Origin of the sequence: Rhizobium sp. NPDC090275 (assembly GCF_044772225.1) — a bacterium.
GTDB lineage: Bacteria > Pseudomonadota > Alphaproteobacteria > Rhizobiales > Rhizobiaceae > Rhizobium.
Genome location: NZ_JBIVYL010000009.1, coordinates 170,984 through 284,108 on the forward strand (window position 1 = coordinate 170,984; position 113,125 = coordinate 284,108).

Annotated in this window: 115 protein-coding genes and 3 pseudogenes (2 of these 118 cut by a window edge); 39 read left to right on the forward strand and 79 right to left on the reverse strand. The window is 59.1% G+C overall.

Annotated features, from left to right (window positions below; all coding sequences use genetic code 11):
* The 13 genes from ACIQUB_RS22405 to ACIQUB_RS22465 all read left to right on the forward strand — a co-directional run.
* On the forward strand, positions 1–589 hold the end of the coding sequence (locus ACIQUB_RS22405; protein WP_402932278.1) for a ParB/RepB/Spo0J family partition protein. It extends 1,115 nt beyond the left edge of the window; the window shows 589 of its 1,704 coding nt (coding positions 1,116–1,704); its start codon lies off the left edge, out of view; it ends in the stop codon at positions 587–589.
* A 93-nt stretch (positions 590–682) separates the two neighbouring features.
* Positions 683–1,159 (forward strand): hypothetical protein, encoded by a 477-nt coding sequence (locus ACIQUB_RS22410; protein WP_402932281.1) that lies wholly within the window; start codon positions 683–685, stop codon positions 1,157–1,159.
* Positions 1,156–2,043 carry a DUF7007 domain-containing protein gene (locus ACIQUB_RS22415; RefSeq protein WP_402932284.1) on the forward strand — a complete coding sequence of 296 codons (888 nt, stop codon included), beginning with the start codon at positions 1,156–1,158 and terminating at the stop codon, positions 2,041–2,043. The genes ACIQUB_RS22410 and ACIQUB_RS22415 overlap by 4 nt, the downstream gene beginning before the upstream one ends.
* Positions 2,040–2,369, forward strand: coding sequence for a hypothetical protein (locus tag ACIQUB_RS22420; RefSeq protein ID WP_402932287.1), 330 nt, complete (start codon positions 2,040–2,042; stop codon positions 2,367–2,369). The genes ACIQUB_RS22415 and ACIQUB_RS22420 overlap by 4 nt, the downstream gene beginning before the upstream one ends.
* A gap of 31 nt (positions 2,370–2,400) precedes the next feature.
* The gene (locus tag ACIQUB_RS22425; RefSeq protein WP_402932290.1) at positions 2,401–2,802 is read left to right on the forward strand and encodes a hypothetical protein; all 402 of its coding nucleotides are present in this window, start codon (positions 2,401–2,403) and stop codon (positions 2,800–2,802) included.
* Between the two features lie 34 nt (positions 2,803–2,836).
* Positions 2,837–3,139, forward strand: coding sequence for a hypothetical protein (locus ACIQUB_RS22430; protein WP_402932293.1), 303 nt, complete (start codon positions 2,837–2,839; stop codon positions 3,137–3,139).
* A 385-nt stretch (positions 3,140–3,524) separates the two neighbouring features.
* A complete protein-coding gene (locus ACIQUB_RS22435) occupies positions 3,525–4,112 on the forward strand; it encodes a hypothetical protein (protein ID WP_402932296.1) in 588 nt (195 codons plus the stop codon).
* 332 nt (positions 4,113–4,444) lie between these two features.
* Positions 4,445–5,371 (forward strand): ArdC family protein, encoded by a 927-nt coding sequence (locus ACIQUB_RS22440; protein ID WP_402932299.1) that lies wholly within the window; start codon positions 4,445–4,447, stop codon positions 5,369–5,371.
* Entirely contained in the window at positions 5,371–6,480 is a 1,110-nt protein-coding gene (locus ACIQUB_RS22445) for a phosphoadenosine phosphosulfate reductase family protein (protein ID WP_402932302.1), read from the forward strand. The genes ACIQUB_RS22440 and ACIQUB_RS22445 overlap by 1 nt, the downstream gene beginning before the upstream one ends.
* A 218-nt stretch (positions 6,481–6,698) precedes the next feature.
* Positions 6,699–7,340, forward strand: a complete 642-nt coding sequence (locus tag ACIQUB_RS22450; protein ID WP_402932305.1) for a hypothetical protein — start codon at positions 6,699–6,701, stop codon at positions 7,338–7,340.
* Positions 7,337–7,897, forward strand: a complete 561-nt coding sequence (locus ACIQUB_RS22455) for a hypothetical protein (protein ID WP_402932308.1) — start codon at positions 7,337–7,339, stop codon at positions 7,895–7,897. Before ACIQUB_RS22450 ends, ACIQUB_RS22455 begins: the two co-directional genes overlap by 4 nt.
* Positions 7,898–8,041: 144 nt before the next feature.
* Positions 8,042–8,299 (forward strand): type II toxin-antitoxin system Phd/YefM family antitoxin, encoded by a 258-nt coding sequence (locus ACIQUB_RS22460; RefSeq protein WP_402932311.1) that lies wholly within the window; start codon positions 8,042–8,044, stop codon positions 8,297–8,299.
* A complete protein-coding gene (locus tag ACIQUB_RS22465) occupies positions 8,292–8,708 on the forward strand; it encodes a hypothetical protein (RefSeq protein WP_402932314.1) in 417 nt (138 codons plus the stop codon). Before ACIQUB_RS22460 ends, ACIQUB_RS22465 begins: the two co-directional genes overlap by 8 nt.
* A gap of 526 nt (positions 8,709–9,234) precedes the next feature.
* Here the strand turns inward: ACIQUB_RS22465 and ACIQUB_RS22470 are convergent.
* Positions 9,235–9,531 (reverse strand): hypothetical protein, encoded by a 297-nt coding sequence (locus ACIQUB_RS22470; protein ID WP_402932317.1) that lies wholly within the window; start codon positions 9,529–9,531, stop codon positions 9,235–9,237.
* A gap of 164 nt (positions 9,532–9,695) precedes the next feature.
* Here ACIQUB_RS22470 and ACIQUB_RS22475 point away from each other — a divergent pair, with 164 nt between their 5' ends.
* Positions 9,696–10,010 (forward strand): DUF736 domain-containing protein, encoded by a 315-nt coding sequence (locus ACIQUB_RS22475; RefSeq protein ID WP_402932319.1) that lies wholly within the window; start codon positions 9,696–9,698, stop codon positions 10,008–10,010.
* A gap of 316 nt (positions 10,011–10,326) precedes the next feature.
* Positions 10,327–10,497, forward strand: coding sequence for a hypothetical protein (locus ACIQUB_RS22480; protein ID WP_402932322.1), 171 nt, complete (start codon positions 10,327–10,329; stop codon positions 10,495–10,497).
* A gap of 35 nt (positions 10,498–10,532) precedes the next feature.
* Here the strand turns inward: ACIQUB_RS22480 and ACIQUB_RS22485 are convergent, their stop codons facing one another.
* Positions 10,533–10,796: a WGR domain-containing protein gene (locus ACIQUB_RS22485; RefSeq protein ID WP_402932324.1), complete on the reverse strand. Its 264-nt coding sequence runs from the start codon at positions 10,794–10,796 to the stop codon at positions 10,533–10,535.
* 390 nt (positions 10,797–11,186) lie between these two features.
* Between ACIQUB_RS22485 and ACIQUB_RS22490 the strand changes: the two genes are divergently transcribed.
* Complete coding sequence (locus ACIQUB_RS22490; RefSeq protein ID WP_402932327.1) at positions 11,187–11,498, forward strand: hypothetical protein; 312 nt, start codon at positions 11,187–11,189, stop codon at positions 11,496–11,498.
* 34 nt (positions 11,499–11,532) lie between these two features.
* Here the strand turns inward: ACIQUB_RS22490 and ACIQUB_RS22495 are convergent, their stop codons facing one another.
* The 4 genes from ACIQUB_RS22495 to ACIQUB_RS22510 form a co-directional block, all read right to left on the reverse strand.
* Positions 11,533–11,778 carry a hypothetical protein gene (locus tag ACIQUB_RS22495; RefSeq protein WP_402932330.1) on the reverse strand — a complete coding sequence of 82 codons (246 nt, stop codon included), beginning with the start codon at positions 11,776–11,778 and terminating at the stop codon, positions 11,533–11,535.
* 258 nt (positions 11,779–12,036) lie between these two features.
* Complete coding sequence (locus ACIQUB_RS22500; RefSeq protein WP_402932332.1) at positions 12,037–12,438, reverse strand: hypothetical protein; 402 nt, start codon at positions 12,436–12,438, stop codon at positions 12,037–12,039.
* Positions 12,439–12,474: 36 nt separating this feature from the next.
* Positions 12,475–12,855: a CopG family transcriptional regulator gene (locus tag ACIQUB_RS22505; RefSeq protein WP_402932335.1), complete on the reverse strand. Its 381-nt coding sequence runs from the start codon at positions 12,853–12,855 to the stop codon at positions 12,475–12,477.
* An 11-nt stretch (positions 12,856–12,866) separates the two neighbouring features.
* Complete coding sequence (locus ACIQUB_RS22510; protein ID WP_402932338.1) at positions 12,867–13,526, reverse strand: ParA family protein; 660 nt, start codon at positions 13,524–13,526, stop codon at positions 12,867–12,869.
* Positions 13,527–14,096: 570 nt separating this feature from the next.
* Here ACIQUB_RS22510 and mobC point away from each other — a divergent pair.
* The 4 genes from mobC to ACIQUB_RS22530 all read left to right on the forward strand — a co-directional run bounded on the left by mobC (position 14,097) and on the right by ACIQUB_RS22530 (position 19,309).
* Positions 14,097–14,486, forward strand: a complete 390-nt coding sequence (gene mobC / locus ACIQUB_RS22515; RefSeq protein WP_402932341.1) for a plasmid mobilization relaxosome protein MobC — start codon at positions 14,097–14,099, stop codon at positions 14,484–14,486.
* A gap of 328 nt (positions 14,487–14,814) precedes the next feature.
* Positions 14,815–18,063: an LPD7 domain-containing protein gene (locus ACIQUB_RS22520; RefSeq protein WP_402932344.1), complete on the forward strand. Its 3,249-nt coding sequence runs from the start codon at positions 14,815–14,817 to the stop codon at positions 18,061–18,063.
* Positions 18,064–18,197: 134 nt separating this feature from the next.
* Entirely contained in the window at positions 18,198–18,698 is a 501-nt protein-coding gene (locus ACIQUB_RS22525) for an HIT family protein (RefSeq protein ID WP_402932697.1), read from the forward strand.
* Entirely contained in the window at positions 18,695–19,309 is a 615-nt protein-coding gene (locus ACIQUB_RS22530) for a 3'-5' exonuclease (RefSeq protein WP_402932347.1), read from the forward strand. Before ACIQUB_RS22525 ends, ACIQUB_RS22530 begins: the two co-directional genes overlap by 4 nt.
* Before the next feature lie 133 nt (positions 19,310–19,442).
* Here ACIQUB_RS22530 and ACIQUB_RS22535 read toward each other — a convergent pair whose 3' ends face one another.
* The 20 genes from ACIQUB_RS22535 to ACIQUB_RS22630 form a co-directional block, all read right to left on the reverse strand.
* Positions 19,443–19,892: a GNAT family N-acetyltransferase gene (locus ACIQUB_RS22535; protein WP_402932350.1), complete on the reverse strand. Its 450-nt coding sequence runs from the start codon at positions 19,890–19,892 to the stop codon at positions 19,443–19,445.
* Positions 19,893–20,249: 357 nt separating this feature from the next.
* Positions 20,250–21,323 carry a serine/threonine-protein kinase gene (locus tag ACIQUB_RS22540; protein WP_402932353.1) on the reverse strand — a complete coding sequence of 358 codons (1,074 nt, stop codon included), beginning with the start codon at positions 21,321–21,323 and terminating at the stop codon, positions 20,250–20,252.
* Positions 21,320–22,321 (reverse strand): serine/threonine-protein kinase, encoded by a 1,002-nt coding sequence (locus ACIQUB_RS22545; protein ID WP_402932356.1) that lies wholly within the window; start codon positions 22,319–22,321, stop codon positions 21,320–21,322. The genes ACIQUB_RS22540 and ACIQUB_RS22545 overlap by 4 nt, the downstream gene beginning before the upstream one ends.
* Before the next feature lie 34 nt (positions 22,322–22,355).
* Positions 22,356–23,462, reverse strand: coding sequence for a PP2C family protein-serine/threonine phosphatase (locus ACIQUB_RS22550; RefSeq protein ID WP_402932359.1), 1,107 nt, complete (start codon positions 23,460–23,462; stop codon positions 22,356–22,358).
* A gap of 205 nt (positions 23,463–23,667) precedes the next feature.
* A complete protein-coding gene (locus tag ACIQUB_RS22555) occupies positions 23,668–24,057 on the reverse strand; it encodes a type II toxin-antitoxin system VapC family toxin (RefSeq protein ID WP_402932362.1) in 390 nt (129 codons plus the stop codon).
* Between the two features lie 11 nt (positions 24,058–24,068).
* On the reverse strand, positions 24,069–24,305 hold the full coding sequence (vapB, locus tag ACIQUB_RS22560) for a type II toxin-antitoxin system VapB family antitoxin (protein ID WP_402932365.1): 237 nt from the start codon (positions 24,303–24,305) through the stop codon (positions 24,069–24,071).
* 169 nt (positions 24,306–24,474) lie between these two features.
* The gene (locus ACIQUB_RS22565) at positions 24,475–25,665 is read right to left on the reverse strand and encodes a DUF1173 domain-containing protein (protein WP_402932368.1); all 1,191 of its coding nucleotides are present in this window, start codon (positions 25,663–25,665) and stop codon (positions 24,475–24,477) included.
* Positions 25,666–25,687: 22 nt separating this feature from the next.
* Positions 25,688–28,072: a type IV secretory system conjugative DNA transfer family protein gene (locus ACIQUB_RS22570; RefSeq protein ID WP_402932371.1), complete on the reverse strand. Its 2,385-nt coding sequence runs from the start codon at positions 28,070–28,072 to the stop codon at positions 25,688–25,690.
* Complete coding sequence (gene virB11, locus ACIQUB_RS22575; RefSeq protein ID WP_402932374.1) at positions 28,069–29,145, reverse strand: P-type DNA transfer ATPase VirB11; 1,077 nt, start codon at positions 29,143–29,145, stop codon at positions 28,069–28,071. The genes ACIQUB_RS22570 and virB11 overlap by 4 nt, the downstream gene beginning before the upstream one ends.
* A complete protein-coding gene (gene virB10 / locus ACIQUB_RS22580) occupies positions 29,105–30,343 on the reverse strand; it encodes a type IV secretion system protein VirB10 (protein WP_402932377.1) in 1,239 nt (412 codons plus the stop codon). Before virB10 ends, virB11 begins: the two co-directional genes overlap by 41 nt.
* Complete coding sequence (locus ACIQUB_RS22585) at positions 30,333–31,145, reverse strand: TrbG/VirB9 family P-type conjugative transfer protein (protein ID WP_402932380.1); 813 nt, start codon at positions 31,143–31,145, stop codon at positions 30,333–30,335. Before ACIQUB_RS22585 ends, virB10 begins: the two co-directional genes overlap by 11 nt.
* A complete protein-coding gene (locus ACIQUB_RS22590; protein WP_402932383.1) occupies positions 31,142–31,873 on the reverse strand; it encodes a virB8 family protein in 732 nt (243 codons plus the stop codon). Before ACIQUB_RS22590 ends, ACIQUB_RS22585 begins: the two co-directional genes overlap by 4 nt.
* Before the next feature lie 17 nt (positions 31,874–31,890).
* The gene (locus tag ACIQUB_RS22595; RefSeq protein WP_402932386.1) at positions 31,891–32,895 is read right to left on the reverse strand and encodes a type IV secretion system protein; all 1,005 of its coding nucleotides are present in this window, start codon (positions 32,893–32,895) and stop codon (positions 31,891–31,893) included.
* Between the two features lie 13 nt (positions 32,896–32,908).
* Positions 32,909–33,097 (reverse strand): hypothetical protein, encoded by a 189-nt coding sequence (locus ACIQUB_RS22600; protein ID WP_402932389.1) that lies wholly within the window; start codon positions 33,095–33,097, stop codon positions 32,909–32,911.
* Between the two features lie 8 nt (positions 33,098–33,105).
* Positions 33,106–33,852 carry a type IV secretion system protein gene (locus tag ACIQUB_RS22605; RefSeq protein ID WP_402932392.1) on the reverse strand — a complete coding sequence of 249 codons (747 nt, stop codon included), beginning with the start codon at positions 33,850–33,852 and terminating at the stop codon, positions 33,106–33,108.
* Complete coding sequence (locus ACIQUB_RS22610; protein ID WP_402932395.1) at positions 33,849–34,517, reverse strand: hypothetical protein; 669 nt, start codon at positions 34,515–34,517, stop codon at positions 33,849–33,851. The genes ACIQUB_RS22605 and ACIQUB_RS22610 overlap by 4 nt, the downstream gene beginning before the upstream one ends.
* Positions 34,514–36,922, reverse strand: a complete 2,409-nt coding sequence (locus ACIQUB_RS22615; protein ID WP_402932398.1) for a VirB4 family type IV secretion/conjugal transfer ATPase — start codon at positions 36,920–36,922, stop codon at positions 34,514–34,516. Before ACIQUB_RS22615 ends, ACIQUB_RS22610 begins: the two co-directional genes overlap by 4 nt.
* 10 nt (positions 36,923–36,932) lie before the next feature.
* Positions 36,933–37,226, reverse strand: a complete 294-nt coding sequence (locus tag ACIQUB_RS22620; protein ID WP_402932401.1) for a type IV secretion system protein VirB3 — start codon at positions 37,224–37,226, stop codon at positions 36,933–36,935.
* Positions 37,226–37,570: a TrbC/VirB2 family protein gene (locus ACIQUB_RS22625; RefSeq protein ID WP_402932404.1), complete on the reverse strand. Its 345-nt coding sequence runs from the start codon at positions 37,568–37,570 to the stop codon at positions 37,226–37,228. Before ACIQUB_RS22625 ends, ACIQUB_RS22620 begins: the two co-directional genes overlap by 1 nt.
* Before the next feature lie 13 nt (positions 37,571–37,583).
* Positions 37,584–38,381 (reverse strand): lytic transglycosylase domain-containing protein, encoded by a 798-nt coding sequence (locus tag ACIQUB_RS22630; protein WP_402932407.1) that lies wholly within the window; start codon positions 38,379–38,381, stop codon positions 37,584–37,586.
* On the opposite strand from ACIQUB_RS22630, the gene ACIQUB_RS22635 reads away from it, so the two are divergent.
* From ACIQUB_RS22635 to ACIQUB_RS22660, 6 genes are all read left to right on the forward strand, one after another.
* A complete protein-coding gene (locus tag ACIQUB_RS22635; RefSeq protein ID WP_402932410.1) occupies positions 38,356–38,865 on the forward strand; it encodes a hypothetical protein in 510 nt (169 codons plus the stop codon). The genes ACIQUB_RS22630 and ACIQUB_RS22635 overlap by 26 nt on opposite strands.
* Before the next feature lie 47 nt (positions 38,866–38,912).
* The gene (locus tag ACIQUB_RS22640; protein WP_402932413.1) at positions 38,913–39,266 is read left to right on the forward strand and encodes a hypothetical protein; all 354 of its coding nucleotides are present in this window, start codon (positions 38,913–38,915) and stop codon (positions 39,264–39,266) included.
* A 5-nt stretch (positions 39,267–39,271) separates the two neighbouring features.
* The gene (locus tag ACIQUB_RS22645; protein ID WP_402932416.1) at positions 39,272–39,736 is read left to right on the forward strand and encodes a hypothetical protein; all 465 of its coding nucleotides are present in this window, start codon (positions 39,272–39,274) and stop codon (positions 39,734–39,736) included.
* Positions 39,733–40,401: an acyltransferase gene (locus tag ACIQUB_RS22650; RefSeq protein ID WP_402932419.1), complete on the forward strand. Its 669-nt coding sequence runs from the start codon at positions 39,733–39,735 to the stop codon at positions 40,399–40,401. Before ACIQUB_RS22645 ends, ACIQUB_RS22650 begins: the two co-directional genes overlap by 4 nt.
* Positions 40,402–40,404: 3 nt before the next feature.
* On the forward strand, positions 40,405–40,959 hold the full coding sequence (locus ACIQUB_RS22655; protein ID WP_402932422.1) for a thermonuclease family protein: 555 nt from the start codon (positions 40,405–40,407) through the stop codon (positions 40,957–40,959).
* A gap of 121 nt (positions 40,960–41,080) precedes the next feature.
* Positions 41,081–41,707, forward strand: a complete 627-nt coding sequence (locus tag ACIQUB_RS22660) for a hypothetical protein (RefSeq protein ID WP_402932425.1) — start codon at positions 41,081–41,083, stop codon at positions 41,705–41,707.
* A gap of 54 nt (positions 41,708–41,761) precedes the next feature.
* On the opposite strand, the gene ACIQUB_RS22665 is transcribed toward ACIQUB_RS22660, so the two are convergent.
* From ACIQUB_RS22665 to ACIQUB_RS22680, 4 genes and pseudogenes are all read right to left on the reverse strand, one after another.
* Positions 41,762–42,040 carry a hypothetical protein gene (locus ACIQUB_RS22665; protein WP_402932428.1) on the reverse strand — a complete coding sequence of 93 codons (279 nt, stop codon included), beginning with the start codon at positions 42,038–42,040 and terminating at the stop codon, positions 41,762–41,764.
* A gap of 846 nt (positions 42,041–42,886) precedes the next feature.
* Positions 42,887–43,394: pseudogene (locus ACIQUB_RS22670) on the reverse strand (transposase); the annotation flags it as partial.
* Positions 43,395–43,578: 184 nt separating this feature from the next.
* Positions 43,579–44,601: an alpha/beta fold hydrolase gene (locus ACIQUB_RS22675; protein ID WP_402932430.1), complete on the reverse strand. Its 1,023-nt coding sequence runs from the start codon at positions 44,599–44,601 to the stop codon at positions 43,579–43,581.
* On the reverse strand, positions 44,591–46,198 hold the full coding sequence (locus tag ACIQUB_RS22680; protein WP_402932433.1) for an RcgA family putative transporter: 1,608 nt from the start codon (positions 46,196–46,198) through the stop codon (positions 44,591–44,593). The genes ACIQUB_RS22675 and ACIQUB_RS22680 overlap by 11 nt, the downstream gene beginning before the upstream one ends.
* 614 nt (positions 46,199–46,812) lie before the next feature.
* Here ACIQUB_RS22680 and ACIQUB_RS22685 point away from each other — a divergent pair.
* A complete protein-coding gene (locus tag ACIQUB_RS22685) occupies positions 46,813–47,823 on the forward strand; it encodes an IS30 family transposase (protein WP_402932436.1) in 1,011 nt (336 codons plus the stop codon).
* Between the two features lie 215 nt (positions 47,824–48,038).
* On the opposite strand, the gene ACIQUB_RS22690 is transcribed toward ACIQUB_RS22685, so the two are convergent.
* Positions 48,039–49,832, reverse strand: coding sequence for a methyl-accepting chemotaxis protein (locus ACIQUB_RS22690; RefSeq protein ID WP_402932439.1), 1,794 nt, complete (start codon positions 49,830–49,832; stop codon positions 48,039–48,041).
* A gap of 134 nt (positions 49,833–49,966) precedes the next feature.
* Here ACIQUB_RS22690 and ACIQUB_RS22695 point away from each other — a divergent pair, with 134 nt between their 5' ends.
* The 3 genes and pseudogenes from ACIQUB_RS22695 to ACIQUB_RS22705 all read left to right on the forward strand — a co-directional run.
* Positions 49,967–50,209, forward strand: coding sequence for a hypothetical protein (locus ACIQUB_RS22695; protein WP_402932442.1), 243 nt, complete (start codon positions 49,967–49,969; stop codon positions 50,207–50,209).
* 156 nt (positions 50,210–50,365) lie between these two features.
* On the forward strand, positions 50,366–51,061 hold the full coding sequence (locus ACIQUB_RS22700) for an autoinducer binding domain-containing protein (protein WP_402932445.1): 696 nt from the start codon (positions 50,366–50,368) through the stop codon (positions 51,059–51,061).
* 102 nt (positions 51,062–51,163) lie between these two features.
* A pseudogene (locus tag ACIQUB_RS22705) lies at positions 51,164–51,437 on the forward strand (DNA polymerase IV); the annotation flags it as partial.
* Positions 51,438–51,595: 158 nt separating this feature from the next.
* Here the strand turns inward: ACIQUB_RS22705 and ACIQUB_RS22710 are convergent.
* Entirely contained in the window at positions 51,596–52,510 is a 915-nt protein-coding gene (locus ACIQUB_RS22710; protein WP_402932447.1) for a LysR family transcriptional regulator, read from the reverse strand.
* Positions 52,511–52,635: 125 nt separating this feature from the next.
* Here ACIQUB_RS22710 and ACIQUB_RS22715 point away from each other — a divergent pair, with 125 nt between their 5' ends.
* The 4 genes and pseudogenes from ACIQUB_RS22715 (at position 52,636) to ACIQUB_RS22730 (ending at position 57,547) form a co-directional block, all read left to right on the forward strand.
* Positions 52,636–53,934, forward strand: a complete 1,299-nt coding sequence (locus ACIQUB_RS22715) for an MFS transporter (RefSeq protein ID WP_402932449.1) — start codon at positions 52,636–52,638, stop codon at positions 53,932–53,934.
* A 27-nt stretch (positions 53,935–53,961) separates the two neighbouring features.
* On the forward strand, positions 53,962–55,053 hold the full coding sequence (locus ACIQUB_RS22720; protein WP_402932451.1) for a tartrate dehydrogenase: 1,092 nt from the start codon (positions 53,962–53,964) through the stop codon (positions 55,051–55,053).
* Positions 55,053–56,321: a glycerate kinase gene (locus ACIQUB_RS22725; protein WP_402932454.1), complete on the forward strand. Its 1,269-nt coding sequence runs from the start codon at positions 55,053–55,055 to the stop codon at positions 56,319–56,321. The genes ACIQUB_RS22720 and ACIQUB_RS22725 overlap by 1 nt, the downstream gene beginning before the upstream one ends.
* Positions 56,322–56,328: 7 nt before the next feature.
* Positions 56,329–57,547: pseudogene (locus ACIQUB_RS22730) on the forward strand (pyruvate kinase).
* A 787-nt stretch (positions 57,548–58,334) separates the two neighbouring features.
* On the opposite strand, the gene ACIQUB_RS22735 reads toward ACIQUB_RS22730, so the two are convergent.
* The 5 genes from ACIQUB_RS22735 to ACIQUB_RS22755 are packed head-to-tail and all read right to left on the reverse strand — an operon-like array spanning position 58,335 to position 62,645.
* A complete protein-coding gene (locus ACIQUB_RS22735) occupies positions 58,335–58,505 on the reverse strand; it encodes a hypothetical protein (protein ID WP_402932457.1) in 171 nt (56 codons plus the stop codon).
* Between the two features lie 17 nt (positions 58,506–58,522).
* On the reverse strand, positions 58,523–59,845 hold the full coding sequence (locus ACIQUB_RS22740) for a DUF3422 domain-containing protein (RefSeq protein WP_402932459.1): 1,323 nt from the start codon (positions 59,843–59,845) through the stop codon (positions 58,523–58,525).
* A gap of 34 nt (positions 59,846–59,879) precedes the next feature.
* On the reverse strand, positions 59,880–61,145 hold the full coding sequence (locus tag ACIQUB_RS22745) for a Glu/Leu/Phe/Val dehydrogenase (protein WP_402932462.1): 1,266 nt from the start codon (positions 61,143–61,145) through the stop codon (positions 59,880–59,882).
* 17 nt (positions 61,146–61,162) lie between these two features.
* Positions 61,163–61,903: an SDR family oxidoreductase gene (locus ACIQUB_RS22750; RefSeq protein WP_402932465.1), complete on the reverse strand. Its 741-nt coding sequence runs from the start codon at positions 61,901–61,903 to the stop codon at positions 61,163–61,165.
* On the reverse strand, positions 61,896–62,645 hold the full coding sequence (locus ACIQUB_RS22755; protein WP_402932468.1) for an SDR family NAD(P)-dependent oxidoreductase: 750 nt from the start codon (positions 62,643–62,645) through the stop codon (positions 61,896–61,898). Before ACIQUB_RS22755 ends, ACIQUB_RS22750 begins: the two co-directional genes overlap by 8 nt.
* A 153-nt stretch (positions 62,646–62,798) precedes the next feature.
* Here ACIQUB_RS22755 and ACIQUB_RS22760 point away from each other — a divergent pair, with 153 nt between their 5' ends.
* Together ACIQUB_RS22760 and ACIQUB_RS22765 are read left to right on the forward strand one after the other, a co-directional pair.
* On the forward strand, positions 62,799–65,861 hold the full coding sequence (locus tag ACIQUB_RS22760; protein WP_402932471.1) for an FAD-binding and (Fe-S)-binding domain-containing protein: 3,063 nt from the start codon (positions 62,799–62,801) through the stop codon (positions 65,859–65,861).
* 10 nt (positions 65,862–65,871) lie between these two features.
* Positions 65,872–66,609, forward strand: coding sequence for a FadR/GntR family transcriptional regulator (locus tag ACIQUB_RS22765; protein ID WP_402932474.1), 738 nt, complete (start codon positions 65,872–65,874; stop codon positions 66,607–66,609).
* Positions 66,610–66,645: 36 nt separating this feature from the next.
* Here the strand turns inward: ACIQUB_RS22765 and ACIQUB_RS22770 are convergent, their stop codons facing one another.
* The 22 genes from ACIQUB_RS22770 to ACIQUB_RS22875 form a co-directional block, all read right to left on the reverse strand.
* Positions 66,646–68,301, reverse strand: coding sequence for an electron transfer flavoprotein-ubiquinone oxidoreductase (locus ACIQUB_RS22770; RefSeq protein WP_402932478.1), 1,656 nt, complete (start codon positions 68,299–68,301; stop codon positions 66,646–66,648).
* Positions 68,301–69,230: an electron transfer flavoprotein subunit alpha/FixB family protein gene (locus ACIQUB_RS22775; protein ID WP_402932480.1), complete on the reverse strand. Its 930-nt coding sequence runs from the start codon at positions 69,228–69,230 to the stop codon at positions 68,301–68,303. Before ACIQUB_RS22775 ends, ACIQUB_RS22770 begins: the two co-directional genes overlap by 1 nt.
* A 23-nt stretch (positions 69,231–69,253) precedes the next feature.
* Positions 69,254–70,003, reverse strand: a complete 750-nt coding sequence (locus tag ACIQUB_RS22780) for an electron transfer flavoprotein subunit beta/FixA family protein (protein ID WP_402932483.1) — start codon at positions 70,001–70,003, stop codon at positions 69,254–69,256.
* A 12-nt stretch (positions 70,004–70,015) separates the two neighbouring features.
* Positions 70,016–71,446, reverse strand: coding sequence for an aldehyde dehydrogenase family protein (locus tag ACIQUB_RS22785; RefSeq protein ID WP_402932486.1), 1,431 nt, complete (start codon positions 71,444–71,446; stop codon positions 70,016–70,018).
* A gap of 13 nt (positions 71,447–71,459) precedes the next feature.
* Positions 71,460–72,173, reverse strand: coding sequence for an ABC transporter ATP-binding protein (locus ACIQUB_RS22790; RefSeq protein ID WP_402932489.1), 714 nt, complete (start codon positions 72,171–72,173; stop codon positions 71,460–71,462).
* Positions 72,170–72,988 carry an ABC transporter ATP-binding protein gene (locus tag ACIQUB_RS22795; RefSeq protein WP_402932492.1) on the reverse strand — a complete coding sequence of 273 codons (819 nt, stop codon included), beginning with the start codon at positions 72,986–72,988 and terminating at the stop codon, positions 72,170–72,172. The genes ACIQUB_RS22790 and ACIQUB_RS22795 overlap by 4 nt, the downstream gene beginning before the upstream one ends.
* On the reverse strand, positions 72,985–74,289 hold the full coding sequence (gene livM, locus ACIQUB_RS22800; protein ID WP_402932495.1) for a high-affinity branched-chain amino acid ABC transporter permease LivM: 1,305 nt from the start codon (positions 74,287–74,289) through the stop codon (positions 72,985–72,987). Before livM ends, ACIQUB_RS22795 begins: the two co-directional genes overlap by 4 nt.
* Positions 74,290–74,301: 12 nt before the next feature.
* The gene (locus ACIQUB_RS22805) at positions 74,302–75,219 is read right to left on the reverse strand and encodes a branched-chain amino acid ABC transporter permease LivH (protein ID WP_402932498.1); all 918 of its coding nucleotides are present in this window, start codon (positions 75,217–75,219) and stop codon (positions 74,302–74,304) included.
* A gap of 73 nt (positions 75,220–75,292) precedes the next feature.
* Positions 75,293–76,330, reverse strand: a complete 1,038-nt coding sequence (locus ACIQUB_RS22810) for a branched-chain amino acid ABC transporter substrate-binding protein (RefSeq protein ID WP_402932501.1) — start codon at positions 76,328–76,330, stop codon at positions 75,293–75,295.
* Positions 76,331–76,665: 335 nt separating this feature from the next.
* Positions 76,666–77,589: a LysR substrate-binding domain-containing protein gene (locus ACIQUB_RS22815; RefSeq protein WP_402932505.1), complete on the reverse strand. Its 924-nt coding sequence runs from the start codon at positions 77,587–77,589 to the stop codon at positions 76,666–76,668.
* Between the two features lie 64 nt (positions 77,590–77,653).
* Positions 77,654–78,859 (reverse strand): NAD(P)/FAD-dependent oxidoreductase, encoded by a 1,206-nt coding sequence (locus ACIQUB_RS22820; RefSeq protein ID WP_402932508.1) that lies wholly within the window; start codon positions 78,857–78,859, stop codon positions 77,654–77,656.
* On the reverse strand, positions 78,859–79,674 hold the full coding sequence (locus tag ACIQUB_RS22825; protein WP_402932511.1) for an NAD-dependent epimerase/dehydratase family protein: 816 nt from the start codon (positions 79,672–79,674) through the stop codon (positions 78,859–78,861). The genes ACIQUB_RS22820 and ACIQUB_RS22825 overlap by 1 nt, the downstream gene beginning before the upstream one ends.
* Positions 79,675–79,685: 11 nt before the next feature.
* Positions 79,686–80,891, reverse strand: a complete 1,206-nt coding sequence (locus tag ACIQUB_RS22830) for a pyridoxal phosphate-dependent aminotransferase (protein WP_402932514.1) — start codon at positions 80,889–80,891, stop codon at positions 79,686–79,688.
* A complete protein-coding gene (locus ACIQUB_RS22835; RefSeq protein ID WP_402932517.1) occupies positions 80,888–82,507 on the reverse strand; it encodes a hydantoinase B/oxoprolinase family protein in 1,620 nt (539 codons plus the stop codon). Before ACIQUB_RS22835 ends, ACIQUB_RS22830 begins: the two co-directional genes overlap by 4 nt.
* A 3-nt stretch (positions 82,508–82,510) precedes the next feature.
* Positions 82,511–84,589 carry a hydantoinase/oxoprolinase family protein gene (locus ACIQUB_RS22840; protein ID WP_402932520.1) on the reverse strand — a complete coding sequence of 693 codons (2,079 nt, stop codon included), beginning with the start codon at positions 84,587–84,589 and terminating at the stop codon, positions 82,511–82,513.
* Positions 84,586–86,262, reverse strand: a complete 1,677-nt coding sequence (locus tag ACIQUB_RS22845; RefSeq protein ID WP_402932523.1) for a thiamine pyrophosphate-dependent enzyme — start codon at positions 86,260–86,262, stop codon at positions 84,586–84,588. Before ACIQUB_RS22845 ends, ACIQUB_RS22840 begins: the two co-directional genes overlap by 4 nt.
* Positions 86,252–86,884, reverse strand: coding sequence for an SDR family oxidoreductase (locus ACIQUB_RS22850; RefSeq protein ID WP_402932525.1), 633 nt, complete (start codon positions 86,882–86,884; stop codon positions 86,252–86,254). Before ACIQUB_RS22850 ends, ACIQUB_RS22845 begins: the two co-directional genes overlap by 11 nt.
* Before the next feature lie 895 nt (positions 86,885–87,779).
* Positions 87,780–88,700 (reverse strand): aminotransferase class IV, encoded by a 921-nt coding sequence (locus tag ACIQUB_RS22855; protein WP_402932528.1) that lies wholly within the window; start codon positions 88,698–88,700, stop codon positions 87,780–87,782.
* A complete protein-coding gene (locus tag ACIQUB_RS22860) occupies positions 88,697–89,494 on the reverse strand; it encodes an amino acid ABC transporter ATP-binding protein (RefSeq protein WP_402932531.1) in 798 nt (265 codons plus the stop codon). Before ACIQUB_RS22860 ends, ACIQUB_RS22855 begins: the two co-directional genes overlap by 4 nt.
* A 15-nt stretch (positions 89,495–89,509) precedes the next feature.
* Positions 89,510–90,175: an amino acid ABC transporter permease gene (locus ACIQUB_RS22865; RefSeq protein WP_402932534.1), complete on the reverse strand. Its 666-nt coding sequence runs from the start codon at positions 90,173–90,175 to the stop codon at positions 89,510–89,512.
* A 7-nt stretch (positions 90,176–90,182) separates the two neighbouring features.
* Positions 90,183–90,845: an amino acid ABC transporter permease gene (locus ACIQUB_RS22870; protein WP_402932537.1), complete on the reverse strand. Its 663-nt coding sequence runs from the start codon at positions 90,843–90,845 to the stop codon at positions 90,183–90,185.
* A 131-nt stretch (positions 90,846–90,976) separates the two neighbouring features.
* Entirely contained in the window at positions 90,977–91,813 is an 837-nt protein-coding gene (locus ACIQUB_RS22875; protein ID WP_402932540.1) for a transporter substrate-binding domain-containing protein, read from the reverse strand.
* A 176-nt stretch (positions 91,814–91,989) separates the two neighbouring features.
* Here ACIQUB_RS22875 and ACIQUB_RS22880 point away from each other — a divergent pair, with 176 nt between their 5' ends.
* Positions 91,990–92,676, forward strand: a complete 687-nt coding sequence (locus tag ACIQUB_RS22880; protein ID WP_402932543.1) for a GntR family transcriptional regulator — start codon at positions 91,990–91,992, stop codon at positions 92,674–92,676.
* A 110-nt stretch (positions 92,677–92,786) separates the two neighbouring features.
* Here the strand turns inward: ACIQUB_RS22880 and ACIQUB_RS22885 are convergent, their stop codons facing one another.
* From ACIQUB_RS22885 to ACIQUB_RS22940, 12 genes are all read right to left on the reverse strand, one after another.
* A complete protein-coding gene (locus tag ACIQUB_RS22885; protein ID WP_402932546.1) occupies positions 92,787–94,268 on the reverse strand; it encodes an NAD-dependent succinate-semialdehyde dehydrogenase in 1,482 nt (493 codons plus the stop codon).
* A 74-nt stretch (positions 94,269–94,342) separates the two neighbouring features.
* A complete protein-coding gene (locus ACIQUB_RS22890) occupies positions 94,343–95,419 on the reverse strand; it encodes an ABC transporter ATP-binding protein (protein WP_402932549.1) in 1,077 nt (358 codons plus the stop codon).
* Complete coding sequence (locus ACIQUB_RS22895) at positions 95,416–96,216, reverse strand: ABC transporter permease (RefSeq protein WP_402932552.1); 801 nt, start codon at positions 96,214–96,216, stop codon at positions 95,416–95,418. The genes ACIQUB_RS22890 and ACIQUB_RS22895 overlap by 4 nt, the downstream gene beginning before the upstream one ends.
* 5 nt (positions 96,217–96,221) lie before the next feature.
* Positions 96,222–97,079 (reverse strand): ABC transporter permease, encoded by an 858-nt coding sequence (locus ACIQUB_RS22900; RefSeq protein WP_402932555.1) that lies wholly within the window; start codon positions 97,077–97,079, stop codon positions 96,222–96,224.
* 70 nt (positions 97,080–97,149) lie between these two features.
* Positions 97,150–98,160, reverse strand: coding sequence for an ABC transporter substrate-binding protein (locus ACIQUB_RS22905; RefSeq protein ID WP_402932558.1), 1,011 nt, complete (start codon positions 98,158–98,160; stop codon positions 97,150–97,152).
* A 36-nt stretch (positions 98,161–98,196) separates the two neighbouring features.
* A complete protein-coding gene (locus tag ACIQUB_RS22910; protein WP_402932561.1) occupies positions 98,197–98,529 on the reverse strand; it encodes an NIPSNAP family protein in 333 nt (110 codons plus the stop codon).
* A gap of 5 nt (positions 98,530–98,534) precedes the next feature.
* The gene (locus ACIQUB_RS22915) at positions 98,535–99,998 is read right to left on the reverse strand and encodes an aldehyde dehydrogenase (protein WP_402932564.1); all 1,464 of its coding nucleotides are present in this window, start codon (positions 99,996–99,998) and stop codon (positions 98,535–98,537) included.
* Between the two features lie 21 nt (positions 99,999–100,019).
* The gene (locus ACIQUB_RS22920; protein ID WP_402932567.1) at positions 100,020–101,057 is read right to left on the reverse strand and encodes an LLM class flavin-dependent oxidoreductase; all 1,038 of its coding nucleotides are present in this window, start codon (positions 101,055–101,057) and stop codon (positions 100,020–100,022) included.
* Entirely contained in the window at positions 101,054–101,992 is a 939-nt protein-coding gene (locus ACIQUB_RS22925; RefSeq protein ID WP_402932570.1) for a flavin reductase, read from the reverse strand. The genes ACIQUB_RS22920 and ACIQUB_RS22925 overlap by 4 nt, the downstream gene beginning before the upstream one ends.
* Entirely contained in the window at positions 101,989–102,831 is an 843-nt protein-coding gene (locus ACIQUB_RS22930; RefSeq protein WP_402932573.1) for an alpha/beta fold hydrolase, read from the reverse strand. The genes ACIQUB_RS22925 and ACIQUB_RS22930 overlap by 4 nt, the downstream gene beginning before the upstream one ends.
* Before the next feature lie 15 nt (positions 102,832–102,846).
* Positions 102,847–103,449: an amino acid synthesis family protein gene (locus tag ACIQUB_RS22935; protein WP_402932576.1), complete on the reverse strand. Its 603-nt coding sequence runs from the start codon at positions 103,447–103,449 to the stop codon at positions 102,847–102,849.
* Between the two features lie 134 nt (positions 103,450–103,583).
* Entirely contained in the window at positions 103,584–103,799 is a 216-nt protein-coding gene (locus tag ACIQUB_RS22940; protein WP_402932579.1) for a hypothetical protein, read from the reverse strand.
* A gap of 202 nt (positions 103,800–104,001) precedes the next feature.
* Here ACIQUB_RS22940 and ACIQUB_RS22945 point away from each other — a divergent pair, with 202 nt between their 5' ends.
* On the forward strand, positions 104,002–104,292 hold the full coding sequence (locus ACIQUB_RS22945; protein ID WP_402932582.1) for a hypothetical protein: 291 nt from the start codon (positions 104,002–104,004) through the stop codon (positions 104,290–104,292).
* A 71-nt stretch (positions 104,293–104,363) separates the two neighbouring features.
* Here ACIQUB_RS22945 and ACIQUB_RS22950 read toward each other — a convergent pair whose 3' ends face one another.
* The 8 genes from ACIQUB_RS22950 to ACIQUB_RS22985 form a co-directional block, all read right to left on the reverse strand.
* Complete coding sequence (locus ACIQUB_RS22950; protein ID WP_402932585.1) at positions 104,364–105,032, reverse strand: GntR family transcriptional regulator; 669 nt, start codon at positions 105,030–105,032, stop codon at positions 104,364–104,366.
* Between the two features lie 196 nt (positions 105,033–105,228).
* Positions 105,229–106,113: a formyltetrahydrofolate deformylase gene (gene purU / locus ACIQUB_RS22955; protein WP_402932588.1), complete on the reverse strand. Its 885-nt coding sequence runs from the start codon at positions 106,111–106,113 to the stop codon at positions 105,229–105,231.
* 95 nt (positions 106,114–106,208) lie between these two features.
* Entirely contained in the window at positions 106,209–107,516 is a 1,308-nt protein-coding gene (gene glnT, locus ACIQUB_RS22960) for a type III glutamate--ammonia ligase (RefSeq protein ID WP_402932591.1), read from the reverse strand.
* 82 nt (positions 107,517–107,598) lie between these two features.
* Positions 107,599–108,927 carry an FMN-binding glutamate synthase family protein gene (locus ACIQUB_RS22965; protein WP_402932594.1) on the reverse strand — a complete coding sequence of 443 codons (1,329 nt, stop codon included), beginning with the start codon at positions 108,925–108,927 and terminating at the stop codon, positions 107,599–107,601.
* Positions 108,928–108,940: 13 nt separating this feature from the next.
* The gene (locus tag ACIQUB_RS22970) at positions 108,941–109,627 is read right to left on the reverse strand and encodes a protein GlxC (RefSeq protein ID WP_402932597.1); all 687 of its coding nucleotides are present in this window, start codon (positions 109,625–109,627) and stop codon (positions 108,941–108,943) included.
* A gap of 4 nt (positions 109,628–109,631) precedes the next feature.
* Positions 109,632–110,537, reverse strand: a complete 906-nt coding sequence (locus ACIQUB_RS22975; protein WP_402932600.1) for a glutamine amidotransferase family protein — start codon at positions 110,535–110,537, stop codon at positions 109,632–109,634.
* A 182-nt stretch (positions 110,538–110,719) separates the two neighbouring features.
* Entirely contained in the window at positions 110,720–111,394 is a 675-nt protein-coding gene (locus ACIQUB_RS22980; protein WP_402932602.1) for a helix-turn-helix domain-containing protein, read from the reverse strand.
* Positions 111,395–111,447: 53 nt separating this feature from the next.
* A complete protein-coding gene (locus ACIQUB_RS22985) occupies positions 111,448–112,422 on the reverse strand; it encodes a GlxA family transcriptional regulator (RefSeq protein WP_402932605.1) in 975 nt (324 codons plus the stop codon).
* Between the two features lie 89 nt (positions 112,423–112,511).
* On the opposite strand from ACIQUB_RS22985, the gene ACIQUB_RS22990 reads away from it, so the two are divergent.
* Positions 112,512–113,125: the beginning of a sarcosine oxidase subunit beta family protein gene (locus ACIQUB_RS22990; protein WP_402932608.1), read on the forward strand. 637 nt of this gene lie beyond the right edge of the window; the window shows 614 of its 1,251 coding nt (coding positions 1–614); it begins with the start codon at positions 112,512–112,514; its stop codon lies off the right edge, out of view.

Consider the following 113,125-nt stretch of genomic DNA (forward strand, 5'->3'; position numbering starts at 1 on the left):
CTTCGGCGCCCTGAATGTCTCCGTTACCTCGCCAACGGGCGCATCGCACTATTCGTCCCGGAAGCTCGGCAGACATGCCGCCAGCCTCTTCGACGTCCATGGCAAGCTCGTTGCTGATCGCGAGACACTTCAGCAGGCGATACGCGGCTTGCTGATAGACGTGCTCTCGTGCCGGGAAAACGCGACCAACAGCGGCCTGGTCGCCCGCCTCGCTGGTGATGCGATCGGTGCTGACAGCTTCCTGCCGAACATGGGCACCGACGAGTTCCTCTCGTGCTTGTCGCGGCCGGCGCTGGAAGGCTCGTGCAAGGATACGCCGGTGCTGCCGCGCCAGAAGGTCAAGGACACGCGTGCTGCACTCGTCGAACACTTCAAGGAAGAACGCTTCGTGCATGCCTCGGCACTGTTCGAACCGGATGCTGTGGCGCTTTCCGAATGGCTGGCGAAGAACGCCGTCGTCGAGGACGACGACCATGACGACGTGGTTCCGGAAGCAGAAGAGACGGCAGCCGACGGCGAGCTCGCCGAAGGCACCGTCGAGCAACCTGCCGAAAGTGATGCGGACGGTTTCCGCGAAGCCGCCGAATAGCGTCTGCGATTTCGCCAGACATTGCGCGCCGCCGGCAGCCCCGGCGGCGCTTCTTTTTCCACCATCCGTAACCTTCAAAATAGGAGAGCAGACATGTCTGCGTCACTGATATTCGACATCGCGCCCCTCGGTTCCATCGTCGCCTGGTCCGATGGCAGCCCACGGCCGCCGGAACGCCACTCGAAGAAGCTGTCGGCCTGGAAAACTCGCAACAGCCAAGGTCGCCTGGTCCGAAAGCAGAATGAACGGACCAGAGGGACCTATGTCGCCCAGCCGGATTTCACCATCCACGAAGGCGATTTCGGCAGCAGCGGCACCATCGTCCTGCGCGTTTTCCGCAGATTTGGTCTTGATTCGGACCTGACCTTCAAGGTCTTGCAGCGGCCTCCGATCGCCTCCGTGCGCATCTTTGACGGGCCGGGCGAGAATGGCAGCCTGGTCCATCTCGCGGAAACGCGTGAGGCCGCCGAGGCTTGGCTGCGGACGCATGGCTATCCGCATGCGGTGCTGGAAGACGTGACGGCCGACGAGGTTGCGGCCGCCGTCGTCGAAGGGAGGGCTGCGGCATGAACTCGGTCGACACTCACAACAAGGTCGATACCACCCCTGAATATTCAGGGGTGGAGTTTGCTCGAAGCGCCGAGGATTTTCCGGTCGCGCGTGTCGACGACATCGTGCTTGCCATGTTGCCTGGCAGAGACGGCGTCGGCCTCCTTGCCAGCGCATGGCCGATATCACGCCCGCTCGCCGAACTGACGCGTGCCGACTTCTATTTCTACGAGTCGACCCTTCCCGATGAAGCGGCGTTCCGCTCGCGGGTCTTCGAGACGGCGGAGCACAAGCGCGAGCTTCGGCGGCTTTCCCGTCAGACGATGCGGGTTCATTGCAGTACACCATGGGGACCTTCCCAAGGCGCCACCCTCTATGCCGAGGGAATAGCCTGCCACAGCACCGCCAGCCATGGCGGTTTCAAGCTTTCGGCCGAGCGCAACCGCAAGGTCCACCCAACGCTGCGCACGCAGGGTGGATGGTACGAAGAGGACGCCGCCTGGGCGATCGTGGCCATCACCTTTCCGCATCTTTTTACGAGCTACGAGCGGCGGTGTGCGGAGAAGACGATGAAGGACGGTTGGCCCGACGCGTGGGAGACGATCTTCGGCACGGTCCTCAATCCTGGCGAGTCCCACGAGAAGGACCGCCGGGCCTTCGACCGACAGCATAAGAGCGACTGGATCGTGATCTCGGCAATCGGATCGACGCACCAGAGCGGCTTCGTCGAAGTCATCGCCACCCTTGGCGGTCACCGTGATGAGCGTGCCGAGGAGCGGCGCTTCCTGGTACCCGGCGACGAATACAAGGTCGGCCGCTTCGGCTTCGTCATCGATGAGGCTCGTCACGGTGCTTATGACGGACCGTCCGATTTCATTGGCTGGCGGCAGAGGATCTCACCATGAGCCCGCCGCCCGACATCCTCGCACAGCTTAGCCGGATGGAGGAGGCGCGGCGGCAGACGCAACGCCAGCTCGACCAGATCAACCGGCAAATCACGCGCCGGATCACAGCCCTTATCCCACTGCTGCAGCCGAAGCAGCTGAGGTATCGTCGCGGCAAAGCGCCCGCGCCGAGTGCGTTCCTCGAACGATATCGTGCGAACCTTGCGGCGATTACCGCCGAACGCCAGTCCGAGATCGATGCACTCGAACGCAAGCTCGGCCGGCAGCAGCGCGCTATCACCGCATTGCGCGAGCGCTACGCAATCGAGACAAGCCACGCTGCGTAGCGGCAAGAGACCATCTTGAAAGGAGACATCCGTGGCGATCTATACGATTGAGACCACTTATCATCTTCCGGTCTATAGGCAGCGGACCTATGAGGCGGATACGCTCGAAGAGGCGTGCCGTGCCGCCGCGGCGGAGGACGACTGGGATGACGCCAAGCGCGACTACGAGTCATCCGGCGAAACCTATGTGACCGGCATTTGGGAAGGGGCGGACACCGCTTATGCCGGCTCCGCCATTGCTATCCCGGAGCAGTTCGGCGACACTATACAGCGGAAGGCCGAACTGTTCGACGTTCTCGTCGACCTGCTGCGGGAGCCGGCGCGGGTCATGGGCCTATCCCGCGATCAGTTTGCCGACTGGCTCCCAAGGGCGCTTGACACTCTTGCGAAAGCGGACGCGATCGTCGGCGGTCCTTTTATGCCGGAGTCCTGATGTGCTACGCACGGTCGGCACGAAGGGGATAGCCATGGACCAGCAAACTCGCGTCGCATTCGAACGGCTTCTTGATGTTGCCCGCAGTGATACCGGGCAGTCGCGCAAAGTCGCGGCATTCGTTCTCGCCTGGTGGAACGCCGACAGTCGCGGCGGCTTCGATCTTGCTGATCTCTTCGGTGTCGACCCGGCCATCGCAGCGGATATGGCCGGGGTCTTTACCTGGCTTGCCACGCGCTCGGACGCCGAATACCCGACGGCCTATCGCCGTGAGATCGAGGACGTCATCCAGAAATGGCGACCGGAGGCATGGGCTCGGGCGACCGAGACCGCGTAATCCCTGAAAGCAGACGTATAGACATGGCAGGCTGCCGCTGCAGGGCGGGCTCTGCCATGTGGCGATTTTCTATTTCGTCATCCGTCAACACCGGCCCTTGCCGGCCCCCCTTCGGTTCTGGTTGCGTCCGTAAACCGGCGGCCGGCCGCTTCAAGGCCGCTGTCGCGCCGCGTTGCGGCCGGAACCGCCGATCTCGCCAAAGCAGACCCGCGTCCCGCGCGAGGGCTCGAGAGCCCTGCTTGTCCGCACGCCCGCTTCGCTCGATCCGGCAGCCCCGGACCCTGAAGCCCCCGTCTTTCCGCCGGTTTTTTTCGTTCGCACCCGAAGGGAGGGTCGGCAAGGGCCGGTCCGAGCCTTCGGGAAACCGAAGGAAAGGAAATCCACCATGACCAAGCCCGCAAAAACGCCCCGCCAGACCGGCCGCGTCGTCCAGCTCCGCAAGGGCACGACCCTCGAAATGGTCCGCCTCTCGTGCCCGGACGCCCATCAGGCCGGCCTCATCTCGGAGAGCTTCGGACTGCCCGTTCTCGACAGCGACGGCATTCGCGAGCTGCACGAGCGCCTGATCGTCGAGACCGCCGACGCGTTGCGCGAAGGTTTGGCGGACCGCGCGATGCAGATCCACCTGCAGCGCATCGTCGGCGCCTATGTCGGCAGCGCACATGGTGCCGGGCAGTTCTACAGCCGCGCCGTCTCGGAAGCCCGCGACGCGACGGCAAAGGCCGCCAGCGATCTTCGCGACGAGGATCTCGACGGCCCGGTCGGTTTCGACAGTGCAGCCCAACGCAAGCGCGAATTTGCCGCCGACATGGCCCTTCAGAGCCACGCGCTCCGAATGGCGGCCGAGGGCGCCGTCGCCGCCTACGAACAGGTGGTCGGCGAACGCTGGAAGCCGTTCGAACGCCCGGTCGAAAACGCCGGCCAGTCGCTCGACCGGCGCGCGGCCGAAATGCAGATGGCGGCTTTCGATTGAGCCGCCTCGGGCGAGGCTTCGGCCTCGCTCACTTCTCCCTTTCATCGCGTCCGAAGGCCGGTTTCCAGCGAAACCGGCCTTTCTGCGTTGCAGGCTCATCACCGCCAGGGAGGAAAAAAGGAAAGCAGAAAGGAGAAAAGCGAGGATGGCAGGATCGCCCGCGCGGCCCGTCCCGGACGGTGGTCCTGCCAGGGTCGGCGACAAGCGCAACGGCTGCGCCGTCCTCCACATGCGTTGCGGCCCTCCGGGTGCGCTCGCCGCCTGATTTCCCCGGCTTCGGACCTCCGTGACGGGGCCGCGATGGGCGTGGCCTCCAGAACGGAGGTTCAAAAATGAGCAGAAATCAGGAAAAGCAACGCACCGACGTCCACGCACGGGTCACCGACCGCATCGTCGCCGATCTGCAAAAAGGCGTGCGTCCTTGGGTCCAGCCCTGGAGTGTCGCCCGCGCCAGCCGTCCGGTTACGCGACCGTTGCGGCACAATGGCGAACCTTATTCCGGAATGAATGTGCTGCTTCTATGGGCGGAGGCCATGTCACATGGATTTTCCTCGCCGACCTGGATGACGTACCGGCAGGCAAGCGAACTGGGTGGACAGGTTCGCAAGGGTGAACGCGGCAGCCTCGTCGTCTATGCTGGTCAGTTTACAAGGACCGAGGTCGACGACCGCGGCGACGAGGTCGAGAAGGGTATACCCTTTCTCAAGACATATTCTGTCTTCAACGTTGAACAGATCGAAGACTTGCCTGATGGCTACTACGACAAGCCGACGCTTGTCGTCGATCCGGTGAAGCGGATCGAGCATGCCGAGCGCTTTTTTGCCAATACTGGTGCGGTCATCCGCCACGGTGGTCCGCAGGCCTTCTATTCTCCCGTTAGCGACCACATCCAGATGCCGCCGCGTGCCGCGTTCCGGGACGCGGCTTCGTATGTGGCGGTCCTCGCGCATGAGCAAGTGCATTGGACAGCGAAAGCCGATCGCGTTGGCAGGGATCTCAGCCAATACGCCAAGAACAAGTGCGAACGCGCCATGGAGGAGCTCATCGCCGAGGTCGGATCCGCGCTGGTTTGCGCCGATCTTGGCATCGTCCCGGAGCTGGAGCCTCGGCCTGATCATGCAGCCTATGTCGCGAGCTGGCTGACCTTTCTCGGCAACGACACCCGCGCCATCTTCCGCGCGGCAGCCCAAGCCCAGCGCGCAGTAAACTTTCTGCATGGCCTGCAGCCCCGGTCGGATATGACGCGGGAGGCAGCGTGATGACGATCCCTTCACTCTCTAGCCCTTTGTCCGTTTTAAGGACGCCACCGATAGCGGTGACGCCCGCAATTGCCGACCTGCTCGGTCAGGAGGCAGCGGTCGCCGTCGGTGTTTCCGGTGGGAAGGACAGTCAGGCCGCGGCGATCGCGATCTTCGAATACCTCGATCGCATCGGTCACGCCGGTCCCCGCATTCTGATCCATGCCGATCTCGGCATGGTCGAATGGCACGACTCACTCCCGGTTTGCGAACGGTTAGCGTCGGCGCTCGGCACACAGCTTGTGGTCGTCCGCCGTAAGCAGGGCGGGCTGATGGAGCGCTGGGAGAGCCGATGGCATTCGAATGTCTGGCGCTATGAGGATCTTCGCACTGTGACTCTCGTACCGTGCTGGTCGACGCCCGCGATGCGCTTCTGCACGTCCGAGCTTAAGACGTCGAAGATCCAGGGCGAACTCGCCCGAAGTTTCAAAGGGCGGCAGATCATCAGCGTGGTCGGTGTAAGGCGGGAGGAGAGCCGTCAGCGCGCCCGCGCCGCCGTCGCCGATCGAAATCCTCGCAACGGTATCTGGACCTGGCGACCGATCCTCGATTGGCACGAGGAGGAGGTGTTCCGCTCCATTAATACGCGGGACATCGAGCCCCATCCTGCCTATCGACAATTCGGGATGACGCGCGTCTCCTGCCGCTTCTGCATCATGTCGAGCCTTGCCGATCTTCAAGCCGCAACGTGCCAGTCGGAGGCGCACGACCTTTATCGGCGGATGGTCGACCTGGAATGCCGAAGCACTTTCGCGTTCCAAGGCGCGCGATGGTTGGGCGATATCGCTCCCCATCTGCTCTGCCGTGATGCGCGTGAGAGGCTGGCGGCGGCCAAGGATAAGGCGCGTCGCCGGGCCGAGGTAGAACGCCGGATCTTGCAGCCGATGCTCTATGTGAAGGGATGGCCGACGCGAATGCTGTCCGACGCGGAGGCCGACCTTCTTGCGGAGGTCCGTTGCCAGGTCAGCGAACTGCTCTGCCTGAACGCCCGCTATCTCGACCGAACCGCGATCCATCGGCGCTATGCCGCGTTGCTCGCGACGAGAGCCGTGAAAGTGGGGGCTCCATGACGAGCGCTCCAGCCTCGCACCGTGCGGTGGTTCCCTCTTGCGTCGACTATACGCAAAGTTGGGCGACGCGAGACCGTCATTTGCCGGCGCGGGCCGACGAAAATCGCTTCAAATTCTATGTTGGTCTGCATCAGCCAGGAGACGCTCGTCATTTCGACAGGGCGTGCATCAGCATCAACCGCCTACGGCGGCGGCGCCAGCCAGTCGGATGCCCGGATGTGCTTCTCGACAGCGGCGCGTTCACCGAACTGGCGAGGCATGGTTTCTATCGGCACTCCGTCGACGACTATGCCGCAGACATTCGTCGTCTGCACGGCGCCCGGATCGTCAATATCACCGCAGCCGTCGCGCAGGACTATATGTGCGAGCCCTGGATGCTCGCAAAGACGGGTCTCACGATCCGGGATCACCAGCGCCTGACGATCGAACGCTATGATGCTTTACAGGCCTGCGACATTCCCGTCCCCGTCATGCCCGTTCTACAAGGTGTCGAACCGATCGACTATGTCGACCACCTCTACCAGTATCGGGATCGCATCCAACCGGGCATGTGGGTCGGCGTCGGATCGATCTGCAAGCGGCAGGGCGATCCGCGAGCCATAATCGCCGTCCTGCGGGCGATTCTCAGCCAACGTCCGGACCTGCGCCTGCACGGTTTCGGCGTGAAGAAGACGAGCCTCGTTCATCCCGGGGTCCGGGAGCGCCTGTTCAGCGCCGACAGCATGGCATGGAGTTTTGCAGCGAGGATGCGAGGGCGCCCGCCGAACGATTGGCGCGAGGCGGCGGCATTCTTGAGACACACCGACGGGCCCGTGCCGCGTGACCGGGTTGGCAAAGACGCGGGAGGCCTCAATGGATGACGGTGAAGAATTGGAAGAGCCGCAGGGTGACCGCGCCCCTCGTGTCCAAGGCGCCGACGCGCAATGGCGCCTCGATTACCGCAGGTCGCAGCATCAGCGACGGCGCGCTGGCATTCAGCCCGACCTGTTCGGTGCGCCGGCCGTCCAACATTTCCACCGCAACCCGAACCCGCCTTCCGCGGAAGACTGGCCGCTCGACTACGAGATCACGCGGTTTCAGGATCTTGCCGGAGGAGCAGTTCAGCCTGCTCGCTGAAGATCCGTACGCGCCCTGGGCGCGCACGACCCGCAAGCGCCTGAGCCCGGAGGAAAAGGCGGCGATGATCGCCAGCGCCGCCAACTGGCTGCATCTGGGCCAGCGCGTGCGGATCACCGGTTCGGCACCCTCCATCGATGGCAGCAACGAGAGGCGGGTCGGCCGGGTCGGCGTCGTCTGGCGAACCTGTGGCCCGCCATTTGAGGATTACGTATACATCAATCTCGACCTGGTCGGGCAGGAGCGTAGCGAAAAGGTGGTCTTCGTCGAGTTGCGGGATGTCGTCCCGCTAGACGACTGAGCAGTATTGGCACGCAAGTTGGTCCCACAATCAAGTGTCCATCGCCAAGGCTCGTCGTAAAAAAGTATCTATGACGGAAAAGTCGAAGGAGTTGCAAAATAGTCAAATCATTCGTATAAATCGACTTATTTGAAGGAGTGGCCCATGCAGAAATTTTCGACTGTCGATCTGCTGCGCGATATCAAAACTGTCACCATGGCGGCGGACCGCCAACCCGTCGCGATCACCCAGCACCGAAAGCCTCGTTATGTGCTCATGACCTATGACGAGTTCGAGGCCATGAAGACTAGGGGCGATCCCCGGCGGGTCTATGCTGCGGGCGAAGCTCCGCAGGAGTTGGTCGATATCCTCCTACCCGAACTTGACCGTCTGATCGCGGAAGGGAGGGACGCCGATGGTTGAAAGTCCGACCAGCGGTTCCGTTTTCCGCTACCCTTATCTCTGGGCCTGGCAGCGTGACAAGGGCGAGAGGGAAGGCCGCAAGTCCCGTCCTGTCTGCATGGTGCTCGCCATTCCCAAGGGCGCGCACACCCATCTCGTGATCCTGGCGATCTCCGGCACGCCGCCGCGTTCCGACCAGACCGCGCTCGAAATCCCGCAGCTCGAATGCCGGCGCGCCGGGATCCGCGAATGGAAGGATGCCTGGATCACCGTGTGCGAATTCAATCACGATATCGCAGAGGCGTCGTTCTACTACGATCCGAATGCGGAGCTGCTCGGCAGCTTCAGCAAGGGGTTTCTCGCAAAGGTCGCGAGTGCGTTCAGGCCGTTCCTGGCAGAGCCGGCGGCGCGGGTGAGCAGAACCGAGTGATCAGGCGTTCATCCGACCATTGTTTCTCAACGTGGAGCGCTGGGAGCGGGGGCAGTCGGTCCCGGCTCGCCCATGGGCCGCTATGCTGAGCCTCCTGCGGCTGCCCGTCTCCGCTCCCATCGCGTCGAGAATTCCCGAAATCCCGGCCTGCAGCCGGCGCGATGCTGATTTCTCCGATACTCTTCTTTCTTCCCTGATAGCCCTTCGCTCGCTTCGCTGCGCGCGGGGGCCGTTCGGTTTTCGCGGTCCGGGTTTCCAATCTTGATACCCAGCGGTCCTATGCTGGGTCGCAGCCAGCGAAGGGCTCGATGCCCGCACACGGCGGTTCGGGGAGCGCCCCGCCTCACCTGGCGGGCAGATGCACGGGCGCTGTCCGACGGCCCAGACGGGAAGCCGCGGCAACCGCATCGCCCATCCACAGGAGGAATGCGATGAGGCGAGCAGAAGCTGCGTATGGCAGCTTGCGGAAAAGAGGGTTGCAAGCGCCGTTATCAATGGGGTTCCATTGCTGTCGACCCTGTCGGCATCAGCCATGAGCGGAGAGAGTCGCGGTCTGGAAGATGCGTTCGATTGCGCCGGGCAGGGGGGTGCTGGGGCGCATGGCGCGTGGTGGGCGGGCGATGATGTCGTCGTCGGCGGACGGGAACGGACGACGCCCACGCCATCTCCGCAATCCTTCCTGGTTGGTCAACCCGGACGCGGCCACCACGTCCTCGATGTGGCATGTCTGATCGAAGACCGGCTGCGCCTCGATCGTTATCCCGCAACGGCCGTCCGCAACTTTCTTCCCCTGCGAACTGCGTTCGCATTCCGCGCGGAACAAGAAAGCCGCTCCCAGCCGCCCTTCACTCCGTTTCGGCCCAAAGCCACCCCGCTGCGCAAGCGCGACGGGGACCCCGGCGGGTGCGGTCCGATCGCCCCCGATCTTTTCGACAGCCATCGAGGTCGCGGTGGTCGCGATCCGAGCAACTCGGAAGGATTACGAAAATGGCAGTCATCGGCGAATTCACCACCAACGGCAACACCATCGTCGGCAACGTTCGCACTCTTACGGTTGGCCTCCGCGCCCGGCTGAACCCGATCGAACGCACCTCCCGCGACGCACCGGACTTCCGCGTCACCGCCGGCAACAATGTCGAGATCGGAGCAGGCTGGAACAAAGTCTCGGGCGATGGCGAACCCTTCATTTCCGTCACCCTCGACGATCCGAGCTTCAACGCCCCGATCAATGCCGCACTGTGGCCGAGTGAAGCAGACGGCGAATACGCCCTCATCTGGAACCGCCCGAGGCGCGAATCCTGACTCTTAATGCCCCGCCAGCCAAGGCGGGGCGCTCCCCTGTCGATGAAGCCGGAAGCGGGCATCGAGCCCGCCTCCGGCTTTCTGGTGCCATACGGGACGGGGGTGTCTGCTCAGTTCGTCCGAGGGTGTCATGGAGCCATGCCGGCCTCAAGGACTTCGTGGTTTCCCCCAATTTTGCCTCCGCTCCGGTTCCCTGCGCTCCGACAAAATCGGCTCCCCCACTCGCCGGCTCCGCCGGCCGCCTTCGGCGTTCCTTGACCCCGTCATGCCTCCATGACGGCGACCGTCATCTTTCACAAACGTCAAGGAGACGACGATGACGAATTCCATCGAACAACAGATCGAAGAGCTGCGGGCTGAGTTCCAGGCTTGCGTGGATGCCGCCGAGCGCCGACAGATTGCTGCCGAGCTTGAAGCTGCACGAGCCGAACTGGCGGTGATCATTGCCGAGCAGGAGGGCCTTGTCGAAGCCGAGCCTCCTTTCTGAGGAGGCTTTTTCTCTCTTCGCGATATCGGGGCCGCTCAGCGGCTGTCGCCGCCTGGCGGTCCACGGTAGCCGCGTCGGCGCTTGCTCCCCACAAGCTTCGCCATCGCCTTCGTCGCCGCCGTGCTTTCGTCGAACGTCTCCATCATCTCCTGCCCATTCGTTCCAATTCGCCCCCAGTGGCGGATCAGAGACGTCTCGCCGAACAGCGTCGGCTGGATCGAAAGGGAGTAGAACCGTCGCATGTTCTGCGACGGATCGATGCGGCGGAGATGCAGGGGCTCATCATGCGGTGTCGTCATGGCCCAGGTTTCGCCTCCCGCCGAGGCGTCGTCCAACGACTTATCTGAATCGCTCGGGATCGACCGATTCATGACGGTGATGGATTTGTCCTCAGGGTCCTTGGCGTTGCGCTTATCTATTTCCGCCCGATGGGGCCGGCTGCGCTCGGCAAACGGTCACGGTGCCTGGCGGCGCCGTGGGGTATCTCTCTCTGACTGCCCATTCTACACCCGCCGCTGCGGTGTCAAGGACTGCGCGGCCCCGCCAATTTTCTGCCGCCATCCTGTTCGGACGGCGTCAGAAAACCGGTTCCTCCGCTTGCCGCCGCTGGCGGTCGCAATGCGATCCTTGACCCCTCGCGTCTACGGTGTGGGCTCCTTTCGTCAGATCAACAAAAGGAGACTTCTGTGATGACAAGTTCAAACAACGCCGCGCAGGCAGTAACGGAAGCTTTGGAACGCGGCGATGATCGTCAAGGCGCGCGGGCTTTTTTCGATGTCGAGGTTCATCTGCCTGCCAATATCGACAAGGCGTTTCTCTCGGCGGCTCTGCTCTACGCGATCGAAAACAAGGTTGAGTTTGCTGTCTTCCATGAGCCGGGCAAGATCGTCATTGCTTGCGATCCTGCAGACACCGAGTTCATGCCGTCGCGATGGTCCGACAAGCGCTGGCATATCGGCGGTGAAGAGTTTGGATGCCATTCCCATCCGGACGACGAATGACGCTCCGATTGGAGCCGGTTGTTGCCGGCTCCAATCATCGTCGTTCGCGCGAAGAGAATGCTGCCGGCAGGTAATTCTTGGAAGGGTCGCCGAGGGCAAGGGAATGGCCGATCGCTGCGGCGACGCCAAGAGCCAACACCAGGATCGCGAGATTTGCGGGGCGTTTCGATCGCAGCAGATCGCGCCGTTGCCGCTGGGTTGAGCGGGTCCGCTGGAAATGGGTGCCGGGTTTTGTCGGGCTTCCGACAGGCTTCCTCGGAAATCTGACGATGTTGTTCAAGCTCGCTGATCCCCCCTTGGATGAGCTTCGTCTAAAGGACGTTGGTTAGGATAGGTTAATCGCATCGGATTTTTTTCGAGGCGCTCGGGCGCAAGCAAACAAGATCTGGGCGGGTCGCCTGCGGCGAGCGGCTCTATTCGTGTCCCCCCGGTCCACTCACGGAGCCCGCAAGCGGTCTCCGCCTACGGCGACGATCCTCCCGCGGCCCTGGCTTACTCCACACATCCCCAATATCGACCGCGAGCCCTCCGGGCAGTGTTACGCGACCGAGTGCTTTCCTTCGACTGATGTAGCCTTTTCCTTTTCCTCCTGCCGCCTGCGCCTTCCGTTGGTTGACCGGATGCGTTTCAGGACAGGCGGCAGAAACGGCACATCTTCCCACGCGACATCTCCCTCGAACAGCGCTTCAGCATTCCTATTGCGCCAGTTCACCTCCGCTTTCGTCACAAACGGGGGGGCGATCTCGGCGAGCGCCGCCAAGGGTGCAAGGATCATGACGCAAAACAGGCCTGAGGTTTTGACGACGTTCTCGCCAAGAGCAGAGAGGATGTTGAGGCTGATAATGGCTCCCGCGGCAAGGAACGGAACAAAAATCACGAAGGCCACCCATATCATCAGCGGGCCCATCAGCGCGTACCAATCCTTCTTCCAGCCATGCATGATCATTTTCCTCGGTTGATGGAACGGGAGCGTCGCTTAATCGGCTGGCAAGTTCAGATATCGGCGAAGGGCGCGCTCGACGATCTCCGAGGGAGAGGTCTTCTGCCGAACGGCAAGCATCTTGGTGGCCATTATGACAGAAGCGTCGATGCTGATCCTGAACCGCTCGGGTTTGGGCTCGTCCAAGACCGGGCCATCGTTTGGCGCGTTCGGTGAAGCCGCATCTGGCGCCTCCGGTGATGCGGAAGCGGGAGCCTTGTCCTCCGCCCAGGGGCCGCCTTCAGTATCGAGCTTGATTTCCTTCGGGGGCGATGATGCCGTGCCGTATGTGTCGCTCTTGCCGATCGATGCGTCGATCAGCGAGTCGAGATCGTTCAGATTGCGGCGTGAGCGCGGGATGGAGGGCGATTGCGTCATGGTGATCCGGATCAGGCCGTCTGCTCGATGGTCGAGGTCATGTCGGTGATGAGACCGATGATATTGTTCTGCGCCTTGGCAACCTGCTCGGCCTTGGATGGATCCCGCGCAATCCCGTTCAGCGTGCCGGCGTCGCGCGCGAATTGCTCGTACACCTTTCGCGCTCGCACGAAAGTCGGCAACGTCGGGAGCTTGTTGTCGCGGATCATGCGCACGGCATCCTGAAACGCCGCCGTGTTCGTGTCGATGCCGTCGACGCGATTGAGGACGAGGCGAAGCGGTGCGCGCTTGAGATTGGTCTCGGCCCATTCGAACAGCTTCACGGTTTCGACCATCTCGATGACGTTGGCCTTCGTCGGGACGAGGGTGAGATCGCTCGCGACGATGGCGGCGATCAGCAGGTCGTTCATCGATCCCTGCACATCGACCAGGATAACGTCGGCGTCAGCGCGCTTCAGGGCTTGCTTCAGCTCCTCTGTCTTGGTCACAGCGACGGCCTGCAAACCCTCCGGCAGTGTGCCGGCCGCTTTGCACCGATTGACCCATTGGAGACACGATTGCTGTTTCTGGTCAGCATCGATGATCAGCACTTTCGTGCCGCTTCCAGCGAGTTCCGACGCTATGAGGAGGCAGAGGGTCGATTTGCCGACGCCGCCCTTTGTGTGTGCCAATGCTATAATCGTCACGTTAACGCGCCCTGTTTTCCAAAACTACATATATATCAACTTATCAATATCGACCCTGTCTGCCAAGGCCGGAATGGCTGTCGGACCACGAAAGGTCGGAGTGGCATGTCGGTCTTTTCTGGCCCGCGGGGCTTTCGGGCCTCGTGGGCCAGCAGGTTGCTTCGTGGCTGGAGAGGCATGTGGGCCACCAGTCATACAACGACCAGTTCTGTCCCTGATGGCCAGCTTGGCTAATGAGCCGCAATGAAGCCACGAGCCAGGTTGGCCATAGATGGTCGGCGTGGCCCAGAGACCATTATGGGCCGACATGGACCGTCAGCCATGTGGGTCATTCGAGGCGGTTCAGCCACCGCAGCCAGCATAGCCAGCATAGCCAGCAAGGGCCATATAGCCACCTAAGCTACTGAAAGAAAACGGTAATTCGAATTTATTTGGTTGGCAGGATAGCAGTTTCCGTGATACGAAAACTGACATGTGCCCGATGCGGGCGGTGAGGCTCTCCCGGCAGTCGCGAGACCGCGACCGGGAGAGAAAAAGAGGCAGAGGCAAGAGGCCATGGCAAAGCAAACCTCCCGGCAGAAAGTTGTCCATGTGCGGTTGAGCGAAACGGAGCTTCTGGCGTTCGAGGCGTTCTGCACGGATGCGAACCTGACTGTCAGCGAGGTCCTGCGCCGTCTCGTGCGGCAGGCCGCAGGTCTGGGGCCGGCATTCGATGACGACCTGAAGGAGATCATGCTCGTCCATGCCGAGGAGTTGCGCCGGGTCGGTGTCAATCTCAACCAGATCGCCCGCGTCCTGAACGGAAGGCGGGAGCCGCAGTTCGAGGTACTGCTGGACGGGGTCGGGCGATTGGCTCGGCTGGTCGTTGCGCAGGCGGCGGATATGAAGGGTATGTGCGACGCTGGCCGCACGAAAGCGAGGCTGCGGGTCAACGCCGATGCTTGACCTCGATGCCTTTATCACATTGGTGGACGATCTTGAACGGAAACGCAGGGTTCCGTCGGCTACCGCTGCCGTAAGCTCGAAGCCTGCGGCGTCCCGTCAGGCGCCAGGCCCCGGACGCAAGCGCAGGCGCAGTCAAGCCGACGCAGATGATACTGGCCTTCCTGCCATTGGCGGACGTCCCTGGACCGGGCCGTCCGCGCCGCAGGCGGACCTCCTGGACGACGAGAGGCGTCGTCGCATCGGAGGAGGTGGCGGTAAGAAGCCATCGGCCGCCGGTCTCCGCCTTGGGCGCGGAAATGGCAGTGGAGCAGTTTTTGATCGAACTGCAGTGAGCTCTCCTCCCGGTGGTGCGAGCGGTGAGCGTATTGCTCTCGCCTCCGGTTCCCAGCCTGCCGTCGTCAAGCTCGTGAGCTTTGCCGCTGGTCGCGCCCGTCTCGGCAAGTTGTTGACCTACCAGAGCCGCGGTGGCGAACTCGCCGTCGAGAATGAGGCCGGCGCCACCTCGGAAGGACGCGACTGGATCGGCCAGCTGGCCGACGAGTGGTCGGAAGCGGACGGGCGTGAGCCCTCGAAAGATGTGTTGCGACTGTCGATGACGGTCGATGCATCCCGTTTTGCCGATGACGCCGCCGTTGGCGAAGCCCTTAAGGATGCGCTTGCTGGTCATCGCATCGCCTGGCGCAGCGTCGAGTCCGCCGATGGTGCGGCAAGGGAGATCGAACTGGTGGTGAGCGCGGCGCGGCGCCGGCAGCCCGGGGAGGAAAGGGCCGGGCGTATCTATGACAACCGGAAATCCTTAAGCGCCCTGGACGATGGGCTGACAGCCGCCTTCGGCCCCGACACGGTGGTCGACGTGCATGGGTTCGCGCACGGTGTCGAGGGCGTTTCTCGCTATCTCGGCCAGTTGAGCAAGGGTGGCAGCCACCGTGTCATCGTCAACAGGATAAACCGATCCGGTCAGCCGGGCGCCGATGATGTTCTTGAGGGAGACCGTTCCGCTCTCGACGAGGCGAAGGAGTGGAAGCGCGATCTGCGATCCCAGGAGCGCCGGGATGTGGCCCACATTGTCCTCAGCGCCCGGCCGGGAACACCCAAGGATGCCTTTGTCGACGCCGCGCGTGCCATGCTTGCCCGCGAATTCGCCGGCCACCGTTATCTGTTTACGACGCACGAGGATCGCCGCCATATCCATGTGCATGCGGTGGTGAAGATGCAGTCGGAGACGGGAGAGCGTCTGCATCCGAAGATCGAGGATCTACGACGCTGGCGCAGGACGATCGCCGAAGAGGCGCGGGAGCGGGACATCCCAATGGATGCGGTAAGTCGTTTCGAACGAGCGAACCCGCCCGGTTACAAGATGAAAGATATCAGACGTGTCGAGCGCGGTGAGGCTTCGGAAAACACGCGGCGCCGGGTAGAGGCAGTGCGCGACGGCATCATCCACATTCCGAGCCGCAACGAGGGCAAGCGCCATGCACAGGCGGTCGCGATCGGTTGGAACGGTGAGGCCGAACGGGTGGCAGCAACACCGTATCGGCCGGAGCCGAAGCAGCGTCCGGGCGTTGTTCGCCTCTATCGGGCGGAGCGGCAGGATGCGCGTTCCTCGGCACCGCTGTTTACGCGTGATCGTCATGTCGCCGCCCAACGGGTTGTTCGCGACGGCGGGGCGCTTCGTTATATCGATGTCCCCCTCGATGCGGTGCAGATGCTCACGCCGTCCCGGCAGGATCCGGAGAATGTCTTCGTTGTGCCCAGGGCACTCGCCGCCAGCAGCAAGGTGATCGACGTGACAGATCCCGCGCTCGTTCGAAATTTCCGCGACCGGGCTGCAGTTGCCGTCGCACAGGGTCGCGAAACGGCGGCCGAACAGAACATGACCACCACCAAACCCGCAACGATCAGGGAGCAGGACATGCCGGACCTCAATGTGATGAATAACGCCTTCACCGAGATGGAAACCAGTCTCGACCAGATCGGGCAGAACCTGCCGCCGGAGCGGCTTCAGGAATTCGACGGGCTGCGCAAAAAGCTGAAAGTCAGCCAGACGAAGATGCTCGAAACGCAGACGAACATCGAGAAAAAGCGCGGCAGCATCGAGGGCGAAACCTATGTAACGCCGGTCCCGCATCAATTCGCAGGCTTCGTCGCGGAGAAACGCGGCGAGGATGTCCGCTACAACCATCGCAAGACCGATGGCCGGGTCGGCGCCGTAGCCTTCACCGATCACGGCGACCGCGTCGAGATCGGAAACTGGCGGGACCGTGAAGTGGTTCTCGCCGCGATGCAGCTCGGTGCCGAGAAGTGGGGCGCGCTCACCGTCAACGGAACCGACCGCTACAAATCGCTCGCCGTCGAACTTGCGGCGGAGCATGGGTTCAGGCTGACCAATCCGGAGCTGCAGGATGCCCTGGTTGCTGCCCGCGACCGGTTGGCGAGCCAGCGTCCCAAGGAGGCAAGTATCACTGCCGGCGGCTCGACGCCCACTGAGACAAAGGTCGAGACTCAAAAGGCAAATCCAACTCCGGCCGGAACGCCGACGCAGGAAACAGCCGCGGCAGCGAATGCCGGAGAGGCCGCAAAGCCGGCGCCGACCTTCGTCGATGCCGGCGACAAGATCAGGCTTTCGGATCGCGACCGTGCCGCCATGCTGTCGGCGATGCAGGAGGCTGCGAAAAAATGGAACACGATCGCGGTCACCGGCAGCGACGAGGATAAGGCGCTCGCTGTCGAGCTTGCTGCCGAGCACGGCTTCAGGATCACCAATCCCGAGCTTCAGGACCAGCTGAAGGCAGCGCAGGCGGTGGTCGAGGAGCGCCGCGCCCGCGAGGAGGCGCTGGAGCAGCAAAAACTCGGTTTCGTCGACGGCGCGAAGATCGCGAAGGAAACGGCGTCGGCGCAGACCGCGACCGCTCCGGTCGAGATGCCGAAACTCCCCGTCGACACTGGTGACAAGGTCAAGCCAGCCGATCGCGGCCGGGATTCCATGTTGGTTGCCATGCGCGCCGCATCGGAGAAATGGGGTACCATCACCGTCAATGGAACCGATCGGGAGAAGGCTGTCGCCGTCGAACTCGCAGCCGAGCACGGCATTGCCATCAGCAACCCTGAACTTCAGGATCAGGTGAAAGCTGCGCAGGCTAAGGTCGAGGACCGCCGAGCAAAGGAAGAAGCCCGTGAGCGCAAGCAGCTAGGCTTTGTGGCGGGGACGAACGAAGCGGTCGCCGCGCAACGCACCGATGCAGAGATCGCTATCGCGCTCGACACGGTAAAGGAGAACACCCGGGCCGAGGCGGTACGCGAGACCAGACAGGCCCAACGGTCCGAGCGCACGAACGAACGGCCGTTCGACGGAGGAGGGGAGGACCACGCCTTCCGGACGAAGGCAGAATCCGCAGCGGCAAGGCGGGCCGAGCGATCGGTCGAGCAGAACCCGGCTACGCCGATCCCGACCGATATCAACCAGTCGCCGGAGATCGAACGTCAGCGACAGGTCCAGGACGAACTCCTGTCCGAGAAGGAAGCCAACAAGCAGGCTAGGGCACCCAGGCAGCGGCAGAAGCCTCGACAGAAACAATAATCCTGATCATTGTGCGGTTGGCGAAATTCACCGCATGCACGCTTTTGGGAAATCCGTTATTTGCGGCAGGCAGAAGTCAGAGTCAGATGCGACAAACCTCTGGAATTTCGCGAAAGCTGAAGGGAAAGCAGACTTTGGAGATCCCGGAGCGTTTTCATATCAGCGAAACATGTGAATGGCTGGTAAGTCACCGGCTGAACTCTGCCCTCCCAGGCTACCTGATGGTCAGCTCAAAATCGGACACGAATGATCTGTCGGAGTTGTCGAAAATGGCGCTTGGCGAACTCGGGCCATTGCTGGCGGCGGCTCAAAAGGCATTGAGGCAGAATTTGCATGCCGAACGGGTCTATATCGGCCGCTATGGGCACTCTCCCGGCTATCCAATCCATTTTCATGTGATCCCGATCTATGATTGGGTCGAGGAATTGTTCTGGAAAGACGAGAGATATCGTTTGCTTGAAACCTTCGCAGAGGGACCAGGAGATACGCCGACAGATGGCGCGGAATTGACCTTGTTTGTCTGGCGGGAGTTTTGCGAGCGTGCCGAGCCGCCTGCGATCAAGGGACCTTCGGTCAGCGAGGCGATCGAGCTATTGCGGCTAACGTTGAAGCCTGAGAAGGAGTGGAGCTTATGAAAACTGCGATCATATTTGACTGCGAATTTCTTTGCCTTGAGGGGTCTCAACGCAGATTCTGGTGCGCCGCCCATGATCCCGACCCCGTTATCGCCCAGATCGGTGCTGCAAAGCTTGGGCTTGAAGACGATTTTCCGATTGTAGATACCTTCAAGGCCTATGTCCGGCCGATCGATCGGTTTGGCAACAGGTACGCGCTCGATCCTTTTTTCACGAAGCTGACCGGTATCACCGAGGAAAATATAGAGGGCGAGGGCGTGGCGCTGCAGGATGCATTGGCGCAGATCGACAGCTTTTCGGGCGGCGCGCGATTCTGGTCATGGGGTAAGGACGAACTGAACATGGTGGCGATCAGCTGTTATGTCGCCGGCATTCAAGCTCCGATCCCGGCTCATCGTTTCGACAATGCTGTCAAGCTCCTGCTCGCAGCCGGGATGCCGGTTGAGGATCTGGCGAAGACGCCGAGCAACAAGCTCGCAGGCTACTACAATGTCCAACATCCCCCTCTGCAGGGCCATGACGCGCTCGATGATGCGCTTTCTGTTTCATATACGCTGCAACATCTTATGAGGGCAGGGCAGCTGAAGCCCGAGGTATTCGATGTCGAATGATGTGAAAAGGGTGGAATGTCTAGCAAAACCTGGGGATTTTAAACGCAATGGACGAAATCACCGAAACGAACCGGTAGCTTGGAACGCGCAAAGATTTGACGCGTGGACGCCGACGGTCACCGTCGCGGAAATCCTAACTGGAGCGACGAAAGCGGTAATGCGGGCCCGACGACGTGTCAAATTCCGGTCCTAGGGACATGAATCCCAGTCGCTCATAAAAGGTCTTCGCGGCCGAGCGACCATCGCACCAGACAAGCGCCGCGCCGCGTTGGAAACACGCTTCAATGCCAGTCGCAATCAGCGTGCGGCCGATCCCTTTTCCTTGAAAGTCTGTTCGGGTTGCCGCTCCTCGGAGCTGATAGGAAGTGAGATCGCGGCTACCATCTTCGGCAAAGGGGGTGAATGACGCGACCGCGATCAATTTACCTCCCACGTCAGCGCCGAAATGGATTGCACTGTTATCCTGATACTGAGCGATGCTAGCCACCACCTTGGCCGGACTCGGCTTAAGGACATCGGATCGCACACAGACGCCTTCAGCATAGGTGATCTCGCGAATTGTACCGGTTGGAATCAATGACATATGCCGGCCTAGAGGATACTGGCGGCTGGTGCAACCGAAGCATATGGCCAGCGCGCAAGAGTGTATCGTGAAAGGCAGGCTTTTGCGAGATCAGGGCCGCGACGACCAGGGTTGTTCGTTATTAATGAAGAAGATATTATTGGTTTGAAATCAATGGCTTAGTTCCATAACTCAGGTTATGCGATACGTTATAACATAACAATCACCGCTCGAGCATCTGGATCTCGGCAGCGCGCCGGCATCACCATCATCTCGCAATTACATCTACTAATGGATCACGCCGACAAACGCGCAATTCTCTTTGATCGCATCGCCCGGCCGAATACGCCCCGCTCCGCCAAAGCATGGCCACAGCCTTCAGTCTAGCACGACGATCGGATGGCCCCTATGCTGCGGCAGTCCCGGAAAACGAGAGTAGCAGATCTTGCGATAATTCGTGTCATTGGGCCGCCGCGCTCCGTAGACGCTCTCCATGCTGAAGAATGTCTGGCCGTGGGCGTCGGTCGCAAAGCCGCTATAACCGTTCTGGATCAGCCGGTGAACGCTTCCCTCCGTCCGGTCGACATTGATGTAGCAGAGTTTAGAGCACTCTGCCACGAGGTCGTCGGCTGAAGGCCTGGCCGCCGGATCGTAATCGAGGCATCGATCGACGATGCCCTGAAGTTCGGTCGCTAAGGGCTTGAACTGTGAGTTTGCGGTCATGAACGCCGGCCATGCGTTTCGGGTACGATTCTTGACGTTAACGGCGGCATCTAGGAACACACCGAATGGAAAATCGCCGGCAAGAATGCGAAACATCAGTGCGCCGAGCGACCAAATGTCGGCCTCCTTACCGGGGTGGTCGCCAGGCCGGCGGAACATCATTTCAGGCGCCATATAGGGCAGCGCGCCCTTGATCGTTCCCGATGTCGATCGCGTCAGATCTCCATTATCCTGCGCCGCCAAAGCAAACACTTCCTCGGTCAAAGTGGCAATCCCGAAGTCGGTGATCTTAAGCTCGTGGAGATTTACGCCCATTTCGACGATGACGTTGCTGGGCTTCAAATCACGATGGACGACACCAGCATGGTGCGATGCCGCCACCCCTTTTGCCAGATGACTAAGAATACGCGCTGCCAGGTGCGGATCCACAGCCCCGAAACGCGCGAGCTTTTCCTCTAAAGTCTGCCCCTCGACGTATTCCTCGACCAGAAACGGCTGACCGCCTTCCTCGAAATAGTCGTATGTCTTGGCGACGTTGTGATGGTTGACCCGCGCCGCAATGACGGCGCTTTGGCTGAATCGCTTCACCTGCTGGCCAGGTTGCGGAGTTTTGACAGCGACATCGATGTCCAAAAGCGTGTCGCGCGCAAGATAAACGTCCTGCATACCACCCCGCCCGATATGTCTGGCGATATGATAGCGGCCTGAGACTGTGTCGCCTTGTTTCATGGCATGACTTCCGGAGTCGAAACATCGAACGTGACGAAGCGACGGCTTTGGCCCGGATTGCCAAAGGTGACGACGCAGCACCCCGGAACGATGTGCCCGACCTTTGCGATGGCATTGTTGAGAAAGACAGCGCCAGACGCACTGATCACGGCGAAGTCCGTTCCGTTGTATTCGATACCGATAGAGCCGATCGTGCCGGCATTGACGTTGATCTTGCGGTTCTTGCGATCGAGGTTATGTGTCTTGCCGCCGAAGACTACAAGTGCGCGGTGTTGATCCTCGAGCAGCTGTTGCTGCAGAACGGTCTGGACCTCGGCCATGCTCGGCCGCCTTGCCGGATTGCCGGCTAGGCATCCGTGCACCAGCGACGTCGTGACGGGCGACAGCCCTGGTAAGGCTGCCGACAGCGCTGGCAGGGAGATCGGCTGAGGCGGCTGCTGAGCCAACTCCCGCGGCGGGTTTGTGCTCAAGAGTGCCAAGGCAGTCGCGCCGAACGCGTACACATCGATGGACGCGTCGAAGCTGATAGTCTTGTCACTCCACAGCTCGGGTGCCATGAAGACAGGAGTGCCGATAATACTCCGGGTTTTTGCCGTATCCGATGATCGCGCAAGCCCGAAATCGATGATCTTGATAACGCCTTCCTTGTCGAGACGAATATTGTTTGGCTTGATGTCGCGGTGAATTACACCAGCGTCGTGGATATCCCGCAGCCCGGATGCGATCTGCCAGAGGGTATGAATGTATTTGCGGTTAGGTTTGAAGGATCCCACCTCGAGATTCTCGCCGTCGATGAACTCCAAAACGATCGCCGTTTCAGGCTTACGCCGATCCAATAATTGTATGACGTCGTAAAGCTGGACGACGTGTTTGGACCGAAGCTTCGCGAGCGCCTTCTGCTCATCCAGCAATCGTCGCTCCTCCACTCCAGTCTGGAGACGCTTGATGATGACCGGCCGTTGCAAATGCGTGTCCACGCATTCGATGATTTCGCCCATGCCGCCGGCCGCGGTTCCCCCCGTGGGCGTATATCTACCGGCTATCGTCATCGCCGTCCTTTGCTTCCGCGGATTTTTCAATGTGGATTTCGAGTTGGACGTCATCTGTCGGCGGTCTATCCTTCCGCCCGGTCTTTTTTGACGATCGACGCGCGCCCTTGCGATCTTTTTGATAAACGCCCGCCTCCTCGACGGCGGCTTTGGCGGGTGGTGCTTCCGGCGCTCCAACCGGCTGCGGCCGGGGTGCCTCGCTGAACTCGCGGACCCAACCAATTGCCATCGTGCCGAAGGGATCCCAGATCTGCACGCCCCCGTCCTGGCTTCTCCCAGGCGGTATCGACAAAGCAGGTAGGTCAATCAGGGCTATAGAGGCGTTGTCATGGCCACCGCACCATCGCGCCAAAGCCGATAGCCTGTCGGCCGCAGCTTTCGGGTCAGGCGCATTGAAGAGAACGCTCGCAAGGGTCTGGGCCTCAACGTAGTGGATGCCATCGGTGGTCAGGGCGAGTTCCGTGACGTTCGAGGGAACAGCTCGAATATGGGGGCGCATGCCGTTGCCCATCCCGACGAACTGCAGAAGTTCACGGCCATGACCACCGACGGCTTCCTCTAGGGAATCATCAACCGTCAGCCGTTCTACCTTCACGCCCTTACCGCAGGCATAAATTCTGCTATCACCGAGATTGATAATGACCGGAGGCACGCCGGCATCGAAAAGCAGGGCGGAGAAGGTCGCCCCGCCCCGCCCCTCGGCGAAGGCATGAACAGTATCGTTGGCATGCGAAATCGCCGCTGCCGCACGCTGCTCCAGTCCCTGATGCCGGTGACGCACCAATGCATGGAAAAACGACGCCACGGCCAAGGTGGCACATTTCGCGCCATCCCTCATACCGCCCATGCCATCGGCGATCACCACGGCAACGATCGGCTGGCTGCCTTGTCTGGCGCTCACACGCAGAGCCGCAATCCGATCCTGGTTTTCTTCACGCTGAAGGCCGATGTCGCTGGCCAAAATGGCAGGAAAATCGAAACATTGGTTCACGGCCCGTCCGGGAACGGGTCTGGACAACCAGTTCGCCACCATTTCCTGAAAAACATCACCGCGACCGGCGGAGAGCGGCTCCGATATGCTTTGCGTCATCTAGTCCACTCATCTCCCTTATCCGACGACTTGCATAATGACCCGCGCGTATCTGAATTATCTATTTGAGATTATTGGGCCTATGCAGCTGAGTCGGAAAAGTCTATGCTCAGCATAAGATATCAAAAGTGTCGTGGCCATAATGATATGCCCTTTTTAATGTACCTCATTGTCTTTCCTCGGTTGTGCAGGAAACATTTCGCAATCATGAGTCGAGCCAGTTTTCGGTGACCAGCCCAGGATAGGCGGCGAAGTCTCGAATATTATTCGTTACCAAAACGGTACTCAGTGCGATAGCATGCGAGGCAATCAACTTATCCAGATGGTCTCTTTTCCGCTCCCGCGTCGCCATGCGAACCGGCCCATAGGCGCGCGCAGCGGCCAAGTCAAAAGGCTCCACCGTTATCAAGCTGGACAGCGCATCAAGATTGGTGCGTTCCCGTTCGGGATCCTCTGAAGCCGAAACGCCATAGTCCAGTTCGGCGAAGGTGATGGCTGACATCACGACATCGCCCACGTAGCAACTGGCAAAACGGCGAGCCACTTGTTCCGGCTGGTTCTTCATCAAGTAGATGCACATATTGGTATCGAGCATGTAACACGGCATCAGATTGGATTCCGCTCGCTCTGCTCGTGGTCTTCCCTGCCGTTCTTCAGGAAGGTCGGCGAAAAGCGCGCGAAGACGTCCAGGACGCCAGCGAGCGACTGGCGAACGGGCCGGATGCGCAGTTCGTCGCCCACCCGCTCGATTTCCAGTTCGACATCTGTCCGGTCAAATGCGAGTTCGGCCGGGATGCGAACAGCCTGCGAGTTGCCGTTTTTGAAAGCTCTAGTGGTTTGCATGAAGCTCTCCCTGTGTGTACGAGGATGTACCATACTCCATCGTTTCCCAGATGTACATACAGGGTGTGTATTTCAAGGGCAGCCGAGGGCGTGCTGCGCTTGCGCTGTATCCGCTCTTCCATCTATCCTTTTGCCACCAACGATAACTCTGGCAGCATTGGGGTAATCCTCAGGGTAGCTTCGGAATGTCCCCCTCGCCCGAACGCCAGATCCATGCCCGCATTTCCGGCCGGGCCTCGATCATTTCCGCGAGGGCAACTTCAAAATCATCGTCCACGTCTGGTGGAACGATGAACATGGCGACCGGATCCGGCCGGGGTTCCGGCAGGGTGACGCTCACCACCGGTTTATCGTTGGACAGATTGAAGCGGAGCCCCTTTACGCTCTTGCGGCGCAGGCGGGCCAGTCGTTCCAGCAGCTGCAGCTCATGCGCCGTTTCGAACGGAACCCAGTTTTCGGTGGTGATCATGAGCGCCATCTCCTCGACCACAGCGAGCCCGCCCGCGTTGAGACCGAAGGTCAAAATGGTTACGAGGTGATGGGACGGATCGGCATTCCAGAAGGCGAACTCGGTGGCAAAGGTTTTCTCCAATCGCTTCCATGTTTCTTCCTCGATCACCAGCGGGTAGTCCGGCATGTGCTTGACGACCAGCCGGCGGCCGCTGCGCGCCTCGGCAAACTCCTTGACCTCTCCGACCAGAACCATGAGCTTGCGTTTTCCAGTTCCGCTGTTTGCAAGTCCCGCCAGAGACACTGCCCGGCGTGCGGCGATCGCCGATTTTTCGTCCGGATGGAACACCTCCGGCACAAACAGCACTTCGGAAAGCGAACCGCTGCTAACGGTCATCCGTCGGGACGCCTCAATCAGACTTGCGCGCACCCTGCCCCAACCCCTCTTGCCGGCCCAGGCGGCTGTCCATTCGGTCAGTTCGCCCTCCTGCCAGAGATAATGAAGCAGGGCGCGCAGCGAGAGCCGCTTGCTGACATTCTTGACTGTATCGGCAGCCGAGGCTTCCGCAGCGGGCGCCGGTCGCGAACCGGTCTTCGCCAGCGGAAAATCCAGCCGAAGCGCTGCGACACCATTCTCCTCATCGATCCGGATCGCATCGCCGATCAGCGGACCGAGGCCAGAAAGCTCGTGGGGCGGCTGATAAGAGCCGCAGGAAGGGTCATGGTTCCCTCCCGATGACGGCATACGTTTGATGAGATGCTGTCCGTCAAAGCGGGCGATATACATTGCAACGCCATCAGGCCTGCACAGGCAAAGCGGCCGGAGTTTTCGAGCAAAGGCATCCGCGAGCGCTGCTGCCAGTTCCGTCGCCTCCGCAAGTTCAATCCCGTCGATCCGATACCGGCGCATGGTTTTCTCCTTCCGACTTCGCTCAAAGGCTTTGTTTGGCGGTCGCGACATCCGCCAACCGTAATTCGTTCACCTCTCCCAGTTCGCTCATCGATTGTTCGTAGCCGGTCCGGAGATTCGTCAGAGCCCGCGACAACGCGCCCGCGTCTGCGGCTCGGCCAGCATCGATATCATCGCCCAAAAACTCTTCGATATCGGAGAGGACGGCACGTCCATCCTGGAAAAAAACCTCGAGCCGATTGTCTTCGTCGTCATCGGTTTCTTCGGCGACCGGGGCCGGGGTCGGTGGCGTGCCCGGAGAGAAGAACAGTTCTATCCCATTAGCCGTCCGCTCGAGACGCGCGGCGATCGCAGCCCAACGGGCGGCTGTGATCGCGTCGCGCAATGGCCACACAGCGTCCAGGGCCGCTGCGCGGGCTTGCCGTCCTGTCTTGTCTAGCCTGCTCCGGTTGCCACGCAGCACAGCGATTGTCTCGGGTGCGGTTCTCAGCCGGAATAGCAGGTCGGCGACCGCCTGATCGTCGGCTGCGGTGATCGCCTGCCTATAGGCGTGCATGAGGCTCGCGGGCTCGGAAAAGACGCTACGTGCCCGCGCGAGGACAATGGCATCATGGTCAGGACCAACAGCGACAGACTGCGGGACGTTTTCCGTCTTTTGCGGATCTGGTGTACTTGGCCTTGCCTCAAACAGTGGCCATTCCGGCTGCAACGTCATCTCGGGAATGGACAGATCCCTGGCATAGGCCTCCACCTGCCGGCGGCGGGCGATGAACCGATCCTGCGTGTAGAAGTTCAACTTGTTGAGGCTGGCGCCATAGCCGCTGCGGATCTGCAGGATCGTCTTCTCGTCGTCGAGGCGCTGGACCGCATCGGGATCCATGAGCGGAACGAGCTCGAACCGGCCCTGCGATGCTGTCTTCGAGCTCAGGACGCCTCGATTGCGTCCCCACCCTTCCCGCTCCTCGTATTTGCGGCCGAGGTTAGTGGAGACGAAACGCGCGGTGGTTTCGTCGCCGACGGCGATGAACAGCTTGATGTCCATATTGCCGATCAGCGCATCGCGGGTCTTCTGGCCGTAGCGCTCGTCGATCTGGGGGATATTCTGCGCAACAAGCGCGATCGTCAGGCCGTAGCCGGCCACCAGCGGCGCCCGTTTGACGATCTCCGGAAGTCGCTCGAACTGGTAGAACTCGTCGAGCATCATCAGGACCTTGTACGGCTCTTCTGGAGCTGGCAACCGCCGCAACATAACGTCGTGGATCTGCTGGATCAGGAGGCGGATCAGTGGCTCAACCGTGCCGAAGTCCGATACGGGACTGGCGATAAACAGCGAAAACGGTTTGCGCCTGAGATCGCGGATATCGAAGTCACTCGCCGCACAGGCTTCTGCCATCAGCAGGTTGTTGAAAGGAGCCAAGACGGTCACGATGTGCCCCTCAAAAGAGGGTCGCTGATCCTCGTCGCGTCCGAGATGCTGGCGAAACCCCGCGACGATGAAATCGTTCAACCCCGGCTCGCTGGCAATGATCGCCTCGAGCACCTCCGAAAACGACTTACCCGTCGAAAACAATCGCAGCACCGATCGCAGGTTCCGCCGGCCCTCCATCGTCTTGGACTCGAGAACGTACCCAATCAGGGAGGCCATCAGTCCACGCGCCGTCTGCTTCCAGTAACCCTCCTCCTTCTCGCCGATCGGCAAGAGCGTCGTGGCGAGATTGATGAGGTCGGTCGACCGTTCCGGCCAGTCCCGCACAAAATCCAGCGGGTTCCAACGGTGGGAATTCTTTGAGCCCGGCGCGAAGACGAAACATGCCTGGCCCATCGCAAGACGGGCCGGTCCGGTCAGAACAAAGGTTTCCAGCTTCACATCGAGAACGACGATCGAGCCCAGGTATTCGAGCAGGTTGGTCATCACGAAGCCACGGCCTTTGCCGGAGCGTGACGGTCCGTTGACGAAGAAATGGCTGTCGCCGCTATAGCGGATATCGACGGCCTTCTTGCCCGTGCCGAAAGTGCCGAGGAGGATGGATTTTCCGGGCTCTCCCTGGGTCAGTCCGCTTTTTTCCAGATCCTTCAGCGTCGCAAATCGCGAGCCGTCGCCCGGCGGTCGGACCTCCCAGGGACGGATGATCAGGATTAGAATGCCGCCGATGGCAACGGCCGCTTCGACCAGCGTCGCGATCGCAGCTATTCCGATGATCCTGCGGACCGTCGGATTTCCCAGATAGACCCACGCCTGCCTGGCCGGCATGAACAGATCCTCGCCCGTAAAACTTTTCCACATGGCTGTGCTTTTCAGGACGAAGAAGCTGGCTACCGCGTAGTTGAAGGACCAGGCGAAGAACAACGCCGTCACGAAGAGAAACGGGCCTGCGGCGATCAGGACGATCTTTTCGTAGCGCTTCATGGCGCTGACCACCTGTTGAAGTAGATTTCGGTGACTGCGCGCTTTGAGGTAACGGGGTCCCTGCTGATCTGCACGACGACCGGCGCGACGAAGCGGACAAATTCGAGAAGTTCAGACTTGGAAAGACCAAGACCCGCCTGCATCGTGGCCATCGCCAGGCGTTCATAAGCGCCGAGGGGACTGTCTGCGTGCAGCGTCGACATCGAGCCGGGATGGCCGGTATTGACGGCTTGCAAGAACGAGAAGGCTTCGGCGCCGCGGATCTCGCCCATGAAGATGCGATCGGGACGCAGACGCAGTGCCGCTTCGAGGCAATCCTGGATGGTGGTCTTCGCCCTGCCCTGCCCGCCCTTGGAGGCGATCAGTGCCAGGGTGTTCGGCTGCGGGGGCCTCAGCTCGCGCGTGTCCTCGATCGAGATGAGCCGCTCCCAGATCGGGACGTCCTTGAGAAGCCCGTTGAAGAATGTTGTCTTGCCCGACGACGTGCCGCCCGAGATCAGCATGGTGACGCGGTTCTCGACGGCGAAGCGGAACCAGTCGCGCCGAGCCAGAGGCGACGGATCGACAAGCCGCTCGATAAGTTCGCGATCAAGGTCGGAACATTCCCCTTCAATCCGCGTCGGGCCGGACACGCGAATACTATCGAAGCCGCCGAGAACGACATAGTCGTCCAGGCTCATGTCACGGATGACCTGTTTACGGATCGCAAAAGCGCCGCCGGCGCTCGCAACCGGAGCCAGCACCGCCTGGAACCGTTCGCCATGCGGCATGGCGGCTGATAGCAGGGGCGTCTCCTCGTTGACGCTCTGCTGCGTCGAGCCGGCGATCATCTGGGCGAGACCCCGGATCGCCCGTTCGTCAAGAGCTGCGACCACGTGACGGACCATCCTCGCCTGGTCCGTGCGCTCGACCCAGACTTCTCCCGGCCGATTGCACATGATCTCGATGACACCGGGATCCTCCAGCAGGAACCGAATGGGATGCGCGGCCTGCCGAAAGAAGATCGGGAGGGTTTGCCAAAGCGGGGCGTCTTCAGCGCCGCTTGCCGATGAGCTGGTTGCGGCGAAGTTCATTGACGGCCTCCTTCACAGGATCGGGATAGAGGGCGGAGAAATCGAGGTCGCGACGTACGAAGACGACAATCTGTGTCCCTTGGTCGACGTAGATGGTGGGCGGGATGTTGATTGAATCCTTCAGGGCGGTGTTGGCCATTTCAGCCATGGTCTGGGAGATCGTCTGCTGCGCCTGGGTTTGCGCGTCCGATGCCGTGGAAGAGGAGGACGTGGTCGAACTGCTGCCGTTGGTGTTGAGACCGGCGATGAAGGACGACACGCCGCCAACCAGGCTCAGCACCGATGCCGCGCCGAAGCGCTCGAGGTAATGCTTGTCGACGATACCGGGAAGGCCCGAGCGACCGAGATCGTCAGCGCCGTAGGATCCGAGCGAGACGGACGTGCCATCAGCGCGCAAGGCGCGTGTCCAGACGATCAGAACCCGGGTCTGACCACGCGCTATCCCGCTCTTGTATTCGCCCGTCAGCATCGTGCCCTTCGGAAGGAGGATGCGGCGGCCATCGAAGGAATAGACATCGGTCGAGATGACAGCCCGGACCATTCCGGGGAGATCGGACTGGATCGCGGTTTCCAGCACGCCACGAATGAGCGTGCCTTGCGGGATCAGCGCATCGATGCGGTCGTTACGGGTCGCCCTGACGGTCTCGACATCCTGGGCGCCAATGGCGGCGACGAATTTGCGGTTCGGATCGTTGTCGGCCGCGGCAATATCGGCGGTGGAATTTGTATTTGCGCTCATCAGTGAGTCAGCGGGGTCTTTCTGCGACTGATCGACGACCAGCATGTTCGAGCGCAGTCGGGCTTGCCGCAGCTCTTCGGCCTTTCGGGCACGCTCAGCCTCTTCAGCGGCTCGGCGGGCTGCGCCATCGTCAACCGGAGGTGCTGCGATCACCACAGGCTCGACCTTTTGCTCCGTCTCGACGACCGGCGGCGTGATGACGAGCCTGTTATCCTCCGGTTCGGGAACTGCCTTGGGATCGAGGTTCAAATGACCGGAGCGGCTCGCAGTCTTGAACTCTTCCTGCGTTTCGGTGGAGGCTGGAGCCCCACGGCTACCGAACGAGACATAGGCCGCGTAGCCGAGAATGGCGAGTGCGGCAGATCCCAGCAAAAGGGGTCCGATCCGGCCACTCCTGGCGCGGGGAGGCCGCGCGACGGTTTCGGTAATATTTGCCTCTTGTTCGAAATCAATGGCCATTGCCGCCTCCATGACTGTCGTCGGAAACGGTGACCACAGGTTGCCGATGCCCGGTTTTCCTGAGATTGAAGACGCAGGTGGCGACGTCTCCGTTGCGCAACGTCCACTGGTTCGCCACTTTGTCGATGACGATATAGTCTCCCTCGCGCCGGAAGTTCACGAGGCTCTCGTGCCCGTCGGATTTCACGGCAAAGAAGGCGGGAAGTTCACCTGAAAACTGGAAGAAGGTTTTCTTGCCGTCGTCGAACATGGCGGTCGGACGATTGTCGACTGCGCCTTTGTAGCCATAGTCGTAGTTGAGCCCCGCTGGGTTCGCGAGCGCTGCCTTGATATTCGGCATGGAGGCGTTCTCTTTGGCTGTCGCCAGAAGTCTTGCTGTAACGGCGTCCTCCGGATAGGCGAACCGCAGCTTGATCACGGCATTACGGGTGTTGCCCGGGGTCGCGCCCGTCAGCATGAAATTGTAGACACGCTTCGAGGTCACGACGTTCATATTGGTGACAGCGTTCGGCTCAAGCGGCTTTATAAAAAGATATTGCTTGGATTGGTCCGGTACGGCCTGCCAGGCGACGCTGTCACCCATGGCGACAGTGGCGATCTTCTCGTCGTCGTTGAAGACGATCATGGTAGACACCCCCATCATACCCGCCAGATAGATGATGTTGTCCCTTTGGAAGGGCACAGTGCGGATCCGCGCGTCCGCCTTTACCGCCTGAGGCACACTTTCAGCTCGAGCCAGCGGCGAACTGAGGCCCAGCGTTAGTGCGCCGACGATCAGTAAACTCCCTCTGCAAGCGGTCACTGGCGATCCTCCGTGGAGGAGACGGTTTCCTGATCACGACGATATTCCGTGACCTGGAATCCCAGCGGATTGTCAAAGCGCCAGTCGTTTCGCATCGGTTCGGACGTGTATTTGAAGCGAACATTGGCGACCCAGTGGTTCGTCTCCGTCGGTCCTGTTTGTCCGCTGCGCGTCGTTGAGAACCGCACGGCGGCGGTCCGCTCGTTGAGGAAGATGATGCTTTTGATCGCGACCGAGACGGTGGTGTCGGCGCCGTAGATTTTGACGGGGTTATCGGGATTGGAGCCCGAGAATGTGTTGGCGAGATCCTGCGCTGCTTTGCCGGTGGAATAAAGCGATGCAAGGTCGAAATTATCTCTCAATCCCTTCGGATCGTAGGTTTCCCGTGCGCGGATGAAGCGGACGATATTGGCGCGTGTCACGGCCTCGTTCTGCGTCAGATCTCCCGCTTCCGAGAGCGGTCGGCTCGCCTCGACATAGCCGGTGGTCTTATCGACCTCGAGCACGACCACGTCGAAACTCTTCAACGGCAGTGTGGCCCACAGTAGCCCGATCATGGCGAGGAGCGCAAAGCCGAGCGTGATCGCCACGACACGCCATACGGCGCGCGAGGCTGCCACCGAGCGGTACACGGATTTTTCCCAGCGTTCGCCCTCCTGGTAGTAGCGGGGATCCATATCCGGTCGCGCCGTTGACGCCGTCGCTCCGGCACTGTCTTCTACTTGCATTCAAGATCTCCTGGAAATCACTTGCGGGCGTTGAGCGCCGCCGACGTAACCTGAGCGGCGGCAGCGCTGCCGTCCGAAACCGTTGCGGTGGCTCCCGAGAAGCGGTTGAACAAGGCGCGGCCGCCGCGCCATGTGCCTACAGCCCCAAGGAGGGTGCCAGCGCGCAGCATCAGCAATCCGGAGCTGGTCGAACTGTCGATGCGGGGTCCTCCGCCTGCAATTGCTGCTGCAAGACCGACGACTTCCTTCAGCATCAGGGTCGTCGCCATGCACATGAAGATGAAGGGGGTGACCGTTCCGAGCGTCGGTTCACCCGACTGCAGGGCGGTCACGGTATTGCCAAGCAAGCTCGTCATCAGTCCGAGCACCGTATAGACGAGGATCGGCAGCAGCGAATAGGTCGCAAGCGAGCGGATCCAGCCGTCAACCACGCCCGACGTGATGTTGAAAAGCGCACAGCAGATCACGATCGGACCGATCCCGAGCAGGATAAACATGGTCATCTTGCCCATGATCAGGATCACGGCCGCCGTGGCGCAAAGGATCAGCACGAAGATGATTATCGCGCCGGCAATGAAGTAAAGCCAGAAGGCGGTGACGCCGCCTTGTGCGGCGACGGCCGAGGCGCCTGCCATCCCAGCGTGCCAGATATCGGATAGGCTCTGTCCCATTGATGCACCACCGCTGCCGCAACCCTCGCCGCCGGCTGCCTCGCAGACAACGGAGGCAACGGCTTCGGGGGCCCGAACAAGCGGTGTCACGATCAGAGGCTGGTAGGTCGCCCAGGAGACGATCAGGCTATAGGCAATGAAGGCACGCCCAAATTTCCACACGAAGGCGCCAGCTGTCATCGGTGCCCGGCCGAATAGCATCTCATAGCCCCACCAGACGACATAGACGGTGAGTGCGGCAAGGAAGAGCGGGCCGAGATAGGTGGCGAGCGCCTCGTACATGCTCTGCACCGCCGAGGTCCCCATGCTGTCGACCTTGCCGAACAGGGTGTCGAATATGTCGTTGGCCATAGGCGCTGTGCCCTCAGAACATTGTGACGCCGTCCTGCCGGACCAGCGGGCCGCAGTCGGTCTCGGCGGCGAAGGCAGCGGAAGAGAAGAGGCTCGGTTGATTTTCCGCTGAACACGGGGGCTTCAGCTCCTTGTGACCGGCGCAGCCGGAAATGGTCGCGAGAAGTGCGCTGAGCGCGAGGACGAAAGTGGCTCGAAGCATGGGACGTCCTATTGGCCCGTAAGGGTCACTTTGCTGCTGTCATAGGTCATAAACTCGGCGATGGCGGCTTCTGCGGCGATCTGCTGCATCTGCTGGGCGTTAAGCGCTGCGTTGCCGGCATTGACCGCGCCGACAAGTTCGTTGACGGTCTGTGCCGTCTGGGTCTGGACCTGTGAATTCTGGTCGATCGAGCCCTTGATGTCGGTCGCCGTGCCGATCTGGCTTTCGACTCCCTGGAACGTCTGTACCCGCTGCTGGGTGCTCGCTTGTGTGCCCGATATTGCCGCGGTTAGTGCTGTCGCCGTGTTGACCAGAGCCTGGTAGGATTTGTCGCCGCGGGTGTAGCTTGCGCTGTTCGTCTGTCCGGACAGCGTCTTTACAAGATTAAGGCCGTTCAGAATCGTCGAGGCTGTCGTGCCGTAGGAGCCGAGCTTGCCCCATGCCATCTGACCGGACAGCAACGACGAAAAATCCGGGGCGTTGCCCATCGTGAAACCTGAGCCCAGTGCGGTGCCGGCGATCTCCGCGGTCGAGCGGTTGCCGGTGACGGCAGCCAGGGTCTTGTTGACCGTCTGCAGGATATCGCTGTTGCTGTTCATGATCTCGGCGGTGTTCGAGGCGGTTTCTTTCGCCTGTGACAGCGTCGCCTCGTCGATGACGGGAACCTGCGCGAGCACAGGCCCGGCGGCCGCGAGAAGCGAGAGGCTAAGAAGCGCGGCACAGCCGCGGTAAACGGACGAGGACGGCATGTTCATCTTCCTTCCTGCTGTTGTGGGTCCTGATGTTCCGGGGTCGTTAAGCTCACTTTCGAGGGATCGTAGGCCATCACTTTGGCGGTCGCGCTATCGGCCGCAGAGAGATCGAGAAGCCGCTGGTTGCGGAGCTGATTGGCTGTCGAGACCGCCTGGATCGCCTGGTTCCAGACTTGCGCGTTGGAGAGCCTGGTGACGGCATTCTGTTCAAACGCGCCTTTGATCGTCGTTGCCTGGCCGATCGTGGAAGACTGGGTGGAAAGCGATGTCGTATTGGCGGAGATTGCCGCAGCGACGGCGGCGAGCGAGGCCACCGCCTGCCCGACATTCTTCGTCTTGATCGCCTGGACGGTATTCGCAACGCTGAGCAACACCGCGAAATCGTTGCCGCCGATCGTGGTACCCGTGAGCGCCTGGCCGATGACAGTCTGACCGTTCACCGACCGGATGCCGCCAAGATCGCTCTGGATCGTGACGCTGCCATGGATATTTTTAGTTGGCGCGACCGATCCCTGCTTGAAGGTCCTTGCCCGCAGCATGCAGACGGCGGTGTTGGTCTCGGTCTTCTCCCGTTTCGCATCGGTGACCGGGACCTGGGCGAAGGACGGCGCGGGGATCAGGAAGAGGGTGGCAGCGACGAAGGCGCTGAGGGACAGGCGCATGTTCATTCTTGCCTCCAGCCGCAAAAGTAGGGAAGCCAATCCTCAGGCGCGTCACCGAACTTTTCCCGCAGCCGCTCACATTCGGCGACGGTTTCGGTGCGACCGGACAATACTTTGATAAATTCGGGCAGTGCCGAGAGATCGAGCCTTGCGATGACGCTGTCGTGGTCGTGTTTCACGAGGAATTGGCGACTGGTGGATGAAGTCGACTTCACCCAATCGAATTCCGTCTCCGACAGACCGAAGGCACCCACATAGCTATCGCGGTCGGCCTTCGGGCTCGGGAAGAAGATGTTCGTAGGGCTCTGTTCGAGCAGCGTGTGGGAAATCTTTGCTGTCGTGATGTCCCGCGGCGACTGCGTTCCAAGTCCGATGATCCCGTTCTTCTTACGGATCGTCTTGAGCTGGTCGTTGAGGAAGCTTGCCGCTTTCTCGTCGCCGAGCACTTTCCAGCCCTCGTCGATGAACAGCATCATCGGACGGACTCCGTCGAGCATCCCGCCGATACGGAAGAAGATGTAACCCAGTGCTGCAGTCCGGATCTCCGGATCATCAAGGATCGCGGTGAGATCGAAGCCGAAAATGCCGCGCTCGGCGTCCCAGCTATCGGTGGGGTTGTCGAAGAGCCAGCCATGCGTGTCGCACCAGACTTCGAACCGCGAAGCAAGATCGTCGCGGCCGGCCATTTCGGCACCGCGCAAGAGATGGATGACATCACGGAATTGCCGCTCGCGGATGGGTGCAGCGAAGATCTGCCCGACGGCGATCGTCAGGATCTTTTCCTGCTCGGCGGACAGTTTGTCGCCCTGGCTGCGAGGCCGCACGAGATAGGCGAGCAAGTCATGGAGGAAGGCCCGGCCTTCCGGGGTATCCTCGATCTGCAGGGGATTGAAGCCGGTAGCAACGCCGGGCTTCAACACCTCGTATTGCCCGCCGCAGGCCCGGATGAAAATCTCTCCGCCCCGATCCTTGTCGAATAGGGCACAGCGCGGTTGCGGGCTGGTGCGCATCGCTTGCGACAACAGGAAGAGCAGGCCGACGGTCTTGCCGGAGCCTGTCGGCCCTGTGACGATGAAGTTGCCGACATCACCCTTGTGAAAGTTGAAATAATACGGCGTCATCGAGGTCGTCTGGAGGAGAGAGATCGCCGGCCCCCAGCGATTGCCGGCCGGCCTGCCGAGCGCAAAGTTGTGGTAGGAGGCCAAGCCGCAGAAGTTCCGAGAGGAGATCATTGCGCGCCTGGCGATGTAGCTGAAATTTCCAGGCAGTTGCGCCCAGAATGTCGGCTCGGCGTTGAGGTCCTCGCGCACCACAACCATGCCGGCGTTCTGCAGCTCCTTGGTGACAGCTTGGCCGCAGGCCTCGGTCTCCTTGATGGAATTACCGAGCGCCATGACGGAGAGATGATGGTAGCCCATCACGGCGCGGCCGTTGACTAACTCGTCCTTGGCGATCGAGATCACGCTTTCGAGGCTGGTGCCACGCTCGTCCGAGACGCTGATCTGACGCTCGATCCGGTCCATTTCGGAAAGGACCGGTGCCCGGTCCTGCAGGGCAAAGCTTTGAGTGAGGATGAACTCGCCCGCGACCTTTAGCAGCCCGTCCAGCATCCCGGCCGCCGTATACGGTGGATACTCTCGGACCGACAACATGGCGCCGAAACGTGTTTCCGCATCGTTGGTGCCACGCATCTCCAGCATGCGCCGACCGAACGTGATGCGCCGGGTCGGCAGATATTCGTCGAGTGGCATCCGGGGCAGAAGCATATTGACAGGAACCCCGCCACTCAGGAGCCGTGCAAAAAACTCGAGAGGCTCCGAAACGGCGCTGCCGTTGCGCATGGTCACGCGCAGGAGGCGCGCGCCATAGCCCTCCATTCCCTTGACGATGTTGGCAACGTGATCGCGCAATTCTTGCCTCCCCTCAAGATCAAGTGCACGGGCGGATACGCCAGTCGCCTTGCGGAAGCGCGACAGAATGTTGTCGGCAAGGCCAACTTTGCCTTGGAAACCCCGGCGGATAACTGTGAGATAAAGTTCGTTCGAGTACATGCGCGTCGTCGATAGCGCCTGCATGTAGCGTTCATCGAGCGCTCTGCAGAAGTCGAGCGAAAATTCTCCCTCGATCGCCGGAGAGATGCGCCGCCTCAGGATATGCGAATAAACTGCGAAGCGGCTGTCAGACAGAGCGCGAAGCAGCGTATTGCGATTGGCCGCCTCGTTGTCGATGAAGGTCTGGTCGGCGGTCTGATGGCAGAAACCGTCGATCCGGATGACCGAGACAAGCATGCCTTCCTTCGTCCGTAACGTCTCGTCATCGACGTGGCGCAGGTAGGGGACATGTTTTGAAATCGATTTTTCCCGGGCGATCTCGGCGCTGAAACGGAGACCGTTGTGGACGTCGCTCTGCATTCGTCTCTCCTCACGGTTGGTAGGAATTTCCGCCCCAGAAGTGACGATTCCGGACCCAGGGGCATTTGACGAAGCGCATCCTGACGACGTTCGCGAGATGCGGATCGCGAACGGTCATCACATAGGCCGCTGCGTGCAGCGGCAGGAAGAGCAGGAAGGTCGCGAGGTTCTTGGTGTTGAGAAAGGTCATGACAACGATCATCAGCTCTCCGACGAAGAGACCGATCGGGACGCCCCACATCATCCGGGGGCGCGTCAGCGCGATCACCAGCGGTGCGATCTGCGGCTTTTCGAGTTCAGGCATCAGTTTCCAAGCCCCGACGACATCGTGGTGACCAGCTGGGAACCGCCGAAGATGAAGGCAATGCCGACGATGATCGAGAAGCACCACGACCACGGAATGCGACTTGTGAGCGCGAGGTAACCGACGGCCGCGCAGGCGATCGTTGCGGCGGTGGTGGCGAATGTACCGGTCATGAAGTTGAGGAGCGTCGTAAACACCGAATTGATCGGCTGGAAGACATCGCCCGCGGCAAGAGCGAGATCGGCCTGGCCGAACAGGATGATGGCAATTGCCAGGCCTTGGAGGGCAAGCACTCGGCTGCGGCGGGAAACGAGCGTCTTCTTGGGTTCATGGACGGTATTCATGAATAACTCCCTGCTATTGGACATAAAGAACCGAGCCGCCGATCCAGGTGGGGACGGAGGGTTCTGTTTTGCTTCGATTGATCGGGATCGGCTGGGCTGAGACGGTGCCAGTGTCGGTGGCGCCTTTGTCGAGGAGGTCGACGCCCGTGGCAACACTCGTCGAATGCACGGCGTCATTGCGACGGAGGCCGCCCTTCAACGAATTGTCGAAACCATAATAGGCATTGGCGACGAGTGCTGTGTAGTTCACCGTCTCGGCGATCGCCGGCACCCCGCCTGAACGCAGGATGCGGTCTTCGCCGGCGTTGTAGGCGGCGACAACAAGGAGGATATTGCCTCCAAAGAGGCCATCGAGGTCCCTGAGATAGGCGATGCCGCCGCGAATGTTCTGGGCTGCATCGCATATGTCGGTCACGTCATAGCGTGCTGCCGTGGCGGGCATAAGCTGCATCGGCCCACGTGCCCCGGAAGGCGAGTTGACCTTTCGGCCATAGCCCGACTCCTGATCGGAGATCGCCAGCGCCAGACGCGTATCGACGCGTTGCTTCTCGCTTTCCTGACGAATCATTTCCTTGATCGTGTCGGGCGCGGTAGCGCCGTCGATGCAGGTCACGGTGCCGGGAACGGCCTTGACGTCTGCGGAAGCCGCCGGGTTCGCCGCGACCGCCAGAGCGATGAGTGCCAAGGGAAGGAAAGGGTGATTCATGGTGTTGCCCGCGTTATTAATTTTATATATACAAAGTTGATTAGCCGAAGCAACCGGTAAAAATGCTATGGAGCAACTAATGATGAACAGATCGCTGGCTGCCATGTTCGTGGTGTCTTGTCTGGCTACAGTCTTCCCGGACGCGTCGCCGGCGCATGCAGATGATGCGGAATGGGGATGTCAGGTGCTTCTCTGCGCGGCTTCGTCGAACCCGTCATGGCAGGGTGTTCCCTATTGCGTGCCGCCAATGGTCAAGCTCATCACGGAGATGGCAAAGCCGCACTTCTCCTGGCCTGTCTGCTCGGGCGCCGGGACCAAGGCGCCTGGATATGAGCGATATGCCGACTGCCCGGCGGGCTTTAGCGTCGGCTACACGTCGTCGGGCGGCGACCACAGCTACAATGGCGAGCCTAATCTCTGTGTGAAAACGGTAAACCGTTGCGGATCGCGGTCCTACTTTGGCCACGACGGTGGTAGATGCGTTGAGACGATCTCCGAGCCGCGTCCGGTGCGGGGGCAGCCCTACTACTTCGATATCCGGCAGTCGTCCGGCGCGACGCAGCGCTTCTGGTTCGACTTGAACCATTGAGCAAATAATTTTATATATGTGAAGTTGATTTGCGAAGGGTATCCGATATGCGAGACCAGAGGATCGTCATCTACGAACCAGTCAGGAAGGCCGATCCGGAAGGTGCCAAATATTGGGGTTTGCTTTGGCTCGCCGTCATCGTCCTGCTACTGGTGTCCTGGGGCTTGAGTTGGATGTGGCGGGAGGCTGGCGCCGTGATCCACCATCCGTTTGAGGCACCGCTATACTCGCTCTTCGTCCTTGCAATCTTCGCGCTTGCGCACGGCCTGCTCGTCTGGAGCGCCTTTCGAATTCTCCGCCGGCTGTTCATTGTTGGTCGCGCGATGATCCTCGCCTTCGCCGATTTGGTGGTGGGCCTGCTGCGCAAGATCCGCAATCGCCTCTCCGGAACAAGGATGTAATCCATATGATACCGAGCCACCTCCTGTTTACGGGCACCGTTGCTGCCGGGATCGTGTTCGCCGCCCTTGCGCCCGCCGGGCAGAGCCATGCGCAGCAGGGTTATGCCTTTCAGCTGCAGCGGACGACGCCGGATGCCCGCCACGATCCCGACGGTGTCTGGAGTGATGACGACCTTGCATTCATCCGGCAACAGGGACAGATGCCGACGATCTATACGGCCCGGATCACCACGCCTTCAGGGGAGTGGCTCCTTTCCCAGACCAATGGCGACTGCAATATGCAGGGAATGTGTACCGCCCTGCTCATCCTAAAAAAGCCAGGTGCCTCACCTGTTACGATGGCCAATCCCCAGCTCCCGCTTGGTGGTACTGCGATGCTTTCGCTCAACTACAAGAAACTTGCCACGAAAGAAGTCGACCAGAGCGGCCGGCCCTTTGATGGCTCTTACGACGTGGCGCCGATCCGATGAGCACCGCAGCCGCATTTTCCATCCTGCGCAGGTTGCGGCCGGGGCGACGCGACGTCAGCGCCAATACTGGTCTCGTGCTCGGCTTCATTGCGTCCTTTGCATTCGCCGGCGAATCCGCGGTCAGCCTGCTGGCCGCGGGCATGCCCGCCGACTGCGCCGAATACGCATCGAACGTCACACAGAGCGAGGGAAGTTTTGGCAGCGTCTCGCCCGCGGTGAATGGTACGCGTTGCTACGGCGCCTTTCAGTTCTGCGACAGCGGCACGCTGCAATCCTACTGGTCGGGATCGACCGACGACTTTCTCGCCAACCCTTCCGTCCAGGTCGCGGCCTGGGAGAAATATGAAAACAATCAGTGGGCGCAGGCCAGCCGGCTCGGCCTCACCAGCGCAGTTGGCCAACAGGTTTGTTACAACGGGACCTGCGCTGTCATCTCGCAGTCCTCGATCCTGAAGGCCTGTCAGTTCGGATGCGGCAAAGGCGGGAAACTCTATAATCTCGTTCAATCCGGGTTCGACTGCAGCGCCCCGGGAACGAAGGACGGCGCGGGGACGAGCGTCTGCTCCTATCTGATCTCCGGCGCCGGTTACAACGTGAGCTGCATCACCAACTCGAATGACGGTGTCGATTGCTTGCCCGTCGAGAGCGGAACAAAGAACGAATAAGCCATGCACAAGCCAAATGGGTTCCTGTTCATAGCCGCTGCTAGCCTGTTGGCCGCCTTCTCCGCATCGGCCGAGAGCGCGACGAAAACATTTGCGATCGCGCGAATGGGAATCACATTTCTGACGGGTGATAGCTGGCAGGAGGCAGGACAGCGGTTTCGGCTCTACGGCGTGCAGTCTTGCCTGCGCGGTACCTTCTATACAGACAAAGCGGGCGAGCATCAGGATTGCGGCGCGGTTTCTACCGCGATGCTCGCCGCGCTCGTGCGCGATCTGAAGCCGCTCTGCGCGGCTGTTGCGCAGGTCGCTGCCGGACAAACGGACCCGGCGACGCTTCTTGTAATCTGCACGGGCGATGTCCACGGCAGGAAACTCGACCTCGGAGCCACAATGATCACGCAGGGCTTTGCTTTTGCGGCCATCGATAACGGCAGTCACCCGGTTTATCTTCCCTACCTTCTTGAGGAAGACATAGCTCAGCAGGCGCGCAAGGGCTTTTGGGCTTTCCCCGACCTGCCCCACCCCAACGCTATTCTGTTGGCAAAGCCCCTGCACTGAAATCAGCCAACACCACTCCGAACTTACAGTACTGTTGGTCTCGACTCGGAAAATCGAATGGCGCGTCCTTCCGAACTCCATTACAAGGGGCGAAGACCCACGCCGAGCCAATGGACCGGAGATGACTGCAGCTTCCCACAAACTGGACATTCGGAAAAAATGGTGGTCGGTCACCCTCGATGAGAATCTCGTCGAGTGCCGAGCAACCGTGCCGCGCGAGGGCCATGACCGGATCAAGGTCCTGGCCGGTCTTTTGGGCGAGAAGCTTCCTGTTTTGGTGGGCAAGCTGGTGATCTCGGCGCTGACGATGTATGAGCGCGGTGTGGAGGAAACGCCGAGGATCGAGGCGACGCCGCAAGCCGTCATGGCGCGCGACGCAGGCGGATCGTCGTATAGTAATTCCGTTGACGACCTCTGCCGGTCGATCCTTAGCTCGCGTTTTCCGGACGATAATGGTGCTGCCCGCATGCGCCAATGCGCAATGGTCACGGCAGTAGCTGTCGAAACGGCCGCCGGCAAAAAACCGAGCGTTTCCACCATCGCCAAGCTTACCGGCAATCACCCATCCCAAATTATGCTACTTGCCCAGGCGCTCGAAGATCGCAACGTGCTGCTTCGCATCCACACGCCAAATGTGAAAAAAGGCCGAGCAGCAAAGATGCTCCAGATCCGGGCCGACGCGGTAGCCGAACTGGGCAAAGTCCATGTAAGCGCCACGGGACGACCAATATTTGCTGATGCGATTTAAGTGGAGGCTGCGGCGTGGAACTCACTCTTTCGCCGGCCTGATTTTGAATGGCTGTCACTCGTCATCGGATGGCGTGATCCACATCGTCACTTCGTAGCCGAACGCAGTCATGGTCCGACCGAGCTCTGGGCCGTTCGATGTATCGAGTTCGTCGGACTTTACGACCGAAGCTGTTATCGAGCGACCCTTCTGAAACTGTTCCGCAGCCCATTCTCCGAAACTGTGACATCCGTGAGCGCGAGCGAACTGGTCGAGAGCAAAACCCATGCCCGCGATACTCGAAAAACCGTCATAAGGAACGTCAAGCGTAAGAGTTGCTAAGGTCTCCAGCATTTTGGCACGCATCCCATAATGATTAAGTAAGCGGTAAAGCCGGTTAGGTGGATGAAGCCGGCCGAAACGGACGGATTTTGCGATAAAGTCGCAGGGGTACGGAAATCGGGAGGCTTATTAAGTCCGCCGTGCAATCGTAACCCCTATAATGGGCCTCGCGGGAAAGGACACTCGAGGGCTGAAGCATGACAAATCATGGACTGTCGCAATGTGACGCCGCGCGGGCTCGTCCGAGGCCGCCACAGCCAGCTACTCGCGGTTGGCGCTTGTTTTCCGATAGAGGCGGTCACAGCCAGCTTCCTTTTCGTTAAGTCAAGGGAACGATATGTTGGTCAAAAGAGCTCTTCCACGGCGACGGAAATTCTTTACGTTTGTGTCCAAGGCAAATTCGGAAATGCATTTAGAACTAAAACAACCGGGCGCCAGGGGAGAGTTTCGCACTACCATCTATGAGAGCGTTAGATCCTATCGGTGAATCGGCCAAAAATTGCACGATATAAAACGAGATCAAACGAAATAAAACGAAAATTTCGCTCGCAAGTACCTGTTTAAAAAGGAATTTTTCCGGTCATTTTTCGCGATATTTCTTGCAGCCACGGCTTCAGTTCGCTATCCCGGCCGGATCCGGCCCATTCCAAACCAAGCGGAGCGATCGTCGTCAAAAATTGACGACATCACTCGGAAAAATTCCCTTGGTTTAAGTCTGTTCAGGCTCGCGCTCGAAATATCACACCACCTATCCTGTCCCACGACGTGGTGTAGCTTTGACGACCACGGCTTATCCCAAGGGCCGGATGAGTGTCAGCTTGCGGCTGGCAGGCTGATGAGCAGATCATCGGTCATCGTGCCGATGGTGTTCACACCCACGGCGATGAGGACCGCAACAGAGACGATGCGACCGCCGCGCCGGACCTTTAAGTAGGTGGCATCGATCCAGAGGTATGGCCACTCGCCCTCGATCTTCTCGTCGATATCTTCGCACAGGCGGCTGACTGGCTCTTGGAGATGCCGCTCATTCCCATGGCCTTGACGAGGTCATCGACGGATCGGGTCGAAACGCCCTGGATGTAAGCCTCCTGAATGACAGCCGTCAGAGCCTTCTCGGCCATCCGGCGCGGCTCGAGGAAACTGGGAAATAGCTGCCAGTACGAAGCTTGGGTTGCCCGCCCGTGTCTCCCAATCCCGGTCGCTTGGCAAGTCGGAAGCCATTCTTCTAACCATAGCCCGCACCGGTCTTCGTGCCAACCTCCAGGGCTATCAGCTTTTCGGCAGCAAAGCCGATCATCTCGTGCAGCAAATCGGCGTCGGCGCTCTTTTCAACGAGTGAGCGTAGGTTCATCATGTCATCGGTCATCGGTGGTATCCCTCAGGTTGGTTCTAAGCAACCCGACCATACCAGAAAACGCCGATGGCTATGAAATCCAGCTACACCACTTCCCGGGATACGATCAAATCACCCACGAGTGTGAGAGCGACATGCAAGCCATGATGCAGATCCACCCCAATGATCTGCCATTAGCGTCGCGATCCTTGATCCCTCATTGGGGGATGGGGGCAGGCAGCCGCGTTAGAAAACGCTTGAGGGCCCAAAGTGCCAACAAATTGTACGGCAGTTTTCCTAGTGAATAGTGCCCACAGTTCAACTCGAGGACCTCTGGCTTTGCTCCCTCTCGGTCCAATGTTTGGATAAAGCGTTTCGTTATCTCTGGCAGGACTACTTTGTCTCTCGTCGCGAACACTACCTGTAGTGACAGTTCCGGTCGCGCTAACTTATGAGCGAAATTCTCCAAATTCAGCGGTGCCCACGCCCTTCGCAGATCAGCGAGCGCGATCGCGGATTCCAAGGTGTCGCGGATTGATCGCGTCGCGCGCCCCGTCCAAACCATGTCTGCGAGACTTCCAGCGGTCAAAAATAGCGAGGCCTTCGACACGTTGCGTTCATGCGCAGCAATCAGGCCAGCCACCCACGACCCAAGGCTTATTCCCAAGACTGATACCTCTTGGTAGCCTTCGCTTTTCAGCCATCGGATGATCTTGCGCCCATCCAACACGGCCTGTCTCATCGACTGGATCGTGCGTCCGAGATTTGCGCTGAGCATGTAGTCGGCGTAGCGCGCGCCGGGCCGGCTGCGTTCGAAGTGGTAGGGCATGGCAATCTCAACGACCGTGACCCCACGCCGCGAGAGAAACCTTGCGATCGAGCGACTTCGCGAGGTGGCGTTCCAATGATGAAAAATCACCAAGACCCGATCGCGCGAGCCACTTTCGGCGAGCTCTGCCCGAACAGTGTTATTCTCTTCAACATCCGTGGCAATCTCCGAAGGAAACTTGAGCCATCCATTATGCCTTTCAAAATCCTGCTTGCTCCCGCCTGGGCCATCGTAGAAACCGCCATCGGACACAGCCTGATAAGCAAGTACACAAAACTCTTCGAGAATGCTTATCCCATGGGTGCCTGGAAATGCCAGGCCGGCATCGAGGATAAAATCTGTTGCTATCTTTGCTTCGTCGCCGCGCTGGGCCCGAAGTTCGTCCCAAGAATCAAGCCAACTATGATACACTCTGATTGCTTTCTGATTTGCGCGCTCGCGATGGCCCGAGCTCGGGATCAAACAGGCTGTATGTTGCGAGGAGCACGCTGGCCACGAGTAGGATCGAAAAGCCATCAAAAGAGTCGATCAACAGGTAGGCGATAACGAGTAGACCTACGACGGCGCACATCTTCCATAAAGCCTCGCGAAGCAGCTCTTCGGCATTCAGTCGGACCGTACCGTAGAGGAAAACAACACAGGCCGAAATGGCGACGAGGAGGCTGCTGTAATGCGTTGGCATTCTGTAGCCAAAGCCATTGGCGCTATGATTGCTTTGATGAGCAACTGAAAGCAAATCGTGGACTATCCAACTCACAACATCCCCTCCATTCGAGCTCAGATAGGCGCTTTGGACCTTCATACATACTGCGACAAGGATACCAATTACGGTACATCGGAAAATCTCCCGGATAACTCTCAAGGTGATTTCGTCGCTCTCGTGCCGATGTTCGATCCCTAATTGAGCTTTCAATCCTTCTTCGATTTTCCAAAGATCGTGGGCGATCGTATGGAGCAAGATGAGGCCCGCGAAGAAAAGATAGAAACAAACGCACATATACAGGTATGCCAGCGCCGTGAAGATTATCTCCACCTGCACCGTGACGAGACGAGGTTGCACAAGCGCTATCGTGCCCCAACTTGTCGCGTAGTCATCGCCGCCTTTCAGGAGCGGTATCAAGCACACTCCAATCCACTGGAAAATACCCGCGAACATGACGCAAATTACGAAAACTGCCCAGTATGTATAAGCATATGCTTGGACTTTGGCCGTCCACGCTGGGTCGCCTTTCGACAAGCTAACCGCCGCCAATAGTGTGGGACGCGCCTCATTTTTCCAAAAGGACAGCAACTCGGTCACGAATGCAAAAAATAGCGGTAGGAGTACCATAAACAGAACCGTCCAGTTCGGTGCCCACAAGAAGCCCACCTGTTTTGCTACCCCATCCGAGCGACTGTAAGTGGCACTGTGGATTCCAATGATGTACGACAAAAATCCGAGAGCAGTGACGCCCGCGAATGCCGACGCAGGAAGGTTCAAGGGAGATCCAGTACCGAAGAGAGCCTCCGACGCTTGGGCAAGGCTGAAGCCTTTATTCGGCGGAGCTACCTGACTCATGTGTGACGGGGCGCTGACACTGTGTGCCCGCTCGTCGTAGCTCTCAACGCCGAGCTTTCCTAGCACCGATGTGGTGGCGGCCGATTTCTTGGACTCTCGCCTCTTGGTGGTGAGGCGTGATTGCGCCTCGCGCAACTCGAGGAGCCACTCGGTCGTCGCTTCCTTATCGCCGCAGCCGAGGACCCGTGCCAACCAGTTGATGTTTGACGCGCTTATCCCCTTATCGTTTTCTTGGAACCAAAGCTGCACCGTGCGCAAATCGACCCCGCCCCGGTTCGCGTCGATTTGCGAAATTGCCTCTGCCAGGAGCTCAGGTGTCCACGGACCTTGCGGAAACCCGTCAACGCCCAATGGTCGCCCGGCACCCACAGCAGCGAGATGTTTAAACAGTTCCTTGAAGTCGCGCCCATCTTTAGGTGGTGCGACAAAAATCTTGCCGTTTTTTTCCAATGGCTCACGTGCTCAAATTATTCCTCATCCAACGCGGTTGGTCCCGTTTAATCCTCCTCAACAGTCGTGCAGAGGCGGCGACAAACCCGCCACGCGGGCACGGGCGACTTTGGTGTTGCTTCAACGTGAGGGCTGATCTTTGTTTTCAAAGTGGAGCAATCGTTTCAACGCCGCGGTCGGGCGAGCACCGATCCCATTGAAAGTCAAATTCTTCATCTCGATCCCTTGTTTTGTTGAACCGGGTGGGCTGCGACCGGTCAATGAAGACATTTATCTTGTATCAGCGGTCATGTGAACCCCCTCGACCTCCGCGAAATCAATCACGCAACAATTTTGGGGAGTGCGCTTGCATCCGCCACGATAGACTATCAGGTAGGCGCCCGATATAGGGGCCCGGCTCTGGATAGGAGAGGACATGCTGCATTTCTCAGTCGGTCAAAACGCTGCGCTTGCTAAAGACCAGTAGCTTGATCCGCATCTTGCCGATGGACTGCATCAGGTCGCCCATGCCGACTTCGCGAACCGGCTTTGACATCGGATGTAAGGGGTGGGTTCTAGAATGAAGTGCGACTTGCTAATGATCCCAATGGGTTATCAATTGCAAGGACGATGCAATGAAGCGCACCTACTCTCAGATTGGCTTGGACGAACGCCGTAAGATTGCCCGCTGGCGGTTGGCTGGGCTCAGTATCGACGCCATCGCGGAGAAACTCGGAAGGCACCGTTCGACGATTTTTCGCGAAGTCCAGCGCAACATATTCGTCGACAAGGAAGTTCCTGATCTCAGCGGCTACTACTGCGTGACAGCGCATCAGATGGCCTGTGAACGCCCTTTGAAGCTGCGCAAGCTCGCGCGCTTCTTGCATGTCCGGCAATCGGTGATCGAGCGGATCGTACACCGATGGTCACCGCAGCAGATTGCCGGACGGATGCGTCTGGAGCTCCATCCGATCTCGGTGAGCCACGAGACGATCTACAAATTCGCGTGTTCCGCCGACGGCCAGGCCATCAAGCTGTGGCGACACCTGCCGGAACGTCGTGCCAGACGCAGGCCAAGACACGCCAGACGCAAGCACGGCCAACGCTTTAGCTCGGATCTGAACATTCTGCGACGTCCCAACACTGTCGCCGACCGCAAACAGTTTGGGCATTGGGAATGCGATCTCATCCAGTTCCGCAAGAAGTTCGGAAAGGCCAACGTCACGTCGCTCGTGGAGCGCGTGAGCCGATTTGCGATCTTCCTGCGTAACAACGACCGTCAGTCACGTCCGGTCATGGACGGTCTCATAAAGGCCCTCAAGGCCCTGCCCCATCTAGCCCGCCGCTCGATCACCTTCGATCGTGGCACGGAGTTCACGGACTGGCCCTATCTGCAGGCGAGCATCGGTACCCAAGCCTGGTTCTGCGACCCGCAATCGCCGTGGCAGAAAGGCACCGTCGAGAATACCAATGGCCGGGTCAGGAAATGGCTTTCGAGAGAAGTCGATCCATTGTCGGTTACAGATGCCGATCTGATCGAGATTTGCAACCGGCTCAACGCAACACCCCGCAAATGCCTTGGCTATCGAACACCGGCAGAAGTCTTCCGCAAGAAACTGCTCGCGCAGATCAGACATGCCGGTTAGCTTGATGAGACGCAAAAGTCGCGGTTCACCATGAACTCACACCCTAGAGTACAGGAACGGCGCACTTGGGTTAGCTTCTCCAAAAAATTCCCTAATATGCGCGACCTATCACATGTTGCAAAGAACCCAGGAGGCGCTCTATCGCGTTAAGGCAGAAGGGAAAGATGGCTGGCAATGGTTCGCAACACCAGCCGCCTAACCCTGGATTAGCAGGCCTAGAATTCTTGCCAGTTCGCTTCCTTCGTGGCAAGTGCAGCGGATCCGCGTGCCGCTGGCGGCGAGACTGAGCGCATGGGTCGCGCAGGGTGCGACGCGACAGAGGGCTGTGCGACCCGCGCGTGAGAACCGGGTGCTCGCACTGCATCATCGAACCTGAACTGCTCCAGAAGTTCAAATAGCGCAGCTGCTTCCTGAGCCAGACCATGACTTGCCGCTGTTTGTTCCTCAACCATAGCCGCATTCTGTTGCGTGCCCTGGTCGACAGTATTGATCGCCTGGTTGATTTCCCCCAGCGCAGTCGACTGTTCTCGAGCGGCTTCGACGATCGCGACGACATTCGTGTCGATATCATGGACCTGCGTTGCAATCTCCTGCAGCGCGGATCCTGCCCTCGTGACGAGAGATACGCCGTTCTGCACCTGGCTACCTGATGCGGTGATGAGGGTCTTAATCTCCTTGGCAGCTGTTGCGGAGCGCTGTGCAAGTTCCCGGACTTCCTGAGCGACGACGGCGAAACCTTTCCCGGCCTCCCCTGCCCTTGCAGCCTCGACGCCAGCGTTGAGCGCAAGAAGATTGGTCTGGAAGGCGATCTCGTCGATCACGCCGATGATATTGGAGATCGATTGCGACGATTGCTCGATCTGATCCATGGCGCTGATGGCGTCTCGAACGACCTGACCTGAATGCTCGGCATGTTGACGGGTCCGCCCGACGAGCTCGCCGGCTTCCTCGGCGCGGCGGCTCGAATCCTTCACGGTCGTGGTAATCTCTTCAAGGGCAGCCGCTGTCTCCTCAACGGAGGCCGCCTGCTGCTCGGTGCGTTTGGCAAGTTCATCTGCTGCGGTCCGGATCTCGCTCGAACCGGATGCAATCGCGCGGGCATTATCGGCGACTGTTGCCATTGCCCGCTTCAGCTTGTCGGAGGCAGCATTGAAGTCTGTGCGCAGCCGCTCAAGCGACGGAATGAACGGCTTTTCGATTTTCTGCGAGAGATCGCCATTGGCGAGATTATCCAGGCAACTGGCGAGCTGATTGACGTTGTCGACGCGACCCGTGACGTCGGTGGCGAACTTCACGACCTTAAAGACCTTACCGTTCATGTCGAAGATCGGATTATATGAGGCCTGAATATAGACCTTGCGGCCGCCCTTCCCTATCCGCATGAACTCATCCGCAGCAAGATCGCCGCCGGCAAGCTTCCGCCAGAACTCCTGGTAGGCGCTTGACGCTGTGTAAGATGGCTCGCAGAACATCGAATGCTGCTTGCCTTGGATTTCGGGCAGTGAATAGCCAAGCGCCGAAAGGAAGTTCTCGTTGGCTGTCACGACCTCGCCAGTCGGCGTAAACTCGATAACGGCCTGCGCGCGCGACAGCGCTTCAATCTTCCCGGCGTCTTCAGAACTCTTGAGTTTCTGAGCGGTGATGTCTGTGGCGATCTTTATGACCTTGACCGGCTTGCCGCGGCGAATGACGGGATTGTAGGAGGCCTCGATCCAGACCTCCTTACCGCATTTACCGATCCGCTTATATTGCTGTTGGTCAAACCGACCGGCGGCCAGCTTTGACCAGAAAGCCTTGTAATCGGGCGATTGCGCGTAGGCGGGATCGACAAACATGCTGTGGGACTTCCCGACGATCTCGGAAAGCTCGTAGCCGAGCGCCCGGCAGAAATTTTCGTTTGCAGTCAATATTTTGCCGGACAGATCGAACTCGATCATGGCCTGCGACTTGGAGAGCGCGGCGAGTACCGCAATAGCATTGGCACCACGATCAAGAATAGTCACGGACATTCCTCTTCCCAGGAAAGTAACTTCGATAGTCTGAATTCTGGCACTCGAATATTAATTCCGCGTTAATAGTAAATTTAGCGTTTGTCAGGTATTTCTATGGACGATGTTCGAGCCATTCACTCAGGGGCCAACCGATGCCAAATCCACTCGTAGACAAGCAGGGCAAATTCATCCAACCGCCATTGCGTTCGTTCAACCGGTACATCGAGCTCGGGATGAATTGCATTCTGAAGCTCAAGATTGATGACGCAGAGAATCCCGAGGCCGCAAAGTCCATCCAGTTTTCGATGACGCCGCAGCAATGCAGGGATCTGGCCGAGAACCTGAAAATCTGCGCCGACGTTATCGAATGGGAAAGACCAACATCGCCGCAGTGATAATTGTTGTTCTCATCTCGCGGCGTCGCCCCTTGCAATCTAGATTTTTATCGGGATGACACTACAACCAACTATCAAATTGCACATTATGGTCGGCTGCTTATTCCTTGGATGAAAACATTGCCTTTTTCCCGATCGCCTTTACAGACAGACCTTGTGGACGCAACGGTCGATCTGAGATCGCTGCCGAACCGTCGCCACATCCCGTCTCACCCGTTTATCGATATGCTGCGCCGCTCGGTGGCTTTCGATTTCTTCGCCGTATCCGGGCTCGATTTCGACGGCTATCGGTTTGGCAGCGGACTCTCCATCGATACAAATGTTCCGCCAGCCTATCTCGACGCCTATTATGGCGACGGCCTTCTCGCGGTCGACCCCTTCGTCAAGGCGTCCATGAGTGCGGTGGACGTTGTGATAGAGGAGCGCGTCTATCAAAAGGAGCCGCCACCCGAGCGAATCCTGTATCTGGCCCGAACCTTTGGCGTTCTGAACCGAACGCTTTTCCCTGTTAGGCGCGGTGACATCCTTTTCGGCGCAGTCACTTTCTCACGATCGAACGCCTTCACGGATTGCGAATTGCATTTTCTCGGCGATGTAGCAGAGGTGACCCACAAGGTTCTGACCCGGCCGATCATGGAAAAGTTCTCGGCCCAGACGTTGAGATTATCGGAGGGTGAACTGCTCTGTGTGAAGCTTGCCAGCTTTGGAAAGACCAGTGAGGAAATCGCCGAGGCAAGTGGCTACGCACCGGATACAGTCAATACCTACATCAGGGCCGCAACGCGTAAACTCGGCGCCAAAAACAGAGGGCATGCAATTGCCGAGGCGCTCAGACGGGGTCTGATCTCGTAAAGGCGATTAAGAAATCGTTCCATTAATGGCAACTTGAAAGAAAAATGATTTTAACAAATTGGCGTGGAAATGGCCCTCCGATCTTATCAAGTGTCGATCCGCCTGGTGGCAGCCGCAAGTTATGAGGCACAGGCCTTTGGCGTCTTCGCGGCCATGCCGTCGTTGACAGCACAGCGTAAGTGCCCGGAAATGATCTTTGTTCGGTCCCATTTCGAGATCTACAAGGCGATCTCGCTGTAAATCCGGAGCATCTTTGCCGGATATAGGCCGATGGTCGAGCCCCTGTCCCTCGACGAAGCCTATCTCGACGTGACAGACAAACCTCAAATGCATGGCGATCGCCCCTGAGGTCGCCGAGGAAATTCGCGCCAGGATTTAGTTTCTGATAGATGTGCGAGTCGAGACTCGTCCCCCCGAGATTACTCCTGCGATATCCCCGCCCTATCCGCCATGGCAGGAGGTCATGAAGGTGAGCAATGACACGTGCCTCGGGACGCCAAATAATTCTTACGAATGGTGATTGCGACTAAACACCTAGCCTTGTTCGGAATACCTGGCCAGATTCGCCCGCAACAAATCCACGATCAGATCCCTTGCGGGGTCACGAACAGCCCTCATCCACGCCGCAGATAGGGGAAGGCTCTCCTGCCGTTCCGTTTCGGCCATTTTTATTGGAATATATTTCACACCACTGACATTCAGCTTGGACGTCCAGCGGGGCACGATCGCGGAGCCAATTCCGGCCGCGACAAGGTTTACTATCGTCTGTTTTTCGTCAGCGATTTGCGCGATCCTTGGACGCAGACCGGTCTTGGCGAAAAGGTTCATCGTCAGATCATGGCTATGAGGGCGAGACCGCCGTTCGGGGACGATGAGAGGCTCGTCTGCCAGAGCGCCGATCGTTACCTCTTCCAGCGATGACAGCGGATTTGCCGCGGGGATCGCAATCACTGCCGTTTCGAAGAAAAGCGGCATCACAACGAGATTGCGGCTCATTCCCTCGCGTGGCCGGATGAAGATCAGATCGAGCCTGCCCGCGAGAAGCTTTGGAATAAGCCGTATGGACTTGTCTTCAACAAGCTGGGTGACGATCGCGGGTGAAACTTCGCGAAAATCGTGCAGAAGCAACGGGACGAGACCGGCCGCCGCACTGTCGATCGCGCCGATCCGCAACGTTGGCGCGGAGCGACGCCGTGAGGAGCGAAACTGCTCAGCCACATCTTCGAGCCTAGTCAACAGCGGCCCAACTTCACTCAAGAGAAGATGGCCGTCGTCCGTCAGCGCGACACTGCGCGTCGTCCGGTTCAGCAAACTGGTTCCAAGCGACTCCTCGAGAAGCCGCACATGCCGTCCCAGCGACGCTGGAAGCATGCCGACCTTCTGAGCTGCCCTGCCAAAATGCAGCTGTTCCGCGACGGCCACGAAGCACCGCAATTGCTCAAGTTCCATGGGCGGCGACTATATCAATTATTTATATAAATGAATAGGCATTGGTAAAAGATTGAGACCTCGCTACCGTTTTGAGATGGCGCGGGAGGAAGCGCGCTTTATTCGAACATAGGGAGGAGATTGCCATGTCGAGCGATCTGGAAACGCGCGTTATGCGTAAGAGTACGTGGCGCATCGTGCCATTCATTATGGTTCTTTATCTCATCGCCTTCATCGATCGGGTTAACATCGGTTTCGCGTCACTGACGATGAATCAGGACCTCGGTTTCTCGTCAACCGTTTTCGGTGTTGGGGCGGGTATCTTCTTTGTTGGCTATTTTCTGTTCGAAGTGCCTTCTAATCTGATCCTGAACAAAGTTGGCGCTCGTATCTGGATCGCACGGGTCATGATAACCTGGGGTATGGTCTCGGGCGCTATGGCGCTGGTGCAGGGACCGACCAGCTTCTATAGCTTGCGTTTCCTGCTAGGCGTAGCAGAAGCCGGCTTCTTCCCGGGCATTATCCTTTACCTGAGCTACTGGTTCCCAGCGCGCCGCAGAGCCGCCGTCACCGCCATGTTCATGGCCGCAGCGCCGCTCGCCACTGCGATTGGATCACCAATCTCCGGCGCTCTTCTGGAGATGCATGGCATCTGGGGCCTCGCTGGCTGGCAGTGGATGTTCATCATCGAAGCCGTGCCGGCAATCATTCTTGGTGTCGTCGTCCTGTTTTTCCTTACCGATCGCCCGGAGCAGGCCAAGTGGCTGTCCGACGATGAACGGGCATGGCTTGTCAACACCATGGAGCAGGAACAGGCCGGCAAGCCGAAGGCAAGCCACAGCATCTGGGCCGGCCTCGCCGACATTAGGGTTCTTGCACTGGCGCTTGTCTATTTCGGTACTTCTGCGGGTCTCTACACCCTGGGAATCTGGTCTCCGCAAATCATCAAGAGCTTTGGCCTGTCGTCGATGCAGGTCGGGTTCCTCAATTCGATCCCCGCTATACTTGCCGTGATCGCAATGATCCTTTGGGCGCGCCATTCCGACAGGACGGGAGAGCGTACCTGGCACGTGGTCGGAGCTTGCCTGCTCGCATCAGCAGGTCTTGCATTCGCTACGGGAGCAACCAGCGTATTCACGGTTCTCATCGCCTTGGCCCTCGTGAACATCGGGATCAGTGCATCCAAACCGCCACTCTGGAGCATGCCAACGTTGTTTCTTTCCGGTCCTGCCGCTGCTGCGGGCATCGCGACGATCAACTCGATCGGCAATCTCGGCGGCTTCGTCGGTCCCTCGATGATCGGCTGGATCAAAGATACGACCGGAAGCTTTGCCGGCGGGCTCTATTTCGTGGCCGCACTGCTCGTCCTCTCCGCCGTCGTCACCCTCATTCTGGCCCGGACGAGCAGCTCGCGCGATCCTCAGACCACCGCTTCTATCCAATAATGATTTCAAAAAATAAGGAGAACGACCATGCGTGAATACAAAATAGCCGCCATTCCTGCCGACGGCATTGGGCCCGAAGTGATCGCAGCCGGCCTGCAAGTTCTTGAAGCACTGGAAAAGCGCAGCGGCGACTTCAAAATCCACTCCGAAACCTTCGACTGGGGTTCCGACTACTACAAAAAGCACGGCGTTATGATGCCGGCAGACGGTCTGGAGACTCTCAAGAAGTTCGACGCCATTTATTTCGGCGCCGTCGGTGCTCCGGATGTGCCTGATCATATCACCCTGTGGGGCCTGCGCCTACCAATCTGCCAGGGCTTCGACCAGTATGCGAACGTCCGTCCGACCAAGATACTGCCCGGCATCACCCCGCCGCTGCGCAATTGCGGCCCGGGCGACCTCGACTGGGTCATCGTCCGTGAGAACTCGGAGGGTGAATATTCCGGCCACGGCGGGCGCGCTCACAAGGGCCTGCCAGAAGAAGTCGGTACGGAAGTGGCCATCTTCACCCGCGTCGGTGTAAGCCGCATCATGCGTTACGCCTTCAAGCTGGCCCAATCGCGGCCGCGCAAGTTGCTCACCGTCGTCACCAAGTCGAATGCCCAGCGCCACGGCATGGTCATGTGGGACGAGATCGCCGCGGAAGTGTCGAAGGAATTCCCGGACGTCACCTGGGACAAAATGTTGGTCGATGCCATGACCGTGCGCATGACGCTAAAGCCGGAAAGCCTCGACACCATCGTCGCCACCAACCTGCATGCCGATATCCTGTCGGATCTCGCAGGCGCGCTTGCTGGATCGCTCGGCGTGGCACCCACCGGCAATATCGACCCCGAACGCCGCTTCCCATCGATGTTCGAGCCGATCCACGGCTCCGCCTTCGACATCACCGGCAAGGGTATCGCCAACCCGATCGCCACCTTCTGGACCGCAGCGCAGATGCTCGAGCACCTTGGAGAGAAGGAAGCGGCAGCACGCCTGATGACCGCCGTCGAGCGTGTCACCGAGGCCTGTATCCTGACCCCTGACGTTGGCGGCAAGGCCACCACGAAGCAGGTCACCGAGGCCGTCTGCGAAGCGATCGCCGGCTCCAACATACTGAAGATGGCTGCTGTCTGATGACCTGGAGCGATGCTTCCGCTCGCGACGTGCTGCGCCGAATGTTCGACGCAGCCGTCGCAAGCGCGGACCCGATGCACGTCGTCGCGAAGCATCTGCCGAATCCACCGAAGGGACGCTGCATCGTCGTCGGGGCAGGCAAGGCCTCGGCCGCAATGGCGGCAGCGCTGGACACGGCATGGAGCGGCGTCGAATTGACCGGGCTGGTGGTCACACGTTACGGCCACGCCGTACCGGCCGGACGCATCGAGATCATCGAGGCGTCGCATCCGGTCCCGGACAGTATGAGCGTCGAGGCTGCAACCCGTATCCTTGCAAAACTTCGCGATCTTGGACCGGACGATCTCGTCATCGCCCTAATTTCGGGCGGGGGCTCTTCGCTTCTGGTCTCGCCTGCAGCCGGCATGACGCTGGCGGACAAGAAAGCCGTCAACAAATGCCTGCTCACTAGCGGTGCGACGATTTCCGAGATGAACACGGTGCGCAAGCAGCTTTCCGGCATCAAAGGCGGACGGCTGGCGGAGTCAGCCTATCCCGCAAAGGTCGTCACCCTGGTCATTTCCGACGTGCCGGGCGACGATCCATCGGAGATTGCCTCCGGGCTGACCGTCGCCAACCACACAACGGTCGATGATGCCCGAGAAATCGTTGCCCGCTACAGGCTCGACCTGCCGCAGGCGGCCGTGACGCTGCTTGCCGAGGGCGGATCCGCCGCTGGCGCTGTGCCTGTGAATTCTGACGTAAGACTGATTGCCTCGCCTTCGATGGCGCTGTATGCAGCGGCAGAAGTAGCGCTAGCGCACAATCTTCAGCCTCTTATCCTTGGCGATGCGCTGCAGGGCGAAGCAAAGGAAGCAGGCACGCTCTTTGCCGGCATCGCCCAGTCTGCAAAGGACAAAGGGTTGCCCATCAAAGGACCGGCGGTGATCCTTTCTGGGGGAGAGACATCGGTTTCGCTTCCGGCGGGCTCAAGCGGCCGGGGCGGCCGAAACACCGAGTTCCTGCTCAGCCTCGCTATAGGCCTGAACGGTACAAAGTCCGTCTGGGCAATTGCGGGCGATACCGACGGCATCGACGGCGTCGAGGATGCTGCCGGCGCCATCGTTACACCCGATACGCTAGCCCGTCTGCGGGAAGCCGGGGTTACGCCGCGCCAGGCACTTGCCGAACACGACAGCTACACGGCTTTTAAGGCAATTGGCGACCTCGTCGTCACTGGCCCCACTCTCACCAATGTCAACGACATTCGCGCCATCCTAATAGGATAGGAACACCATGTTTATTCGCACCAATCGCAGGGCCAAGATCGTTGCTACGGTGGGCCCGGCGTCGAACACGCCCGAAAATGTTGAAAGCGTTGTTCGATGCGGGCGTCGACACATTTCGGCTGAATTTCAGCCACGGCTGCCGTGACGACCACGCTGCTGTCTATCGCCGTATCCGCGCCCTGGAAAAAGAGCGCGGAACAGCGATCGGCGTCCTGCAGGATCTCCAGGGACCCAAGATCCGCATCGGTGTTCTCAGAGAAGGGCGGCTCGATCTTCAAAAAGGCGCGGTCATCCGTTTCGCCTGCCACTCTGACCCGGCGACAGGACTGCTGGACATCCCCCTTCCCCACCGCGAGATCTTTGCGGCGGTCAAACCCGGCGACGATCTTCTAATCGACGACGGGCGGGTACGCGTGCGAACCACCGGCGTTGAAAATTGCGATATCGAAGCGCAAGTTATCGTTGGAGGCACGATTTCTAACCACAAGGGGGTCAACGTTCCCGGCACGGTTCTCGACATGTCACCGCTTACACCGAAGGACCGGCAAGACCTCGAATTTGGGCTGGAACTCGGCGTCGATTGGATCGCCTTGTCCTTTGTGCAAAAAGCCAGCGACATGATCGAGGCACGTTCGCTCATCAGCCAGCGCGCTGGTCTTGTCGCCAAGATTGAGAAGCCTTCGGCTCTGGAAGAGATAGACGACATCGTCATGCTTTCGGATGCAATCATGGTTGCCAGCGGCGATCTCGGCGTAGAAATTCCGCCGGAAGACGTGCCGGGCAAGCAGAAAGAACTCATCCGAGCCTGTCGTATAGCGGCAAAGCCGGTGATCCTCGAAGCCACCGAGCCGCCGATCGCCCAGACGCCGCCCCACGCTGTTGCGGCAGCGGCTGCCGACGTTGCGGTAGCGCTCAAATCTCCCCTGATCGTTACCTTCACCGTTGGTGGAACGACGGCATCGCGGGTCTCGCGCGAACGCCCACCGCTGCCCATCCTGGCTATGACGCCATCGCAACATGTGGCCCGCCAAATGGGGCTGATGTGGGGCGTCGTCAGCTATCGCTGGGAGAATATTGATACCTATGAACAATCAGTCAAGCGGGCGAAACAGATTGCGCTGCACACTGGTCTTGCCGAAGCAAAGGACCATATTGTCATCATCACCGGTTTTCCGTTTGCAACCGCTGGGGGCACGAACAATCTCTTCGTTGCACAGGCTGTATGAGTTGAGGCAAATTGGCTTTTAAGCGGCTTGCAATAGCCAGGCACTGGGAGGTCGTCGCAGAATTCGGACAGTCGAAAGTTATATCATCGGTTTCACATGACGGGGCCGGTCTCCCAGGAAACAAATTCATTATCGCCAACCCCAAGGGTATCGTGTCTAGTCTGCATGCAAGAGGCGACATTAAAGGAAAGCGTTACATCCACGATCTAGAAGCTTCACATACCTATGTCTCATCGTTCATGTCGCACTTGGTTGAGCGCCGCAAGGTTCTCCCCACCAGTCGATATAGTGCAGAAGCTTCTCCGGATCATCGACGATGCGGCGCGCTCCGTCAGGAGACATTTGGCGCCATGACATCTGCGAAGCTTCCGACTGATCCCCCTTCCCGCCTTTGTTCAGCGGAATGTCGAGTTAGGGTCGGCCGAGAGCTAAAGTTTTGCAAGGAATAATAAAGCGTCACGCATTAAAGCATTTAGACCTCACGCTACAAGGCCGATGACTACTCCGGCCCTTCAAGCCCACTTTGATTGCGAATGGGAATTCGCGACGATCTTATCCACCAGCTTCAGTGGAATGCAGTGAGATGTTGATAAAGTGAGGGATTTTGCATCATGTGCGCTGACTTCCATTTTTGGCAGTGGCCAAAAAAGAGCGGGTTGAAGCTTTGCGCATCGACAGGACGACCTGCGCGTGACTTCCCAATTAGATGACTGCGACACCGTCCCGACTCCAGAACCTTAGAATGCACAAGCTTTGGCCGCGTGGAACAAAGGCACTTAGTGGCGGCTCAATCGTGCTGGCGGAGAACAGCAGGGATTGATGTTCCAGCTGTGGCGCTCTCAAGCTTCTTCACTCCGACAAACGGTACGGCTGCGGCAACGGCCTTAATTGCAATAGGCCCATACTTGTCTGCGAGGTCTTCGATAGAAGGCTTTTGTGAATTCTGCTTCGTGGGCATAATTTGTCTCCTTACAATCATCTGCGGGTACTTTGAACGGCACCACCCGCTGTGTGCTTGGTTTTGTGTCTTACGAGGAGTGCGATGAAGATCACGATGACGGGTGCAGCCAATGCGACGGCCAACTCGGCATCCAGCCTAGGCTCGCGGTGAGCCAATCCCTTGAGAAAGTATCCGAGCAAACCGACAACATAGTAGCTGACCGCGGCTATTGATAGGCCTTCGACGGTCTGCTGGAGGCGAAGCTGAAGCTGCGCGCGCTCGTTCATGGTCTGAAGGATGTCCCTGTTCTGCCTTTCCATCGCGACATCCACCTTCGCTCTAAGAAGCTGAGTTGCTCTCGCAAGCTTGCGGGACAGGTTGATTTGCCGCTCCTCGAGCGAGAAGCATGTCTGAAGCGCGGGCGCCATTCGTCGGCTTAGGAATGCCTGGAATGTCTCTCGATCTGCTACGGCTTCGAAGCCTATGGCAGCGATCCGACCGTGGACAATGTTCTGATAGGCTCGGCTTGCGCCAAACCGATAGAGAGAACGCGCAGCCCCTGCTTCAAGTCGGGCCGCAAGAATGACCAGCTTGTCTAGCAGGCCTTCGTTATCCTCTAACGATTCTGTTTGTGTCATCTGTTGTGTCGCCTCTACAAGTGAGCGCTCGATCTCCCGGACTGTCGGCTCAAGGCGGTGGGCTTCAGGAAGGCAAAGCAATGCTAGGACGCGATAGGTCTCCAATTCGAGCAAACGTTGAGCCAGAGCGCCGACCCTCATTGGAGGCACCCCGCTATTTACGATCACGATCTTCACGAACCCCTGCGGATCCGCCTTGAAGTCTGTGGCGACAGTCGCTGCGCCCCCTTCGGCTGTCATCACACATAGGGACTCCTTGGCAAACATGGCCTCAAGGTCGGGAGCTGACGCAGCGTCTACGATACGAAGATCAATGGAAACCAGGTGCGGACCGGGCTGAACCAGCGAGTACATTTCCGGCGCGATCTGCGCCGCATCCATGTTGAGCTCCTCGTCGTTCGGACACTTCTTGTACCAGCAGTAGCTCGAGAACTCGCTATGACGCTCCCATCGCAGTTGGACGTCACCCAGCGATAGTCGGTGATGACGTGCATCACACGGAACGCCGCTCCCCCCGTTCTCGGCGGAAAATTCCGACAGTACGGTAACTTCAGCATCACGTTCTGCGGAAGTCGATTGAAACGCGAAATGGATCAATCGAGCTGGCGTCTCAATTGGCCGGAATGGTCTCGCGTGGACCTCGTTCAGGACGGTCGCCCTATCTTGATGCGGCGACAAGCCAGGGGCCGCCGCACCTATGTCAATTGTCTCAAACGTCATCGATCCCGCTCCTCTCGGCATCGCTTGATTTCGATCAGGGGAAGAGACCGCGCTTGCGCTTGGCGCTGAGCACTCTCTCGACACCTATCGAGAGCGCCGCATCACGGTGCGTCAGTCCTCGTGTTTTCGAAAGACGAACGACCTCTTGGAACGACTTCTCCAAAGTCCGGTTCAAGCGATCGTTGACTTCGCTTTCGTCCCAGAAAAGCTGCTGCAGCCCTTGGACCCACTCGAAGTAGGACACAATCACGCCGCCGGCATTGCAGAGGATGTCGGGGATGACAAAGATATCGGGACGGTTCCGCAGAATATCGTCTGCTTCCGGCGTTGTCGGCCCGTTGGCCCCCTCAGCGAGGATGCGGCAATCGATCTTGCCTGCGTTGTGCTCGTCAATTACCCGTTCGACAGCGGCTGGAACTAGAATATCGCACTTCTGGACCAACAGCTCGGCAGCGTCGAACAATCCTTCCTTCGAGTATCCAGCGAGCGCACCCGTTTTTGCAACGTGGGCGTCCAGCGACCGCACGTCTAGTCCCTTTGGATCATAATAGGCGGCACTGTGGTCGCTTACACCAATGACGCGGACTCCGGACGCAGCCAGTGTCAGGGTTGCAACAGAGCCCACATTTCCGAACCCCTGAACGATCGCGGTGGCGCCATCAAGGTTCAGACCAATCGTGTCTGCGGCGCGGCGGATTAGATAGGCCACGCCACGCCCGGTAGCTTCGCGTCGTCCTACCGTCCCGCCTGTATCGACAGGCTTGCCAGTGACAACCTCCGACACCGTCTTGCCTTGATACATGGAATAAGTGTCCATGAACCACGCCATGACCTGCTCGTTTGTGCCCATATCCGGTGCCATAACGTCAGTGTGAGGCCCTACGAACGGGATCATCTCCTGCATGTAGCGTCGCGAAAGTGCCTCAAGTTCCCGCTTCGAGAGTGCCCTGGGATCCACAGCAATGCCACCCTTGGCACCGCCATACGGGAGGCCCGCTAGGGCACACTTCCAGCTCATCCAGATAGCCAGCGCGGCCACCTCCCCGACGTCTACGTTCGGAGCAAACCGGGTGCCACCCTTTGTGGGGCCAAGCGTAAGATGATGTTGGACCCGGTATCCCTGATAGACGGCAACAGAACCGTCATCACGATGGATCGGGCATGACACCGCAAGGACTCGTTTCGGCATGAGGATGCGGGCCCGCTCATGAACCGGAATATCCAGATGATCAGCAACAGTGTGGAATTGCCGGCTCGCCATCTCGAAGACAGGGCCGGTGTATACAGACGACGCTTGCATTTCGAATGATCCGTTTTCTAGTCTTGGAATTTGATCATCGTACCGCCGCCGGTAGCCTGATCGGTTGGCAACACTTCAATCCGAGCGACATCGACAAAAACCGGAAGCTCAATGGCGTTCGCTATGATCGACGAGACATTTTCTGGTTGGATTGAACGGTATCCGTCATAGAGCAGTGCACGGGCAGAGTTTCCGGCCATAGCCGTCCGATAGAGGTCGGTCTGAACGCGGCCCGGAACCACCTCAGTCACCCGAACTGAGGTTCCCAAGAGATCGCAGCGAAGGTTGTCGCAGAAGAGGCTCAAACCTGCTTTCGAGGGGCCGTAGGCTCCCATGCTCGGATAAGGTGCTCGACCGCCGCTTGAGCCAATGTAGATCAAATGCCCACGCTTCCGCTTTACCATACCCGGCAGCAAGGCACGGGTCAGATGCATCGGCGCCTTGAGATTCACGTCGATCATTGCGTCGATTTCGGCAGGATCCATCTCGTGAAAAGTCGCTCGTGTTGAGAGGATTCCAGCATTATTGACCAGGATGTCGACTTCAACGCCTTCGAGCGCGCTGGCAATCTTGTCGGTGTCGCGCACGTCTGCTTTGATCGTGACGACCCCACTGGCCGCCGAGAGCTCGTCGAGCTGTTCTTGGTTGCGGCCAACGGCATAGACACTCAGGCCTCGGCGGTTCAGCTCAAGTACCGTCGCTCTGCCGATACCGCTTGTCGCGCCCGTCACGACGGCGTTGCGGTAGGTATCAAACATAGATGTAACCACCGCTGATGACGACGTTCTCGCCAGTGGCATAGGTGTTGCGGCTCGACGCCATCATGACGATCCATTCGGCCATTTCGACGGGTTCCGCCGCTCGTCCAAGCGCGCTAGCCTTCGTGAGCTCCGGAAGGAAACCCAGTTCCTTTGCCCGGTCGGTTGCGAAACCTGCGGGAGCTACTGAATTAACGAGAATCTGGTCTTTGGCGAATTCTGCCGCAAAAGATTTTGTGAGACTGACGACCGCCGCCTTCGTTGCCGCGTAATGGGCATTTTGTGGATGAGCCTTGAATGCGTCCACGGAAGTGACGTTGACGATGCGACCGGTCACGTCGGGTGGATTGACGAATTGCCGCATGTGAAGGACGGCTGCCACCATCATGTGGTAGGTACCCTTGACATTGATGGCGTTTTCCAGATCCCACTCGTCATCGGTGATTTCGAGAATTGGCCGCCGCGGATATATTGCCGCGCTGTTGACCACCGCATTTACCCTGCCAAGCTTCTCTACGATGTCGGCAAAGCCTTTATGCGCGGCTCCTGCTTGCGAAATATTGGCAACCGCGGTTGCGACCTCAACCCCTGAGGCGCGCAGCATCTCGGACGATGAGGAAAGAAGCTCAGCATTTCGATCAATCAGGCCGATTTTTGCCGCCCCGTGCGCTGCCATTAGCTTAGCCGTGGCGAGCCCAAGACCCGATGCGCCCCCGACAATGACAACAGTTTGACCCTTCATGCCACGCCTCTTTTTCATTGAAGGTTTCATTTTGTATGTTATCACTTATATGCCAAATTTTTTTTGACACAAGTGCCGCCCTTGCTCTTTCCGTGGTAGCTTTCGGAGATTGTCCCTTACCGCTCCGGGGCCGCCCATAACAGAGTTGCTTTCATGATACCTTATCTCGCGTCTACTTCCACCGCCCTCGCTCCTCCTACGCTTGCCGAGCGGCTTATTGAGATTGGTTTTACCGGCGATGTTGAAACTGACCTGAGCACTCGCTCCGTTCTGTCGACTGACAACTCGATTTACCAAGTTGAGCCCTTGGCCGCCGTCTTCCCACGGCACGCGCAGGATTTGCAGATCATTGCTAGGGTTCTGAACGAACCGACATTCGCCGGTATAGCCGTCACGCCGCGAGGCGGCGGCACCGGGACCAACGGACAATCCCTGACGAACGGCATTGTTGTCGACTGTTCTAGGCACATGAACCGGATCCTCGAAATAAACCCGGTCGCGCGCGTAGCCCGTGTCCAGTCCGGAGTCGTCAAAGACCAACTCAATCGAGCTTTAAAGCCATATGGCCTCTTCTTCGCACCAGAACTGTCTACGTCAAATCGTGCTACCATCGGTGGCATGGTCTCGACTGACGCCTGCGGCCAGGGTTCGTGTCTTTACGGCAAGACGTCAGACCATGTCTTGGGGTTGCGCGTGGTTCTGACCGACGGCACGGACTGGTGGTCTCGTCCTTTAGAAGAAAGCGCGCTTCAAGAAGTCCTGACCCGCAAGGACCGGGTCGGCGAAATCCACCGGACGATTTCCTTGATTGCGAGGGACAAAGGCGAACGCATCGCCGAAGTCTTTCCGAAATTGAACCGCTATATGACCGGCTATGATCTTGCACATATTCGCAGGCGGGATGGACGCTTCGACCTCAACGCCATCTTGTGCGGCTCCGAAGGCACTCTGGCAATGATCGCCGAGGTGGAAGTCAACCTTCTGCCGCTCCCAAAACATGTCGCGCTCGTCAACATCCGGTATGACAACTTCAGTAGCGCGCTGGAGGACGCGCGCCGGTTAACCGTTCTCAGCGTAGCGTCGGTCGAAACCGTCGATGAAAAAGTCCTCACACTCGCCAAAGGGGATATTGTCTGGAGCGCGATCGACCGCTTCTTTCCCGAGGACCCCTTGGTCCCCTCAAGTGGGATCAACATCGCCGAGATCCTGGCAGATTCTCCCGAAGAGCTTGAGGAGAAACTTCAAAGCGTGACGCGTTCGCTCGACGGCGATCCCCTCGCCCGCCGTCTGGGTTATACCGTGGCTTATGGGCATGTGGAAGCCGAGGCAATTTGGGCGATGCGCAAACGCGCCGTCGGTTTGCTTGGGAACGTAGAGGGGCCAGTCAGACCAGTTGCATTTGTCGAAGACACGGCCGTTCCTCCCGAACATCTCGCACCCTTTATTCGTGAATTCCGCGCCCTCCTCGACGACGCCGGCCTTTCCTATGGAATGTTCGGTCACGTCGATGCTGGTGTCTTGCATGTTCGCCCGGCGCTCGACCTTTCGCGAGAAGACCACGTACCTTTGGTCCGCGACATCTCGGACGCCGTCGTTGCGCTTACGCGCAAATACGGCGGTGTACTGTGGGGGGAGCACGGTAAGGGCGTGCGGTCAGAATATGTTCCTGAATTTTTCGACGATCTCTACCCATGCCTCCAAGACATCAAGCGTGCTTTCGATCCAGACAACCGACTCAATCCGGGAAAGATCGCGACACCAGATGACACGCCTCTTTTGAAGATTGACGAGGTACCCTTTCGCGGCGCCGTCGATAGGTCACTGGGCAAAGAGATACGGGCGGCCTTCGACAATGGAACTTACTGCAACGGGAATGGGGCATGTTTCGATTTCGATGAGACCAGCCCGATGTGTCCCTCTTACAAAGCCACGGGTGATCGTCGGTATTCGCCAAAAGGCCGCGCCACTCTCATGCGGGAATGGCTGAAACAGCTTGTCGCCCAAAACGTCCATCCGGTTAGGCAAGCAGAGGCGATACGAAAGAAGAACACTCTTTCGGCTTTTCCACGTCGGCTTCTCAACTCTCTAAATCCCGCCAACCGCACCGACTTTTCACACCAGGTTCGCGAGGCCATGGACACTTGTCTTGCGTGCAAGGCTTGCGCTGGTCAATGCCCGGTCAAGGTCAGTGTCCCATCCTTTCGCGCCAAATTCCTTGAACTGTATTATAGCCGCTATGTGCGGCCGCTCAAGGATCCATTGGTCGCGGCCATCGAGACAACGCTTCCATGGATGGCGAAAATCCGGCCGATCTATAATTTCGTTGCCACGACGTCGGTCGGCCAGCGTCTTATGCGGCTGATGGGGCTGACCGCACTACCGGCATTGCCCACGGTTTCGCTTGCCAAAATCACATCCAATCGGAATGTCGCGATCGCCGACGCAGGCCTATTGGCAACCATGTCGAAGGAGGATCGACATCGCTGCGTCATCTTTGCTCCGGACGCCTTCACTGCGTATTTCGATCCACAGGTTGTCGAGGCTGCATTGATCCTGGCGGAAAAGCTTGGCCTGATCGCGCTACTTGCTCCGACCTTCACAAACGGCAAGGCACTTCACGTTCACGGCTATCTCGGCAAATTCGCCTCCGAAGCAAGAAGGACTGCCAAAAAACTGAACGAACTCGGCGATTTCGGCATCCCGATTGTTGGACTCGACCCTTCTATGACTTTGGCGTTTCGCAGTGAATATAAGAGTTCGCCGGAGATTGCACTGAGCGCGTCGATCCTTCTTCCGCAGGAATGGCTAATGGACTGTCTCCGCGGCGAGAGGTCACGAGACGCGGACAGAAGGAAATTCAAACTCATGACCCATTGTACCGAGCGGTCGAACGTAGCGTCGTCGGCAACGCAGTGGCAGGCTGTGTTCGCCGCGCTTGGCATTGATCTTACCGTCGAAAACGTCGGATGCTGTGGAATGGCTGGGACTTTCGGACACGAAGTGCGCAACCGAAAAATCTCGGAAAAGCTATACGATATGAGTTGGCGTCCTGTCCTGGCGCGTGCAGGAGGCACCGATGTGCTTATGGCGACCGGCTACTCATGTCGATCTCAGGTCAAGCTGATGGAGCGGAAGCGAGTTCCTCATCCCTTGGAGATAGTAGCCGAGCTTGTTGAGACGAGCGATGCGGGCGCGTATACAGCGATCAAGTCGTAAGGAGATTTTTTTGTCAATTATCACACAGCGGGGCAACCTCGCAGAAATTGTCGTTGCAAGACTCACAGATCGTATCGAAACCGGACAATACGGGCCGGGCGAGCGGATCCCATCAAGCTTGCAACTCTGCGAGGAGTTCGGCGTTTCGCGCACGGTAATCCGCGAGGCGCTGACATCTTTGAAAGTCGCCGGGCGAGTGACTACTCGACAAGGCGCTGGCGTCTTCGTCACTGGCAGAGACGGCAACACCATTTCCTTCGAGATCAGTCGCATTGAAGATATTCGGTCGGCGATGCAGATCCTCGAACTGCGTCTCGGTGTCGAACTTCAGTCCGTGGCTCTCGCCGCCTCGCGTCGAACCCCTGAAGCACTTGCGGAGATAGCCCGTGCGTTTGATTCCTTTGACAGATTGGAGAGCGACGACATCGAAGCGGAAGCGCGAGCGGATTTTGAGTTTCATCTTTCGATCGCGCGTGCGACGCGCAACCCACACTTCCCCAGCTTTCTCATAGCGGTTATGGAAAGCATTAACTTCGATCTCTTGCTCAAACTTCGGCAATCGGGTCGAGCCCATACGAACTATGTAAAGAAAATCAATCGCGAACATGGATCGATCGTTGCTGCAATCACGCAAGGTGACTCAAAGGCTGCTCGACATGCTATGGATGTGCATCTGTCTGAAAGCTTAAACCGATATCGTGCACTGCTCGAGGACGTCGTTGAGCACGGCGGTTCTAGAGCCAATTGATCTGTATGGTTTGCGGCCAAGTAAATTCAATATTTACTACATATTCGGATAGACCGGCCCCTCGCCGCCCTGGGGCGGGACCCAGTTGATGTTCTGGTTCGGGTCCTTGATATCGCAGGTCTTGCAGTGGACGCAGTTCTGGGCGTTGATGACGTAGGTCTCCTGCCCGTCCTTCTCCACCCATTCGTAGACGCCGGCAGGACAGTAGCGGGTCGAGGGACCGGCGTAGATGTCGTGCTCCGACGACTTCTGCAGCGCCATGTCCTTGACCTGCAGATGCACCGGCTGGTCTTCCTCGTGGTTGGTGTTCGACAGGAACACCGAGGAGAGACGGTCGAAGGTCAGGACGCCGTCGGGCTTCGGGTAATCGATCTTCTTGTGCTGCGAGGCCGGTTCCAGCGATTGGGCGTCGGTCTTGCCGTGGCCGAGCGTGCCGAAGAAGGAGAAGCCGAACAGCGTGTTGGTCCACATGTCGAGACCGCCGAGGCCGATGCCGACAAGCGTGCCGAACTTCGACCAGAGCGGCTTGATGTTGCGGACCTTCTTCAGGTCCTTGCCGATATCGGTCTTGCGCCATTCGTTCTCGATCTCGATGATTTCGTCATTGGCGCGTCCCGCTTCGATCGCAGCGGCGATCTTCTCGGCCGCGAGCATCCCTGATAGCACGGCGTTGTGGCTGCCCTTGATGCGGGGAACATTGACGAAACCGGCCGAGCAGCCGATCAGCGCGCCGCCGGGGAAGGTCAGCTTCGGCACCGACTGCCAGCCGCCCTCCGTGATGGCGCGGGCGCCATAGGAGAGACGCTTGCCGCCCTCGAATGTTCCGCGGATCGCCGGATGCGTCTTGAAGCGCTGGAATTCCTCGAAAGGATAGAGATAGGGGTTCTTGTAGTTCAGGTGCACGACGAAACCGACGGCCACCATGTTGTCTTCGAGATGGTAGAGAAACGAGCCGCCGCCCGCCGCCATGCCGAGCGGCCAGCCGAACGAATGCTGCACGAGACCTTGGCGGTGGTTCTCCGGCTTGACCTGCCAGAGTTCCTTGATGCCGATGCCGAATTTCTGCGGCTCGCGATCCTTCTGCAGATCGAACTTGGCAATGAGCTGCTTGGCGAGCGAGCCGCGCACGCCTTCTCCAACAAGCACGTATTTGCCCAGCAGTTCCATGCCGCGGGTAAAGTTCGGGCCGGGCTCGCCGTTCCGCTCGATGCCCATGTCGCCGGTCGCGACGCCGATGACGGCGCCCTCGTCGTTGTAAAGCACCTCGGTGGCGGCAAAGCCCGGATAGATCTCGACGCCGAGCGCTTCCGCGTGGCCCGCCAGCCAGCGACAGACATTGCCGAGCGAGACGATATAGTTGCCGTGGTTGTTCATCAGCGGCGGCATGAGCACGTTCGGCAGACGGATCGAGCCGGCCGGGCCGAGCACCAGGAAGTGGTCGGCGTTGACTTCGGTCTTGAAGGGATGGTCGCTTTCGCTGCGCCAGTCCGGCAGCAGGCGGTCGATGCCGATGGGGTCGACGACGGCGCCCGAAAGGATATGCGCGCCCACTTCGGCGCCCTTCTCCAATACGACGACCGAAAGATCCGGATTGACCTGCTTCAGGCGGATAGCGGCCGACAGGCCCGCCGGTCCACCGCCGACGATCACCACGTCGAATTCCATGCTTTCGCGTTCCGGAAGCTCGACCATCAAAGCGCTCTTTGCAGCTCCGGTAGGGCTTCGAACAGATCGGCGACGAGACCGTAATCGGCGACCTGGAAGATCGGCGCTTCCTCGTCCTTGTTGATGGCGACGATGACCTTCGAGTCCTTCATGCCGGCTAGATGCTGGATAGCGCCCGAAATGCCGCAGGCGATGTAGAGCTGCGGGGCGACGACCTTGCCGGTCTGTCCGACCTGCCAGTCGTTCGGAGCGTAGCCCGCATCGACCGCAGCGCGCGAGGCGCCGACGGCAGCACCGAGCTTGTCGGCGACCGGCAGGATGACTTCCTGGAACTTCTCGGCAGAGCCGAGTGCGCGGCCGCCGGAGATGATGATCTTGGCAGAGGTGAGCTCCGGACGGTCGGAGGCCGAAAGCGCGTCCTTGACGAAGGTCGAGAGACCCGGATCCGAAACGGCCGGGATGGCATCGACGGCAGCCGAGCCGCCTTCCGAAGCCGCGGCGAAGGAAGCTGTCCGGACGGTGATGACCTTCTTGGCGTCTGTTGCCTGAACGGTCTGGATGGCGTTACCGGCATAGATCGGGCGCTTGAAAGTGTCGGCGGAGACGACTTCGATGATCTCGGAAATCTGCGCGACATCCAGCAGGGCGGCAACGCGCGGCAAGACGTTCTTGCCGGTCGAGGTCGCGGCCGCGATGATCGTGTCGTAGCTGCCGGCCAGCGAGACGATCAGGTCGGAGAGCGGCTCGGCCAGATTGTTGGCGAGGTCGTCGCTTTCGGCGAGCAGAACCTTGGAGACGCCTGCAAGCTTTGCGGCCGCATCGGCAGCAGGTTTGGCGCCCTTGCCGGCCACCAGCACATGAACGTCGCCGCCGATCTTGGAAGCGGCCGTCAGTGCCTTGCCGGTCTGGTCGGAAAGAGTTGCGTTGTCGTGGTCAGCCAGAAGAAGAATGGCCATGGTCGTAAATCCTTTCTCGAACCTTAGAGGACACCAGCTTCGGTCTTGAGCTTTTCGACAAGCTCGGCGACCGATTTGACCTTGACGCCTGCCTTGCGGCCGGAGGGCTCTTCGGTCTTCAGCACCTTGAGGCGCGGCTCTGTGGAGACGCCGAAATCAGCCGGGCTCTTCTTGTCGAGCGGCTTCTTCTTCGCCTTCATGATATTCGGCAGCGAGGCATAGCGCGGCTCGTTGAGGCGAAGGTCGGTGGTGACCACAGCCGGGAGCTTGACGTCGATCGTCTGCAGGCCGCCATCGACTTCGCGGGTCACGGTCGCCTTGCCGTCGCCGATCTCGATCTTCGAGGCGAAGGTGGCCTGTCCGGTGCCGAGGAGGGCAGCGAGCATCTGGCCGGTCTGGTTCGAGTCGTCATCGATCGCCTGCTTGCCGACGATGACGAGGCCAGGCTGTTCGGCCTCAGCAACGCCCTTCAGGATCTTGGCGACAGCGAGCGGCTCGACGGCGTCGTCGGTCTCGACGAGAACGGCGCGGTCGGCGCCCATGGCGAGCGCGGTGCGCAGCGTTTCCTCGGCCTTGGCCGGACCGATCGAGACGACGATCACTTCCTCAGCCTTGCCGGCTTCCTTCAGGCGCAGCGCTTCTTCGACGGAGATTTCATCGAATGGGTTCATCGACATCTTGACGTTGGCGAGCTCAACACCGGTACCATCCGGCTTGACGCGGATTTTCACGTTGTAATCAACCACCCGCTTCACTGGGACGAGAATTTTCATGGGGTCCTTTACCTATGCGAATGTGTACGCGGTCTTCACCGATGTGTAGAATTCTGCCGCATAGCGGCCTTGCTCGCGAGGCCCGAAGGAAGAACCTTTTCGTCCGCCGAACGGAACGTGGAAATCGACTCCGGCGGTCGGCAGATTGACCATGACCATACCAGCTTCCGAATTGCGCTTGAAATGCGTCGCGTGTTTCAAGCTCGTAGTCGCGATTCCAGAAGAAAGCCCGAAATCAGTATCGTTTGCCACCGCAAGGGCTTCGTCGTAGTCTTTCACGCGAATAACCGCAGCCACCGGACCAAATATTTCCTCACGCGCGATCCGCATCTGGTTGGTCGCTTCGGTAAAGAGTGCCGGTTGCAGGAAGAAACCGGGCGTGTCTCGCTCGATGCGATCCCCGCCAAAGGCGAGCTTCGCCCCCTCCTTGCGACCGATCTCGATATAATCCACATCCTGTTTCAGCTGGCTTTCGTCTACGACAGGGCCAATATGAGTTTCGCTTTTCAACGCATCATCGATCACCAGACCTTGCAGGCGACTGGTCAAAGCCGCGACGAATCGGTCATGGATCCCTTCGGTGACAATAAGGCGCGATGACGCCGTGCAGCGCTGACCGGTCGAGAAGAAGGATGAATTCGCCGCCGCCTCGACGGCAACGGAAAGATCGGCGTCGTCGAGAACGAGGAACGGGTTTTTGCCGCCCATCTCCAGCTGGAATTTTCGATTATGTTCAATTGAGGCGAGCGCAACGCGCTTTCCGGTGCCGACTGATCCTGTGAAAGTGAGCGCGTTGACATCAGGGCTATCAAGCATTGTCTGGCCCACGACACTGCCCCGGCCCATCACCAGGTTGACGACGCCGGCTGGAGCGCCCGCTCGACTGAGGATGTCAACCAGAGCCCATGCGCAGCCGGGAACGAGATCGGCTGGCTTCAACACAACAGTGTTCCCGTAGGCGAGCGCGGGGGCGATCTTCCAGGCAGGAATTGCAATGGGAAAATTCCACGGTGTGATGACACCGACGACACCGATCGCATCACGCGTAATCTCGACGCCAACGCCAGGGCGAACCGATGGCAGCACTTCCCCTGTCAGACGCAGCACTTCTCCGGCAAAAAAGTCGAAAATTTGCCCTGCCCGCGTGACTTCTCCAATCGCTTCGGGAAGCGTTTTTCCCTCTTCCCGAGCAAGCAGTCGGCCAAGCTCTTCCTTGCGGGTCATGATCTCGTCACCGGCTCTCTTCAGCAGCGCGTGCCTTTCGAGAATCGGAGCGCGTGACCAAGACGGAAAAGCGGCCTTGGCCGCAGCGATCGCTGCACGCGTTTGTTCCGACGATGCGCGAGCATACTCTCCGATCACGTCGTTGGTGTTCGATGGGTTGATGTTGGCGGAAGCATCACCTCCCACCCATTCTCCCGCGATAAGGTTCTTGTGTAGCATGGATTCTCCTCGCTCAATGCAGGCCAAGGTAGGCCTTGCGGACCTCTTCGTTATCCAGGAGGTAAGCGCTTTCCCCCGAAAGATGGATGCGCCCATTGACCATGACATAGGCGCGTTGCGAGAGCTTCAGCGCATGGTTGGCATTTTGCTCGACAAGAAAGATCGTCTTGCCCATAGCCGCAATCTCGCCGAGCACTTCGAAAACGCGCTTAACTACCAGTGGCGCCAGTCCCAGCGACGGCTCATCAAACAGGATCAACTCCGGACGCGCCATCATTGCCCGCGCGATTGCCAGCATCTGTTGCTCGCCACCCGACATGGTACCAGCGGTCTGATTGCGGCGTTCCTTCAGACGTGGAAACAGTTCGAACATCGTCGCCCGGTCTTCCTCGAAATGCGCCATGCCGATGGGCGTCGTGCCCATCATCATGTTTTCCTCTACGCTCATGTCCTGGTAGATCTGCCGTCCTTCTGGCACCAACGCGATGCCGCGCCGGGAGATGCGGTTGGTCGCAAGCTTGGATATGTCCTCTCCATTATGCATGATCCGGCCTGCAGAAGCCCTTGGTGCGCCAAAAATCGACGACAGGAGTGTCGTCTTGCCAGCGCCGTTGGCACCAATCAGGCTAACAATCTCGCCTTTGGAAATGAAGACGTTGACATCCTTAAGCGCCTCCACCGGACCATAATGGGCGTGAACGCCCGAAAATTCCAGAAGCTTCGTCATCCGCTCACCTCTTCTTCACTTACGCCGAGATAGGCGGCGACGACGGCCGGATCATTCGCCACATGATCGGGAGATCCATCGGAAATTACCTCTCCGTGGTCGAGGACCACGATGTGCTGGGAGATACGCATAACAAGGCCCATGTCATGCTCAATCACCAGAACCGTCTGATGATGCTCGCTGCAAAGCCGCTGAATGAGTTCTGACAGCTCCCGTGTTTCAGACGGGTTCAACCCCGCCGCCGGCTCATCAAGGCAGATCAGCTGCGGACCTGTACACATAGCCCGTGCTATCTCGAGCCTACGCTGCCGACCGTAAGGCAATTCACCAGCCAGTCTGTTGGCATCATCGGCAAGATTCATCTCGCGGAGCCAAAAGTAGGCGCGATCCACCGCTTCGCGCTCGGCGCGTCTAAAAGCCGGCGTTCTCAAAACGCCACTGACGACGTTGTTTGCTGTTATCCTGTGCTGAGCAACCAGCAGGTTTTCGATGACGGACATTTCCTTGAACAGGCGGATATTTTGGAAAGTTCGCGCAATCCCTGCGCGCGTGACAAGATGTGATCCGCCTTTGATCGGAGCCGTTACCAAAGTGCCGATATCAATCGACCGGTCGTGTTGGTTTAGCAGGACCTGACCTTCACTAGCTCGATAGAATCCAGTTATGCAGTTGAACATAGTGGTTTTGCCTGCGCCGTTGGGGCCGATGAGGGCCGTGACGGTGCCGAGCTCGACGGTGAAGCTGACGTTGCGATTAGCGACGATGCCGCCGAAACGCATAGTCACATTGCGAACGTCCAGAAGAGGTGTAGTCATTGGGCAATCTCCGAACTCACTGCGAGTGGCAATGGGGCGGTCTCGCCGGGTTTACTTGGAAAAAATGCGGGTCGCTTGACTCGAACCAGACCGCGGGGTTTCCAGATCATCATGACGACCATCAGGATACCGAATACGAGGACGCGGTACTCAGCGAAGTCACGCAACAGTTCCGGCAGGACAGTAAGCACAAGCGCCGCAGCAATCACGCCGACCGTCGACCCAAGACCGCCGAGCACGACGATGGCAAGGATCAGAGCGGATTCGAAGAAGGTGAATGAGGTCGGGTTAACGAAGCCCTGGTGAACCGCGAAAAATACGCCGGCCAATCCCCCCGTGGATGCTCCAAGCATAAATGCTGTCAGTTTGGTGAAGACATGGTTCACGCCGAGCGATCTGCAAGCAATTTCGTCCTCGCGAAGCGCTTCCCACATCCGGCCAAGGGGCATGACACGCAGGCGTTCGACTGCATAGATGACCAGGCAGACAACGAGGAAAAGCACCAGATAGATAAACCAAAACTTGTAGTCAGCACTGTAGGGGATACCAAAGTATTCGTGGAACGGAACGCCGCCCTGGCGGGCTGACCGCGTAAACTCCAGACCGAAGAAGGTCGGCGGGAGCACCGGGGCGCCGTTCGGCCCGCCGGTAAAATCAAGCCAGTTATTGAGCACAAGCCTGATGATTTCTCCGAAACCCAGAGTGACAATCGCTAGATAGTCGCCATGCATTTTTAGGACCGGAAAGGCCAGGATCATACCGAATAGGCCAGCCAGGAACGGCGCGATGATAAGCGCGCCCCAAAAGCCGATGCCAAGATATTGAGATCCCAAAGCGAGCAAATAGGCGCCAACAGCGTAAAATGCGACATAGCCAAGGTCCAGCAGACCAGCGAGACCGACGACAATGTTCAGGCCGAGACCCAGAAGGCAATAGATCAAAGCGAGGATAGCAATGCCAAGAATGTATTTGTCGGCCAAGAAGGGTACGCTTAACCCCGCCACAAACAACAGGCAAAGGATGATCGCCGGCGACCTTTCTTTTCCCGTCATGACAGTGACGCCATGACTGCTTGCGGCAGACCGCCCGGCTAGTTTCTTGCCAATTGACGTCATTCCGATCAGAGACAGGGCTATTCTGCCGGCCGTGACAGCCAATGCCAAAATGATCGCCCGCATTAGTTCGTTGCGGAACGAAAAGCCCTCGAGGATGAGACCCGAGATCGGACCAAACAGGATAAGGGATATGGTGAACGTCAGGAGCGCCTGCTTCATGAGGCCAGAAATCTTGTTGCTTTCCATCACGCTTCTCCCTCACACTTTCTGGATTTCCGGCCGGCCGAGTAGACCGTAGGGCCGGAAAAACAGCAGAACGATCAAAAGACCGAAAGCGAAGACATCCTTATAGTCGGTGCTGACGTAGCCGGCGAAAAGCGCTTCGCACAGACCGAGCAAGACTCCGCCTAGTACAGCGCCAGGCAGCGAACCGATCCCGCCGAGGACGGCGGCAGTGAATGCCTTGATCCCCATCACGAACCCGATGAAAAAGTTGAACGAGCCATAGTTGAACGTCACGAGCGTGCCGCCGACGGCAGCTGTCGAAGCTCCGATGACGAAAACCGTCGAGATAATACGATCGGTATTGACCCCAAGAACCGCCGAAATGCGGATGTTCTGCTGCGTCGCGCGGCATTCGCGTCCGATTTTGGTGTAGCTGATGACATAGGTGAGTATGCCCATCGCGATAAGGGATGCGACCAAAATGACCGTTTGCATGTAGGTGATTTGCGCAAAATGCTCTTCGGTACCGAAGCGGAAAGCGCCCTGAATGAGGATTGGCACACCCTGGTCCCGCGCCCCTTGCGAAATCTGAACGTAGCTCTGCAACATGAGCGAGATACCGATCGCCGATATCAGAGGCGCCAGCTTGGTCGATCCCCGTAGCGGCCGGTACGCAACGCGTTCGATTGCCCAGCCATAAACGGCGGTGATCAAACAGGTAATTACTAGTATGGAGATCAGAGCGAATGGGACTGACTGAACACCGAAGAAACCAAGCACAGCAAGTGTGATCGCAGCGATATAGGCAGACACCATGTAGACGTCGCCGTGGGCAAAGTTGATCATGCGAATAACGCCATAGACCATAGTGTACCCCACCGCGATGAGACCATAGATCGTTCCCAGCGTGATCCCGTTGATCAGCTGCTGCGCCAAGATGTACAAATCCATGGCGAACCCCTTTTTGTTGTTTTTGGTAAGTGAACCGGCCGGCATTGCCGACCGGTCATGCTAGTCAGACAGTTTACTTACGAACAGGCGTACCCTTGTCGTCGAAGGTGTAGAAGACGAACTTGAAGTCCTTGACGTCGCCCTTTTCATTCCAGGCGAGATCACCGACGGCGGACTTGACGCTGTTCGAGCGAAGCCACTTGATCTGTTCTTCAACGCTGCCGTCCTTGGTGCCCTTCAACGCGGCCACGATTGCCTGGGCGCTGGCGTAGCCAAAGAGCGTGTAGTTATCCGGAGCGATATTCTGCTTCTTCAGATCGGCCAACGCCTCCGCCGACGCAGGATCGTCCTTCGGATCGGCAGCTGAAGAGTAGTACACGTCCTTGAGATTCTGCGGACCACCGGCGGCGGCGACGATTTCAGCCTGCGCCAGAGCGTCTCCACTGACGAAAGCGACTTTGAGCCCCTGCTCATGAATCTGACGGATCAGTGGGCCGGCTTCAGGAATGAGGCCTCCGAAATACACGGCTTTGGCGCCGGAGCTCTTAATTTTTGTAACCAGGGCATTGAAGTCGCGCTCGCCGCGGGTCAGACCCTCGTAAAGAACCGGCTGGATACCACGATCGGCTAGCGTCTTCTTGAGCGCGTCCACCAAGCCTTGCCCGTAGGTGTCTTTGTCGTGGATCAGGGCGACCTTGTCGACCTTGAGCGTCTCAAGGATAAAGGAACCGGCGACAACTGCCTGCTGGTCATCGCGACCGCAGGTGCGGAACATCGTTTCGAAGCCACGATCGGTGACGACTGGGTTCGTAGATGCGGGCGTGACGGTTAGGATGTTGGCATCGTTATAAATTTCGGAAGCCGGAATGGTGCTGGACGAGCAGAAATGTCCGACGACCGCCTGTACCTTGTCCTGATCGACAAAACGGTTGGCAACTGCAACAGCCTGCTTTGGCTCGCAGGCGTCGTCGCCCTTTACCAACTCGACCTGCTTGCCATCGATGCCCCCGGCCGCGTTAACATTCTTGATGTAAGCGGAGACACCGCTCCAGACCTGCTCGCCGAATGTGGCATTGGCCCCGGTCATCGGAGCGGCAACGCCGATCTTCACTACTTCTGCTGCGTAAGCGCCGTGCGACAACACCGCCGTGGCGATGAGTGCCGATGCGAGGAGCTTGGAAATATTTTTCATAGAGATTCCCCTGGTTAGTCCCCAGCGATGAAACCCAAGCGCACACCCAAGAGTGTGACTACCTGTATCGCCGGCCTCCCGATAGCACCTTCAAGGGCGATACCTTTGTCATTCCGACGGGCGGTCAGTGCTGAGCGGCTGGGTCGCCCATCTCCTTCCGGCCATAGAAAGACTGCATCAGTTGAGTGAAGGGCCAAACCAAGAAAGAGCGGCGATAGACAAGATTTACTTTCGTTGCATCGAATGTCTCATTCTCAGTCGAGATCGCTTCGCACTGACCAGTCTTCGGCGCAAATCCATTCGCAAAAGGTCGATATCACCTTGACCCGCTTGTGGGCTCTAGGCACTACGAGGTAGAAGCCCGGGACGTCCTTCTTGTCCATATCGGCAAGACGACCGATCCCGAAAGGTGCCACGAGTCGACCGGCCTTGATGTCGGACAACGCATCTAAGGTGGAGACAAGACCGACGCCGAGGCCCGAGACCGTTCCGCGGCGCATGGTGGCCGCATCTTGGAATTCGATTTCTCCGGCAAGTTCGGGTGCTTCGAGGCCTAGGTGACGGAGAACTTTTCCCCATAGATTGCGCGCCATGACGGGGTGCAGCAGAGTGAGCTTCGTGAGATCCTGCGGCTCCTTAATCTTGGCCGCCAAGCTTGGTGCGCAACAGATTATCTTGGGGTCATGAACCAGGAGTTGCGCATCATAGTCTTTCCAGGTTCCAAATCCCCACTGTATACAAACGTCGACCTCATCTGCTGCGAAATCGCGGATGTTGATCATCGTGGTCAGGCGGATGTCGGCGCCCGGCATCAATTCGCGAAATCGCTCCAAACGCTCCATTAAGAACCGAGTGGCGAAATAGGGGCTGACATTGATATTGATACGGTTGCGATAGGTCGAATTTGTGACGCGACGGATACCTTCTGTGAACTCGTCAAAGCCAGCTTCGATGAAATGTGAGAGAACGATCGCCTGCTCGGTCGGCTCGATGATCCGAGCCTTACGCTCGAACAATGGCACATGCAGAATATCTTCGAGGAGCTTGATCTGCTGGCTAACGGCTTGCGGGGTGACGAGGAGCTCGTCGGCCGCACTGCGAAAGCTGCCCTGACGCATGACGGCCCAAAAAGCCCGCAAAGCGTTAAGTGGCGGAAGACGTGTATGCTGACCAGCCAATTTAACCTCCGCCAAAAACTCAAAACGGTTGCAATCTGGCCCCGCAATGCCGGGCCAGACCGAGTTAGATTACCGCCTTTTCGAGGAAAGGACGATTGGCAATAATGCGCTCGTAGCCAACTTCCGACAGATCAAGTGTCCGGTACTCGCCGTAGATTATGAGCTCGGAAACGCCGCGCCCCGTTGCAGGACCCTGTTGTAGGCCGTGTCCGGAAAAACCGTTTGCAAAGATGAAGTTTTTCACCTCGGGATGTCGGCCAACGATCAGATTGTGATCGAGCGTGTTGAAGTCGTAATGGCCAGCCCACTGGTTGACGACCTTGATCGCCTCGAAGTTTGGCGATCGCTCAGCAAGTGCCGGCCAGATGATCTCCTCGAACTCGTCATACCGAGGTTCGAAATCATCCCAATCCGTGGCAGGGTCCTCGACTGGCGGGCAGCCGGTCAGGAAAAACTTTCCTTCCGGTCGGCAAAAGACCCCCGACGGATCGATCATCAACGGCAGACGTCCATTGTTGACGTTGGCGGTTCCTTCCGGTGTCTTTGCGCAGTCAAACACGAAAAGCGTGCGCTTGCGGGGTTCGACAGGAACCTCGAGACCGGCCATTTGCGCGGTCAACGCCGCGCGCGGCCCCGAGCAGTTGACGATAGTCCCGGCCTTGATCGTAGCACCGGACTTCAAGGTCACCGCCGTCACCTTGCCGCCGTTACGGCCGATCGCAACCACCTCGTCCGTCAAATACTCGGCGCCAAACGAACGGGCTTTGTTCTTGAAGCCATACATCAGGCCGGTATTGTTAAACCAACCCTCCCCCGAGCGGCCATAGGACGCGAGCTCGATGCCCTCGACATTGATATGCGGGAAAGCGTTTCCCAGTTCGTCACGGTTCCACAGGACGACATCGGCGCCACAGGAAATTTGCGCCTCGTGGTTTTCCTTAAGGATCTGCACCTGCTCAGGCGTGCTTGCCAGGAACAGGTAACCGCCCGAATGAAAGGCTAGATCGGGCTTGTCGTCGCCAACCTGCATCGTTTGGCCAAAGTTTCGGATGACCTCCGAGCCATATTGACTGATCTTCACATTGATCGGGTTGGAAAACTGCGTGCGAATCGACGACGACGACAGCGACGTTGCCGCTTTAAGGTAAGTCGGGTCACGCTCGATCACGAGAATCGAACCGGTAAAATCCGGGTTCGCCGACAGATAATAGGCCACCGCAGAGCCTATTACGGCCCCACCAACGATGACTACGTCATAGGTATCCTTCATCACTTTGCCTCGTCGTCGGGATGGGGAAGGTCTACAAACCAGCCACCAAGATGCTGGGTTGCCGGCGCATGCGGATCGAGTGGCGGAACCTTCGATTCCACCTTCTCACGCACGAATTCGGTGTTATCTTGAGGCTGGTAGCCAAGCAGGCCCCAGTTGCTCGTGTCCACCGGGCAAACCTTGTTTCTTGATAAGCCGTAGGCGACGGTGCAGCCCACATGCGGCGCGGTCAGTGACGCGGCAACCAACCTGACGCAGTCGGCGAAGGAAAGCCAAGACCACAACATGCGGCGTTCCGGCGGCTCGGGAAATGAGGAGAAGATGCGCAGGCATACGCTCTCCATTCCGAACTTGTCCCAATACAGGTTGGCCAGCGCTTCGACAAAGCATTTTGAAACGCCATAGAGGCTGTCGGGACGGACTGGCGAACGCTCATCGATCCGATCTGTCAGCTTGTGGTAGCCGATCGCATGCACCGAGGATGCATAGATAACACGCTTGACGCTATGCCGGCGGGCAGCCTCGTAAATATTGTAAGAACCCTCGATGTTGGAGGCGAGGATGCTCTTCCAGGCGGTCTCAAGGGGAGCGCCGCCAAAATGAACGATGGCGTCAACGCCTTTTACCGCTTTTTCGACGGCCTCAGCGTCCGAGAGATTGAAAACGAACGCTTCCTCGTGATCGGCGAGGTCGGTTATTTCGGTGCGGTCGGCGAGGCGAATCCTGTTGGCGAGGGGCGCAAGACCCTTGCGCAGCTCCGAACCAAGGCGTCCTGCGGCACCGGTAATCAGGATGGTATCATAGTCTTTTGCCATTACATGCCCAATCAAAATGATAACTTGGCGACAGCAGCGCCAATGCGCGCCACAGCCTCGGACAGAACCTGCTCCGACGTCGCAGTCGAAATTCTGAAGAATGGTGATAAGCCGTAGGCCGTTCCGGGAACGGCTGCGACATGGCCCTCGTCGAGCAGGTACTTTGCCACAGCAACGTCGTCCTCGAGTGTCTGGCCGGACGGCGTTTTCGCGCCGATGACCCCCGCGCAGCCGATGTACGCGTAAAATGCACCTTCAGGAGGATCGAGTGTAAGCGAGCTGATCTTGGCGATGCCCGCTACGACGAGATCACGGCGCCGTTCAAATGCGGCGCGAAACGTGCCAACATCGTCCTGCGACCCTTCAAGGGCTGCCCTTGCTGCAATCTGAGCCGGCTGGCTGACCGATGTACAGGATTGGCTCTGGATCGTCGCCATCGCCTTGATCAGATCCTTCGGGCCGGCGGCATAGCCGACGCGCCAGCCTGTCATAGCGTAAGCTTTTGACATGCCGTTGACGATCAAGGTGCGGTCTCGCAGTGCGGGGCAGGCAGCGCCGAAGGAAACGAACTTGCGACCATCGAAGATGATGTGTTCGTAGATTTCGTCGGACAGAACCAGCACCTGCGGATGCTTTTCTAAAACCGCGCCGAGCGCCTTGAGCTGTTCCTCGTTGTATACTGCGCCCGACGGGTTTCCGGGCATATTCAAGAACAACCAACGTGTCCTCGGCGTGATCGCCGATTCGAGCACGTCAGGGGTCAAGCGAAACCCGACTTCTGCCGGGCATGCCGGGGTTACGGGCACTCCGCCGAAAAGCTTCACCATTTCCGGATAGGAAACGAAATACGGCGTCGGGAGGATGGCCTCGTCCCCCTCTTCCATCGTCGCCATCAGGGCGTTGAAGATGATTTGCTTGGCGCCGTTGGCCACCGTAATCTCATCGATCGCAAACTCTAGGCCATTCTCGAGTTTGAATTTCGCCGCGATCGCCTTTCGCAACTCGGGCGTGCCAAGCGAAGCTGTATAGAGCATCCGCTCCCTGGATGCTGCTTCGAAAGCGGCCCGTGTGATATGCTCGGGCGCCGGAAAATCCGGCTCGCCGAGCCCCAGGTCGATCACGTCGACGCCGGTCGCAGCCAGATCCTTTGCCGCTTGTGATACGGCCATCGAGGCCGACGGTTTAACCGCCGCAAGGCGGCTTGCGATATGGCTCATTGGTTTTTCTCCGTCACATATCCCTTTTGAAGGTCTTCGGCTTTAGACTCGTTCGACCGCTCGTTCGGATCGCCAAAGCCGCCACCGCCGGGAAGTTCCAGAACCAGCTTGCGGCCAGCGGGAACATGCTGCCAGCCCTTCGGGCGCAACTTTGTGCCGTCGTCAAGCCGAGCAGATCCCGTGGCCCCCTCGCCGCCGCCATTTCGTCCGCGCGCCGGCGTCGATATCCGATCGAACATCGCGGAGAAATCAAACTCGTGACCATCGGCCGGGGCAATCTCGATGATCTGGCCTAAACCGCCGCGGAACTTCCCGGCACCACCGGAGTCGGGCCGCAACTCTTTGCGCCAGACGACGATCGGGCCTGTATGTTCGGTAGCTTCGATCGGCATGGTATGAACACCGGACGGGAACGCCGTCGACGACAATCCATCGATCTCGGGGCGCGCACCCATTCCACCGGAATTGAACATCAGTACTTCTGCGCGCCGTCCAGAGGCGCCGGCAACCGGGCGAGCGGAAATATGGATGTTCCAGAGCGCGGCGGCGCCTTCTGCCAGGATTTTGCCCGGTAGGGCCTTGGCAAGGGCGCCCAGAACTAGATCTGGGACCATATGGCCGATGACGTGGCGGACAGATACTGGTGCGGGACGCTCGGCATTGAGGATGTTTGTCGGCGATGAGACGTTGAAGACGGCAAGAGAGGCAGCGTTGTTCGGAATATCAGGCGCAACAACGCATTTCAGCGCATAGCACGCGTATGCTTTGGTATAGATGAGCGGGACGTTGATGCCCCAACGGCTCATTGGGTCAGAGCCGGAGAAATCGACATTGACATCCTTATCGGTAATCGTGACTTGCGCAGTCAGCTTGATTGGCTCGTCATAACCGTCTGTCAGCATATCGTTCGACCAGCTTCCGGTCGGAAGGGCAGCAATACGTTCCATCGTCGCGGCATGGGTGCGCGACAAGATGAATTCGCCAAGCGTGTCGAGGTTGTCATAGCCTACCTCGTTCAGCATCTCCATCAGGCGCTTGTGACCGACGTCGTTGCAGGCAGCGAGCGAGTAAAAATCGCCAATGACCTGGTTGGGCTCACGCACATTGAGGCGCAGGATCTTCAGGAGATCCTTGTTGACCTTACCGCGCTCGGCAAATTTCATGATCGGGATCTGGATGCCTTCTTCGTAGACGGACTTGCCGTCGGCGCCGAAGCCACGTCCGCCGACATCCACGACATGGGCGGTGCAGGCGAAGAAACCGATGAGCTCGTCGCCCTTGAATGACGGCGAGACCATCGTGATGTCGTGAAGATGGCCCGTGCCTTTCCACGGGTCGTTCGTGACATAGGTGTCACCAGGATACATCTCCTCGCGCGGAATTTCGGCGATGAAGTGAAGGACCGCCTCAGCCATCGTGTTGACGTGGCCGGGCGTACCCGTAACTGCCTGGGCGAGCATTTCGCCCTTGGCATTGTAGACGCCGGCCGAAAGGTCCCCGGCTTCGCGCACGGAAGTGGAGAATGCGGTGCGCAGCAGCGTCAGCGCCTGCTCCTCGACGACCGAGATCAGTCGGTTCCACATGACCTGCATGCGGATTTCATTGATGTCGCTCATGGTTCAAAGACCTTTCCGCACGAGAAGGATGGTGCCGTCCGCCTGGATGACCGCATCGAAGGGAGATGTGACGATGGTCGAGGTCTCGCGCTCGACGATAACGGCAGGACCGTCCACGCGCGCGCCAGGCCGCAGGGTCTCGCGCGGAATGATGGCGGTTTCGAGCGTCTTGCCCGACGTGGGATCGAAAACGGCGCGCGTAACCGGCGCGGCGGCGGGAGTACCCTCTGTCTCAAGTGCGAAGCTTTCGCCTTCGGGACGAACGTCCTGCGCCTTGACAGACCAGGTCACGAATTCGACTTCAGGCCCTTCGACCGCCCGCCCGAAGAACTGAGCGTAACGCTCCTTGAAGGCTGCTTCGATCATCGCCGAATCGCCGGCGGTGAAGGCACGGTCCGGCAGCGCGACCGGGATTTCCCATCCCTGTCCGGCATAGCGCATGAATGCGGTGATCTCACGCACGATGTCCCCATCCGTGCCGGCACGTACGAAACCCTCGGCAGTGGACTTCAGGTCGTCCAGCATGACATTGACCGAAGCGGCGTCGAACCTCGACAGCCGCATGATCTTCGACGCGAGCGCCTCGTAGCCGAACGGGGCTTTAAGGAAGCCGATCGCGGACCCGACGCCAGCCCCTGTCGGAATAAGGCACTGATCGACGCCGAGCTTTTCACATAGACGGGCAGCATGCAGCGGGGCAGCCCCACCAAATGCAATCATGATGTTGTCTGAAATGTTCTTACCATTCTCGACAGCATGCACGCGAGCGGCATTGGCCATATTTTCGTCCACGACTTCAACAATGCCAAAGGCGGCCGCATCGGGAGCAAGCTTAAGCTTTTCCCCGACATCGCGCGCAATGGCGGCGCTGGCACTCTCTAGCGAAAGCTTGATCTTGCCACCGGCAAAATTGTCAGGATCGAGCTTGCCGAGAACAAGATCGGCATCGGTGATCGCGGGCCGCTCGCCTCCGCGCTGATAGCAGGCTGGACCTGGCTCTGACGCGGCTGATTCTGGTCCGGCCTGAATCCGGCCCATGGCGTCAACCCAGGCAATCGACCCGCCGCCGGCGCCGATCTCGATCATCTCGATCACCGGAATGGAAATCGGCATGCCCGAGCCCTTGCAGAAGCGATAGGTCCGCGCCACTTCGAAGGTGCGCGCGGTGTGGGGTTGATAGTCCTCGATGAGGCAGATTTTTGCGGTGGTGCCCCCCATATCATAGGAGACCACACGGTCGAGGCCGAAGCGGCGGGCGATATCGGCGGCAAAAATTGCGCCGCCCGCAGGACCCGACTCGACCAGACGAACCGGAAATTCAGATGCCGTCTCGACGGAGATGAGACCGCCGCCGGAATGGATCATGAAGACCGAGCATTCCGCTCCCATCTCTTTCAGGCGAACCTGCAGGCGAGAAAGGTAGTCAGCCATCTGCGGACGAACATAGGCATTGGCGCAGACGGTATTGAAGCGCTCGAACTCGCGCATCTGGGGCGAGACTTCCGCCGAGATCGAGATCGGAATCGAAAGCTTGCGCGACAGGATTTCGCGAGCGCGCCGTTCATGTGCGGGATTCATGTAGGAATGGATGAAGCCGACGGCGACGGCACCAAAGCCGCGCTCCGCGATCGCATCCGCCAACCTTTCCAACGCTGCCTCGTCGAGCGGCTGCAGTTCCCGCCCCTGCGCGTCGATACGGCCCTTGACGGGAAAGCGATCCTCCCGCGGGATTAGAGGGGTCGGAAGCACCAGGCCCAGATCATACTGCTCGAACCGATTTTCCGTTCGCATCTCCAGGACGTCACGGAAACCTTCGGTGGTAACGAGAGCCGTCTTAGCGCCGCGTCGTTCGATCAGCGCGTTGGTGGCGAGCGTGGTTCCGTGGATGACAATATCGATCGCCGAGGGCGCGATGCCCGCATCCTGCGTGACGATCTCAATACCGTCGAGTATCGCCTGCTCCGGAGCGGCATAGTTCGTCAGCACCTTGGTGGAGAAAAGCTTTCCTTGCACCTCCAGGGCGATGTCGGTGAACGTCCCGCCGATATCGGCGCCAAGGCGAATTTCGTGACGCTGTGTCATGCGGTTTCCTTTGCTGCAAGCGCTGCCTGACGCATTGCGGTCAATGTCTGGCGAGGCGTCAACGCTTCGGGCGAAATGTCGAGGTCAAGAACGGCTCCCGTCTTCGAGGCCCTGGCACGCTCGAAGGCAGCAGCAAAATCCGAGGTCTTCTCGACACGCTCTGCGTGGAAGCCGTAGGATTGGGCAAGGGCCACGAAATTCGGGTTGATCATGGTCGTCCCCGAAACACGGGCGGGATAATGGCGCTCCTGATGGGCTCGGATCGTCCCGTAGATCCCATTGTTCAGCAACAAGATAATCGGCTGCGCATCATGCTGGAGGGCCGTAGCCAGTTCCTGGCAGTTCATCTGAAAGTCCCCATCGCCGGCAAAGCAGATGACGCTCCGATCGGGAAAGGCAACCTTGGCTGCGACCGCCGCTGGGACGCCGTACCCCATCGCGCCCGACTGGGGTGCGAGGAGACGAGCCTTGGGTCCGAATTTGATGAATTTGTTAGGCCAGACCGTGAAATTTCCGGCGCCGTTCGTGAGGATCGCGTCTTCGGGCAGGATATCGTTGAGCAATGCCGTCACCTTGCCCATGTCGACAGGAGATGGCAGATCGGGAAGATCGAAGCCCTTCTCATATGCAGCCCGTCCCTTTGCACACCATTCGCTCCATTCGCCCTTAACGGGCTCGAGGCTTGCAAGTGCTTGCGCAAAGGCATTTGGGCCTGCATGGATACCCAGAACAGGACGGTAAACCTTGCCGATCTCAAGATCGGAGCCATGTACGTGTACGATCTGCTGCCTCGGCTGCGGCATATCAAAAAGCGTGTAGCCATCTGTCGAGTTTTCGCCGAACCGATTATTGATCGCCAAAATGACATCCGCCTCACGCAGCAGTTCTTTCACCGACGCCATCATACCGACGCCGGCTTCGCCACAGAAGGTGGGAGAATGGTTGTCGTACTGGTCCTGGTAGCGAAAAACCGAAACCACCGGGATGTTGGATGCTTCTGCAAAATGCTGGAGGGCTCGCGCAGAGTCTTCGGCCCAATTGCAGCCACCATAAAGAATAACAGGCCGTTTGGCCCCTTCCAATAGAGAACGAAGGCGCTGCATCGCAGCAGCAGAGGGGGCAGGCTCCGCGACTTCCAAAGGACCCGAGAGCGGCTCGGCCTCGCTCAACGATGTCAACATATCTTCCGGAAGAGCGATAACGATAGGGCCGGGGCGACCGGTTACCGCCAAAGTCCAGGCACGCGACAGGATTTCCGGAATGCGATCGACCTGGTCGATCTCGACCGCCCATTTCACCATCGTTCCGAAAACCGCTTTGTAATCGACTTCCTGGAACGCTTCACGCCCCTTCATATCTGTGCCAACCTGTCCTACGAAGAGGATCATCGGAGAGCTGTCCTGCATGGCTGTGTGAACGCCGATCGATGCATTGGTGGCGCCGGGTCCACGCGTAACGAAACAAATGCCTGGCGTTGCGGTGAGCTTGCCATACGCTGCTGCCATGAAGGATGCGCCCCCTTCGTTTCGGCAAAGCACGAAGTCCAGACGCCCCTTAGTATCGTGCAACGCATCCAAGACAGCCAGATAGCTCTCACCCGGCACGCCGAAGCTTTTTTTCGCTCCGAGCGCCAACAGGCTCTCGACGAGCAGCTGCCCCCCATTACGTTCCATTTTTTCGTTCCTGTCGTTGATTAGAGATGAGTTTTCTTGTGTCGTAGTTAGCTGGCGTATCCGCGCCCGCCAGCAAAGCAATTGCTTCCTGGCCGAGACTTTCCGCGTTGGTTCCGTCAAAGCTAACGCTGTGAACGGAGACTCCCGTGCCGACCAGGTCGTGACGAAGTGCGTCTGAAACGCCCGAGATAGCCGATGCCAAGCTTCGCTCAAGAAAGGTCGAGCGGTCGGCACTGCTCGGCGCGATCATGATGACCGTACCGTAGCCCTGAGCAATCATAGAAGGTACAATTGCTCGCGTCAGATGCAGCGTCGCTGAAAGATTGACCTCTAGCGCCATGTCGATATCCGCTTCTGCAAGACGCAAGAAGCTACCTTCTTCTGGCCACCGAAGCGCCGCATGCACAATCGCATCGAGCTGCAACCCCTCGGCGACAAGCCTTACATAGTCACGGTCTGTCAGGTCCATGGCCATGGGACAAATTCCGAAGTCACCGCGCATCTCTTCCAACGCGATGCGATCCCGCCCCAAGGCATGGACTTCCCAGCCTTTTTTGGCCAGCGCTGTGGCGACATTGCGCCCAGGGGCGCGGGTTGCTCCGGTAACCATCACCCTGTTCATGCTCAGCCTCCAAAGTTGTTGGAGATAATGTCGGAGCTGCCGGGCGTGACAAATCAAGAAATGGCCCAGTTCGGCAAGTTCTACTTGTCAAACGCGTTCGTGTTGATAGCCATTCCTCAATGGATATCAGTTCCCCCAGGCCATGTATGCATGCCCCTTCCATGCAAGCGGTTCTTCAAAATCTTGAATGCGACTTCGCTTGGCGAATGGCACGCGCCAGCAACATTAACCAATTGCCACAAAGACCATAGCGACGTAGGACCGCCGGCTCTTGTCGCCATCTCAAGAGACGATCTGTGCATACGGCATTGCCGCGCGCTCGGCCCTCCGCCTGTGTTCCGACTGCTGAAGACACTCATCATTGACGAGAAAGGAGAGCGCCGAACTGTTCACGTAGCGGTGAGCGCACCTCCTTCACGCGGCAGGTCTGTATCGTGGAGACGTTTTTGCCGCGGAGATCGTATCGCTTATAAATATCTAAGTACTCGCCAGAGGCTTCGGCATGTCGCCTTGCTATCGAAAAGTTTGCGTTGATACTCGGTTTGGCCGGTCTCATCGGGCAACCCCAGCAGGCCGTCCGACGACATGATCAGGTTTGCGCCGCGCTGCGCCTATCTTCAGGCTGGAACGGGGTTGGTAGCGATCCCACAAGATCGATCAGCAACAATAGCAGTGTTGCGACTTTTGGCAGGGCGATGGTGCTGGCAAGCGCCAAGAAAATCCAAAGCAGACCTAAGTAGAAAAACCGCCCGCGCGACCGCCGTAGAAACTGATGATCGCCAGTGGTGCGATAGCCGCCAGCGTGTAGATCGGGGGCTCGAACAATTTAGTCCTTTTTTGGCCAGATCGGAAGCCACGCATCTGTGCGACACCTCGTATCACCTAAATGGTGTTTTCAGCCATCGCAGCTCGTCTTGACATAATCCCAGTAGATCTTGCTGATCTGCCGGGTTACGGGACCGGGCTTGCCGGATCCGATCGGCCGGCCGTCGATCTCGGTCACCGGCGTGACGCCGCCAAGCGTGCCGGTAACGAATGCCTCGTCGGCTGAATATGCCTGCGCGAGGGTGAATTCGAGCTGCCGCGAGGGACCGACATGCTCGCCATAGAGGTCGATGACATGGCCTCGGGTAATGCCGTTGAAGCTGTATTTACCCATCGACGTCCAGAGTTCGTTCTTGCGTACGATGAAGAAATTGGTGGAATTGCAGCTCGCCACGAAGCCGAGCGGATCGAGCATCAGCGCCTCGTCTGCGCCAGCGGCAATGGCCTGAATGAGCGCCTGGATGAGGTTGAGGCGGCTGTGTGAGTTGAGGCGCAGATCGAAGACATCTGGCGCACTGCAGCGATAGGTCGACGTGAAGAGCTTCAGCCCGCGATCCGATGCTTCGAAGATCGGGCGTTTCAGTTCCGCGACGATGACGACGGTGGCGCCGCCAATGATGAAACGGGGATCCTGGTTCGGCGTCGCCTTGCGGCCGCGGCTGATCATCAGGCGTATATGGGCGCCGTCGGTCAGCCCGTTGCGGGCGCAGGTCGCCAGGATCGCATCGACCACTTCCTGCCGCGTCATGCCGATATCGAGATTGATGGCGCGCGCGCCCTCGAACAGGCGATCCATGTGCTGCTCGACCGAAAGAAGCCGGTTGTTGACCAGCCGCAGCCCTTCCCAGATGCCATCGCCAAGGACAAAGCCGCTGTCGAACACCGAAACGGAAGCCTGGTCGCGGTGAACGAACTCACCGTTCAGATAGATCATGACGTCGTCGTTCTTCTTGTCGCCGACGTAGCTCTGTGCGCTGTGTTGCGTGGTCATTGCATTGCCTTCAGTGAGAATTCAGAGGAGCGCTCGATGAACGCCCGTGTCTTTTCGCGTTGAGGATTGTTGAAGATCTGGTCCGGCGTGCCTTCTTCGTGGATGACGCCGTCGAGGATGTAGAGAACACGCGTCGCGAAGCGGTAAGCGAAGCCAAGCTCGTGGGTGACGAGCAGCATGGTCCTGCCCTCCTCCGCCAACGCGTTGATGGTGCGCAGCACTTCGCCGACCAGCTCGGGATCGAGCGACGAGGTCGGCTCGTCGAACAGCAGGATTTCCGGGCGCATCGCCAGCGCGCGTGCAATCGCGACGCGCTGCTGTTGGCCGCCGGACAATCGTGCCGGAAAAGCGTCGAGCTTTTCCGAAAGGCCAACCCGGTCGAGTTCGGCCACGGCGCGTTCGCGGGCTTCCTGCTTGGGCAAGTGGCTGACCGTGACCAGCCCCTCCATCACGTTCTGCAGCACCGTGATATGTGGGAAGAGGTTGAACTGCTGGAAGACCATGCCGATGCGCTTGCGCACATCGCAAAGCTCGGCCTCGGAATAGACGACGGTGTCCTTGCCGCTGCGATCGCGTTTCACGCGGCCGATCTGCCGGCCATCCAGATCGATACGGCCGTCCGTCGGTGTTTCCATAAAGTTCAGGCAGCGAAGAAACGTACTCTTGCCAGAGCCGCTTCCGCCGATGATGGCGATGCGCTCGCCCGGCATGACGTCAAGATCGATGCCCTTGAGAACTTCCAGCGGGCCGAAGAATTTGCGCAGGCCGGCGCTGCGGAGAATGGGACTGTTCATGAATTGCCCTCTGGATCAGCGATTGCGCGCCATCCGACGCTCCAGCACCATCGATGTGAGGCTGAGCGGATAGATGATGATGAGATAGACGATGCCGACCGCCGTCAGGATTTCCAGGGGCCGGTAGAAGGTCGCGCTGAGCAGCCGCCCCTGATACATCAACTCCTGGACGCTGAGCACGGAGGCGAGCGACGTGACCTTGGCGACTTCGACCGCGCGGTTGGTGAAGGCCGGCAGCATGCGCTGGGCGACCTGCGGCAGGACGATGCGGCGGAATGTTTCGCTGCGGGTCATGCCGAGAGCCTTGGCGCCCTCCCACTGGCCACGCTCGATGGAGAGAATGCCGCTTCTGAAGATTTCCGCGCAGAACGCCGCCGTGTTCAGGCTGATACCGAGCGATGCGGCGACGAACGGGGTCAGTTGCGCGCCGATCAGGATCGGAAAGGCGTAGAAGAACCAGATAAGCTGGATCAGCGCCGGAATGTTGCGGAAGAATTCGACGAAGCCGCGGCCGAGTATCTGGGGTACACGGTTCGGGCTAAGCCGCAGCAGCGCGATGAAGTAACCCAGGACGAGGCCGACCAGCAGGCTGATGGCCCAGAGTTCCGCCGTAACGATGACGCCTCTCCAGAGAACCGGCAGGCTGCGCCAGATGATGCTGAAATCCCATTGATAGTTCATCGCGGCCTCAGACGATCCTGACCCGGTTCTCGAACGATTTCGCCAGAGAACTGAGACCAAACAAAAGGAGGAAATAGATTGCCGCCACCACTGTGTAGACCTCCAGCGGACGGTAGGTGATCGAGGCGACCTGCATTGCCTGGTAAAGCAGTTCACCATAGGCGAGCGTGGACGCCAGCGATGTCGTCTTGATAATCTCGAAGGATCGCTCGATGAAGGGTGCGATCATGCGGCCGATGGCCTGCGGCAGGATGATGCGCCGAAGCGCCTGGCTGCGCCGCATGCCGAGCGCCTTGGCGCCTTCCCACTGTCCCGGCGCAATCGATACGATGCCGCCGCGAAAGACTTCCGAATAGAACGCGGCCGATTGGGTCGTCAGCGCCAGCGCTGCTGCTTCCAGCGGTCCCATGGAAATATTGGCGACCACGGGCAGCGCGTAATAAAACCAGAAGAAATGGACGATGCCCGGCGTATTCCGGTAGAAATCCACATAAAGGGTCGCGGGTATGCGCAGCAGGACCGTGGGCGACATGCGCATGCAGGCGATTACTCCGCCCAGAAGAACACCGAGCGCGATGGAGATTGCGCCGATGGTGATCGTTCCGACGAGACCTTCCACAAGCATCGGAAGGTGCTCGAGAACCGCATTGAAATCCCATTGATAATTCATGCGCCACCACGAAGCTTCGCCACGCCGCGCAAACCGCCTGCTTCCGCGACCAGACCGATGCATAGGCTCGAGAATTGCCTGCTGTTGCGTGCTCTGAGTGGCACGCGACAGCTCCGATGCTGCTTGGCTGGTTAGGTCCACCGCTCCTTTACGAGGCCGGGAACTGTCTTAGGATCGATCCCCTTAGAAGCCAAGTAGGACTCGAAGATCTTCGACGTTTCGCCGCTGGAGTAAAGCTTGTCGATGTAGTCATTCACCCATGTGCGGAAGGACGGATCGTCGCTTTTGATGAGGCCGACACTCGTCGGAATGGCGATGACCTCTTCCGGCAGCACAACCTTGCCCATCTTCAGGCGGGAATATTGCACGATCAGCGCGGGATGGAATTGGGAAACCACGTCTACACGATTTGCCGCGAAGGCAGCAATGGCTTCGTCATTGTTGGCGAACCGCTCGATTTCGGCTTTCTTCAATTTTTCGGTCAGCTGCGCGTCGACATTTGTGCCTAGCGTCACGCCGATGCGCATACCGCTCTTGTTCAGATCCTCCCAGGTCTTGACCTGTGTATTATCCTTCACTAGTGCGCCCATAGCATAATAGAAGAGTGGCGCTTCGGGAAAGTCGATGGCCTTTTTGCGTGCTTCCGTCGGGTCTAGAACGAACATCACGTCGATCTGATTTGCCTGAATGCCCGCAACACTGTTGCCCCAGGTCGTCTCGACGGGCTCGAAAGCAACACCCAGTTCCGTGGCCATCTTCTTGCCAATCTCGACACAGACACCGCTCCATTGACCCGACATCGGGTCCTTGGCGAACCATGGGTCGGCTGCGGTCACGCCGACGCGCAACTTGCCCAGGGTTTTGACGGAATTCAGTGACGCCGCCGCAAACGCGCCTCCAGGCATCTGGAGCGCCGGAAACGCTGCTGCTAGCGCCGCATACTGTAGAAATTGTCGCCTTGAGCTCATGTCCTTGTTCCCTCACTGGATTGCAGGTGGACGCACCATTTAGTATTGTTGACAATCGATTAACAACATTCATAATTCAAGGAAAAATTTTCCGCCTAGCAAGAATGTTTTGAAACGGCTGAGCTTCGTCACCTAGAGAACGGGAACGGCCGTTCGCCGAAATAACGGAGAGCAAATTGCGTCCGGTACGAAAACAAACGTTCAGAGAGCAGATTGTCGAAGAACTGCGCGGCGCGATAATGAATGGCCAGCTTCCACCCGGCAGTGCCGTCGTGGAGTCCGATCTGGCGGTTCGCTTCGGCGTCAGCCGCGGCCCCTTACGTGAGGCGCTCCGCCACCTGATCGAAGAGGGTCTGCTGGTGACCGTTCCCTATACCGGCACGCACGTCATCAGCCTGTCAGTGGAGGATATACATGAGATATTTTCGCTTAGGACAGAATTGGAGATTTTTGCATTTAAGCTGATTTGGGAGAACCGCACGCCCGCGTTTTCGCAAGAAATGATCATACGGCACGAGCGGCTCCTGAACTGCATTGACAGCGGCAACGACGAGGGCAGCATCAAAGCCGAGCTCGCCCTGCACTCCTACGTTTATGAGGCGTGCGGCCACAAGATACTCTTCGACATCTGGCGGGGATTGCGGGGCAAACTGCAACTCTATTGGGCGGCCCATCACCGCGCGCACGAACGCCGCGGCCCGAAGCGTGAAAGCCATGATAACTATGTCCGGCTAGCCATGGGAGCAGACTTTGGAATGATGACCGCTGAAATAAGGGGTCACATGCTACAGGGATTTGAGCGGACCGAGGCCTTTCTCATGGATGTAAATCGAGGTGCAAACACATCGCTGGTGTCTCGATAGGTAAAGGAGGGCCCGTAGCTGTCGTTACCCTGCGATCGACGCGGCGCAGACTGTGAAAACGCTATAATAACTGTCACGAATGCTACCGTCATTGACACCCATCAGTGCATTCAATCCACGTGGAGGCACAGATATTTGACCTCGACATAATCGTCGATCCCGTATTTCGATCCCTCGCGACCTTGGCCCGATTGCTTGATACCGCCGAAGGGCGCGACCTCCGTGGAGATCGCGCCGGTATTGATGCCGACCATGCCATACTCCATCGCCTCGGCGACGCGAAAGACACGCGATAGATCCTTCGCATAGAAATAGGACGCGAGACCGAACTCAGTGTCGTTGGCCATCTCGATCACCTCGTCCTCGGTTTCGAAACGAAAGAGTGGCGCCACCGGTCCAAAGGTCTCCTCCTTCGCCACCTTCATGACCGAGGTCACGCCCGTCAGGATGGTCGGCTGGAAGAACAGCCCTCCTCGCGCATCGCGCTTGCCACCAACGGCCACCGCGGCCCCCTTTTCAAGCGCATCGGCGATATGTTCCTCGACCTTCTCGACGGCCTTTTCGGTGATAAGGGGCCCGGCGACCACGCCCTGCTCGAAGCCGTCGCCGACCTTCATGGCCGACACTTTTTTCGCCAGCTTCTCGGCGAAGGAATCGTAGATACGTGCTTGCACGTAAATCCGGTTGGCACAGACGCAGGTTTGACCGTTGTTACGATACTTGGAAATCATCGCGCCCTCTACCGCAGCATCGACATCGGCATCGTCGAAAACGATAAAGGGTGCATTGCCGCCAAGTTCCAATCCAAGCTTCAGGATCTGCTCGGCGCCCTGGCGCATCAGGATTTTTCCGACGCCGGTAGAACCCGTAAACGTGAGTTTGCGAACCTTGTCGTTCTCGGTGAATTCCAGGCCGATATCGGCGGATTTCTTCGACGTGACGACGTTGAAGACACCGGCGGGAAGCCCGGCGCGCTCGGCGAGGAGCGCCAGCGCCAGGGCGGAAAGCGGCGTTTCAGCCGCGGGCTTTGAGACCATGGAACAACCGGCGGCAACAGCCGGTGCGAACTTGCGCGCCAGCATGGCATTAGGGAAATTCCACGGAGTGATCGAGGCGACGACACCGATCGGCTGCTTCAGTACGATGATGCGCTTGTCCTGTTGGTGGCCAGGGATCGTGTCCCCGTACACGCGCTTGGCCTCTTCGCCGAACCACTCGACATAGGATGCGCCATAGAGGATCTCTCCCCTCGCCTCCACCAACGGCTTGCCCATTTCCATGGTGAGGATCACCGCGAGATCGTCGACATTCGCGACGATCAGGTCGTAGAGCTTGCGCAGCACTTCCGCGCGTTCCTTGCCGGTCTTCTTCGCCCAGAGCTTTTGCGCCGCGTACGCTGCACCGATGGCACTAGCGGCATCGGCTCGCGTCATGTCCGGCAAGGTGGCGATCACTTCTCCGGTCGACGGATTGGTGACGTCGAACGTCGCCCCGCCGTCACCTTCTGCCTGCCATTTGCCGGCAATCAAACCCTTGTCGGTGGCAAGCGACGGATCTTTCAGTCGGCTGAGAAGTGTGTCGGACAGAGCCATGGCAGGGTTTCCCTCAATTGGCTGATATCTGCTGCAGTGATCGCGACCAGTTTCCTCTGGCCGCGGTATCAGGATCAGACGAATGCATGTGTCGATTTCGGCTCAAAACTCAGCCAGGCCTGATCGCCCCGGCTAATGCTCGAGATCGCCTCATGACCAAACGGGAGGCGCACCGAAAGGCTTTCGCCATTGCCGGTACGCGTGCTGACTTCGACATTGTTGCCGAGGAACGTGATGTCGTTGATCGTCACGGCAAGGCCGTTGTCAGGCTTGGCGCTTGAGAGCGACAGCCGCTCCGGCCGCAACAACAGAGAAGCGTGTTTGGCGCCCGCCTTGCCGGAATGCATAGGTACGCCGTCGACAACAGTGCCGCCCGGCAGCGAGAGCCTTGCCTTGCCGTCGACGCTTGAGAGTATCTCGGCATTGATGAAATTGCTGTCGCCGATGAAGCCCGCCACGAAATGCGTAGCTGGATTTGCATAGAGCTCCTGCCCGGTCCCGATCTGGTCGATCTCACCCTGACTGAACACGGCGATACGATCGGACAGGCGCAACGCCTCTTCCTGGTCATGGGTGACGTAAAGAATGGTCACGCCGGTTTCCTGGTGAATACGGCGGATCTCGAACTGGATTTCTTCACGGAGCTTCTTGTCGAGTGCCGACAACGGCTCGTCCATCAAGAGCACAGGCGGATTGTAGACCAGTGCCCGGGCCAGTGCGACGCGCTGTTGCTGGCCGCCGGACATCAGGGCCGGCTTACGGTCTTCAAAACCCTCGAGACGGACCAGCTTCAGCGCCTTCTTCACCCGCTCGGCGATTTCGGCCTGTCCGAGGCGACGGATGCGCAGCGGAAAGGCGACGTTCTCGCCCACGGTCAGATGCGGAAACAGCGTATAGCGCTGGAACACCATACCGATGTTGCGTTTGTGAGAGGGCGTCGCGAGCAGGCTTTGCCCGTTCAGAAGGATATCGCCCTCCGTCGGGTCCTGAAAACCCGCGAGGATGTAGAGCGTCGTCGACTTGCCCGAACCGGAGGGCCCGAGGAAGGTCATGAACTCGCCCTCGGCGACGTCCATCGTTACGTTCTTGACGGCGGTGACCAGCCCGAACGCCTTGCGAATTCCACGAATGGAGAGAAACGGCTGCGTCATGCTTTACGTCCCTTGCGGAAGAGTGCGGCCAGAACCATCAGAAGGATGGTGAAGGCAATAAGAATGGTGGAGGCGGCGGCGATGACGGGCGTCAGATCCTGCCGCAGAGTGGCCCAGATCTTGACCGGCAGTGTCTGGAGTGTCGGGCTGGCCATGAAGATTGCGAGGACGACCTCATCCCACGAGGCGAGAAAGGAAAAGATCGCTGCGGCGAAGATACCATGGCTAACGGCGGGAACCGTTACCCGTATACGAGCTTCCCAAGGGCTTGCGCCACACAGGATCGCTGCGTCCTCAATCGACTTGTCAAAACCTTGCAGTGCGTTGCCGATCGAGATGATCGAAAACGGCAGCGCTATCAGCAAATGTGCAATGACGAATCCTATCGTGGTGCCCGCCAGCCCGAGCTGCAGAAACAGCGCGTAAAGCGCGACGGCGAGCACCACGACCGGGAGGATCATGGGGGTGAGGAAAAGGGCCCGCAGGGCTTCTCGGCCGGAGAACGTGCCGCGGTCGAGACCGAGGGCGGCGAGAAAGCCTAGCGCGACCGAGAGAACGGTCACGATGGCCGCGATCTTCAGGCTCGCCCACGCCGAATAGAGCCAGCGCGGATCGGCAAAGAGCTCCTGATACCATTTGATCGTCCACGACGGTGGTGGAAAGATCAGCCACTGCGACGAACCGAAGGAGAGCGCCGCGATGAAGACGATCGGCAGGATCAGGAACAGGCACACCAGGACCGTGAGGCCGACCAGGAACGGCTTCAAACCGCCGAGCTTGTCGAAATCGAGCAGCATGATCGTCACCTCGCCCGATCGGGGTTCAGGAATTTGAGCTGTACGGCGTAGAGCGCCAGGGTAACGAGGAGGAGGACGAGCGCCGCAGCGCCTCCCATGCCCCAGTTGACCAGCGACTGCACGAACTGCGCCACGAGTTCGGCCAGCATCATGTTGGACGTGCCGCCCAGAAGGGCCGGCGTGACGTAATAGCCGAGCGACATGACGAAGACCATCAGCGCGCCAGAGGCAATGCCCGGCAGCGAAAGCGGCAGCAGTACGCGAGTGAAGCACTGCCGTTTGTTGGCACCGCAAAGTGCCGCGGCCCGCAGGATGGCCGGATCGATCGACTTCAGGATGCCGATCAGCGGCAGGATCACGAACGGCAGCATGATATAGGTCATGCCGATCGTGACGCCGACGAGATTGTTCACCAACGCCAAAGGCGTATCGATGACGCCAAGGCTCATCAGCATCTTGTTGACGACGCCGGTGCGCTGTAAGAGCACCATCCAGGCATAGGTGCGAGCTAGGAGGTTGGTCCACATCGACAGTACGATGATAGCCATCACCAGTCGTGACCAACGGTCGGGCATGATGGCAAGCAGCCATGCCACCGGAAAGCCAATCGTCACGGCAACTGCCGTGACCAGACCGGCGACCGTAAACGTGTTCAGGAAGACGCGCAGATAGGTCGTCGAGCCGAGAAGCTCCCGGTAGTTCTGAAGACCTGGTGCAGGTTCGAGCACGCTGCGCATCAGCAACATAAGTACCGGGACGACGAAGAAGAACACGATCAGAAACAGAGCTGGCACGACATAGCCGAAACTGCCGTTGCGCGTGATCTTTGTCCGTCCACTGTCAGTCGCTACCGACAGAACCATTTCAAACCTCCCGGTTCCTCACAGAAGTAAACGGGCCAGAGACTGGCCCGTGTCAGGCGGACGGCGCCGTCTATTTGGCCTGCCAAGCGTACCAGCGCTCACCGATGGCGTCGCGATTGTCGGCCCAGTACGACATGTCGGCGTTCACCTGGCTCGTCGTCTGCTGGTCAGGCAGGGTTTTTGCGGTCTCTGGATCCATCAGCTTACCAGAACCAAGATTGGTGGGCGCATAGCCCGTCGCCTTGGCGAAATCGGCCTGCTGTTGGGCGGACGTCGCTGTGGCGATAAACTTCATAGCGGCGTCAAGGTTGGGCGCACCCTTCGGTATGACGAGCGAATCTGCGGCCGTGATGTTGTGATCCCACGAGGTCTCGGCTTTCACGCCACTCGCCGCGAGCGCCGTCATCCTGCCGTTCCAGATGCTACCGAACGGCGCTTCGGCCGAGGCGAGAAGCTGTTGCGACTGAGCCCCGCTCGACCACCAAACGATATCCGACTTGATCGTGTCTAGCTTCTTGAAGGCACGATCAAGGTCGAGCGGATAGAGCTTGTCGGCCGGTACGCCGTCGGCGAGCAGTGCCGCCTCGATCACGCCCGGAGCAGACCACTTGTAGAACGTTCGTTTACCGGGAAATTTCTGCGTGTCAAAAAGGTCGGCCCAGGTTTTCGGGCACGCGCTGACGGCGTCCGAATTACATCCGATCACGAACGAATAATAGAAGCTACCGACCGAGTAATCAGTGACGAAGCGCGGGTCGAGCTTCGACTTGTCGATTACGCTGAAGTCGAGTTTTTCAAGCTCTCCCTTTTTACCTGCCTGGACAGCATAGTCTCCCTCGACGTCGACCACGTCCCAAGTGACTTGATTCGCTTCAACCATGGCTTTCAGTTTGCCATAGTCGGTAGGCCCATCCTGAAGAATCTGAATGCCGGTCTTATCAGTGAAGCTATTGGCCCATGCGGCTTTTTGGGCGTCCTGCGTTGTACCTCCCCAACTTGAGAATGTCAGGGTATCCGCCTTCGCGGTAGCCGAGACCGAGACGAGCGCGGCAATTGCCGCGAATGCAAACTTGATTTTCATGTTCCCTTATCCTTTGTTTTAGTGTCCACGCATTCCTTATGCCGTCGGCGTCTCAGCTCCTTTCGGAGAGAAGTTCGCTGGCTTCATAATTTTGTTTTCCGCCACCTGGATTAGGTCACGGATTTTGGGGAGAAACGCCTGCCATCGCGGATCAGCCATGAGGCTGTGACGGCGTACTTCGCGATCATCGAGACTGGAAAAGGCCCAGATGTGAACGATCTCGTTGATCGTGCCTATCTCGGAAAAGAAATAGCCAACTAGGGCGCCAAGGTGGCCTTTTTGGATTTCGATGCCCTCTTCCTCAACTACCTTCAGGTATTCCGGAATGGCGCCGTTCTTCAGTTTGTAGGTCCTGATCTCGTAAAACATCGCACTCACCGCATCACGAAGGGGTCGGGGAACGGCTCGTCGGATGTTCTCAGCCACACCGTCTTCGTGCGGGTGAAATCGAGCGCTGCGGCCATCCCACCTTCTCGGCCGTGCCCGGACTGGCCATATCCACCAAACGGGGCGATCGGCGAGACGGCGCGATAGGTGTTGATCCAGACGATGCCGGCGCGGATACGCTTGACCATCCGATGTGCCCGGGTCAGGTTCTGGGTGAAGACGCCGGATGCAAGCCCGTATCGGGTATCGTTTGCCAGGGTGACCGCTTGATCCTCGTTCGTGAAGGACACGACCGAAAGTACTGGGCCGAAGAGCTCGGTTTCGACCGAGGCGGCATTGATGCCGTCACAGTCCAGAATGGTCGGCATGTAGTAGAAACCATCGCCTTCGCCGGCGCGGCCACCGGTCACGACCTTTGCACCGTAATTGACAGAAGCTAACACGACCTTTTCGACATGATCGCGCTGGCGCTTGGTGCAAAGCGGGCCGACCTCGGTTGCCATGTCGAGCGGCGTACCGATGCGGATTGCCTCGGCCTTTGCCTTGAGGAGCGCGACGAACCTGTCTTTCACCGAGCGCTCGACAAGCAGCCGGGACCCAGCGACGCAGCTCTGTCCGGTGGCGGCGAAGATACCGGCAACCTGGGCATTGGCGGCGCTTTCGAGATCGGCATCGGCGAACACGATAAACGGCGACTTACCGCCGAGTTCCAGCGACGTGCTGGCAAGATTTTCCGCCGAATTGCGCACCACATGCGATGCGGTGGCCGGTCCACCGGTGAAGGCGATGTGGGCGACATCAGGATGCCGGGTGAGTGCACTCCCGCAGGACGGGCCGAAGCCGGTGATGACGTTGAGCACACCCTTGGGAAAGCCTGCCTCATGCACGAGACGGGCAAATTCGAGCATCGGCGCCGGGCCGTCTTCAGAAGCCTTGACGACCATTGTGCAGCCGGCGGCGAGCGCCGGGCCAATCTTGACCGCGGCCAGAAAGAGCTGGCTGTTCCATGGCACGATGGCGGCAACGACTCCAACGGGTTCGCGCCGCGTCCAGACGTCCATCTCGGCCTTGTCGATTGCAAGCGTCGAGCCTTCGATCTTGTCAGCGAGCCCCGCATAATAGCGGTAATAGTCGGCGACATAAGCGATCTGGGCCGAGGTCTCGCGGATGATCTTGCCGGTATCGCGCGTTTCAAGTTCGGCGAGCTTTTGCGCATTGGCCTGGACCAGATCCGCCAGCTTATAGAGGAGCTTTCCGCGCGCCGTCGCGGTCATCGCCGGCCATGCACCGTTCCAGAGCGCCCGCTCGGCTGCTTTCACGGCACGGTCGACATCCGCTTCCCGAGCCTCCGGCATGGAAGCCCAGACCTTTCCGATCGCAGGATCGATACTGTCGAACCGCGCCGAACCATCTTCGAAAACGCCGTCTACATATTGCTGGAAGTTCTGCATCCCATCCTCTCCGGAGCCTGCTTACCGGAACGCCGGCATGACGTCGGCGATGAAGCGTTCGAGCGACGCCTTCTTGCGCTCGAAGCTCATGCCCGTATCGATCCAGAACGAATACTCGTCCCAGCCCTGCTTTTCATAAACCTTTAGGCGGTCAATGACGGTTGCCGCGTTGCCGACCGGCATGTTGGCGGCCATCTTGTCGGGCGAGAGGTTTGCGTTCGCCGCAAGCTCTTCATCGCTCAGGGTCTGGATCAAGCCTTGACTGATCGGCCGCTCGTTCTTGAACCAGGCGAAGAAGTAATTGTAATAGGTACTGATTTCTTTCGCTGCCTGGGCGATATCGGCCTCATTCGAACCGACATAGGTATGCTGCAGCAGCATGATCTTCGGGCGCGTTACATCGGGCGCCTTCTCGCAGGCCGCGTTGAAGCGCTCCATTAGGCTGGCGATCTCGGCCTCACCATTGGCAAGGGGCGTGCACTGCACATTGCAGCCATTGGCGACCGCAAATTCATGGCTGTTGGGATCACGCGCAGCCACCCAGATTGGAGGGTGCGGCTGCTGCACCGGTTTAGGCGCAGACGTCGTCGACGGAAATTTCCAAAACTCGCCCTCGTGAGCATAGTCGCCTGCCCAGATACCCTTGATCGCCGGGATGAGTTCGCGCATGCGCTGGCCGGCACCCCACGGGTCGAGGCCCGGCAGGACACGCTCATATTCAAAGCTGTAAGCACCCCGGGCAATACCGAGATCAAGACGACCACCGCTTATGATATCGGTCATCGCCGCTTCGCCTGCAAGCTTGATCGGATGCCAGAACGGTGCGATCACCGTGCCGGTGCCAAGCCGCACATTCTCGAAGCGGTTGGCAAGGTCCGCGAGGCTGACGAATGGATTCGGCGCGATGGTGAAATCCATCCCATGGTGCTCGCCGGTCCAAATGGCATGCATGCCACCCTTGTCGGCGATCTCGCACAGCTTCAGGAATTCCTCGTAGAGTTCTTCATGGCTTTGGCTGGCATTGAGCCGTTCCATATGGACGAAAAGCGAGAATTTCATAATTCACCCTTTTTGGCCACGGCATGGACGCGGCCTTTTTCCTGGTTGCCGAAGTAGATCCCGAAATTGCCGAGCATGCTCTCCTGAGCATAGCGCTTGACGGTCTCGCGGACCGCGGAATCGTGAATTTCGTCGAGAGGCAGTTTCTGGACCGGAAAAAGACGGCCGACCTTCGGCGTGCCCTCGCCCAGCGCCGCGCGATAGACGATATGCTGCCGTCCGGTCTTGGTGTCCTCGTAGATCGAGTAGAGCAGCCCGGTCTGAATCGTGAGGCCGATCTCGGCGGTGAATTGTGGTTCAAGCGCATCCACGCCTTCGCTTTCCGCCTTGTCGACGAAAGGCAATGTCCAGCCGCCGCTCGGACCCGGCATCAGCAACACTTCACCTGCGCGCTCGGCGACTGCGCCGACCGCCAGACTGCCGTCGACGTTGGCGAGCAAGTTCTTCTCGGTCAGCGCCGGCGTGAAGTAACCGCCGCGTGCGTAGCCCAGTCCCGTCTTGCCGGAATTTTCGAAGGACTCGACCCTTCCAACCAGGACGATGTGGTCGCCCGCATCGACACGATCATGTGCAGAACAATCGAACCAGGCAGCCACATCGGCAAAGACCGGCGAGCCGAAGGGTCCCGTCTGCCAGTCGACCACAGCAAAGCGGTCCTCGACAGGGCGGGCGAAGGTGTTGGAAACATCCTTCTGATCCTCGGCCAGTATGTTGACCGCAAACCCCTTGCAGGTCATCAGCGTCTGGTAGTTGCGCGACGTCTTTGCGAGGCACACCAGAAGCAGCGGCGGATCTAGCGACACGCTGGTAAAGCTATTGGCAGTAAAGCCGATCGGCGCCATCTCGTCGTTGAAAGTCGTGACGACGGTCACGCCAGTCAGGAACGCGCCGAACGCATCGCGCAGAAGCCTTGGTTCGATCTGTTGCAGCGTCATCTGTGCTTCTCCTCCCTAGCCAGCCAGTCACGCATGAATGTATTGACGGCTTGGGGAGCCGTCAGGTTGACCATGTGGCGATGGCCCCTGATGATCTTGGCCCAGCCGTCTTGAGCCATCGTGGCCATGGTCTCAGCCATCTCCGGCGTCGAATTGGGATCGCCGTCCCCTGTCAAAAACATCGCCGGGCATTTCACGGCGGCCCAGCAATCGCAGAAGACGTCGTCGCCGCCGGCAAAGGCGCCGTAGGCTGTCGCATAGCTTTCCTGATCGATCTCGCCAAGCCAGCCGCGCGTCAATTCGCGAGCGCGGTTGCTGTTGGGATCGTCGCCAAACCAGCGCAGTAGCGGGCCTTCCTTGTCGATGCCGATGGTGGCGATCGCTGCGGCTCGCGCCAGCACCGCTGCCTTGGCGAAGGGATCGCGCCTGTGGACGCCGTTCAGGTAAGCCACTCGAATGATCCGCTCGGGAAAGCTCGCCACTGATCCACCGGAAATCATCGCACCCATCGAGTGCCCTGCGATGTTGACCCGATCAAGACCTTTGTCGTCTAAAAAGCGACCGACCCAGGCAACGAAATCCTTGATCGTGCTGCCGGCCGGAAGTTTGGCGCTCTCGCCGTGGCCCGGCATGTCCACCGCGATGACGCGATGGGTTTTGGCCAGTTCCGAAATCTGCGGTTCCCATGCATCCAGCCGCATGCCGACGCCATGGATCAGCAGAAGCGGTTCGCCCTCCCCCGCTTCATGATAGGCAACGCCGGCTGCGTTGATGCTGCGCGGATAGCGCTGGCGTTGAATTTCTGCGGTGGCAGTGGGCGTATCGGTCGGGTTCGGCATGACAAAACCCTTCACTTAAACGCCTGCGGGGTTCGCGACGTCCTGACCCAAATCCTTTAGATCCTGGTAGCGATCGCTGATCCGGTGGTGCGGGCGCCCGCCGACCGAGGCACCGAGCGCAACCACGATCTCGTCGGCCGCCGGCGCATCCGGGATCGACGTCTGGATCGTCATGTAATGCGAGCGACGGCCTTCGTCGTTTTTGTCCATCAGCGGAATCATGATCGGCGCGTTGGCCGGACCACGTGTGTTGCAGAAAGCGAGATAGGACTTGGCGCCGACCGCGGTGCGGAAATGGTTGCCGAAGCGCAGCGTATGGATCAGCGCCGAAGCGTGCTCGATCTCACCGTCAAGGCCGACGACCGCAGCCTTACCATAGCCTTCCACCGCTTCGCCGGACCCTACTGCTTCGATGATCATGCGGGTGAGCAATTCACCGAGGACCGGTGCTGCGGCATGGATTTCTGGCTTCAGATTTTCGACGAAGCCGCGGCCCGCCCAGGGGTTCTTCACGACGGCAAAGGCCGAAAAAAACTTGAGCGGCGTCGGAGCGGCGCGACCGCCCTCGATCAGCGTCGTCTCGATCTGAACAAGTGTCTTACGGATTTCGATGCTCATAATGGCTCCCTCATTCCTGTGCTTTATGTTATGGTATGCCATCATACGTTCCAGTCAAGTGCATTCGTTCTCCGGGTGCGAATTTCTCCGCATTTGAGCGATGCAAAGCACTCGAACATTGAGACGCTTCCATATCAGAGCGCATACCGACGCCGCATTTGCGCTTCGTCCGGTAAATCTACACTGTGAATTGTTCGAGGCCGCTTGGCCGGCATGCAGTGCCCCAGCATGATCACTTCGCGCGCGGGCCTGTCATCTGGCGCTTCTGCGACCCGCGGCAGCTCATCGCCGGTTAGCTTCAGTGCCGACAGTCCAAGCGTCTCCGAATGCGGGTTTCCGCTGAGATTCACCAAAGCTTCCGATGCGTGGGTGGAGGTCGATGCCGGTATAAACGTCGACCCGGGACAGGCAGGTCGTCGTCATCGTAATCTGCGATCGCGGCCGCTGGCAGGGCCGCCGCGCCGAGGATCAGCATCTGTTCCTGCCCGACCATATCGGCGAACACAGCGTAAACGAGACTTTCGATCCGATTCCGCTGTAGTGCGGATGGCAATGACCGGCATGACGACAGCGTCGACGATCCGCGGCACTTTCAGCGACGGCAGCGCATCGCCAATGGTGGCGACGATCGCCGCAGCCTTGGCCGTATGCAATGCCCCGCCAAGCGCGACCAGACCGTCCTGTCATGCCAGCCGCGGCGAAGGGATTGCCGCAGAAACCAGCGGCATAGAAAGCCATCTCGGCAAGTTCCCGCATTTCACCGAGTTCTCAGACCTGTCTTTGCAATGGCATGCCATCATACAGATTGAGTTTGGGCGTGACTCAAACCATGTCTGCCAGTAGCAATTATTATTATTCCCGACGCCCATTATACTGTAGCGGAGCGCCGCTTGCTTCGTCACTCGGCAGCAAAATCAGTCAATTTTCGGCTGAGCTGATAGTACGGCTTCCGCGATGGCAGAGGCTCGGGTGACGTGGTCGATGGCGGCCTTGTAGGCTGCGTTTCCATCCCCAGTGCGGATCGCCTCGACGATCCTCTCCATCTGCGCCGGTCCCTCGATATGACGGTTTTCGGTCTTGATCGTCATCGAACGGAGATGGTTGATACGCACCGTCAGGGAATTCACCACGCCCCAGGCAACAGTGCGGTCGACTTTGCTGAACAGCGTCTGATAGAAGGCCGAAGTGTTTGCCAGAACGCCGGGCATGTCTCTGCCGCTATAGGCTTGCCGGATGCCGGCAAGCGATTTTTCCAATTCCGTGACAATCTCGGGATCGCGCCTCTCGGCGCAAAGACGCGCCGCCATCCCTTCGAGCGCGCCGCGAATTTCATAGATCTGGCGCGCTTCGTTGAGGTCGAGCGTGGCGACGATCGGGCCGCGATTGGCGAGGCTTGCAACCAAGCCTTCCGATTCGAGATGGCGCAGGACTTCGCGCACAATAGTGCGGCTGACATCCAGTTGCCCGCACAGGTCCCGTTCCACCAGCCGGTCGCCAGGCTTGAAGCGACCGCTGACGATCGCCTCGCGCAGGTTGTCGAGCGCCAGTTCGCGCAGGGTCTTGGAGGGTCTTTCAACTTTCATGGTAGCGCCTGAGTTCACCGCACGTTCCGTTCTCAACACTGCGTCACGCGCCATCCTTTGAGAGTTAAGTCTGGAACCTTGCGGTGTAAACTTGTATTATGGCGTACCAAAAACATAGCGGCAGTTGTGCGTGAAAGCAACCGCTAAACAATTGATTAGTGTTAGCGTCAACCCACAATGCGAAACGGTTGGACCATCAGCCCATTCGCTCGGAGGCATAGCTGCCCGGGCTTGGTGGAAAGACCACGGTGCGGTTGCCGTTCAGAAAGGTACGATGGTGGATATGAGCGTGGATAGCGCGGGCCAGAACCTGGGCCTCGACATCACGACCAAGCGAGACATAATCCCCGGCGGACTGCGCATGGGTGATGCGCACCGTGTCCTGCTCGATGATCGGGCCTTCATCGAGATCGGCGGTTACATAGTGCGCCGTGGCGCCGATCAGCTTCACGCCCCGCTGGTAAGCTTGTTTGTATGGGTTGGCGCCCTTGAACGAAGGCAGGAAAGAGTGGTGAATGTTGATGATCCGGCCGGACATCTGCTGGCACATGCGGTCGGACAGGATCTGCATATAGCGGGCAAGCACGATCAGCTCGGTGCCTGTGCTTTCGACTAGGTCCATGATCCTGGCTTCCGCATCGGGCTTGTTCTCCTTCGTCACCGGAATGTGGTGGAAGGGAATGTCGTGGTTGACGACGACCTTCTGGTAATCGAAGTGGTTAGAAACGACGCCTACAATGTCGATGGGCAGGGCGCCGATCTTCCAGCGATAGAGCAGATCGTTCAGGCAGTGACCGAAGCGCGACACCATCAGCAGCACCTTCATCCGGCCGGTCTGATCGTGCAGATCCACGTCCATCTCGAACTTTTCCGCAACCGGCTTCAGGCCGCTTTCGAGATCCGCAGCTGGCTTTCCCTGCTCGGAAATGAAGGAAACCCGCATGAAGAACTTTCCCGTCCCGAGATCATCGAACTGCGAACTGTCGATGATGTTGCACCCCATCTCGGCAAGCAGGCCCGAAATGGCGGCCACAATGCCACGGGTGGACTTGCAGGTCACGGTTAGGACATAGGTCGTCATGGCGAGGCTTTCTATACGATTTGAAAAATACCCGCGCCTATGAAACGCAGGGAGTGGGCCGCATCGATCCGAACGGAACGGGGCGGCTGGGAAAGCTAGATGTCGAGCGTGGTCGCGCGTTCCCAGTCGGTGAACTGCGAGCAATAAGTGTTCCACTCGCCGTGTTTCAGCTTGAGATAGGCTTTAGAGAAATCCTTGCCCAGGGCGATCTGAAGCTCCTCGTCCTTCTCATATTCGCGCAGCGCGTCGAGCAGATTGAGAGGCAGCTTCGGCCCGTCGGTCACCGTCTGACCCTCGCGGTACATGTCGATATCGTGATGCGGACCAGGGTCTGCTTTGGAGCGCATACCCGAGAGGCCAGCCGCGATGATAATCGCCTGCAAAAGATAAGGGTTGACCGCACCATCAGGCAGGCGCAGCTCGAAGCGTCCTGGACCCGGCACGCGCACCATATGGGTGCGGTTGTTGCCGGTCCAGGTGACCGTGTTCGGTGCCCAGGTCGCGCCTGAAATCGTGCGCGGCGCGTTGATGCGCTTATAGGAATTGACCGTCGGGTTGGTTACGGCGGCAAGCGCGGACGCATGCTTCATGATGCCGCCGAGAAAGGTCTTGCCCTGCGCAGAGAGACCAAACGGCATCTCCTTGTCGGCAAAGGCATTCGTCCTGCCTTCGATATCCCAGACCGAGATGTGCGCGTGGCAGCCGTTGCCAGTCAGGCCCTTGAACGGCTTCGGCATGAAGGTCGCCTTGAGGCCATGCTTTTCGGCGATCGACTTGACCATGTATTTGAAAAAGGAATGCTTGTCGGCGGTCTTCAATGCATCGTCATATTCCCAATTCATCTCGAACTGGCCGTTGGCGTCCTCATGGTCGTTCTGGTAGGGCTTCCAGCCAAGCGCCAGCATGCTGTCGCAGATTTCGGCGATGACGTCGTAGCGGCGCATCAGCGCCTGCTGATCGTAGCAGGGCTTTTCAGCCGTGTCGTACTCGTCGGAAATCTTCGCTCCATCAGGCGTGATCAGGAAGAATTCCGGTTCGACACCGGTCTTCACCCGCAGCCCTTGGCTTGCCGCCTCGGCGATCAGCTTCTTCAGCACGACGCGCGGCGCCTGACCGACCGGCTTGCCGTCCATGACGCAATCGGCGGCAACCCAGGCGACATCCTTCTTCCAGGGAAGTTGAATGACCGAATCCGAATCCGGCACGGCGAACAGATCAGGATGCGCCGGTGTCAGATCGAGCCAGGTCGCAAATCCCGCGAAGCCGGCGCCATCCTTTTGCATGTCGGCGATCGCTTCGGCCGGCACCAGCTTGGCGCGCTGGCCGCCGAACAGGTCCGTGTAGCTGATCATGAAATACTTGATGTCTTTTTCGGCGGCATACTGAGAGAGGTCCAGTGTCAATGTCGTTCCCTTTGTTCTTGAATCTCAGACACTTTTGTTGGAAAAGCCGGGCGCCTCCTCCCAAACGCGCCCGAACTTCGGATCAAAAACCGGCCTTGCCGGGATACCAGGAGGTGCCTGCAAGCGGCACTTGTGCCATCGCCGCGGCTTCCATGGTCAGAGCGCAGAGGTCTTCCGGCTCAAGATTGTGCAGGTGGTTCTTGCCGCAGGCGCGTGCGATGGTCTGCGCTTCCAGCGTCATCACCTTGAGATAGTTGGCCAGACGGCGACCGGCGGCGACCGGATCGAGGCGGGCTGCGAGCTCCGGATCCTGTGTGGTGATGCCGGCCGGGTCCTTGCCTTCGTGCCAGTCGTCGTAAGCGCCGGCCGTGGTGCCCAACTTCTGGTATTCGGCTTCCCACTTCGGATCATTGTCACCGATCGCCACAAGTGCCGCCGTACCGATCGCGACTGCGTCAGCACCGAGCGCCATTGCCTTGGCGACGTCGGCGCCGGAGCGGATGCCGCCCGAGACGATCAGCTGTACCTTGCGGTGCATCCCGAGATCCTGCAGGGCCTGAACAGCCGGGCGGATACAGGCGAGGGTCGGCATGCCGACATTCTCGATGAAGACGTCCTGCGTGGCAGCCGTACCGCCCTGCATTCCGTCGAGCACCACGACGTCGGCTCCGGCCTTCACGGCAAGTGCCGTGTCATAGTAGGGGCGGGCGCCACCGACCTTGATGTAGATCGGCTTTTCCCAGTCGGTGATCTCACGCAGTTCGAGGATCTTGATTTCCAGATCGTCCGGGCCGGTCCAATCGGGATGACGGCAAGCCGAGCGCTGATCGATGCCCTTCGGCAGGTTGCGCATGTTGGCAACGCGGTCGGAGATCTTCTGGCCGAGCAGCATGCCGCCGCCGCCAGGCTTGGCGCCCTGCCCGACGACCACTTCGATGGCGTCGGCGCGACGCAGATCTCTGGGGTTCATGCCGTAGCGCGAGGGAAGATACTGGTAGACGAGCGTCTGCGAATGGCCGCGCTCCTCGTTTGTCATGCCACCGTCGCCCGTGGTGGTCGAGGTTCCTGCGATGGTAGCGCCGCGACCGAGCGCTTCCTTGGCATTGCCGGACAGCGCTCCAAAGCTCATGCCGGCAATGGTAATCGGCGTCTTCAGCGTGATCGGCTTCCTGGCAAAGCGGGTGCCGAGCGTCACCGTCGTATCGCATTTCTCGCGATAGCCCTCGAGCGGGTAGCGGGAGATCGAAGCGCCGAGGAACAGCAGGTCGTCGAAATGGGGAACCTTGCGCTTGGTGCCGGCGCCGCGGATGTCGTAGATGCCGGTAGCGGCGGCGCGACGGATTTCCGCCATCGTCGCATCGTCGAACGTCGCCGACTTGCGCGGAGGGGTATGGGGGTTGTGATAGCTCATGATCGTCCCTCGCTCAGTATGCGTCTGCGTTGTCGATGTTGAAATTGTAGAGCTTGCGCGCCGAACCGTAGCGCTTGAACTCATCCGGCCGAGCGTCGGCTATGCCGGCCTTTTCGAGAAGCTCGGCGAGCTTTTCCAAATGTTCCGGGCGCATCTCCTTCTCGATGCAATCGGAACCAAGGCTCTTGACGGTGCCGCGTACGAAAAGCTTTGCTTCGTATATGCTGTCGCCCAATGCATCGCCGGCATCGCCAAGCACGACGAGATGACCGGACTGGCCCATGAAGGCGGACATATGGCCGATCGAGCCGCTGACGACGATGTCGATGCCCTTCATCGAGATGCCGCAGCGCGATGCGGCATTGCCCTTGATGACGAGCAGGCCGCCCTGGCCGGTTGCGCCGGCATATTGCGAGGCATCGCCCTCGACAACGACGGTGCCCGACATCATGTTCTCGGCGACACCAGGTCCCGCTGAACCATGCACGGTCACGGTGCCGCCATCGTTCATGCCAGCGCAGTAATAGCCGACGGAGCCGCGGATCTCGACCTTGACGGGGCTGTCGATACCAACGGCGACGGCATGACTGCCGCGTGGATTCACGACTTCGAAGGCGGTGTCGTTGGCGCCGGCGGAGAGACGGTGCAGCGCGCTGTTGAGGTCACGCAGAGGCGTGTTGGAAATGTCAAATGTCGGCATGATCTCAGGCAGCCTTCTCGTGATCCCAGAAATAGACGGTGGCCGGCTCGGGCTCCCATACACGGGCGTTTTCGATACCGGGAAGATTGACCAGCGCGCGGTACTCCGACCCGAAAGCGACATACTGGTCGGTCTCGGCCATGACTGCAGGCTTGCAGGCGATCGGATCGCGAACGACGCCGAAGCCGGACTTGGTGCCGACGACGAAGGTGAAGAACCCGTCCAGATCATCCAGCGCACTTTCGAGCGCCTGGCCGAGATCCTTGCCCTTGGCCATTTCGGCCGTGAGATAGGCGGCGGCAACTTCCGAGTCGTTCTGGGTTTCGAACGTCATGCCCTCACGAACGAGTTCGCGGCGCAGATTATTGTGGTTGGAGAGCGAGCCATTATGCACCAGGCACTGATCGGCGTCCGTCGAGAACGGATGCGCGCCAAGAGTCGTCACTGCCGATTCCGTCGCCATGCGGGTGTGGCCGATGCCATGCGTACCGGACATGGTGCGGACGTCGAAACGGGCGACGACATCCTTGGGAAAACCTGTTTCCTTGTAGATTTCGACGCTTTCGCCGGATCCCATCACTCGCACGGACGGACGAACGCGCGACAGCGCATCGCGCACGCTACCGATCTTATCAGCGGGAATGTCGAGGACCGCGTGCGTGCTCTTGACGACGACGGATGCATCGACACCCTCATTTCTCAGCGCGTCCGCAAGGCCGGCAAAATCGACCGACGGATCGGCCGACTGGATCGTCACCTTGGCCCGGCCGCCGGCGGCTCCGCCGTAAATGGCGATGCCGGCAGAGTCTGGACCGCGGTCGGTCATGACGATCAACATATCGGAAAGCAGCGTACCGAGCTGCGGTTCCAGGCTTTTGTCCTTAAGGAATAGTCCAACAATGCCGCACATAACGGGCGCCTCCATTCGTTGCTGAATGAAGAGCTAGCAAGTGGATGGAGGGAAATCAACTCAAAAGAATATTTTTTTCCTTAAAGGAATATTTCGGCGTCGCATTGAGCATACTGCCTAGATTTTATCCGATTTTTCCGGCGGCACGCCGTCGGTTTGGGCATGCTGCGGATAGATGGCATCTAGGCCTTGTCGCGTTTCGGGTACGAGATGATCGAGAGATATCGACAGGGCAGCCTTACGAGTTCTTCGGGGCCATGGGGCGCATCGGCATCGAAGAACAGGCTGTCTCCCGGCTTCATTTGATAGAGTTGGTCGCTATGACGATAAACGACCTCCCCTTCGAGCATGTAGAGAAACTCCATTCCATCATGCTGGAACGTGGGAAACACATCTGATTCCGCCGTCAACGAAATGAGATACGGTTCGACCGTCACACCACTGGAATTGTTGTCTATATGGCCGAGAAGACTGTACTGGTGGCCGGCGCGAGTGCCGCGACGCTCGATATTCACCCCTTCGCCGGCCTTTACGAAGATCGCGTTGCGTGGCTCTTCGAACCGGCGGAAAAAAGCAGTAAGCGGCACGCCAAGCGCCTTCGAGAGTGACTGCAGGCTCGTTAGCGAGGGCGAGATATTGCCGTTTTCGATCTTGGACAACATACCCACGGATATGCCGGTCGCCGTGGATAGATCGGTCACCGTGATACCGAGCGCCTTTCGATAGGTGCGTACCTCGTGGCCGATCGCCATTTCAAGATTGTTTTCGCGCGCCTCGCGGGTCGCATGGGGATCTTGGGATAATGCTCCCGCAGCGGACGCCTGATTTACCGCGTCGTTGGATCTGTCCCCACCCATGTCTTCACCCCATATTTGTTCATCGAAAGACATTCCTTAAAGGAATAATCTTTTTATTCAGAGGAAATCTTCTCGCGTAGCGCGTAAGGCGTTGCCTGGAAGCGCGCTTTGAAAGCGCGTGAGAAATGTCCCGCACTGGAAAAACCGCAGGCAAAAGCAATTTCGCCCACCGACAGGGGACTTTGCTCCACCAGCCGCCGGGCGTGGTCGAGGCGGATGTCGCGATAGGTCTCCAGGAACCCCTTGTCGAGATTCTCGGAGAACAGCCTGTCCAGATGTCGGGTGCTGACGCGGACTAGCTTCGCCATTTCGCGGCGTCCGAGCGGATGCTCGATCGAAGCCTCCATTTTCTCCAGAACCGCCAGCAACGCCGGATGGTGCGTGCCGAAACGCTCCGGCGCCGAACCGCGCTGCGGCGCGCCCGGTTCGGCCACCGCCGTATGCAGATACCAATCGCAGACACGGCGCGCAAAATGCGATCCCATACGCTCGGAGATCATTGCATGCATCATATCGAGCGGCGCGATGCCGCCCGCACACGTCACCCGGTCACCATCGATGACGTAGCGCGCCTGGCGCGGGGAAAGATGGGGAAACGCCTCGCGCAATACACCGGCATGCTCCCAGTGGATGGTGAAGTCGCGATTGTCGAGAAGACCGGCCGCGGCCAGCACATAGGCGCCACTGGAAATGCCGCCGATCCGCACACCCTGCCGACTGAGCTTGCGCAACGTGCCATGGCCAGCCTCGGCTGGAAGCCAATCGCGCGGTGAGCCGCCGGCGCAAACGAAGATCGTGTGGCAGGATGGGCCGCCCTCCGCCAAAGCCGCACATGCGACCGACAGGCCCGACGAATTGAGGACGGCGTTGCCGTCCACCGATAGCTGCACGACATCATAAAGGTCGGTACCGGCGATCAGATTGGCGGCGCGCAATGGCTCGGTTGCCGACGCGTAAGACATGAGCGCGAAATTCGGCACCAGGAGCAAGCCTATTCTCTGCGTGTTTTTGGTGTCAGGCGGCCTCATGGCCCACTTTTACATTTATTCGTCTCTTTTCTGCAAGTCAGAACCTGCATGACGCTTCTATCCTGCAAGCATATTATCGAGGTACGCCGATGCGCTATTCCGCTCTTTCGATCTTTCTGAACGGCCTGAAGGGCAACAAGTCGTGGAGTGCCGCATGGCGCAACCCGCAGCCCAAGCCGCATTACGACGTGATCATCGTCGGGGGCGGCGGCCATGGGCTGGCCACCGCCTATCATCTCGCCAAGGAATACGGCATCACCAATGTCGCCGTCCTCGAGAAAAGTTACATCGGTTCCGGCAATGTCGGCCGAAACACCACCATCATTCGCTCGAATTACCTGCTCGAGGGCAACAATCCCTTTTACGAGTTGTCGATGAAGCTCTGGGAAGGACTGGAGCAGGATTTCAACTTCAATGCCATGGTTTCGCAGCGCGGCGTCATCAACCTCTACCATTCCAATGCCCAGCGAGATGCCTATACGCGTCGCGGCAACGCCATGCGGCTCCACGGCGTCGATGCCGACCTCCTTGATCGCCAGGCGATCAAGTCCATGTTGCCCTTCCTCGATTTCGACAACGCCCGCTTCCCGATACAGGGCGGCCTCATGCAGCGCCGCGGCGGCACCGTGCGTCATGACGGCGTGGCCTGGGGATATGCACGTGGCGCCGATATGCGGGGCGTCGATATCATCCAGAATTGCGA

Coding starts and splice junctions, on each gene's coding strand:
- ACIQUB_RS22565 (WP_402932368.1), bottom strand. CDS start 25,665: ATGCGCCGGTATCGGATCGACGGGATTGAACTTGCGGAGGCGACGGAA.
- ACIQUB_RS22840 (WP_402932520.1), bottom strand. CDS start 84,589: ATGACACAGCGTCACGAAATTCGCCTTGGCGCCGATATCGGCGGGACG.
- ACIQUB_RS22885 (WP_402932546.1), bottom strand. CDS start 94,268: ATGGCTCTGTCCGACACACTTCTCAGCCGACTGAAAGATCCGTCGCTT.
- ACIQUB_RS22455 (WP_402932308.1), top strand. CDS start 7,337: ATGACGGTGAAGAATTGGAAGAGCCGCAGGGTGACCGCGCCCCTCGTG.
- ACIQUB_RS22490 (WP_402932327.1), top strand. CDS start 11,187: ATGACAAGTTCAAACAACGCCGCGCAGGCAGTAACGGAAGCTTTGGAA.
- ACIQUB_RS22820 (WP_402932508.1), bottom strand. CDS start 78,859: ATGAAGGATACCTATGACGTAGTCATCGTTGGTGGGGCCGTAATAGGC.
- ACIQUB_RS22620 (WP_402932401.1), bottom strand. CDS start 37,226: ATGCCTGAACTCGAAAAGCCGCAGATCGCACCGCTGGTGATCGCGCTG.
- ACIQUB_RS22785 (WP_402932486.1), bottom strand. CDS start 71,446: ATGCTACACAAGAACCTTATCGCGGGAGAATGGGTGGGAGGTGATGCT.
- ACIQUB_RS22870 (WP_402932537.1), bottom strand. CDS start 90,845: ATGAATTATCAATGGGATTTCAATGCGGTTCTCGAGCACCTTCCGATG.
- ACIQUB_RS22430 (WP_402932293.1), top strand. CDS start 2,837: ATGGACCAGCAAACTCGCGTCGCATTCGAACGGCTTCTTGATGTTGCC.
- ACIQUB_RS22445 (WP_402932302.1), top strand. CDS start 5,371: ATGACGATCCCTTCACTCTCTAGCCCTTTGTCCGTTTTAAGGACGCCA.
- ACIQUB_RS22720 (WP_402932451.1), top strand. CDS start 53,962: ATGCGTGAATACAAAATAGCCGCCATTCCTGCCGACGGCATTGGGCCC.
- ACIQUB_RS22590 (WP_402932383.1), bottom strand. CDS start 31,873: ATGCAAGTAGAAGACAGTGCCGGAGCGACGGCGTCAACGGCGCGACCG.
- ACIQUB_RS22690 (WP_402932439.1), bottom strand. CDS start 49,832: ATGTCCGTGACTATTCTTGATCGTGGTGCCAATGCTATTGCGGTACTC.
- ACIQUB_RS22660 (WP_402932425.1), top strand. CDS start 41,081: ATGACTGCAGCTTCCCACAAACTGGACATTCGGAAAAAATGGTGGTCG.
- ACIQUB_RS22850 (WP_402932525.1), bottom strand. CDS start 86,884: ATGAACAGGGTGATGGTTACCGGAGCAACCCGCGCCCCTGGGCGCAAT.
- ACIQUB_RS22750 (WP_402932465.1), bottom strand. CDS start 61,903: ATGTTTGATACCTACCGCAACGCCGTCGTGACGGGCGCGACAAGCGGT.
- ACIQUB_RS22615 (WP_402932398.1), bottom strand. CDS start 36,922: ATGCAGAGCGACGTCCACAACGGTCTCCGTTTCAGCGCCGAGATCGCC.
- vapB (WP_402932365.1), bottom strand. CDS start 24,305: ATGCAAACCACTAGAGCTTTCAAAAACGGCAACTCGCAGGCTGTTCGC.
- ACIQUB_RS22875 (WP_402932540.1), bottom strand. CDS start 91,813: ATGAGCTCAAGGCGACAATTTCTACAGTATGCGGCGCTAGCAGCAGCG.
- ACIQUB_RS22465 (WP_402932314.1), top strand. CDS start 8,292: ATGGTTGAAAGTCCGACCAGCGGTTCCGTTTTCCGCTACCCTTATCTC.
- ACIQUB_RS22725 (WP_402932454.1), top strand. CDS start 55,053: ATGACCTGGAGCGATGCTTCCGCTCGCGACGTGCTGCGCCGAATGTTC.
- ACIQUB_RS22890 (WP_402932549.1), bottom strand. CDS start 95,419: ATGACGCAGCCGTTTCTCTCCATTCGTGGAATTCGCAAGGCGTTCGGG.
- ACIQUB_RS22930 (WP_402932573.1), bottom strand. CDS start 102,831: ATGCCGAACCCGACCGATACGCCCACTGCCACCGCAGAAATTCAACGC.
- ACIQUB_RS22905 (WP_402932558.1), bottom strand. CDS start 98,160: ATGAAAATCAAGTTTGCATTCGCGGCAATTGCCGCGCTCGTCTCGGTC.
- ACIQUB_RS22770 (WP_402932478.1), bottom strand. CDS start 68,301: ATGGTCGAGCTTCCGGAACGCGAAAGCATGGAATTCGACGTGGTGATC.
- ACIQUB_RS22595 (WP_402932386.1), bottom strand. CDS start 32,895: ATGGCCAACGACATATTCGACACCCTGTTCGGCAAGGTCGACAGCATG.
- ACIQUB_RS22945 (WP_402932582.1), top strand. CDS start 104,002: ATGACCGGCATGACGACAGCGTCGACGATCCGCGGCACTTTCAGCGAC.
- ACIQUB_RS22625 (WP_402932404.1), bottom strand. CDS start 37,570: ATGAATACCGTCCATGAACCCAAGAAGACGCTCGTTTCCCGCCGCAGC.
- ACIQUB_RS22935 (WP_402932576.1), bottom strand. CDS start 103,449: ATGAGCATCGAAATCCGTAAGACACTTGTTCAGATCGAGACGACGCTG.
- ACIQUB_RS22910 (WP_402932561.1), bottom strand. CDS start 98,529: ATGTTTTACGAGATCAGGACCTACAAACTGAAGAACGGCGCCATTCCG.
- ACIQUB_RS22805 (WP_402932498.1), bottom strand. CDS start 75,219: ATGGATTTGTACATCTTGGCGCAGCAGCTGATCAACGGGATCACGCTG.
- ACIQUB_RS22715 (WP_402932449.1), top strand. CDS start 52,636: ATGTCGAGCGATCTGGAAACGCGCGTTATGCGTAAGAGTACGTGGCGC.
- ACIQUB_RS22835 (WP_402932517.1), bottom strand. CDS start 82,507: ATGAGCGACATCAATGAAATCCGCATGCAGGTCATGTGGAACCGACTG.
- ACIQUB_RS22735 (WP_402932457.1), bottom strand. CDS start 58,505: ATGCCCACGAAGCAGAATTCACAAAAGCCTTCTATCGAAGACCTCGCA.
- mobC (WP_402932341.1), top strand. CDS start 14,097: ATGGCAAAGCAAACCTCCCGGCAGAAAGTTGTCCATGTGCGGTTGAGC.
- ACIQUB_RS22480 (WP_402932322.1), top strand. CDS start 10,327: ATGACGAATTCCATCGAACAACAGATCGAAGAGCTGCGGGCTGAGTTC.
- ACIQUB_RS22685 (WP_402932436.1), top strand. CDS start 46,813: ATGAAGCGCACCTACTCTCAGATTGGCTTGGACGAACGCCGTAAGATT.
- virB11 (WP_402932374.1), bottom strand. CDS start 29,145: ATGAACTTCGCCGCAACCAGCTCATCGGCAAGCGGCGCTGAAGACGCC.
- ACIQUB_RS22505 (WP_402932335.1), bottom strand. CDS start 12,855: ATGACGCAATCGCCCTCCATCCCGCGCTCACGCCGCAATCTGAACGAT.
- ACIQUB_RS22830 (WP_402932514.1), bottom strand. CDS start 80,891: ATGAGCCATATCGCAAGCCGCCTTGCGGCGGTTAAACCGTCGGCCTCG.
- ACIQUB_RS22895 (WP_402932552.1), bottom strand. CDS start 96,216: ATGCTGCTCGATTTCGACAAGCTCGGCGGTTTGAAGCCGTTCCTGGTC.
- ACIQUB_RS22965 (WP_402932594.1), bottom strand. CDS start 108,927: ATGAGCTATCACAACCCCCATACCCCTCCGCGCAAGTCGGCGACGTTC.
- ACIQUB_RS22540 (WP_402932353.1), bottom strand. CDS start 21,323: ATGAAACAAGGCGACACAGTCTCAGGCCGCTATCATATCGCCAGACAT.
- ACIQUB_RS22645 (WP_402932416.1), top strand. CDS start 39,272: ATGATACCGAGCCACCTCCTGTTTACGGGCACCGTTGCTGCCGGGATC.
- ACIQUB_RS22665 (WP_402932428.1), bottom strand. CDS start 42,040: ATGCTGGAGACCTTAGCAACTCTTACGCTTGACGTTCCTTATGACGGT.
- ACIQUB_RS22900 (WP_402932555.1), bottom strand. CDS start 97,079: ATGGTTCTGTCGGTAGCGACTGACAGTGGACGGACAAAGATCACGCGC.
- ACIQUB_RS22550 (WP_402932359.1), bottom strand. CDS start 23,462: ATGACGCAAAGCATATCGGAGCCGCTCTCCGCCGGTCGCGGTGATGTT.
- ACIQUB_RS22860 (WP_402932531.1), bottom strand. CDS start 89,494: ATGAACAGTCCCATTCTCCGCAGCGCCGGCCTGCGCAAATTCTTCGGC.
- ACIQUB_RS22795 (WP_402932492.1), bottom strand. CDS start 72,988: ATGACTACACCTCTTCTGGACGTTCGCAATGTGACTATGCGTTTCGGC.
- ACIQUB_RS22635 (WP_402932410.1), top strand. CDS start 38,356: ATGATGAACAGATCGCTGGCTGCCATGTTCGTGGTGTCTTGTCTGGCT.
- ACIQUB_RS22420 (WP_402932287.1), top strand. CDS start 2,040: ATGAGCCCGCCGCCCGACATCCTCGCACAGCTTAGCCGGATGGAGGAG.
- ACIQUB_RS22530 (WP_402932347.1), top strand. CDS start 18,695: ATGAAAACTGCGATCATATTTGACTGCGAATTTCTTTGCCTTGAGGGG.
- ACIQUB_RS22535 (WP_402932350.1), bottom strand. CDS start 19,892: ATGTCATTGATTCCAACCGGTACAATTCGCGAGATCACCTATGCTGAA.
- ACIQUB_RS22415 (WP_402932284.1), top strand. CDS start 1,156: ATGAACTCGGTCGACACTCACAACAAGGTCGATACCACCCCTGAATAT.
- ACIQUB_RS22500 (WP_402932332.1), bottom strand. CDS start 12,438: ATGCATGGCTGGAAGAAGGATTGGTACGCGCTGATGGGCCCGCTGATG.
- ACIQUB_RS22780 (WP_402932483.1), bottom strand. CDS start 70,003: ATGAAAATTCTCGTCCCAGTGAAGCGGGTGGTTGATTACAACGTGAAA.
- purU (WP_402932588.1), bottom strand. CDS start 106,113: ATGACGACCTATGTCCTAACCGTGACCTGCAAGTCCACCCGTGGCATT.
- ACIQUB_RS22655 (WP_402932422.1), top strand. CDS start 40,405: ATGCACAAGCCAAATGGGTTCCTGTTCATAGCCGCTGCTAGCCTGTTG.
- ACIQUB_RS22790 (WP_402932489.1), bottom strand. CDS start 72,173: ATGACGAAGCTTCTGGAATTTTCGGGCGTTCACGCCCATTATGGTCCG.
- ACIQUB_RS22920 (WP_402932567.1), bottom strand. CDS start 101,057: ATGAAATTCTCGCTTTTCGTCCATATGGAACGGCTCAATGCCAGCCAA.
- ACIQUB_RS22925 (WP_402932570.1), bottom strand. CDS start 101,992: ATGACGCTGCAACAGATCGAACCAAGGCTTCTGCGCGATGCGTTCGGC.
- ACIQUB_RS22650 (WP_402932419.1), top strand. CDS start 39,733: ATGAGCACCGCAGCCGCATTTTCCATCCTGCGCAGGTTGCGGCCGGGG.
- ACIQUB_RS22460 (WP_402932311.1), top strand. CDS start 8,042: ATGCAGAAATTTTCGACTGTCGATCTGCTGCGCGATATCAAAACTGTC.
- ACIQUB_RS22755 (WP_402932468.1), bottom strand. CDS start 62,645: ATGAAGGGTCAAACTGTTGTCATTGTCGGGGGCGCATCGGGTCTTGGG.
- ACIQUB_RS22740 (WP_402932459.1), bottom strand. CDS start 59,845: ATGACGTTTGAGACAATTGACATAGGTGCGGCGGCCCCTGGCTTGTCG.
- ACIQUB_RS22845 (WP_402932523.1), bottom strand. CDS start 86,262: ATGGAACGTAATGGGGGGCAGCTGCTCGTCGAGAGCCTGTTGGCGCTC.
- ACIQUB_RS22775 (WP_402932480.1), bottom strand. CDS start 69,230: ATGGCCATTCTTCTTCTGGCTGACCACGACAACGCAACTCTTTCCGAC.
- ACIQUB_RS22610 (WP_402932395.1), bottom strand. CDS start 34,517: ATGAACATGCGCCTGTCCCTCAGCGCCTTCGTCGCTGCCACCCTCTTC.
- ACIQUB_RS22710 (WP_402932447.1), bottom strand. CDS start 52,510: ATGGAACTTGAGCAATTGCGGTGCTTCGTGGCCGTCGCGGAACAGCTG.
- ACIQUB_RS22440 (WP_402932299.1), top strand. CDS start 4,445: ATGAGCAGAAATCAGGAAAAGCAACGCACCGACGTCCACGCACGGGTC.
- virB10 (WP_402932377.1), bottom strand. CDS start 30,343: ATGGCCATTGATTTCGAACAAGAGGCAAATATTACCGAAACCGTCGCG.
- ACIQUB_RS22630 (WP_402932407.1), bottom strand. CDS start 38,381: ATGGCAGCCAGCGATCTGTTCATCATTAGTTGCTCCATAGCATTTTTA.
- ACIQUB_RS22545 (WP_402932356.1), bottom strand. CDS start 22,321: ATGGGCGAAATCATCGAATGCGTGGACACGCATTTGCAACGGCCGGTC.
- ACIQUB_RS22760 (WP_402932471.1), top strand. CDS start 62,799: ATGATACCTTATCTCGCGTCTACTTCCACCGCCCTCGCTCCTCCTACG.
- ACIQUB_RS22950 (WP_402932585.1), bottom strand. CDS start 105,032: ATGAAAGTTGAAAGACCCTCCAAGACCCTGCGCGAACTGGCGCTCGAC.
- ACIQUB_RS22640 (WP_402932413.1), top strand. CDS start 38,913: ATGCGAGACCAGAGGATCGTCATCTACGAACCAGTCAGGAAGGCCGAT.
- ACIQUB_RS22695 (WP_402932442.1), top strand. CDS start 49,967: ATGCCAAATCCACTCGTAGACAAGCAGGGCAAATTCATCCAACCGCCA.
- ACIQUB_RS22915 (WP_402932564.1), bottom strand. CDS start 99,998: ATGCAGAACTTCCAGCAATATGTAGACGGCGTTTTCGAAGATGGTTCG.
- ACIQUB_RS22435 (WP_402932296.1), top strand. CDS start 3,525: ATGACCAAGCCCGCAAAAACGCCCCGCCAGACCGGCCGCGTCGTCCAG.
- ACIQUB_RS22555 (WP_402932362.1), bottom strand. CDS start 24,057: ATGCTCGATACCAATATGTGCATCTACTTGATGAAGAACCAGCCGGAA.
- ACIQUB_RS22745 (WP_402932462.1), bottom strand. CDS start 61,145: ATGCAAGCGTCGTCTGTATACACCGGCCCTGTCTTCGAGATGGCGAGC.
- ACIQUB_RS22865 (WP_402932534.1), bottom strand. CDS start 90,175: ATGAACTATCAATGGGATTTCAGCATCATCTGGCGCAGCCTGCCGGTT.
- ACIQUB_RS22980 (WP_402932602.1), bottom strand. CDS start 111,394: ATGGGTGGGGACAGATCCAACGACGCGGTAAATCAGGCGTCCGCTGCG.
- ACIQUB_RS22485 (WP_402932324.1), bottom strand. CDS start 10,796: ATGACGACACCGCATGATGAGCCCCTGCATCTCCGCCGCATCGATCCG.
- ACIQUB_RS22975 (WP_402932600.1), bottom strand. CDS start 110,537: ATGTGCGGCATTGTTGGACTATTCCTTAAGGACAAAAGCCTGGAACCG.
- ACIQUB_RS22475 (WP_402932319.1), top strand. CDS start 9,696: ATGGCAGTCATCGGCGAATTCACCACCAACGGCAACACCATCGTCGGC.
- ACIQUB_RS22985 (WP_402932605.1), bottom strand. CDS start 112,422: ATGAGGCCGCCTGACACCAAAAACACGCAGAGAATAGGCTTGCTCCTG.
- ACIQUB_RS22600 (WP_402932389.1), bottom strand. CDS start 33,097: ATGCTTCGAGCCACTTTCGTCCTCGCGCTCAGCGCACTTCTCGCGACC.
- ACIQUB_RS22855 (WP_402932528.1), bottom strand. CDS start 88,700: ATGACCACGCAACACAGCGCACAGAGCTACGTCGGCGACAAGAAGAAC.
- livM (WP_402932495.1), bottom strand. CDS start 74,289: ATGGAAAGCAACAAGATTTCTGGCCTCATGAAGCAGGCGCTCCTGACG.
- ACIQUB_RS22410 (WP_402932281.1), top strand. CDS start 683: ATGTCTGCGTCACTGATATTCGACATCGCGCCCCTCGGTTCCATCGTC.
- ACIQUB_RS22570 (WP_402932371.1), bottom strand. CDS start 28,072: ATGAAGCGCTACGAAAAGATCGTCCTGATCGCCGCAGGCCCGTTTCTC.
- ACIQUB_RS22970 (WP_402932597.1), bottom strand. CDS start 109,627: ATGCCGACATTTGACATTTCCAACACGCCTCTGCGTGACCTCAACAGC.
- ACIQUB_RS22605 (WP_402932392.1), bottom strand. CDS start 33,852: ATGAACATGCCGTCCTCGTCCGTTTACCGCGGCTGTGCCGCGCTTCTT.
- ACIQUB_RS22825 (WP_402932511.1), bottom strand. CDS start 79,674: ATGGCAAAAGACTATGATACCATCCTGATTACCGGTGCCGCAGGACGC.